Genomic DNA, 115,343 nt, shown 5'->3' on the forward strand with positions numbered 1-115,343 from the left:
GCCCCACCAACACACTGCCAAACACCTTCAGCGCGGCAAACGTCACGGGTTTGCCATCAAGTGTGGCGCTGCCCGGGTCGGTGATGACCTGTTTGATCATGCGGTACGCATCGGCACCAATGCCCCACTCGGTCTGGTGAGCCGCCACCTCGGCGCTCAGTGCCAGCAATTGGCGCTGGTGTTCTTGCAGCTGCGTTTCCAGTGCGGTGCGTTGGGTCGCCTCATCCGGTTGGACGATGGCCTTGATGTGCTGCTGATACAAAGTCCCCAAGTCCAGGCTGCGGCACACTTGGGCAAATTCATGGGGGGCGATGGGCAGGGCCAGGGAATTGACCGCGCTGAAGGTCGGGATGACTTCGCCGTCGTACGAACTCCAGCGCGTTATGATCTGGCAATCGTTGCAGGCACTGGCTCGCTCTTCATCGAGCGCGAAATTGGCCAGGGCCGCCTCAAGCAGGGAGACACCACGGTATTCATAACTCAGCGCCGGGTCGTTTTGCTGCTCGAAGACAAACGCACCGTACAGGTCGTCGCGACTTTTGACCCCATACTTGCGCGCGAAATAGACGTTCTTGACGTCCACATCCAGGTTGAAGCGTTGCTTAATTGCGTCTTTAAGCGGCTGCTCGGCAAAGGCGAGTACATCCTTGATATTGCCAAGAGTGTTCTCCACCTGGTTCAAGGTCTCGCGATAACGGGTATGGCTGGCGGCCAGGTCAGCCTTTTGCTGGACCGTGGCGGTCAGGTACCAGCTGGGCAGTTCCATGTCGTGGTTGGCGAGTTCTTCCTGGCGCGCGGTGGCTGACTGGTTGAACCAGCTCGGCACGCGGTCTTTGAGGAAGTCGTAATGCACACCCCGAAGGTCAACGTTGAACGTGCCTTCGGGGGTAAGGGTAACGGGTTGTTCTGACATATCGGGCCATCCATGACGGGTTTAAAAAACCAGCCTATCGAATGGCCCTCGCTGTGGAGCCTTAGGTATTTATCGCACTCAAGAAAGCCTCACGCGAATTGAATGCAGCGCACACGTTGCCAATGCTCCTGTTCTAGCTCGCGGGTGAAAGACTGTTGATTGCCTGATCGGTGAAGGTACTGAGCAGGCGCTGGTACTGCGCATCGATACTGGCAAATGACGTGCTGTAATCCTGTTGAGTCATCACGTACCCCGGTTGGCTTGCGAGGCCAGTGCGCCCCAGTAACGCCGAAGTACGGCTGATGGTTGCGCTCAGCCCCTCGCGCTCCTGGGTGGACAACGAACCGGTATCGAGCCACTTCGCCAATGCCGCTTCCAGGTCAATCAACGCTTCGAATTGGTTGCGCACCGTCGAAAGTTCCTGACCGTGGGCTCGGTTCAGATAGTCGACCCACATGGGTTGTTCCAGCAGATTGCTCCGCACCAGTTCGCCCTGGTCCAGTGCCGTGACGTGCTTGAACGCCTCTTCGACCATCTGCGCGGTGACATAATCCTCGCGAAACGCCATGCTTTTGGCTTGCCATGGCAAGTTCAGTCGAGTGGCCAAAGGCGCGGTGTAGGACAGATAAATTTCAACCTCATCAATCGGCAGTACTTCGCGACCCTCGGCGTCGTACTGAATAATCGGAGCGCCTTCGTTGTCGTACTGCGGGTACTGCACGCCTTGCGCCTTGAGCTGCTCGACCCGGCGATGGGCAATCCTGCCCAGCTCATCCAATCGCCATTTGCCTCTGGCCAGGTTGAACACACTCCTTCGAACGACGCCGGCATCTTCACTGAAGTACGCAGCGCGCAGCAGCACTTCAACGCCCATGGCATTAAACAGCTGGGCTCCCGCGTCGACACAGGCAGTGGGATTACTTGCCATAAGGAATAACTCGTCACGCAAATCGGCGTCTTCGCCCATGGCCTCCAGCATTCGCCAGACCTTCGCGGTCAACTCCGGCAGCAACCGGCCGCTGTCGACCGTTGCATCCCCCGAACGCCTGAGGGCGCGCAACTCATTGAAGAAACCTTCGGAGCCGAATGTCTGTTCAAGATGATCCCATAGCCGTTGTTTGGAGCTCCACTCGTCCTGCGGCACTCCGGTGCTCCACAACCGGCGGTCATATTCACCCCGGGCAGGAAACTGGCGCTCCGGGTCGTAACCCGCCGCTTCGATGTACTGTTTGAATTGCGTCAGCAATTCGGGGGTAGCCAACTTCTCGCGACTGAGCAAGGTACGCGCGACAATCAGGGCATTGTCTGAACCAGGAGCAAAAACGGGAACACGGTTGATGGGGTTATCCATCAGATCCAGGCGAAAGTCACGCGGGCGCGGCACTCGAAAGACCCCGGCTGGCCATTCCTGAAGGTTGGTGTTGCTCAACCACAGCGTGCGCAAGCGCTTCATACCGCTGACATCCGGCGCCCGCTCCAGCCGGTTGTTTCTCAAGGACAGTGCCTCCAGCCGAGTGGCTCTACTCAACAACGTTACCTCCACGGGCGTCAGGGCGATCCGATTGCTTCCCAGGTTCAGGCTGCGCAAATGCGGCATATCGCCAATGGCCTGGGGCACCTCAGTCAACTCACCGTTCTCCAGGCTAAGATCACGCAGCCCACGAAAGTTGACGAGCAAACGGCGGACATCAGCATCGGTCGCGTTGCTGGAGTCCAGTGTCAGTTGAGTAACCCGGTCGAAATTGGCCCCCAGGGCCGGCAGCGTACGCAGTTGCTCTTGCAAGTCGGCTCCGACCCACTCTATTTTCTGCCCCACGGATTGACCGTGAGTGTCGTAATGACGCGGGCCGATTTCTTTCAATGCGCCGTGCAGGGTGCCATAAATGGCGCGCTTGGCTTTCAAGGCGTTGCGATCCGCCTCGCTGAACCGCTCGACCCCTTCCGTGTGCGTGGACAGCCACCGGTTCATCGTCGACTCAAAGACCTTGCGCTCTTGCTCCAGGCGCTTGAGCCACTGCTCATCGAACCAACCTTTGTCTTGGCGCAGGGCAATCACTTCGTCCGCGGTGAAATCGGGGTAAAGCGACAGAATGCGTTCTCGAACAATTTGGTCCCACGCGCTCCCCCCGCGCCCACTCAATAGATAGCCTCGCCGACCATCGGCCAACAATGTCGGAGGTCGAAAGAAGGGCTTTTTTTGCGGCTGCATGCCTAACACGTTGCGCAATTGCGCACGCGACAGGGCTTTTTCGGCTATCAACGCTTTGAGTTGCTCGCCCTGCCCCACGTCAGGCAAACCGATCGCGTTGCGATGCGCGTCGGGCAACGCATGCTGCAAGGAGCCATAGAGCCCGTTGATGCCATGCAGATCCTGCCCCCGTTCATCCATGGCTTGGTACCGCCCATCGTCCACCCGCACCAGCACCTTGCGCTCGGCGGCATCGACCGGGCCGAAGCTGGCGCGCAACTCACCTTCCATGCGGCCCTCACGCACCTCCAGGCGCAGGCCGTCACTCCAGCCGGGCACGTTGGCCAGGCTATTGAGCACCAGGGCCTCGGTGTCCTTGTTGGCCATGTCGTCGAGGTAGAGCCCTTCATAAGCATGGGTCAGGCGCATCTGCTGTTGCGCCAGCCGGGCCTTCTCCAAAAGACGAAACGGTATGGTACCGGTGCCGGTCATGATCTCCCGTTCGGACGGTGTAACGTCTGCCAGCAGTTCTCGCACCAGGTGCGTAGGTAGAGTGCTGAACTGGCGCTGCACCAGCGTGATCGCGCTGTCCGACGGCGGCTGCTGCGCAAGGTAGATACTCTTCATCAGCCGCGACCTGACACGGATGGCGTGCTGTTCAAGCTGTGTTTGCAAGGCCGCAGTGCGTGCCTCGGGTGTGCCGCTGAAGCGCCCCACCAAGTCTATGAGCTGGGCCTCACTCAACGACTCGATGACTCGCTTGGGCAACTGGCCGTTCATCAACTCGCCACGGTGAATGCGCAGGGTGTCCGACGCTGCGGCCAGGCTATTGCCATACTTGATCGACGCCCCACCCACCTCTTCACTCGAAAAAGCCTCTATTGCCACGCTCGCCGGCCACCTCGGCAACTCCACCATCAAGGACGCGGCATAGCTGCACAGGTCATTGCTGAGCGACCCCTGGCGTATGCCCTCGGCCACCTTCACCGCATCGCGATAGGCCCGGAACTGGCGCAGGGTATCGAGCAAAATCGCCGGCGCCGGCTCGCCCTCTACATGCACCCGGCGCAGCACATCCTCACTCACATCCGCGACGCGTCGCACCTGCTCCAATTCGGCATCGCTGAAACCGTCTGCTACCGGGCCCAACCGCCGCATCAGCGGCGCGCCTTCCCAGCTCTGCGGGCGTTCCAGTTCATGGTTCCAGAGACCACTGCCATTTCCCGCGAGTGTCGGTTGATAGGCGTCGGGCCGCGTGGGATGGACGATGCGGTAATCTTCTGTCACCGGGTCCTGCCGCACAGCGTACCGCCTACCCTCCAGCGGCAAGAGGGTTGTACCGTTGACCTGGTGCAGGCCTCGCTCGTCGACCGCAGCGCCGGAAGGTATCGGCTGAAGGTGTTCATAGGACGACAGGTCGGGCTTCCACAATCGCTGCTTGCCACTTGGCAGGGTGACGCGCTTGAGGTTGTCGACCACGCTGGTCAGCTTGATGGCGGGCAAAACCTTGGCCCCGGTGCCCAACATCGCCGCATTGAGGGCCACGCTGGAAAAATGCGCCCACATCGTCTTCAGATCGCTTTGCTCGTAGGCTTCGATGCCGTCATACACCTCAGTGCACATCTGCGCCGCGCCCACCGCCAGCATGATCGGCCCCAGCCCCGGCACCACAAAAGCGCCCAGGTTGAACACGCTGATAACCGCGTCCACGTAACTGCCCAACCGGGCCATGCGTGCCTCGCGGTCTTCATCGCCCGTGGGCACGGCCACGGCGCGGGCATCCGACAAAATCTTGCGTACCTGTGCTTCGCGCAGTTGCGCCCACAGGTTGCCGTTGATGCTCATCGCCTCCAGGGGCAACCTCACCGGCCTTGTTGCCATCGGGAAATCGCCTTCCGAGCCATTGCCGTTTGAGGGTTTATACAGCCCATTGAAGCGCTGAAAAAAAACACCCTGCTCGCGCTTGGGCACAAATCGGCTGAAAAAGCGCCGGTACGAGGCGCTGTGCAAACGGGTCCTGAGGTCGGCCATGAACTCGGCGCTGGAGGCATACTCCTTAAACGGCTGCTGGGGGTCGTTGGGGATGAACACGACAAGGCGTTCGACACTGTCACTGTCTTTACGGGCCGGACCGATCAGCAACGGCCCCACCAACACACTGCCAAACACCTTCAGGGCGGCAAACGTCACGGGTTTGCCATCAAGTGTGGCGCTGCCCGGGTCGGTGATGACCTGTTTGATCATGCGGTACGCATCGGCACCAATGCCCCACTCGGTCTGATGAGCCGCCACCTCGGCGCTCAGCGCCAGCAATTGGCGCTGGTGTTCTTGCAGCTGCGTTTCCAGTGCGGTGCGTTGGGTCGCCTCGTCCGGTTGGACGATGGCCTTGATGTGCTGCTGATACAAATTGCCCACGTCCAGGCTGCGGCACACTTGGGCAAACTCATGAGGGGCGATGGGCAGGGCTTGAGCGTTGACCGCGTGGAAGGTCGGGATCACTTCACCATCATAGGAACTCCAGGTGGTGATGATCTGGCAATCGTTGCAGGGACTGGCTCGTTCTTCATCGGGCTCGAAATTGGCCAGGGCGGCCTCAAGTAGGGAAACACCACGATATACATAGTTCAGCTCCGAGTCGCGTTGTTGGTCGAAGACCAAAAAGCCGAACAGGTCGTCGCGACTTTTAAACCCATACTTGCGCGCGAAATAGACGTTCTTGACGTCCACATCCAGGTTGAAGCGTTGCCTGAGTGCGTCTTTAAGCGGCTGCTCGGCAAAGGCGAGCACATCCTTGATATCACCGAGGGTGTTCTCTATCTGGTTCAAGGTTTCGCGATAACGGGTGTGGCTGGCGGCCAGGTCAGCCTTTTGCTGAACCGTGGCGGTCAGGTACCAACGGGGCAGTTGCAGTTCGTGGTGGGCGAGTTCTTCCTGGCGTGCAGTAGAGCCTTGGTTGAACCAGCCGGGCACACGGTCTTTGAGGAAGTCATAGTGAACGCCCCGAAGATCAGCGTTGAAGGTGCCTTCGGCGGTAGGGGCAGGTTGTTCTGACATAGTAGGGCTATCCATGACGGGCGGGAAAAAACCAACCTATCGAATAGCCCTACCTGAAAAGCCCTAGATAGTTATGCGGCTCAAAAATGCTCGCGCGGATTGAACGCCGCTTTCTGCGCCAGTTCCTGCCACAACGCCTTGACCTCCTCGTCGCTGCTTTTGGGCATCACGGCCTTGAGCTGCACAAACAGATAGCCGCGCTGCCCGGCTTTGTTGAGCAAGCCATGGCCTTTGGCGCGCATACGCTGGCCGTTCTGGCTGCCGGCCGGCACCTTGAGGTTGATCTTGCCGGTGAGGGTTGGCACCGCCACTTCCGCACCCAGCGCCAATTCCCACGGTGCCAGGGGCAAGTCGATGATCAGGTTTTCGCCATCCACCTCAAACTTGGGGTGCGACGCAAACTTGATGATCAGGTACAGATCGCCATTGGCGCCACCGCCAATACCCGGCGCGCCCTGCCCTTTGAGGCGGATGCGCTCACCGTCGGCCACACCGGCGGGGATCTTCACGTTCAGGCTCTTGGTGGTGTTGCTGACGTGACGACCCGAAGCGTCGTATTGCGGCACCTGGAAGCTGATCTGCTTGGACTCGGTGGACAGTGTCTCTTCGAGGAGCACCGTCAGTTGCATCTCCACGTCCTGGCCCTTGCGCCCGGTTGGACGGCGCTGGCCGCCACCGAAAGCATCGCTGCGGTTACCGAAGATCGAGCTGAAAAAGTCCGAAAAGTCCTCGGTGTTCTGGCCACCGCCAAAACCGCCACGGCTCTGCCAGCCCGGCGGGCCCTGGAACGGCTGGCCATGCTGGCCGTATTTGCGCAGTTCGTCGTATTCGGCGCGCTTATCGGCGCTTTTAAGCGCTTCATAGGCTTCGGACGCGTCCTTGAATTTTTCTTCGGCGTCTTTTTCCTTGCTCACGTCCGGGTGATATTTGCGTGCGAGCTTGCGATAGGCGGCCTTGATTTCCTTGTCATCGGCCGTCGGCTCGACACCCAGTATCTTGTAGTAGTCTTTGAAATCCATCGGCGGTTCACCATCCTTAATCGAGATCGCACAACCTGAGGCACAACGTGCGCTGCTTTGCACCTGTTGAGTCTTGTGGCCTGGGGGTGCGTCAAAGTGTTATCGGCGCTAGCCGTATGCATCAGATGTGGGGGCGAATCCCTCACTTTCAAGCACGATTTAACGGATGGTTGGCCTACGCATCCGCCTTCGACTGGCATACACTGCGCGGCCGTTTTGCAACCGGAACCCGATAGACATGAAAAACCCATCCCCAGCCCGTGCCTGCGGCATCGACTTTGGCACGTCCAACTCCACCGTCGGCTGGATCCGCCCCGGCGAGGAGACGCTTATCGCGCTGGAGGACGACAAGATCACGTTGCCGTCGGTGGTGTTCTTCAACTTCGAGGAGCGCCGCCCGGTGTACGGTCGACTGGCGCTGCACGAATACCTGGAAAACTACGAAGGCCGGCTGATGCGCTCGCTCAAGAGCCTGCTGGGTTCCAAGTTGATCAAGCACGACACCAGCGTGCTCGGCACGGCCATGCCCTTCACCGACCTGCTGGCGCTGTTTATCGGCCAGCTCAAAAGCCGCGCTGAAACCACCGCCGGCCGCGAGTTCGAAGAAGTGGTGTTGGGCCGCCCGGTGTTCTTCGTCGATGACGACCCGATGGCCGACCAGGAAGCCGAAAATACCCTGGTCGACGTGGCGCGCAAGATCGGCTTCAAGGACATCTCGTTCCAGTATGAGCCAATCGCTGCGGCCTTCGACTACGAGTCCACCATCGAAAAAGAAGAGCTGGTACTGATCGTCGACATCGGCGGTGGTACGTCCGACTTCTCGCTGGTGCGCCTGTCCCCGGACCGCCGCCACAATGACAACCGCCACGACGACATCCTCGCCACCGGCGGCGTGCACATCGGCGGTACCGACTTCGACAAGCAACTCTCGCTGGCCGGCATGATGCCGCTGTTCGGCTACGGCAGCCGCATGAAAAGCGGTGCATATATGCCGACCAGCCACCACATGAACCTGGCCACCTGGCACACGATCAACTCGGTGTACTCGCAAAAATCCCAGCTGGCCCTGGGCAGCATGCGCTACGACATCGAAGACACCGGCGGGATCGACCGCCTGTTCAAGCTGATCGAACAGCGCGCCGGGCACTGGCTGGCGATGGAAGTGGAAGAAACCAAGATCCAGCTGACCCACGAAGACAGCCGCCACGTGCTGCTGGACCGGGTTGAACCCGGGTTGAGCGTGGACCTGAGCCGCACACTCTTCGAGTCCGCGATTGATGGCTTGCTGGAGCGCGTGCGCAACAGCGTCACTAAGTTGCTGACCGATGCGTCGGTAGAAGTGGCGCAGGTGGACACGGTGTTCTTCACCGGGGGTTCCAGCGGTATTCCGGCACTGCGCCACAGCATTTCGGCGATGTTGCCGAATGCGCGGCACGTGGAAGGGAATATCTTCGGCAGCATCGGCAGTGGTTTGGCGATTGAAGCGAGCAAGCGCTACGGCAGCTGACCTGCCCCAATCTCACCAACACTGAAAATCAAATGTGGGAGCGGGCTTGCTCGCGATAGCGGAGTGTCAGTCGAAGTAAGTATCGACTGAACCACCGCCTTCGCGAGCAAGCCCGCTCCCACTTTTTTGAACGGTGAATACCTGAACACAGCCTAGCGGTGATAGATCGCCCACAAGCCAAGCAACGTCAGGCACCACATGACCGCGCCCAGCACGATCACCAGGTAGTTCCACAAGTTGAAGCGAGCGTTGCTCTGCCCCTCTGGGTCACCTGCCGCAAAATTGATCAGGCCTTGGCCTTGTTGAAGGATGTAGGCACACAGAGGCACCGCCAGGATCGCCAGGGGTTTATAGGCTAACCAGGTATCGATCCGGCCAGCCGCCATTTCGAAAAGCCGGGCACCGACTGTTACCACGACGAACACCGTCGCCCATTGCTCGAAGTCAAAATCGAATTTTCGACCGCTGCGGGCAACGCGATCATCGGCCCGGCGATACAACTGATGAATAAAGAAGATAAAGAAAATGGCCCGCGCCAACGGCCAGATATCCAGCTGATTGGCCTTCTTGTACAAGCTCCAGTTTTTATACGACCAAATGTAGGTGTACAGCCCGAAACTGAGCAGGCTCAGCACCAGCAGCTTGGTTTTGGAAATGACATAAAACTCGGCAGACGCCTTAACCGTCTCGGTCAACTCCGCCGTTGGCGGAGCATAGATATTTTCGTTCAATGCGGACCTCCCCTAATTCCCTTTAAGTTCAGGTTATTGCGTCAAACCATCCCACCGAGCTTCAGCTCACTCTTCAAATACGCATAATAAATCGGCCCTGCCACCACGCCCGGCAGACCGAATGCGGCTTCAAACACCAGCATCGCCAGCAACAATTCCCACGACTTGGCACTGATTTGCCCGCCCACGATGCGCGCGTTGAGGAAGTACTCGACCTTGTGAATCACGATCAAATACCCCAACGCCGCCACCGCCACCCAGATCGACAGCGACAACGCAACGATGGTGATCAGCGTGTTGGACATCAGGTTGCCAATCACCGGCAGCAGGCCGAGCAGGAAGGTCAGCACGATCAGGGTTTTGGTCAGCGGCAGGTGAATCCCGCACAACGGCAGCACCACCGCGAGGAAAATCGCCGTGAACATGGTGTTGAGCGCGGCAATCTTGATTTGGGCGAAGACAATGTTGCGAAACGCCTGGACCAGCAAGTGCAGGCGGTCGAACAAGGCGGCGGCCAGGGGCTTGCGCTTGGTCAGGTCGGGCACGCGCTGCAGCGCGATGATGGCGCCGAGCACCATGCCGATCAGCAGCGTGACGAACATGTGGGCGGCGTCTTTGCCGACCAGTTGCAGCTCGCTCAGGTGTTTGCTCAGCCAGTCGCCGATGGCCACGCGAAACTCGGCGGCGCTGGCAGGCAGGTAGGCGTCGAGGAACGGCGGCAACTGGCCGCGCGCGCGGTCGACCACGCCCATGAATTTATCGAGGGAAGCCCCGGGGTTTTCCGCTTCGTGGAGCAGGAAGCTGATGGCGCCGGCGAAAATCAGGGCCAGCACGCTGACGATCAAGGTGCCGAGCAATGCCACCGCCAGCCAACGCGCGCGCCGGCCTTCGATCAGCCGTTGCAACTGCGGGGTGAGCATATTGACCAGCTCATACACCAGCAAGCCGGCCAGCAGGCTGGGCAGCAGCTTGAGCGGCAGAACCAGCAACAACCCACCGAAAATGATGACGCAACTGACCAGCAATAACACGTGACGCTGAGAAAACGTTGGCATACAGCCTCAAAACGAACGGCGTTAAAGGATGGGCAGTCTGCCAGCCTTGAGGGAATCAAGCGAGAGGTCTGATATTGCGAACACCGTCAGTGTGGGAGCGGGCTTGCTCGCGAAAGCGGTCGTTCAGTCACTGATGTGTTGAATGACCCACCGCTTTCGCGAGCAAGCCCGCTCCCACAGGGGATTCGCGTTATCAGCTTCCTTTGAGGCAAGTGCTCATAAAGGTCTTACGCGCATCGCCGGTCAACGCCTTGGTTTTCGCCGTGGCATTGCAGTCTTTCATTTTCTGCTGCTGTGGGGTCAGGGTCTTGGCGTCGTTGGCGGCAGGCGCCGACAGGCAGGTCTTCATGAACGCCTTGCGGTCATCGCCTTTGAGCGTCTTGGTGGTGGCTTCAGCATTGCAGGTGGTCATTTTATTTTGCTGGGCGGTAGCGGCGAAGCCTTGGGAACACAGCAGCAGGCCCATCATCAACAACGGAATACGCAGCATCTTCATGGAGTTTTCTCCCTGTTACCGTGCCGAAAGGGCACGGCCTACGCAGCAGTGTAGTCAAAACCTGTTACATGTCAGCGGACGCGAATGTTCGACCGGCGGTACTGCTCCGGGGTGCAGCCCGCGTGGCGCTGGAACATGGCGATGAAGGCTGAGGCGGTGCTGTAACCCAAGTCAAAGGCCACATGCTGCACACTGTGCTCGCTGTCGAGGGCCTCGATGGCGGCGAGGTAACGCAGGCGCTGGCGCCATTCGCCGAAGCTCATGCCCAGCTCCCGCACAAATTGCCGGGCCAGGGTGCGTTCGCTCACATGCACTTGCTCCGCCCATTGCGCCAATGGGCGATTGTCGCCGGGCTCGGCCTGCATGCCTTCGAGCACACTGAGCAGCCCGGGGTGACGCGCGTAAGGCAGGAAGCAATCGTGGATCGGCGCTTGCTTGAGTTGGTCCACCAGCACTTGGGCCAGGCGGATATCCGCCTCGGTTTGCGGGATGTTGACATCGCGCAGGGCAAAGTCGCCAAGAATCGCCTTGAGAATCTCGCTGATGGCCAAGGTGCAAGGCGCCTGTGGCAGTTGCTCGCAGAGTTGCGGGGCAAGGCCCACCGAGCGATAGACAATTGCCTGGGCGTTGTAGGAGCTGTGCTCGGTGTTCGGCGGGATCCACACTGCGTACTGCGGCGGCGACATAAAGCGGCTGCCGGCCACTTCCATGCGCATCACGCCGCTGGCCGAGTAGTCCAGCGAACCCCAGAAGTGCCGGTGCGGCGTGCACTCGGTATCAGGCGCGAAATCGGAGTAACGGAAGTAGACCGGGCTCGGCAGGCGCGGGAAATCCGCGAGGCGTACGGTGTGTCTGGGCATATTGTCTGGATACAAAGGTCGTTTGTCTGGATCGCAGTATAGGCTTCGATCCAGACAGGGGATAATCCTGCCTCATCAACACACTTGGTTTCTTTCGATGCAATTTGCGTATCCCCTGCTGGCCATCTTTATCTGGGCCGGCAATACCGTGGTCAACAAATTGGCCGTGGGCACGATCTTCCCCGCTGAAATCGGCTTTTACCGCTGGTTGCTGGCAGCGCTGCTGTTTACCCCGTTCATGCTCAAGCCGGTGATTGCCCATTGGCCGCTGATTCGCCCGAACCTGGGCAAGATCTTCATCCTCGGCGTGCTCGGCATGGCCGTGTATCAAAGCCTGGCCTACTACGCCGCGACCCTGACCTCGGCCACCAACATGGGCATCATCCTCTCGCTGATGCCGTTGATGGCGCTGACCGCCGCCATCATCAGCCTCGGCCAGCGCCTGACCTTTGGCGCACTGACCGGCGCGGTGCTGTCGTTCGCCGGCGTGGTGGTGGTGGTGTCGGCCGGCAGCCTGGGCGCGTTGCTGCAACACGGGGTCAACCTGGGCGACGGCATGATGCTGATCGCCACCCTGGCCTACGCGGTCTACAGCACTTTGCTGAAGAAATGGCAGCTGCGCCTGCCGCCGCTGGTATTGCTGTATTTGCAGGTGCTGGTGGCCGTGGTGGTGCTGTTTCCGCTGTTCCTGTTCTCGACCAAAGCAGGCCTGGGCTGGGCGAATATTCCGCTGGTGTTGTACGCCTGCTTGCTGGCGTCGATGCTCGCGCCGCTGGCGTGGATGCACTCGGTGAAGACCCTGGGGCCAAGCCGCACCACGCTGTTTTTCAACCTGCTGCCGCTGATTACCGCGCTGATTGCGGCGGCGGTGTTGAAGGAAGAGCTGGCGATGTATCACTTGGTGGGTGGCTTGCTGACGTTAGGCGGGGTGATTTTGTCGGAGCGCTGGACTACGCCGGTTCGCCGTCAGGTCAGTGTTGCCTGATAGGCCGCCTTCGCGAGCAAGCCCGCTCCCACATTCGATCACATTCCAAATGTGAAACTCGGTCGAATGTGGGAGCGGGCTTGCTCGCGAAGAACGATAACGCGGTGAACCTGCTAAACCCCCGCAGCCTTCAGCCTTTTCGCATGCTCTACAAACAACCGAATCGGCTCCGCCCCCTTGCCCACCAGCCCGAAGGACTGGTTGACGATATCGAAGTGATCCAAGGGGTAGTCATCACCAATCACCACCCCCAGATGCGAGCTATAGCGCCCGACCATACCGTCGCATTGGCCCTTTTCGCGCACAAAACTGCGGGCGAACAGCCGGCAACTGCGGTTCGTGCCGTCCAGCAGGTTGCGCCCGCGATCAGTCTTGCCCGGCTGCAAGGTGCCGGACCATGAGTAATAGCGCACACCGTTGGCCACTTCGGCGCCCTGCCCGCCCCACGTATCGGGCAGGCCCTGAGGGTATTGGCGGTTGAACAGGGCCACGCCTTCGCTGGTCAGGGAATGATGGGATGCCTTTAGATCAGCCTTGAAGCGCGGCCCGCGATAGCCGGTTTCCAGCAGGCTCATCATCCCTGCGACTAAATGAAACACCGCGCTCACGACTCGGCCTTTCCAACTGTCTGCGGGGTAATGGAGCTGGAAGTAATCCGCCAATTCCGAGCCATGATTGGGCCCTGCCACTGACGTCACCGAAGCCACCCACTCCGGGCGCCTGGCCGCCGCGTAACGCGCCGTCAGCGAGCCCTGGCTATGGCCGAGCAGGTTGACCTTGTCGGCGCCTGTTTCCCGGCGAATCCGCTCAATCTGCGCCAGCAACTGCTCACCGCGCACCTCGCTGGAATCCAGCGGCGCCACCTGCACGGGAAACACCTGTGCCCCACCCGCGCGCAACGCCGGGACAATCCCGTACCAATACGGGAACAACCCCAAGCGTACGAAGCCCAGCATGCCGGGCACCAGCACCAGAGGGTAACGCGTGGCTAACAACTGCGACATGAGGCGAACGTCCTTGATCAAGTCAGGATGAAGGCAGGCTAACCCAATCCGGCGACGAGCAGATGACACGTTCGGGCAAATCCAATAAAACTTTTTGCCCCGCCCGAGACTCACAACTTGGAGCGATCACGCCGGCAGAGCGTGGCGCAAACCGGATTAGCACCAGGAGATTGAGATGACTGAAGCACATTTGACTGACGTTGCGACCCTGCGCTCACGCGCCCGCCAGAACGTCGAAAACGGCGCCGTGACGGAAGGCTATGACGCCGACCGCGAGGAAATCATCCGCCTGCTCAACGCATCGCTGGCCACTGAGCTGGTCTGCGTGTTGCGCTACAAGCGCCACTACTTCATGGCCAACGGCCTGAAAGCCAGCGTCGCCGCCGATGAATTCCTCGAGCACGCGACCCAGGAAGCCGAGCATGCCGACAAACTGGCCGAGCGCATCGTGCAACTGGGCGGCGAGCCGGAGTTCAACCCCGACCTGCTGTCGAAGAACTCCCACGCGCAATACGTGGCCGGCAAGAACTTGAAGGAAATGGTCTACGAAGACCTGGTGGCCGAGCGGATCGCGGTGGACAGCTATCGCGAAATCATCCAATACATCGGCGACAAAGACCCGACCACGCGTCGCATCTTCGAAGAAATCCTGGCCCAGGAAGAAGAACACGCCGACGACATGGCGGATATTCTGCAGGACCTGTAAGCCGTAACACTGCAAGACCCATATGGGAGCGGGCTTGCCCGCGATAGCTATCGAACAGTCAGTGTATTTGTCGACTGTTACTCCGCTATCGCAGGCAAGCCCGCTCCCACATTTTTTGTTTGCGGTTTCGTCAGTTACTTTTCACGGTCTTCGGCGCCTTGCCTTCCCTCATCTGCTGCAACAGCGGTGCACACTGGTTCGGCTCATCGCCACTCGGTGCCACCAGCGCCAGCAACCCGGCTGCCGGGCCGGCGATCACACCCAGCGCGACCATGCCTGCCCCACGCAGCATCAGCGGCACCGCTTTCACACCCGCATTGGGCTTGATAAACGGGCCGTTGACGTACAGCGGCGAACGCAGGGAAAACAGGCGAAAGCCTTTGGACTCGGGCGTGATTGTCAGGTCGAGCTGTTCGGTCGCCATGTTTGCGGTGCCATCGATGTAGATGATCGCGTTCTCGGTATCGAACACAAACAGGCGAGTGGTCGCCAGGCCGGTCTTGATGCCGAAGTCCGCGGCCGCGCAGTTGATCTTCACTTCTTTGTCGCCGAACAGGCGGCCCACCACATAGTTGCCCACGTTGAGCCCGGCGATTTCCATCAGGCCACGGCTGATCGCGCCGTCGTTGATGAGCATTTTCAGGTCACCGTTGGAGGAGCCCAATAAGGCCGCCACGGAGTTGCCGCGCCCGGAAACATCGGCATCGCCGTTGAGTTCACCAAAGCTGGTTTTCATCGGTTCAAACGTTGGGAACAGCTGCTTGAGCTTGAAGTTACGCGCGGTGAGTTTTGCGCGGCCTTCCATCGGTGTGATGCGGCCGTTCAGGCGAATCTGTGCATCCAGCTTGCCCCCAGCGACCCCAAAGCGCAGGGGTTCCAGGCTCAGCTCGCCGTCAGTGAGGACCAAGTGGGTATAGAGGTCTGTGAACGGCAATTCGGCACTGTGCACGATGCGTTTGCCGGTGAATTCCACATCGGCGTCCATGTCGCGCCAGCGCTCGGTGCGGAACTCTTCCACCGGCAGCACCTTGGTCGCCGGTTGTTTGCTTTCACCGCCACGGGCTTTCTGCTTGGAATTGGAGTCGGCACCGATCAACGGGGCAAGGTCGGTCATCAGCAATTGGTTGGAGACCAGTTTGCCGCTGAGCTTGGGCCGAGGCTGACTGGCGACATAGCTCAGGTCGCCGTGGATATCACTGTTGCCGATCTTGCCGTTGAAGTTTTCATAGGTGAATGACGCGCCACTGGCTTCATGCAACTTGGCGATCAGGTGACCATCGGTGGAATAGGCCGGCGAGTCTGGCAGCGTCACGCCGGTCAGTGGGTAGAGGTTACCCAGGCTGGAGCCGGCGAGTTTCAGCCGCAGGTCCAGGGCGCCAAGGTTCAGCGGGTCGGTCAGAGTGCCGGCGAGGGCAACGCTGGTGTCGGCGATTTTCACCTGGGCTTGCAGCGGGAACGGCTTGGCCGCGTCCTGCAAGGCGAGCAGGCCGCCGATTTTGCCGGTGCCGTCGAGCTTCTGACCGTGATATTGGCCTTTGACCTTGAGGCTGAACGCATAGTCCTGAGGCGCCGAACCTTTCTCGAGGGCCTTCTTGGCGTCGGCGTCGCCGACGATCTCGCCGAACGGAATAGGCTTGCCCAGCAGGTCAATGATCACATCCAGCTGGGTGTTGAGCGTTTGGTCGTCGAGCGTCACATGGCCTTTGTCGAAACCGATAGCGCCGATGTCCACCACCCAACTGGAAGGTTCAGCGTTGGGGTCTTTGGGGTCGAACTTGAAAGTCCAGTTGGCGCGACCATCGGCCAGGCGCTGCAAGTCGGCACTCGGCTCAGTGAGGTCAATACGCGGGATGACCACACGCTGCGCCAGCAGCGCCAACGGAGAAATGCGCAGTTCTACGCGCTTGAGCGTGACCATCTGTGGTTTTTTCGACCAATCCGGGTTGCCCAGGGTCAGGTCCTCGGCAATCACGTGCGGCCAGGGCACCCAGGCGCGCCAGCCACCTTCATCCGCCTCACGTGCCCACGCCACCGCCAGGTTGCCATTGATGGCAAAGGGGCGATGCAACTCTTCGGAGACCTTGGCATTGAGCGGCGGCTTGATGCGGTTCCAGTCGAAAAACACCAGCACCAATACCACCACGGCGATTAACAGAACGAAGCTGGCGCAGCTCCAAGCGAGAATTTTACGAGTGCGCGTCATTGCACAGGACTCCTGATTACGACTGAGGGTGCGCGCTGCCGCGCACCTTTTGACTACAGCTTATATGGCTACGACTGACAAATGATCTGGGGGTTTAGCCCGAGTACGAATTCATCGCAAAAAAAGCGACTCGTCCTACAGCCTGAGGCGACTGAACCATCAACAATGCACCGGTGTTACCCATGAACGGGTCGAAAATACCCACCATGGTGCAAAACCGCGGGCTTGAGAGGTGCGTTCTAGAGCCTCCGCAGGGAACAATCAATTCTGTTGATTATTACCATTGTGTTTATGAACTTTTATATCGACTTATCGAGAGTAGCATTAGCCCTGTACCCACTTTATCGCCCTCCTAAGGAGCAACCCTCATGAAACGCCAATTACTCGCTACTGTTCTGCTGTCTGTCCTGGCTTCCAGCGCTTTTGCCCTGCCAGCCGCTGAACAAGCCACCCCACAGAACAAAGCCCAAGCCGTGCAGTCCAGCCAAACCCTGGCGCGCAGCGGTTCGCAAGAAGACGAAAACCGTGACTACGCCAAAGGCGCTGTTGCAGAAAATGGCTCGGATCACGCCAACAAACGTGCTTACGCCGAAGGCGTTGTCGAAGGTGGCCGTGATCGCCTGGAACAGAAAGGCCTGGTAGAAGGCGGTGCTGAACAAGCCAACGACCGCGCTTACACCCAAGGTGTTGCCGAAGGCGGTGCTGACCGTCTGCAAGAACTGCATCAAGCACAGAGCTAAGCCCGTGCTGGCCCAGAAAAAAGCCCGATCGGCCGATCGGGCTTTTGCTTTTATATAGACCCCGTCACGCTCAGCCCCCGCCAAGTTCGACGCCGATGAAGCTGTTTTGCTAGAGTGCGTCGCTGTACTTGCCGACAAAGCCCGCCCGCCGATGCTGCCCCGCGCCGAACAGAAGCAACAGACCCGCCTCGCCTTGATGGACGCAGCCCGCCATCTGATGGAGTGTGGCCGTGGGTTTGGCAGCCTGAGCCTGCGCGAAGTGGCCAAGACCGCCGGGATCGTGCCGACCGGGTTCTATCGTCATTTTGACGACATGGACCAGCTTGGGCTCGTGTTGGTGAGCGAAGTCGGCCAGACCTTTCGCGCCACCATCCGCCTGGTGCGCCACAATGAGTTCGTCATGGGCGGCATCATCGATGCGTCCGTGCGGATCTTCCTCGATGTGGTCTCGGCCAATCGCTCGCAATTCCTGTTCCTGGCCCGCGAGCAATACGGCGGTTGCCTGGCCGTGCGGCAAGCCATCGGCGCGCTGCGCGAAGACATCACCAGCGACTTGGCGGCAGACCTCATGCGGATGCCCAAGCTCCAGCACCTGGATGCCGAAGGTCTGCACGTGATGGCCGACCTGATCGTCAAGAGCGTGTTCGCCACCCTGCCCGATATCATCGACCCTCCCGCCCATGCGCTGCCTGCTCACCTCACGCCGCAGGCGAAAATCACCCAGCAATTGCGCTTTATCTTTATCGGCCTCAAACATTGGCAAGGGCTGGGCAGTACCGAGTAAGCCCATCAGCCTGGCGTGCGGAAGTCCGAATCCTGCCTCCCATAGGCCAAATCCCTGAAAACGCCAGCACGAAAGAGATGAAAGAAACTTCATACATAAGGTGGCGGATCTCAACGCAAAACGCCCACATCCAGTGCTATAAATCCCATTACGCACCAAATTGAAACACGACCGGAATGAGCGAATGCCCTATTCGGTGGCATGACGGTGCCTGCTTACAGGGTTTTCCTACTCACGGGTGTGATTGGCAAGCCCCTTGCTCTACCTCTCTCATCGCTCATAGCTGGAAGCCTTCTGATGCTGGTGATCCACCGCCGAATCGCCCCCCAAGCCCTCTGGGCTGCCGAACTGCTGCTGAACTTCGAAGCGCGCAGTAAAAGCCGCCTGCGCTGTTTCAGTGCCGATGGCGAAGATGTCGGCCTGTTTTTGGAGCGCGGCCAGCCGCCGCTGCACGATGGGGAATTCCTACACGCTGAAGACGGACGTGTCGTACGCGTCTGTGCTCGCCCTGAACAACTGCTGCACGTCACCTGCAGCAACGCGTTTGAGCTGACCCGCGCGGCTTATCACCTCGGTAACCGCCATGTGGCCCTGCAAGTTGGCGACGGCTGGCTTCGCCTGCTCGATGACTACGTGCTCAAGGCCATGCTCGAACAATTGGGCGCCCACACCGAAACCATTGAAGCACCGTTCCAACCGGAACACGGCGCCTATGGCGGTGGCCATCATCATTCACGTCACGGTGATGAAGACTTCAATTACCCGCCCAAGCTGCATCAGTTCGGCGTACGTCTATGAACCCAGCCTGGGCGCTGTTGCGTCTGGCCAGTCCGCAACTGCCGATTGGCGGCTATAGCTATTCACAGGGCCTGGAAATGGCCGTGGAAAATGCGCGCGTCAATGACGCCGCCAGTGCGCGACGCTGGATCAGCGACCAACTGCTGCTCAACCTTGCGCGCTTCGAAGCACCGCTGTTGCTCGCCCATTGCCGCGCCGCCGCCGAACAGGATTGGCCGCGCCTGGCGCAATTGTGCCAAGAGCATCGCGCCAGCCGCGAGACCCGCGAGCTGTATCAGGAGAGCCGCCAGATGGGTTACTCCCTGCAACAACTGCTCAATGGCTTGCCGGAACTGGACGACGCCGCGCGTGCATTTCTGGAGCCATGCGCCGAACCGCACCTGGCTCTGGGCTGGGCCCTGGCAGCGCGCGCCTGGCACATCAGCCCCGACGACGCCCTCGCCGCCTGGCTATGGAGCTGGCTGGAAAACCAACTCGCCGTATTGATGAAGACGCTGCCCCTGGGCCAGCAAGCCGCCCAGCGCCTGACCAGCGAACTGCTGCCGCTGCTGCAACAAGCCCAGCAGGACGCCGGCCGACTCGACCCCAACCATTTCGGCAGCGCCGCGTTCGGCCTGTCCCTGGCGTGCATGGCCCACGAGCGCCAGTACAGCCGACTGTTCCGTTCCTAAGCCCTTTATCTGGAGAAGCACATGAATACACAACCCTTGCGTGTCGGCATCGGCGGCCCGGTGGGTTCCGGCAAGACCGCCCTGACGCTGGCGCTGTGCCTGGCCCTGCGCGATCGCTATAACCTGGCCGTGGTGACCAACGACATCTACACCCGTGAAGACGCCGACTTCCTGGTGCGCAACCAGGCCCTGGCGCCGGAACGCATCATTGGTGTGGAAACCGGGGGCTGCCCGCACACGGCAATTCGTGAAGACGCCTCGATCAACCTGGAAGCAGTGGATCAACTCAACCGCCGGTTTCCGGGCCTTGACCTGATTTTGGTGGAGTCCGGCGGTGACAACCTGTCGGCGACGTTCAGCCCGGAGCTGTCGGACCTGACGATCTATGTGATCGATGTGTCTGCCGGCGACAAGCTGCCGCGCAAGGGTGGGCCCGGTATTTGCAAATCCGACCTGCTGGTCATCAACAAGATCGACCTGGCGCCGCTGGTGGGCGCCTCGCTGGAATTGATGAACAGCGACACCCAACGCATGCGCAACGGTAAGCCCTTTGTGTTCAGTAACCAGAAAACCGGCGTCGGCCTGGATGAAATCGTCGCCTTTATTGAACGTCAGGGCCTGCTGACCGCCGCCTGATCTCACCCTAAAAAAGGAGCCTGTCCATGGGCCTCAACAAACTTCTCGCAACCGCCGCCCTGCTGCTCGCCCCCGCCCTCGCCTTCGCTCACCCCGGGCATGGGGACAATGGGCTGGTGGCAGGCATCAGCCACCCATTGGGCGGTATCGATCACTTACTGGCCATGGTCGCGGTCGGCCTCTGGGCGGCGCAGCAAAAAGGTAACGCGCGCTGGGCGCTGCCTTGCACCTTTGTCGGCGTTATGTTGATTGGCGGTCTTTTGGGCTTTGAAGGCCTGCAATTGCCGGCGCTTGAGAGCGGGATTGCCGCGTCGGTGCTGGCGCTGGGCCTGGCAGTGGCACTGGCGGTGCGGCCGCCGTTGTTCGTGGCAGTCGGTGTCACGGCATTGTTCGCGCTGTTTCACGGCGTGGCGCATGGATTGGAGCTGCCGGACATGTCCAGCCCGTGGGCCTATGCGGCCGGTTTCGTGGGCGCAACGGCAATGTTGCATGCGGCTGGGTATGCGGTGGTGCGTTTCCTGCCGACGGCGGCTGCACCGTTGGTGCGGGTAGCAGGTGCGGCTTCGGCGGCGACTGGGGTTTGGTTGCTGGCGGGCTGATTTTCAGCGCTGCTGAGGGCCTCTTCGCGAGCAAGCCCGCTCCCACATTTAACCGCGTCCTCCGATTGGAATGCGGTCGAATGTGGGCGCGGGCTTGCTCGCGAAAGCGGTCTCAAAACCAACATCTATCCCAAGCCTGCTACCATGCGCGCCTACACCCCTGCCGTGACGACGCCAGCCGATGCCCATCGCTCCAAACTCCGCCTCCCAGCCTTCATTGAATGCCGTGCTCACGCACTTCCATGACCTGATCGTGCCGCTGTGGCAGGGCCCGGGCTGGAATGCCGAGTTGGCGTTGCCGTATGAGGCTCTGGACGCTAATCACACGCCATTGCCCCCGCAGCGCTACCGCGCCATGGCCTGTGCCCGGCAGCTGTACCTGTTTGCCAGCCTGATCGGCAAGCCCGGTTCGGCCTTCGCCGAAGAGCGCGCGGCGGCGCTGTTTCGTTCCCTGCAACGGCACTTCCATGACGCCGAGCACGGTGGCTGGTTCTACAGCATCGACGCCCACGGCAAGCCGCTGGACAAGCGCAAAGACCTCTACACCCACGCCTTCATCATCTTCGCCTGCGCCCACTACTGGGCCAAAGTGCGTGAGCCGCTGGTGGAGTCGGTGCTCGATGCGGCCCTGGAAGTGGTCGCCGAACGCTTCGCCACCGGCGACGGCCTGTACGAAGCAGTATTGGAACGCAACTGGTCGTCCCTCAAGTCCGGCCCCCTGCAAAACCCACTGATGCACCTCGCCGAAGGCTTCCTCGCCACGCTGGCCGTGCGTGAGGACGCCATTACGCAAGATGCGCTGCTGGACCTTGCTAGCGCGATGCAGAAGCACTTCATCGACCGCCAGCACGGCGTGATGATGGAGAAACCGCTGGGCGCTGTGGATAACTGGTTTGAGCCAGGCCACCAGTTCGAATGGTTCTTTTTGCTGGAATCGTCAGACGTACTGCGCAGCACACCGTTGCATGCGTCGCTGACGCGGGCGTTTGCCTACGCCGAGCTCAAGGGTGTGGATAAACTCAGCGGTGCGGTCAGCGGCATGCTCGCCCTGGATGGCAGCGTGCGCGACGGCACTCAGCGAATCTGGGCCCAGGCTGAATACCTGCGCGCACTGACCTTGCGACCGGGCAGTGAAGCGGTGCTGCAACGCCAATTGCTGGCGCTGCAACAGCACTTCCTGCATGACAAAGGCTGGCACGAATGCCTGGACGCCAAGGGCGCCGTGAGCCGACGGGATATGCCGTCGACCACGCCGTATCATTTGGCGACCTGCTATCAAGGCCTGATCCAGCATCTCGGCTGATTTTCAGGGCCTCATCGCAGGCAAGCCAGCTCCCACATTCGACCGCATTCCAACGGTAGGACGCGGTTAAATGTGGGAGCGGGCTTGCTCGCGAAAGCCTCCCCTCGGTCTAACTGACTGTCACGCAATCCACTTGCGATCCCCGGTAAAACTGATCGTCAGCCAGCGCGCCGCATCCGGCGTGCCGAGCCCTGTGGATATTTCTTCACGCAGCCCATCGAGGGTCGCGACGTTATACACCGGGTAGTTGGCCGGCAATACCACATGAATCTCGATAAACCGCGCCCGCCCGTGTTTTTGCACGTAGGACACATAGTCGTCGAAACCATGCTTGGCCTGGGCCGCGTCCATGACCTCGCGCACCTTGTCGTCCAAGTGGTCCGGGGCAATCCCCAGCACTTCGCGCAACGCCGGGCGCAGGATCTTGAACGCCGGCGCCAGCATGCTCAGGGCCAGCAGGATCAGAATCAGCGGATCGACATACACCGCCCACTCGCCATAGCCCTGAGACTTGAGCAACAGCGCGGCGAGAAAGCTGATCAGCAAACCCACCGAGAGCATCGCGTCCACCATCCAACTGATGTTGTCGAACTGGATCAGTGAGGATTTGAGTGTGCGATTTCGATAGCGCACGTAAAAGAAGTAGGCAAATTCGACGACGGTAAACACCGCCGCATAAATGATCACCAGTCCCAACTCGATTTCGCGCCCGCCATTGATAATGCCGAACACGCCGTTGAGAAACGCGTAGATGGCGATCAACAACAGAAAGCTGCCTTCGATCAGCAACACCATGGGTTCCAGGTGCCAATAGCCGAACTGGAAGCGCTCGTTGCTTTTCTTGGCGATCAGCTTGGCCGTGATCAGCATCAACACCTTGATGGCGGTGGCGATCAGCGAGAAAAAGCCGTCGAATAGAATGGATTGGGCGCCAGAAATAACACCCGTGACAATCCCGGCGATCGCTACGGCGAACATCAGGATGGTCGATTGTTTGAGCAGTGCCTGCTCACCTCGGTTACTCACATTTCCTCCTGTCAAAACCTTTAAACCGCACAGTGCGGAGGGGTTTTCAGGGGTGGAGTGTACCTTATGTCGTGTTTTGGCCGATTTGACGCCATCGCAGGCAAGCCCGCTCCCACATTTTGACCGTGTGAACCCGATCAAATGTGGGAGCTGGCTTGCCTGCGATGGACGCGACGCGGTCTTAAGCCTTACTTGGCCCCACGCTCAATCGCAAACCCAGCCCAGGTCTGGCTCACCGGCATCAACTCAAGACGGTTGATGTTGACGTGCGCCGGGGTGTTGAGCACCCAGAAGATGGTGTCGGCGATGTCCTGCGGCTGGATCGGCTCGGCACCGGCGTAGGTGGCGTCGTAACGCGCCTGGTCACCGCCGAAGCGCACCAGCGAGAACTCGCTCTCGCACAGGCCTGGCTCGATGTTGGTCACACGCACGCCGGTGCCTTGCAAGTCGCAACGCAGGTTCAGCGAAAACTGCTTCACGAACGCTTTGGAGCCGCCATACACGTGGCTGCCCGGGTACGGATAGCTGCCGGCGATGGAACCCAGGTTGATGATCCCGGCGCCACGGCCGTGGGCGATCAAGCGCGGCAACAGCAGGCTGGTGGTGGTCAGCAGGCCTTTGATGTTGGTGTCGACCATGGTTTCCCAATCGTCGAGGCTGCATTTGGGCGCAGGGTCAGTGCCCACCGCCAGGCCGGCGTTGTTGATCAGGCCGCGCAGTTTGGCGAATGAGGGCGGCAAGTTGGCGATGGCGTCTTCCATGCCCTTGCGGTCACGCACGTCCACGACCAGGCCGTGCACTTCAGTCTGCTTGGAAAGCTCTTCAACCAATGCATTCAGACGGTCGGCACGACGGCCGGTGAGCACCAGTTTCCAGCCGGCGTCGGCAAAACGACGGGCGCAGGCTTCGCCGAAGCCTGAGGTTGCGCCAGTAATAAACAGCGTGTCGGACATGGTGTTCTCCTTGCGAGCATCGGAAAAAAGTTGCCAGCAGAATGCCCTTACGCCGTCGTCGCGGCAACCGCTAAGCGCACAACTTCATCTACAGCTGATCAATTTTTAACCACTCACATCTAACCCATATAAACCGGGCCCTGCAGCCACATGCGCGCAGGTTATCCACAACTGCGCCCACAGTCTTTGGGGGCAAGTGCAAAACGGCTCAAGCCGCTGTGTGCAAGGCTTACAGGCAGTTTTAGAAAGTTTTTTGCTTGACCTTGGACGGGGCGTATGTAGGCCCATGCACAGAGGGAAAATTCGAACGATGGCTCCAGGCCAGTCATTCCGGCCTCTGCGGCCGTCTTTCCAGAGTTTAGTCACAGACTTATCCACAGGCTGGAGGGACATTTTTCGGTCATATACCTGTGTCTTTAAACAGGTTGACAAAACCCTTGGCCGGTCACGAAAAACCTGCTGATCAGAAAACAACCACCACGCTGCAGGCCACGCAGTTAAAGGCTTTCAGCCAGCTACTCCCACGTTACCCACAGCCGGTTCCACAGCGAATGGGGACAAGTCAAAACTGTGACAAAACAGGGATTTGCGGCGGCTATATGTCGCGCTTTAGAGGGTGGCTGGATTTGTTTTCCACAATTTCCAGAACGGTCTGTGGATAGCACAAAAAAGAATGTGAGAGCGGCTTTATGGGGGAGTTGGCTTGCCTGCGATGCAGACTCCTCGTCCGTTCGGGCAAACGCAAAACAACTGTGGGAGCGGGCTTGCTCGCGAATGCGGAGGGTCAGTCAAACCATCTGAAACTGACACACTGCATTCGCGAGCAAGCCCGCTCCCACAGGGGGACTTGCGCCAAAATTTAAATCAGTGCCCGCCCAGGTAGGCGTTACGCACTTCCTCATTCACCAGCAACTCCTTGCCGGTGCCGGTCAGGCGAATCTCGCCGTTAACCATCACATACGCACGGTCCGACAAGCGCAATGCATGGTTGGCGTTCTGTTCCACCAGGAAGATGGTCATCCCGGTGGCTGCCAGCTCGCGCAGGGTGGCGAAGATCTGCTTCACCACAATCGGTGCCAGGCCCAGGCTTGGCTCATCCAGCAGCAACAGCTTGGGCCGGCTCATCAGCGCACGGGCAATGGCGAGCATTTGCTGCTCACCACCAGACATGGTCATCGCCCGCTGGGTACGCCGCTCCTTGAGCCGGGGGAACAGCTCAAACATGCGCTGCATGTCTTCCTGGGCGAATTTATCGCCAATCGGGATGGTGCCCATCAGCAGGTTTTCCTCGACGGTCATGTCGGGGAACACCCGCCGCCCTTCCGGCGACTGCGCAATGCCGTTGGAGGCGATGTAATGGGACGACTTGTGGGTAATGTCGACACCGTTGTAGATGATCTGCCCCGACTCGGCCCGTGGCTGGCCGAAGATCGACATCAGCAGCGTGGATTTACCCGCGCCGTTGGAGCCGATCAGGCTGACGGTTTCGCCTTCGTTAATGTGCAGCGAGACTTTTTTCAGAGCCTGGATCGGGCCGTAAAACACGTCCAGGTCCTTCATTTCGAGGATAGGCCCGTTCATACAAGCTCCTCTTCGTCTGCGCCCAGGTAGGCGGCAATCACTTTTGGATCATTACGGATCGCTTCCGGGCCACCCTCGGCGATGACGTTGCCGTGGTCGAGCACCACGATGTGGTCGGAAATACTCATTACCATGCCCATGTCGTGTTCGATCAGCACCACCGTGAGGTCGTGTTCGTCGCGCAGCAGGCGAATCATCGCGCTGAGCGCTTCGGTTTCCTGCGGGTTGAGGCCCGCTGCCGGTTCGTCCAGGCAAATGATCTGCGGCCGGGTGCACATGGCCCGGGCGATTTCCAGGCGACGCTGCTGGCCGTAGGAAAGCTCACCGGCCAGGCGGTTGGCGCAGTCCACCAGGTCGACCACTTCCAGCCAGTAGAACGCGTGGTCGAGGGCGTCGCTTTCGGCCTTGCGATAGCCTTTGGTGTTGAGGATGCCCGCGAGCATGTTGCGGTTGACCCACATGTGCTGGGCCACCAGCAGGTTTTCCAGCACCGACATTTCCTTGAACAGGCGAATGTTCTGGAAGGTCCGCGCCAAGCCGGCGCGGTTCACCAGGTGGGTGCCGCCGAACATCTTGTAGTACACGCGGCTGAGGAAGCTTTTCGGCGACACGAAGTCCACCGCTTTAAACCGCTCACCGAGCAGCTGGATCACGTTGGTCTGCTTGCCCCGCACGTTGAGTTCGATCTTGCCGCCACTGGCTTTGTAGAAGCCGGTGAGGCAGTTGAACACAGTGGTCTTGCCGGCGCCGTTGGGGCCGATCAGGGCGAAGATCGAATTGCGTTCGACCTTGAGGCTCACATCGCTCAAGGCCTTGATGCCACCGAAGTGCATCATCAGATGTTCCACGGACAGAACGACTTCCTTGCTCATGGCGCCACTCCTTTACGTGGGGTCACACCGGTTCGGCTGATTCGAATCAGGCCGCGCGGTCGCCAGATCATCATCACCACCATCAACACGCCAAACAGCAGCACGCGGTACTCCGAGAAGCTGCGCAGCAGTTCCGGCGCCACCGTCAACACGAACGCCGCGATCACCACACCGACGGTCGAACCCATGCCGCCCAACACCACGATGGCCAGGATCAGCGCCGACTCGAAGAAGGTAAACGACGATGGGTTGACGAAGCCCTGGTAGCTGGCGAAGAACACCCCGGCCAGACCGGCCGTGGACGCACCGATGGTGAACGCCGACAGCTTGACCAGTACGTGGTTCAGGCCCATGGAACGGCAGGCGATTTCATCTTCGCGCAAGGCTTCCCAGGCGCGGCCGACCGGCATGCGGGTCAGGCGATGCTTGATATACAGCACGGCCAGCACCACCAGGAACAGCACGATGTAGATGAACATGAACTTGATGTTGGGGTTGTAATCGATGCCGAAGAACTCATGGAACGGAATCCCGCCATCCTTCGCTTTACGCCCGAATTCCAGGCCGAGGAAGGTCGGCGAAGGCACCGGCATGCCGTTCGGCCCACCGGTAAACGACAGCCAGTTGTTGAGCACCAGTCGAATGATTTCACCGAAGCCCAAGGTCACGATGGCCAGGTAGTCACCGTGCATTCGCAGCACCGGGAACCCGAGTATGCACCCCGCCAGCGCCGCACAGATTGCGGCCAAGGGCAGCACCGTCCAAAAGCCCAGGCCGAGGTATTGATAACCCAATGCCAGGCCGTAGGCACCGATGGCGTAGAACGCCACATAACCCAGGTCCAGAAGACCGGCCAGGCCCACCACGATGTTCAGGCCCAGGCCGAGCAACACGTAGATCAGCCCGAGGATAACCACGGTCAGCAGGTACTTGTTGGCGAAGATCGGGAACACGATGGCGATCACGATCAGTGCCGGGATGATCCAGCGCAGCCGCGACTTGTAGTCCGGCGGCAGCACATGCACGCCGGAGCCACTGCTCTCGAAGCCCTGCAAAATCTTCAGGCCCTTGGGGGTTTGCAGGAACAGGCTCATGGCAAAGCGGCCGACCATCACGATGGCGACCAGGACCGCCACACGGGCCGGTTGCAGGTTGAAGCTGTAGCCGTCGAGGACCACGCCGACGATCGGACCGAACACGATCAACGAAATCAGCCCGGCAAGGACCGTATCGACGACACTTTTCTTGATATCGATAGATTTGGCAGCAGACATGTTTACACCTTCGCCACGAGCGGACGACCAAGCAGGCCCTGAGGACGGAAAATCAGAATCACCACCAGCAGGGAGAAACTGAACACGTCTTTGTAGTCAGAGTTGATCAACCCCGAGAACAGCGACTCGGAGATACCCAGGATGATCCCGCCGAGCATGGCCCCAGGCAGGGAACCGATGCCGCCGAGTACCGCTGCGGTAAACGCCTTGATGCCGATGATGAAGCCGGCGTAGAAGTCGAACGTGCCGTAATTCAGGGTAATCAACACGCCGGCCAGGGCCGCCATGGCTGCACCGATCACGAATACGTAGGAGATCACCCGGTCGGTGTTGATACCGAGGATCGACGCCATCTTGCGGTCTTGCTGGGTGGCACGGCACATGCGGCCGAGCTTGGTGTATTTGATGATGTAGGTCAGCAGCCCCATGCCGAGAAACGCGGCCACCAGGATGAACACCTTGGTGTAGGTCAACTGCACGAACCCGCTGCCGATATCGACACGCCAGGCGCCGGCCAGCAGGGTGGGAATACCTTGTTGTTTCGCGCCCTGAGCAATCTGGGCGTAGTTCTGCAGGATCAGCGAGATACCGATGGCGCTGATCAGCGGTGCCAGTCGGGTGGAGTTGCGCAGCGGTTTGTAGGCGACACGCTCGATGACCCACCCGTAAACGCCGGTGACGACGACGGTGAAGACCAGGGTGCCAAGAATGAGCAGCGGGAAGGATTCGATGCCGAAGTAAGCCAGCAGTGCCAGACTGATCGCCGCGAGGTAAGCGGAAATCATATAAACCTCGCCGTGGGCGAAGTTGATCATGCCAATGATGCCATAGACCATTGTGTAGCCGATAGCGATCAGGCCATAGACCGACCCGAGGGTCAGGCCGTTGACCAGTTGCTGCAGGAAGATACCATCCATAACGCAATCTCACGCGGTGAGAACCTGCACACCGGTGGGTGTGCGGCCCTTCTGGAGGAAAAGACAGACTTGATGCCTGACACGATGGGACGGGCAACCACGCCCCCTGCGGGAACCGGGCTTGCCGGCGATGACGGACTGACAACCAACACCTGTGTTGAATGTGCAACCGCTATCGCAGGCAAGCCAGCTCCCACAGGGGATCTAGGCGCTTAAACGATCGTGTTTATTCTTACTTCTGCTTTTCCAGCTGGTGGTATTTGCCGTCTTTGTCCCACTGGTAAACCACGTAGTCGGAGATTTTCAGGTCGCCCTTGGCGTCCCAGGTCTTCTCGCCCATAACGGTTTTAACCGGGTGAGCTTTCAGCCACTTGGCTGCATCTTCGCCTTTGTCGGACTTGGCACCGTTGAAGCCGGCTGCCAGGGCCTGGATCGAAGCGTAGGCGTACAGGGTGTAGCCTTCAGGCTCGGTGCCGTTTTTGCGGAACTCTTCCACCACGGTCTTGCTGTCCGGCAGCAGGCGCGGGTCAGCGCCGAAGGTCATGTACACGCCATCGACGTATTGCTTGCCCCCAGCGGTCGCGACCAGTTCGTCGGTCACGATGCCGTCATCGGACATGAACTTGACGTCTTTGAGGCCGGCTTCACGAATCTGGCGAACCAGTGGACCGGCTTCCGGGTGCAGGCCGCCGAAATAAACCACGTCAGCACCGGTGGAGCGGATTTTGGTGACCAGGGCGCTGAAGTCTTTCTCGCCACGGGTCAGGCCTTCTTCCAGCACCGGCTTCACGCCGCGCTTGGTCAACTGGGCAGCGGTAGCGTCAGCCAGGCCTTTGCCGTAGGTGTCTTTGTCGTTGATAACAGCGACCTTCTTGCCCTTGAGCACGTCGACGATGTAGTCGCCGGCGACGATGCCTTGCTGGTCATCACGGCCGCACATGCGGAACACTGCCGACAGGCCGCGCTCGGTGACGGTCGGGTTGGTGGAGCCTGGGGTGATCATGATGATGCCAGCATCGGCATACACCTCGGAGGCAGGAATGGTGTTGGAGGAGCAGAAGTGCCCGACCACGCCGATCACTTTGTCCTGGTCTGCCAGGCGGTTAGCCACCGCTACAGCCTGCTTTGGCTCACAGGCGTCGTCGCCGGCCACCAGTTTGATCTGCTCGCCGTTGATCCCGCCGGCCTTGTTGATCACATCGGCTGCCGCTTGGGCACCCTTCATGTACTGCTCACCGAAAGCTGCGTTGGCGCCCGTCATCGGGCCCGCCACGCCAATCTTCACATCAGCTTGAACAAACGTAGAAACACCCAGCGCCGTTGCAATGGCGAGGGCCAGAAAGCCTTTCTTGTAAAACGTCTGGGACATGAGTGGTGCTCCGAGGTTTTTGTTTATTGGCACTACGAATTCAATGCAAACCTTCAACTGAAACTTTCAGAGAAAGCCAAGAGCAAGGCGCGTGCCATTACGTTTTTATTCTTCAAAAAGACACGGTGTCATTGTTATTACAGGCGTTTCGACTCCTTTTGCCAGGACGTGCAACCGTCTAGCATCGGAAGGTGCAACCAATGGACCCAAAAAGTACAACCCTGGCAGGTCGCACCTGCAACCAGGCGGATAAACGGTCGTTCCTGCACCTGTAACAATGTGCGTAACGGAACTGCACATTTACAGTGCGTGATTGCTACGACTTGCACCAATACAGATTAGTAGGCTGCTAAGAAAATGCAGGCTTCTGAGCGGTATTTCGCTGATCAGATCACGATCCGCAGGCATTGCCCGGCGTGATACAGCGAAAATCCTGCTTCATAGAGGCAACTGCGCAGGCCCACCCCGGCCAACGGCTGCATCGGCGCGAAGGGGATCGGTAACGCCTGGGGGTTCTGGTGACATAAGTAGTCGGCAAATGCCTTGCCCACCACGCTGCCGGTGGTCACACCACGCCCGTTATAGCCCGTTACGGCGACCAGGCCCGGCGCCGGCTCGAACAGGCGCATCAAGTGGTCAGGGGTGAAGGCGATACAACCGGTCCAGGTGTATTCCCACTGCACCGATTTGAGGTACGGGAAGTAGTGCTGCTGCACCCGATCAGCCCATGCCTTGAGGAACCACGCCGGTTTCTGGTTACCGTTGCCCAGGCTGCCGAGCAACAGGCGGCCATCAGCATCGCGGCGGATGCTGCTGAGTACCTGACGCGTGTCCCACGAGCCCTGCCCGCCGGGAAGGATCTGCTGGGCGGCGTCATCGGTCAGGGGGGCTGACGCAACCTGGTAGTAGTAGCCGGGGAAGAAATTGCGACGAAGCTCGGTCCACTCACCTTCGGTGTAGGCATTCGAGGCGATCACCACTTGTGCCGCCTGCACTGAGCCCTGGGCGGTCTGCACTGACCAGTGCGCGCCTTGGCGTTCAAGCTGGGTGACCGGGGAATGATCAAACAGTTGGCCGCCAAGGCCGGCGGCGGCATTGGCCAAGCCAGTGGTATACGCCATCGGGTTCAAGGTGCCGGCGCGTCGGTCGAGCAACGCAGCGGCAATTTTTTTAGTGCCCGTGGCCTCTTCGCAGGCCTGGCCGGTGAGCAACTCAACCGGCGCGCCACGGCGTTTCCATTGTGCTTCACGGCTGCGCAAATCCGCCTCGCCACGGGCATTGTGCGCCATGTGCAAGGTGCCCTCGCGGCGCAATTGGCAATCGATGTTGTATTTGTCGATGAGGCTGAACACCAACGATGGCGCCGCGCCCAACATGCGGTTGAGCTGGCTGCCCACCGCTTCGCCGAATCCGGCTTCGATCTCATCCGGGGGAATCCACAGGCCGGCGTTGACCAGCCCGACGTTACGCCCCGAACCTCCATGGCCGGTGCGATGGGCCTCCAGCACGGCGACGCTTTTGCCCTGTTCCAGCAAGTGAATGGCCGCCGACAAACCGGTAATCCCGGCGCCGATCACGCACACATCCACCTTGACCTCGCCCTTGAGCGCGGCGCGATCCGGCCGGCCAGGGGTAAGGTGTTCCCACAAACATGCTTCGCGTAATGGCATTGCCAGACTCCGGAGAGGACCTAACAAACATCTATTTTTTGAATTGTGAACCCAATCAACTGTGGGAGCGGGCTTGCTCGCGAATGCGGTGTGTCAGGTAATAGATTCATCACTGATCCACCGCATTCGCGAGCAAGCCCGCTCCCACATTTTGAGCCACTGCGACTCAAGGAAATCAGTCGAACGTAATACCCTGCGCCAGCGGCAGTTCCAGCGAGTAGTTCACGGTGTTGGTCTGGCGACGCATATACCCGCGCCACGCATCCGAACCCGACTCACGCCCGCCACCGGTCTCTTTCTCACCGCCAAACGCGCCGCCGATTTCCGCGCCGCTCGGGCCGATATTGACGTTGGCAATGCCGCAGTCACTGCCCACCGCCGACATGAACTGCTCGGCTTCACGCACATCGGTGGTAAAGATGCACGAAGACAGGCCTTGCGGCACGGCATTGTTCAGGCGCAGTGCCTCGGCGAAGTCGCTGTAGCCCATGACATACAGAATCGGCGCGAAGGTTTCGGTGCACACCACGTCGCTTTGCTCAGGCATTTCCACAATCGCCGGCGACACGTAGTAGGCATTCGGGAATTTATCTTCCAACTGACGCTTGCCGCCGAACACCCTGCCGCCTTCGCTCAAGGCTTGTTCCAGGGCGTCCTGCATGTTTTCGAAGCCGTGCTTGTCGATCAGCGGGCCGATCAAGTTGCCTTCCAACGGGTGGCCGATGCGCACCTTGGAATAGGCGGCCTTGAGGCGGGTGACGATTTCTTCCTTGACCGACTCATGGGCGATCAGCCGGCGCAGGGTGGTGCAGCGTTGACCGGCAGTGCCGACGGCACTGAACAGGATCGCGCGTACGGCCATATCCAGGTCGGCGCTTGGGCCGAGGATCATCGCGTTGTTGCCGCCCAGCTCGAGAATGCTGCGGGCGAAACGCGCGGCGATTTTCGGCGCCACTTCGCGGCCCATGCGGGTGCTGCCGGTGGCGCTGATCAGGGCGACGCGCGGGTCATCCACCAGTGCAGCGCCGGCGTCGCGGCCGCCGATGATCACTTGGCTGAGGTACTCGGGGGCATCGGTGAATTTCTTCAGCACGCGCTCGAACAACGCCTGGCACGCCAATGCGGTGAGTGGTGTCTTTTCCGACGGTTTCCAGATCACCGCGTTGCCGCACACCAGCGCCAGCGTGGTGTTCCACGCCCATACGGCGACCGGGAAGTTGAAGGCGCTGATCACGCCGACCACGCCCAGCGGGTGCCAGGTTTCACGCATGTGGTGGCCCGGGCGCTCGGAAGCGATGGTCAAGCCGTACAACTGGCGGGACAGACCGACGGCGAAGTCGCAGATGTCGATCATTTCCTGCACTTCACCCAACCCTTCCTGGGTGATTTTGCCGGCTTCCCAGGACACCAGCTCGCCCAGGTCGGCCTTGTATTCGCGCAGCACATCACCAAACTGACGCACCAGCTCGCCGCGACGCGGCGCCGGTACTTTGCGCCAGGCGTCGAATGCATGCTCGGCGCGACTGACCTGTTGCTCCACCTCGGCGGCACCTTCCCAGTGCACACTGCCAATACGGCTGCCATCAATCGGCGAATGCACGGGTTGTTTACCCGACTGGTACAGCGCCGGGTTTACCCCGAGACGGTCAAGCAATGCGGCAACCATGGGTCACTCCTTCAATCTACAAACAAAAAAATTGCGCCGCGGCCCACACGGCGATCCAGACCTTATTTGTAGCTGGCCCAAGACTTGCCAACAAACGACGATTAGGCGAGATATCATTCCGTTTATTCATGCAAAGAATAAAAAGAGGCGTGCCGTGCTGAACAAAAGACATTTGCCCTCGATCACCGCCCTGCAGTGTTTCGAAGCCGCCACCCGCCACCTGAGCTTCACCCGCGCCGCCGAGGAACTGAACCTCACGCAAAGCGCGGTGAGCAAACAGGTCGCCCAGTTGGAAGAATTGCTGCAGCACCTACTGTTTCGCCGGGTGCGCCGCCGCTTGCAGATGACCCCGGCGGGCGATTTGTACCTCGTGGAAGTGCGAAAAATCCTCACACAGGTGGAGATGTCCACCCATTACCTGCGCTCCTACGGCGGCGAAACCGAAGTACTTCGCGTGTCTACGCCCTACACCTTCGGCGCGCGCTGGCTGGTGCCGCGCCTGAAGGGCTGGCGTTTGCGCCACCCGCAAATCCACCTGGACCTGTGCAATGAACAGGAACCGGACGAGTTGCTGCAAGGCAAGGCGGACATGGCGTTCTATTTCGGCCAGGGCTCACGGCCCGGCACGGAAAGCCTGAAACTGTTCAGCGAGGAATTGGTGCCTGTGTGCGCGCCGGAAAGCCTGCCCGCACAGGCATTCACCGACCCCACGCAACTGAGTGACCTGGTGCTGCTGCAAAACGCCTCGCGGCCGCAAGGCTGGCATGACTGGTTCGCCAGCCAGGGCTTTCACACCGAACACAGCTATCACGGGCCGCGTTTCGACACCTTCTATATGTGCATCCGTGCGGCGCAGGTCGGCTGTGGCGTGGCCCTGCTGCCACGTTTCCTGGTGGAAGAAGAACTGGCCGACGGCAAGTTGGTGATTCCTTGGCAGCATGCGTTGCCGAGCCAGGATGCGTATTACCTGGCGTATCCGGAGCATTCGGCGGAAGTGCCCAAGGTGCGCGACTTTGTGAAGTGGATGATGGAGCAGGTTGAACCTGTTTGAGCCGCGTCGCCTGACATGCCGCCTTCGCGAGCAAGCCCGCTCCCACATTGGAATGCATTTCAAGTGTGGGAGCGGGCTTGCTCGCGAAGGCGCCAGTGGCCACAACAAAGGTCCCAATATGAAAAAACGCTGGCAAAACCCCACAGGTCTATGCGCCACTAGCGCCATTCCTTAATTGTGCGTAAAGGTCGGCGCCCATCGCCGATCCGTCTGGAGATTCCCGTTATGAGCGAGAGTGTGTTTGCCGATCGCATCGTGCAGAACCTGCTCGACACCGACTTCTACAAGCTGACCATGATGCAGGCGGTGCTGCACAACTACCCGAATGTGGACGTTGAATGGGAGTTTCGTTGCCGCAACAGTGAAGACCTGCGCCCTTACCTGGCGGAAATCCGCTACCAGATCGAGCGCCTGGCCGAGCTGAGCCTGAGCCCAGACCAGTTGGGTTTCCTGGAGCGCATCAGCTTCATGAAGCCGGACTTCCTGCGCTTCCTCGGGCTGTTCCGCTTCAACCTTCGTTATGTGCAAACCGGCATCGAGAATGGCGAACTGTTTATCCGCCTGCGCGGGCCGTGGCTGCATGTGATCCTGTTTGAAGTGCCGATGCTGGCCATCGTCAGCGAAGTGCGTAACCGCTACCGCTACCAGACCGTGATCCTTGAACAGGCCCGCGAGCAGCTGTACCGCAAGTTCGATTGGCTGACGGCGAACGCCAGCAGCGACGAGCTATCGGAGCTGCAAGTGGCCGACTTCGGCACGCGCCGGCGCTTCTCGTACCGGGTGCAGGAAGAAGTGGTGAGCGTGCTCAAGCATGACTTCCCCGGGCGATTTGTCGGCACCAGCAACGTGCACCTGGCCCGCGAGTTCGATATGAAGCCGCTCGGCACCATGGCCCACGAGTGGATCATGGCCCACCAGCAACTCGGCCCGCGCCTGATCGACAGCCAGATCGCCGCCCTCGACTGCTGGGTCCGCGAATACCGCGGCCTGCTGGGGATCGCCCTGACTGACTGCATCACCACCGACGCCTTCCTCAGCGACTTCGACTTGTACTTCGCCAAGCTGTTCGATGGCCTGCGCCATGACTCCGGTGACCCGGTGCAATGGGCCGAAAAAGCCATCGCCCACTACCACAAGCTCGGTATCGAGCCGATGAGCAAGACCTTGGTGTTCTCCGACAGCCTATCGCTGCCCAAGGCGCTGGAGATATTCCGCGCGTTGCGGGGTCGCATTAATGTGAGCTTTGGTATCGGCACCAACCTGACCTGCGACATTCCAGGTGTTGAGCCAATGAGCATCGTGCTTAAAATGACCGCCTGCAATGGCCAGCCCGTCGCGAAAATCTCTGATGAAGCGGGCAAGACCCACTGCACCGACCCGAATTTCGTCGCCTATTTGCGTCACGTTTTTAAAGTACCTGCCCTTTCCAGCAAGGAGTGAATCATGCAAGCCGTACAGCGTGAGATTGCGCAGCAGCTCAAGGTCCAAGCACCGTTCAAGGACCAGGCCGCCCTGGAGGCCGAAGTTGCCCGCCGCATAACCTTTATCCAGGACTGCCTGCGCAATTCCGGGCTCAAGACATTGGTGCTGGGCATCAGCGGCGGCGTCGATTCCCTGACTGCCGGCCTTTTGGCCCAACGCGCGATGCAGGAACTGCGCGCCAGCACCGGTGATGACGCCTACCGTTTCATCGCCGTACGCCTGCCCTACGAAACCCAGTTCGATGAAATCGACGCCCAGGCCTCGGTGGATTTCATCGAGCCGGACGAGCGCCACACCGTGAACATCGGCCCGGCGGTAAAATCCCTGGCCAGTGAAGTGGCGGCGTTTGAAGGCAAGGCCGCGGTGTCCCGCGATTTCGTGCTGGGCAACACCAAGGCGCGCATGCGCATGGTGGCGCAGTACACCATCGCCGGTGCGGCCAGTGGCCTGGTGATCGGTACCGACCACGCGGCGGAAGCGGTGATGGGCTTTTTCACCAAGTTCGGTGATGGCGCCTGCGATCTGGCACCGTTGAGCGGGCTGGTGAAAAACCAGGTACGGGCGATTGCTCGGCACTTTGGTGCGCCGGAATCATTGGTAGAGAAAATCCCGACGGCGGACCTGGAAGATTTGTCGCCAGGTAAGCCGGACGAAGCCTCCCACGGCGTGACTTACGCCGAGATCGACGCCTTCCTGCACGGAGAGCCGGTGCGTGAGGAAGCGTTCCGGATCATTTGCGACACCTACCGTAAAACCGAGCACAAGCGGGTCATGCCATTCGCGCCGTGAGGTAGATCGCCATCGCAGGCAAGCCAGCTCCCACAGTTGACCGCATCCTCATGCTGGAACTCGGTCAACGGTGGGAGCGGGCTTGCTCGCGAAGAACGATAACGCGGTACTACAGACCGCCCACAAAAAAGCGCCCCGCAAGGCGCTTTTTTTCGACCGGAATCGGTTTACTTGACGGTCACAGTGCCTTTCATCATCGAGATGTGGCCCGGGAACGAGCAGAAGAACGCGTAGTCGGTACCGGCAGCCAGCTTAGACACATCGAAGGTCACCGAATCTTTCTCACCGGCACCAATGATTTTGGTGTGGGCGATGATGCGGGTGTCGCCTTCTTTCAGGTAGTTCTTGTCGATACCGGCAGCCATGCCGTCGCTGGCAATGCCAGGCATGTCGGCGGCGGAGCTCAGCACCCAGTTATGGCCCATCACGTTCTTCGGCAAGCTGCCGGAGTGAGTCAGCTCAACGGTGAACGTCTTGCAGCTCTTGTCGATTTCAATGGCCTTTTTGTCGAAGGACATTTGGTCGGTGGAGTCGACGGTGACCTTGCACTCTGCAGCAAGCAACTGGCCGCTCGCCAGAGTCAGCAGGGAAACAGCAACGAGTTTGGCAAACATGTGAATCTCCAAGGCAGGGTTTAAATAACGCGAATTGGGACAAGGGTGCCTCAAGCAGGCTTGAATTCTTATGATCTGCATCAACAGATTGTATACAACTTTAGGCTATCAGACTGATCAACACAATCTACCAGCCAAAGATCTGCCACCCGCCTATGATCGGCCCATACCCCATTGGAGCCCGCGCCATGCACCTCAACCAACTGTTCAACGGCCTGCTGGCCGCGTACGCCTGCGGTAAGTGAAGGCCAAGCGAGGTGCTAAGCTGCTACCATAGCGACCCAAGGCAGCTGCGCGCCGCCCCACCCTCACCTTCGACCCTAGAGGATCGCCCATGGCCAAACCTAATTACTCCTTCGCCAAACGTCAGAGAGACTTGGCCAAGGAGCAGAAGAAAGAGGAAAAGCTGCAACGCAAGAAAGCCACTGCAGATGAAGAAGCAGGTGCACTGAACCCGGATGCTGAAGGTGAAGTGGCGACAGACGAAACCGAAACACCGAAAGACCCGGCTGAATAAATTCTGTTTGGGGTGAGCAGGCCCTCCCTGCTCACCCCAACCCACCCTCACTCCAGCGGCATCACCGTCACCCGCACCTCCGGGTCATGGCTCCCTCCCCCCAGAATCACCCCCCGCAACGGCGACACATCTGAGAAATCACGGCCCCAGGCCAAGGTGATGTGCTCCAGTGCCGGCTGCACATTGTTGGTCGGATCGAAATCTACCCAGCCCGACACCGGGCAATACACTGAGACCCACGCGTGGGACGCATCGGCGCCGATCAGCCGTGGCTGGCCGGGCGGTGGCTGAGTGAGCAGGTAACCGCTGATGTATCGCGCCGCCAGGCCCCGCGAGCGCAGGCAAGCGAGCATCAGATGGGCGAAGTCCTGGCACACGCCGCGACGGCGCTCCAGCACTTCCACCAGCGGCGTGGCGACCTGGGTGGCTTCGGCATCGAACGTGAACTCGCTGAAGATCTTCTCCATCAGCGCCTGTACACCCAGCAGCAATGGCTCGCCGGGAGGAAAACAGCTTTCGGAAAACTCGACGAAAGTTTTTTTCAGGTGCACGTAGGGTGATTCGAAGCGATAGCGGCAGGCTTCGACCAGTTCCACCGACACCGGCCGGCTGCTATAGGTCAAGCTGTCGCGCGTCTGGTCCCAGGCGGGCGACTGCTGGAAATCCAACACCGGCCGCGCCAGCACTTCCACGGTCAGCCCGGCATTCACCAGCAACTCATCGTGGGGCCGCTCAAAGGCCAGCCGGGTAATGGGGTTACCAAACACGTCCAGCTCATCGCGGCGCGAAGACGGCTCCGGGCTGATATCCAGTTGCTGCGAGGTGCAACGCTGCCAGGCACAAGGCCGTGGCCACAGATGCGCCAGTTGCTGGGCCAGGGAGACCGGGCTGTCGTAGTGGTAATGGGTATCGTGGAAAATCTGGTAGCGCGCACTCATCACACCGACACCGTTTGCTGGCTGACATCATCCACATGGGCAAAATGGCGCAAGGCCAGGCGATCCGACACTTGCCCGCTCTCATCGGCGACTGCTTGCAGCAAGTCAGCCAGGCCATCCAGCGCGGCACGCACGCTGGACTCGCCAAACAACGGGTTCTCCAGGCAACCCAGGTCGAAACACGCCAGGCGCTCCACCAACGGCGCCAGCCCGGTTTCACGAGGCACAGCAAAGTCATCGTTGAGGCGACGCAAGGTACGGCTGACCAGTTTCAGCTGGAACAGCACCGCGTGCGGGTTCTGCTCGTCCAGCAGCAGCAGATCGAGCACCGGAATCAGCTGCGGCACCGCCAGGTAGCGCGAACGATAGGTGATGCTGCTGTTGCCCAACTCCAGCAGCCACTCAAGCCCCGCCTGATCGAACACCGCCACGCCACGCAGGAACGCCGCAAGGCTGCTGCTCAGAAATTGCAGGCGCTCAATGCGCCGGCCCATCATCAAAAAGCGCCAGCCTTCGTCGCGGGTCATGTCGTCGAGGGCAAAGCCGGACAGCGCCGCCAGGGACATCACCAGGCGGTTGAGAAAATCCAGCAATTCGCCAAAATCCGGGGTTTCGCTTTCCAGCTCCAGGGCTTCGCGTTGCAGTTCGACCAGGGCCTGCCAGTTTTCCCGGGACAGTTTGCCGCGCACCTGGGACGCCGCCCACTGCAGGCGCTGCAGGTTGGCGCGCAGGCTCGACGGCCAGTCATCACCCAGCAAGGCGGCGAGCAGGCGCTCAGGCAACTCGCCCTCCTCCGGCAACAAACGCAAGCTCTCGCCCAGCTCGACCGCCGCCTGCAAGGCCAGCGGATCGTCGCCGTCGACATAACGCGCGAGCACGATACGCAGCCAACGCGCGCTGTCGTCACAGCGCTCGCAATAGCGGCCAAACCAGAACAGGTTTTCCACCACGCGAGAGGGCAGATAAGGGTCGCGGCGCACCAGGTCATGGGCACCGATCGCCCGTTGTGCACGCCAATGCTCGCCACCGGCAACGCGTTCGCTGAGCACCCAGGTGTCTTTGCTCGCGCCACCGCGTTGCATCGACACCACTTCGGCATCCGCCTCGGCCGCCACGCGGGTCAGGCCGCCGGGCAGTACACGGTAGCCGTCATCACTGGCCACGGCGTACACGCGCATGCCGATGGCACGGTGTTGCAAATGGTCGTCGACGGTGTGCCACACCGGTGCCTGGGACAGTTGCGCCAGCTCCTGGGCGACGTAGGCGTAAGGCCTTGCGCGCATGCGTTCGGCCAGGGCCTGGCGTTGTTCCTCATTCAAATCGCGGCCAAATACCGGGCTGAAGCTTTGCGACGGAAACGCGGGTTTGATCAGCAAATCCGGCAGTTTCTCCAAAGCCTCGGCCAACACCGGTGCTTCACCGCACCACCAAGTGGCGATCGACGGCAGGATCAATTCTTCGCCGAACAGGAACTGGTTGATCTTCGGCAAAAAGCCGAGCAACCCGGGCGACTCCAGTACGCCACTGCCGAGGGCATTGGCCACCAGCACATTGCCCTGGCGCACGGCATCGAGCAGGCCGGGCACGCCGAGGGCCGAGTCGGTGCGCAGCTCCAGCGGGTCGCAGAAGTCGTCGTCCAGGCGGCGCATGATCGCGTGCACCCGGCGCAGGCCGCTGAGGGTTTTCAGGAACACGGTGCTGTCGCGCACGGTGAGGTCGCCGCCCTCCACCAACGGGTAGCCGAGTTGGCGCGCGAGGTAGAGGTGTTCGAAATAGCTTTCGTTGAATCGCCCCGGGGTCAGCAGCACGATCAGCGGCGACTGGTCGTCACTGGGCGCCTGGCGGGCCAGGGTTTCCTGGAGCGTGCGGAAGAAACCGGTGAGGTGCTGCACCTGCAGATCGCGGTACAAGTCCGGGAACGCACGGGACACGATGGTACGGTTTTCCAACGCATAACCGGCACCCGACGGTGCCTGGGTGCGGTCGGCGGTGACCCACCAGCGGCCATCCGGCGTGCGCGCCAAGTCCACGGCGTACAGGTGCAAAAACGCGCCATCCGGCGGCTGAATGCCCTGGCAGGGCCACAGGAAATTGTTATGCCCAAACACCAGCTCAGCCGGCAGCAGGCCCTCTTTGATCAATCGCTGCGGGCCATACAGATCGGCCAGCACGGCATTGAGCAGGCGCGCCCGCTGGGCGATACCGGCCGACAGGTGTTGCCACTCATCGGCGGCCAGCACATGGGGCAGCAAATCCAGCTCCCATGGACGATCCGCGCCCTTGGGGTCGGCGTAGACGTTATAAGTCACGCCGTTTTCCTGGATCTGCCGGGTCAGCAGTGCCTGGCGCTGGGCCAGTTGCGCAGACGTGCTGCGTTGCAGGTGATCAAGCAAGCGCTGCCAATGGGCACGCACCGCGCCACTGTCGTCCAGCAGTTCGTGATAAGTGCCCGCGGTCAGCGGGTAACGGTCGAGCAAGTCGGGCATGGAACGCTCGGCAGAAGGCAAGGGAAGTCAGATTAACTCAAATTCACTGCAATCTATTGTGGGAGCTGGCTTGCCTGCGATTGTGATTTTCCAGTCACCTTATTGGCTGGCTGATATATCGCTATCGCCGGCAAGCCAGCTCCCACATTTAAATCGCATTCAGTCATTTTTATTGGGGAAACGCCGCAGATCCAGGGTCATCGGTAGTTCATCATTAACCATTAAGGAAGGCACGGGGAGCTTGCCAGGGGTATGCCCCAAGCGGAAAAACCGCGCCATCCGCCGGCTTTCGGCTTCATTGGCATTCACCGGCAAGCTGTCGTAATTGCGCCCTCCCGGGTGGGCGACATGGTACTGGCAGCCGCCCAGCGAGCGCTGCATCCAGGTGTCGAGCACGTCGAACACCAACGGCGCGTGCACCGGGATAGTCGGTTGCAGGCAGTTGGCCGGTTGCCAGGCGCGATAACGCACGCCGGCCACGAACTCACCGACACGCCCGGTCGGTTGCAGCGGCACCGGTATGCCGTTGCAGGTCAGCAGATAACGCTGCGGCGCCAGCCCGCTCAACTTCACCTGCAAGCGCTCCAGGGACGAATCCACATAGCGCACCGTGCCGCCCACCGCGCCCTCCTCGCCCAGTACGTGCCAGGGTTCCAGTGCCTGGCGCAGTTCCAGCTCGATGCCGCTGACGGCATAGTCGCCAACCTTGGGGAAACGGAACTCCAGGTGCGCGGCAAACCATTCGGCCCGCAGCGGGTAACCCGCAGCATTCAGCTCGACTATCACGTCGGCAAAATCCTGCTCGATAAAATGCGGCAGCAAGAAGCGATCGTGCAATTGCGTACCCCAGCGCGCCAGTTTCGGCGGCGCATATGGCTCACGCCAGAAGCGTGCGACCAAGGCCCGCAGCAGCAATTGCTGGGTCAGGCTCATGCGCGCATGGGGTGGCATTTCAAAGGCGCGCAGTTCCAGCAGGCCCAGGCGCCCCGTGGCGCCGTCGGGCGAGTAGAGTTTGTCGATGCAGAACTCGGCGCGGTGGGTATTGCCTGTCACGTCGATCAGCAGGTTGCGCAGCAGGCGGTCCACCAACCATGGCGGGCATTCTTCGCCAGGGGCGGGCATTTGGGCGAACGCGATTTCCAGCTCGTACAATGCGTCGTTACGCGCTTCATCCACCCGTGGCGCCTGGGATGTCGGGCCGATAAACAACCCGGAGAACAGGTACGACAGCGATGGATGGTTATGCCAGTAGCTGATCAAACTGCGCAGCAAATCGGGGCGACGCAAGAACGGTGAGTCCTTGGGCGTCGCGCCGCCCAGCACAAAATGGTTGCCGCCGCCGGTGCCCGTGTGACGACCGTCGATCATGAATTTTTCAGTGGTCAGGCGGGTTTGCCGTGCCTCTTCGTAGAGGAATTCCGTGCGTTCCACCAACTCGTCCCAGGTGGCGGACGGCTGCACGTTGACCTCAATCACACCCGGGTCCGGCGTGACCCGGAAGTTGCTCAAACGCGTGTCGAACGGCGGCTCGTAGCCTTCCAGCAATACCGGGCAGTGCAGCTCCTCGGCGGTGGCTTCGATGACGGCCACCAATTCCAGATAGTCCTCGACGCGCTCCAGCGGCGGCATAAACAGGTACAGGCGCCCTTCCCGCGCTTCGGCGCACAAGGCGGTGCGGGTCAGCCAGTCGGCGGACTCGTCGACCTCAGGCACGCGTTCATCGGCTGGCGCGGGTTCGCCATGGCTTTGCAGTTGCGCGGTGGTCGGCAACTCCGGCTGATCCTGGTTAGGGTCAGTCGGATGCACGAACGGGTACTCCGCCGCCGTCACCCAAGGTTGCGAGGCCAGCGGCAGACGATAGCCCAGCGCTGAGTCGCCCGGCACCAGTCGGCAGTGATTGTCGCGCAGGTACCAGCGCCCACTCTGCCAGCGGTCATTGGCCGCCGTGCGCGCCAGCGGCAGCACTTGGCCGATAACTTTGTCCAGGCCCTGGCTGAATACTTTGCGCAGGCGCTCGCGCTCCAGGTCGTCGCTCAAGCGCGGGTCTTGGGCGGTGACGTTTTGCGGCAGTGCACCTTCGCGCCACAGGTAGTAGAAATTGTCTTCGAAGGCCGGGAATACAAAGTGCGCCGGCAGTTTGAGGCGTTCGGCGACACTGGCCAGGAAACGCCCAGCCATCACCCCATCGGCAGCATAATCTTCTTGCTCATCGGCAATCAGCGCACTGTTGTGCCAGATCGGCACGCCGTCGCGCCGCCAATAGCAGTTGAGCGACCAGCGCGGCAACTGCTCGCCGGGGTACCACTTGCCCTGACCGAAGTGCACCAGGCCCTTGGGCGCATAGTGCTTACGCATGCGTTGGAACAGCTCGGCGGACAGCCGACGTTTGTCCGGCCCGAGGGCGGCGGTGTTCCACTCGGCGCCGTCGGGGTCGTCGATGGAGACGAAGGTCGGTTCGCCGCCCATGGTCAGGCGTACGTCGTCCTTGAGCAGGTCGCCATCGATCTGCCGGCCCAGTGCCTGGATCGCCAGCCATTGTTCTTCGGTGTAGGGCTTGGTAACCCGAGGTGCTTCCCAAATGCGCTCCACCGACATCTCGTGGGTAAATTCGCACTCGCACGGTTCCACCAGCCCACTGATCGGTGCAGCGGACGATGGATCAGGACTACAGGCCAACGGGATATGACCTTCACCGGCGAATAACCCTGAGGTAGCGTCCAGGCCGATCCAGCCAGCGCCGGGCAAATACACTTCGCACCAGGCGTGCAGGTCGGTGAAGTCCACTTCGGTGCCGGACGGGCCGTCGAGGGCTTTGACATCGGCGGTGAGCTGAATCAGATAACCGGAGACAAACCGCGCCGCCAACCCCAGGTTGCGCAGCAATTGCACCAGCAGCCAGGCCGAATCGCGGCAGGAGCCGGAAGCGTTTTGCAGGGTGAACTCCGGGGTTTGCACGCCCGGTTCCATGCGGATCAAGTAGCCAATATCGGCCGCCAGACGCTGGTTCAGCCCCACCAGGAAATCCACGGCCGGCAAGGGCGTGCGGTCGATGCCCGCCAGGTAAGCGGCAAACTTCGGCGTCAGCGGCAGGGTTTCCAGGTACGGCGCCAGCTCTCGCTGCTCGTCAGCGGCGTAGCTGAAGGGGATTTTTTCGGCGTAGGGCTCAAGGAAAAAGTCGAACGGGTTGAACACCGCCATCTCGGCGACCAAGTCGACTTCGATACGCAGTTCGTCCGTCTTTTCCGGGAACACCAGACGCGCCAGGTAGTTACCTTGGGGGTCTTGTTGCCAATTGATGAAATGCTGCTCGGGCAGCACTTTCAGTGCGTAGGACAAAATCCGCGTGCGACTGTGGGCCGCCGGGCGTAAACGCACGATCTGTGGGCCGAGTTCGACAGCGCGGTCATAGCGGTAATGCGTAACGTGGTGCAACGCGACATGAATCGACACGGCGGCCTCCTGCGAGCCAGGGCATGGACACAACGTGCGCAAGACTTATGCCAGAGCAGCCGTCATTGCGCTTTCTCGTTAGACCCAGTGCAGTAGAGCACCAAAACGGCGCCATCAGCGGTGCCTTGGTGCAAGTGCTGCACATATTTGTGGCGCAGGGTGGTGAATCTACCCAGCTAGCGTGCTTTGTGCGTTGCGATGATGGCTTGGCGCAGCCGCCTCACTTCAACGAGTTTCTGGCGCATCTCGCGGTGACGCTTGCTGTTGAGCAGCAGCAATCCCAGCAGCGGGAACAGCAGGCTCAAACTATAGGACAACGGATGCGCAGCGAAGGCGATGGTGGGCAGCACTGCCAGAACACAGAGCGCAAGCAGCATCACCAGCGGCCATACCCACTGCGGCCGCCCGCGCGCGATCATGAAGTTGCACTGCACGATGCCCCACGTCAGCGCGAGGCCACCCAGGAAGGAATACTTGAGGTTGTCGTCCATCGACAAGCGTGGGAAATAACTGTCGAAAATCAGCGGCACCGCAAACACCAGGCTGAACACCGCCGCGAAAATTGCGCCCATAAAGACCGGAAAGTATTGCGCCAGAAAACTGCGAATGCCGGGTAGCTCATTCATCGCTCATTTCCTCATACAGCCCCACGGCAATGGTGCGTACGTTCCCCGAGATTGCACTGCCGGTAAAACCGATCGCCGCGCCGAGGGCATCCTGTATCTGGGTCACCGTCGCATGCTTGACCTGGGCGGGGGCGAAACGCTTGGTCGCCTCGCCAGACAGTTGTTTCAACTTGAGCATCTTGGCGCTCATTCGCGGGTCCTGGATGCTTAGCAGCTCCTTCGTCAGCTTGGCGCGCTCTTGCCGGGTTAATCCTCGTAGCACCTCCCGCACGCTTTTGCCGGTGGCGGCCTGATTCAGCCGCACCAGCTTAATCGTGGTCAGCGTCGATGCACCGACCCCGATCAACGACGCAGCATCCAGCGCGATCATCGTGTACTGATACCACTCCGAGCTGTCGAGCTTGTCATTTTTGGAGGGGTCACTGATCTCATTGCTGACGCGATAGCCACTGGCAAAACACTGGAGCGTGCTGGCCGTGGCAGCGGTATAACCGATGGCCGTAATCACGCTGCTGGCACCCGCCGTGAACGGTACAGCGACGGTGCCGCTGAGCACCACGATCCAACCGATGATCGCGCCCGCGCAGGACAGAGACGTATTGACCGCCTCTCCCACCAGGCGCGATTCGCGGGGATTGTCCTGGACCTGTTGCGCAAACTGCGCCGGGGCGATGTACTTCTGCGCTTCACGCAAGATCAAACGTTTAGGAGCGATGCTGCAGATGGGCTGAAATTCGCGCAGCGTGAGGACGTTGAAGTCGGCGTCAATGTACACAACGCCCGCGCCGACAATGCCGGGGTCAGCGTCAATGGCCGCAAACAGGCGTGGCAGGTTGATCTGGCTTTCGATGCGCTGGCGCGCCATGAACTGCGAGCGGTTGGAGTCCATGCCGATGCTGAGCAGGGGGTTGCTCATGAGAGTTCTTCCTTGAAGGTGATGGTGGCCTGGCAGGCCTCATCGCGGGCAAGCCCGGCTCCCACAAGGGAACGCGTTCCAACTGTGGGAGCTGGCTTGCCTGCGATGGCGATCTAATGACCACCACCTTAACAAACGGTCTACCCACTCGCTAGAAAGCAAAACGCCAGCACAAGGCTGGCGTTTTGCATATTCAGGCTGCGATCAACGCGGTACGACCGGCTTGCGCGCAGGCTTACCGCCTTTGCCCTTCGCCGCATCGGCGCGCTCCTTGGCAGCCTGCTTGTTGCGCACCATGGCCGCAGCCTTGGCTTGTTCGCGCTTGTCCCACGGGTTACTGCCATCACTGCCACGCGGCGGCAAACCGGTGTGCTGGGTGAGGATCCTGGTGGTGGTTTCCTTGGCAACCTTATGGCTGCCGGCCGGCGTCGAGTTCTTGCGACGGGCGCTCTGGTAGCTGTCGGTGGCCGGCTGGTGCAGCGGAATCAATTGGTCCTTGCCCGGCCCGATCAGGTCGGCACGGCCCATGCGGGTCAATGCTTCACGCAGCATCGGCCAGCCTTTCGGGTCGTGGTAGCGCAGGAACGCTTTGTGCAGACGGCGCTGCTCTTCGCTCTTGACGATGGTCACCGCGTCGCTCTTGTAGGTGACCTTGCGCAGCGGGTTCTTGCCCGAGTGGTACATCGCGGTGGCGGTGGCCATCGGCGACGGGTAGAACGCCTGCACCTGGTCGGCGCGGAAGCCGTTACCCTTGAGCCACAGGGCCAGGTTCATCATGTCTTCATCGGTGGTGCCCGGGTGGGCGGCGATGAAGTAAGGAATCAGGTACTGCTCCTTGCCTGCTTCCTTGGTGTACTTCTCGAACATGCGCTTGAACTTGTCATAGCTGCCAATGCCCGGCTTCATCATCTGGTTGAGCGGACCTTCCTCGGTGTGTTCCGGGGCGATCTTCAGGTAACCACCGACGTGGTGGGTCACCAACTCTTTAACGTATTCCGGCGACTCGACCGCGAGGTCATAGCGCAGGCCGGAAGCAATCAGAATCTTCTTCACACCCGGCAACGCACGGGCGCTGCGGTACAGCTGAATCAGTGACGAGTGGTCGGTGTTCAGGTTCGGGCAGATGCCAGGGAATACGCACGACGGCTTACGGCACGCAGATTCGATTTCCGGGCTCTTGCAAGCGATTCGGTACATGTTCGCGGTCGGGCCGCCGAGGTCGGAGATCACGCCGGTAAAACCTGGAACCTTGTCGCGGATCTCTTCGATTTCGCGAATGATCGACTCTTCGGAACGGTTCTGGATGATCCGGCCTTCGTGCTCGGTGATCGAGCAGAAAGTACAGCCGCCGAAGCAGCCGCGCATGATGTTCACCGAGAAACGGATCATGTCGTAGGCCGGGATCTTTTCCTTGCCGTACGCCGGGTGCGGGACACGGGCGTAAGGCATGCCAAACACGTAGTCCATTTCTTCGGTGGTCATCGGGATGGGAGGCGGGTTGAACCACACATCCACTTCACCGTGCTTCTGTACCAGGGCACGGGCGTTGCCTGGGTTGGTTTCCAGGTGCAGCACGCGGTTGGCGTGAGCGTAGAGCACCGAGTCACCACGGACTTTTTCTACCGATGGCAGGCGAATCACGGTCTTGTCGCGGGTCATGCGCGGGCTGGCCAGGATCTGCACGACCTTGGCTTCTTCCGGGTCTTCAACCGGGCCTTTTTCCTGCTCAATGGCGCAAGCCTGGGTGTCCTGGGTATTCACGTACGGGTTGATGATCTTGTCGATCTTGCCCGGGCGGTCGATACGCGTGGAGTCCACTTCGTACCAGCCTTCAGGCGTGTCACGGCGAATGAACGCGGTGCCGCGCACGTCAGTGATGTCTTCGATCTTGTGGCCCCAGGACAAACGCTGGGCGACTTCGACGATAGCCCGCTCGGCGTTGCCGTACAGCAGGATATCGGCGCAGGCGTCGATCAGGATCGAATTGCGCACGCGGTCTTGCCAGTAGTCGTAGTGGGCGATGCGGCGCAGGGACGCTTCGATGCCACCGAGTACGATCGGCACGTTCTTGTAGGCTTCTTTACAGCGCTGGCTGTACACCAGGCTCGCGCGGTCCGGACGTTTGCCGGCCATACCGCCAGGGGTGTAGGCGTCGTCGGAACGAATCTTCTTGTCGGCGGTGTAGCGGTTGATCATCGAGTCCATGTTGCCGGCCGCGACGCCGAAGAACAGGTTCGGCTCGCCGAGCTTCATGAAGTCATCTTTGGACTGCCAGTTCGGCTGGGCAATGATCCCGACGCGAAAGCCCTGGGACTCCAGCAGCCGGCCGATGATGGCCATACCGAACGAGGGGTGATCCACGTACGCATCACCGGTGACGATGATGATGTCACAGGAGTCCCAGCCAAGCTGATCCATCTCCTCCCTGCTCATCGGCAGGAATGGCGCAGGACCGAAACATTCGGCCCAGTACTTGGGATAGTCAAATAACGGCTTGGCTGTTTGCATGACGGTGACCGGTGTTGAGATGAAAAATCGCGGGCGCGGAATATAGCACAAATTTTGACCAATTCCGACGGTAATGGTCGGAATTGTGGTGACGCCATCGCAGGCAGGCCAGTTCCCCCATTTGAATGCATTTACACATCAATGTGGGAGCTGGCTTGCCTGCGATGAGGCCCTTACAGGCGCTGGAGAGTTACTCGTCGTCGAAGTTGTAGCTGCCCGGCGCCAGGTTTTCGAAACGGGTGTATTTGCCGATAAAGGCCAGCCGCGTGGTGCCGATTGGCCCGTTACGCTGCTTGCCGATAATGATTTCAGCGATGCCTTTATGCTCGGTCTCCGGGTGATACACCTCGTCCCGGTAAACGAACATGATTACGTCAGCATCCTGCTCGATCGCTCCGGATTCCCGCAAGTCGGAGTTGATCGGGCGTTTGTTCGGCCGTTGCTCCAAGGAACGGTTGAGCTGCGACAGGGCAACCACTGGGCAGTTGAATTCCTTGGCCAGGGCTTTCAACGAGCGGGAAATCTCGGAAATCTCGTTGGTACGGCTGTCGCCACTGGAGCCCGGGATCTGCATCAGTTGCAGGTAGTCGATCATGATCAGGGCGATATCGCCGTGCTCACGCACCAAGCGTCGGGTACGCGCGCGCATTTCCGAGGGGCTGATGCCCGCGGTGTCATCGATAAACAGCTTGCGGTCGTTAAGCAGGTTAACGGCCGAGGTCAAGCGCGGCCAATCGTCATCTTCCAGACGACCGGCACGCACCTTGGTCTGGTCGATACGGCCCAAGGACGACAACATCCGCATGATCAGCGATTCGCCTGGCATCTCCAGCGAGTAGACCAGTACGGCCTTATCGCTGCGCAACACGGCGTTCTCCACCAGGTTCATCGCAAACGTGGTTTTACCCATGGACGGACGGCCGGCGACGATGATCAGGTCAGATGGCTGCAGGCCGCTGGTCATGCCATCGAGGTCGGTGTAGCCGGTGGACAGGCCGGTGATGGCGTTGTCGGTGTTGAACAAGGTATCGATCCGATCGATGGCCTTGGTCAACAGGTCGTTGACGCTGACCGGGCCGCCGGTTTTCGGACGGGCCTCGGCGATCTGGAAGATCTGCCGTTCGGCCTCGTCGAGAATCTCTTCAGCGGTACGGCCTTCGGGGTTGAAGGCACTGTCGGCAATCTCGGTGGCGATGCCGATCAACTGGCGCAACGTGGCCCGCGCACGGACGATCTGCGCATAGGCCTTGATGTTGGCGACCGATGGCGTGTTTTTCGCCAGCTCACCCAGGTAACCCAGGCCGCCCACTTGGGACGTCTGGCCTTCCTTGTCCAATTGCTCGGCCAGGGTCACCACGTCGATCGGCGAGTTCTGGTCGGCCAGCTTGGCAATGGCACGGAAGATCAGGCGGTGGTCATGACGGTAGAAATCGCCGTCCGAGACTTGATCCAGCACGCGTTCCCAGGCGTTGTTGTCCAGCATCAAGCCACCGAGCACGGCCTGTTCGGCCTCGATGGAATGCGGTGGCACCTTCAGGGCAGCGGTTTGCAGATCGTATTGCTCAGGAGCTGAAATATCGTTCATGGCCACTTGGAATTAGGGGATTGTAGAAAAACAAAAGGCACGACCTGTAAACAGGATCGTGCCCGATGTTAACTGGCTGACACGCGAGGTGCCAGTCAGTTAGGTGCTGCTTAAGCTGCTACCACGACAACGCGTACGGTGGCTTCAACTTCGGCGTGCAGGTGCACGGCTACGTCGAATTCGCCTACGTTGCGGATGGTGCCGTTCGGCAGACGAACTTCGCTCTTCTGCACTTCAACGCCGGAAGCGGTCAGTGCATCAGCGATGTCGTGGGTGCCGATCGAACCGAACAGCTTGCCTTCGTCACCGGCGGTGGCAGTGATAGTCACTTCCAGCTCAGCCAGTTGGGCAGCGCGAGTTTCGGCCGAAGCTTTTTTGTCTGCTGCTGCTTTTTCCAGCTCAGCACGACGCTCTTCAAACGCAGCCAGGTTGGCAGCGGTTGCAGCGGTGGCTTTGCCGTAAGGCAGCAGGTAGTTACGACCGTAGCCGGCCTTAACGTTCACTTTGTCGCCCAGGTTGCCCAGGTTGGCGACTTTTTCCAGAAGGATCAGTTGCATGTGAAAATCCTCTAACTTTTAACCTTCACCGTTCGCGTTATCGGCGTCTTTCGACGCCAGACGACCGCGAAAATCAATCAGGCCGTCGACAATGGCCAAAACCACGAGTAACGGATAGATCAGCTGCATGAACAGCAACAGCGTTACGTACAACCCCACCAGCCAAAACCTGGCCAGACGCTTTCGCGCAACCAGCCCATGAATCAGGGCCAACCCGGCAAACACCAGCGGTACGCTGCAAATCGGCGCCAGCAAGGCCATCTGTGGACCGAAGTTCGGCCCGACAACCATGCACGCCAGCAGCAACATCGCCGGCCCCGCGGGGATTCTGATACTGCGAAACTCGCGACCAAAACCACCCGGGTTGTACAACAACGCCTGCCAATAACGCCCAAGAATCAGGCTCAGCACGCTGACGACCTGCAACAATGCCGCAATCAGGCCGGTCAGGACCGGGGCAATCAGTGACGCAAACCGCGCTCGCTCATCTACCGACAACTGCTGGTAGAGATCCCCGAGAGCCATCGGCAGGATCTTGACGATTTCCTGCGACAGCGCCTCGATTTGCGGGCGGAAAGCCGCGCCAAGCATCACTGAGTACACCAACCCCAATGCCACGCTGCCCAGCAGCGTACGGACCCAGGACTCACTTGCGCGTAAAACCAACGCAAGGCTCGATGACCCCAGCAGTACCAAAAGTACGCGTGGATCACCCAATTGCAGCCACCAGATCAAGGCCGGCAACAATCCCAGGGCAAGGACGCCAAGGGCGTCCTTCAAACCGCGCCGCAGCAGCACTAGGCAACCTGCGGCAGCACCCAACCAATAAAGCAACGGCAATGCCGCACATCCAGCCACTACGAGAGTGGCCTGCACGCGACCGCGCATGATGAACTCAGCTAAGGCGCGCATGCATTCAATCCCTTACTACTTGTCGACTGCCCGGTCTCAGCGGCCGTGGCTGTCGGTGTAGGCCAGCAGGGCCAGGAAGCGGGCGCGCTTGATAGCGGTGGCCAGCTGACGCTGATAACGTGCTTTGGTACCGGTGATACGGCTTGGAACGATTTTGCCGGTCTCGGATACGTAAGCTTTCAGAGTGTTGAGATCTTTGTAATCGATCTCTTTCACGTCTTCAGCGGTGAAGCGGCAGAATTTACGACGACGGAAGAAACGTGCCATTTGATAGGCTCCTTAAAAGGTCCGTGGATTACTCGTCAGCGTTATCGCTGTTGTCGCTGTCATCACTATCAGCGCTTTCGGCGCCTTCGTGCTCAGGACGGTCGCGACGCTCACGGCGCTCACTGCGGTTTTCTTCAGCCTTGAGCATCTCGGATTGGCCGGTAACGGCTTCTTCGCGACGGATGACCAGGTTACGGATCACTGCATCGTTGTAGCGGAAGTTGTCTTCCAGCTCGGCCAGGGCCTTGCCAGTGCACTCAACGTTCAGCATCACGTAGTGAGCCTTGTGAACATTGTTGATTGCGTAGGCCAGTTGACGACGGCCCCAATCTTCCAGACGGTGGATTTTGCCGCCGTCTTCTTCGATCAGCTTGGTGTAACGCTCAACCATGCCGCCGACTTGCTCGCTTTGATCCGGGTGGACCAAAAAGATGATTTCGTAATGACGCATGAATGCTCCTTACGGGTTGTAGCCTGCCGCTCAAAAACGGTCAGACAAGGAGTGAATGACACTTATGGATCTTGCCAAAGGGAGGCACATGCGTGCCTGCCATGAAGGCAAGGGGCGCAATTGTAGAGAAGGGGGAGAAAGCGCGCAAGGTGATTGGTGATTATTTGAACAATCTCCAATTCACCACAAAACAAATGTGGGAGGGTCTTATGTGGGAGCCGGGCTTGCCTGCGATGCAGGCACCTCGGTGTATCAGTGATACCGAGGTGATGCTATCGCAGGCAAGCCAGCTCCCAAACAAGTGCCTCCCACATTTTGGATCTACGCCGGGCTCAAAATTACTTTTTAGCCTTCGCCTTGACGCCACGCTGGCGCCGGGCTTCGAACAGGCACACGCCGGTAGCAACCGACACGTTGAGACTGCTCACACTACCGGCCATCGGCAGGTGCACCAGGTAATCGCAATGCTCACGGGTCAGGCGACGCATGCCTTTGCCTTCGGCGCCCATGATCAGAATGGTCGGGCCGGTGAGGTCCTGGTCATAAATGCTGACCTCAGCCTCGCCTGCCGTGCCCACGACCCACAGGCCGCGCTGCTGGAGTTTTTCCAGGGTGCGCGCCAGGTTGGTCACGGCCACCAGCGGAATCACTTCCGCCGCGCCGCAGGCAACTTTACGCACGACCGGCGTCAGGGTGGCCGACTTGTCTTTCGGCACAATTACCGCCAGCGCGCCGGCAGCGTCCGCCGAACGCAGGCAGGCGCCGAGGTTGTGCGGGTCGGTCACGCCGTCCAGTACCAGCAGCAGCGGCGCGCCTTCGGTACGGTCGAGCAACTCGTCGAGCATCGCCTCGCCCCAGACCTGGCTCGGGCTTACGTCCGCAACCACGCCTTGGTGAACGCCCTCTACCCACACGTCCATTTCACGACGCTCGGCCTGACCGATGGCAACCTTATTTTGGGTAGCCAGCTCGACCAGCGCTTGTACACGCGGTTCGCTGCGGCCTTCTGCCAACCACACTTGCTTGACGCGTTTGGGGTGGTGACGCAGCAGTGCTTCTACGGCGTGTACGCCGTAGATTTTTTCCAGACTCATGACTTGGCCTTAGGTTTGCGCGACCCGCCGCTTTTCGCGGGGGCCGAACCCGCTTTAGGCGGGCCTTTACGGTGTTTACTCGGCTTGCTCGACGGCTTTTCCGCCTCGCGGGACTTTCCCCCAGACGCCGCTTTACCACCGCTTTTGGCTTCACTGAGCAACTGCTGCTTCAACTCGCGGCTCTTGCGCAGTTCAGCGTTTTTTGCCGCGGCATCGCTTGGACGGTAGGCTTCGGGGGCCTTGTCCTTGGCAGACGAACGACGAGCAGGCTTGGCTGGCGCAGGCTCGGCAACCGCTGCTTTCGCAGGAGCACCTTTGCCTTTGCTTGCCGGCGCAGTCGTCTCGCCGCCACGTTTCTTACGGCCAGCCGGCTCGGCTGGCTTGTCAGGCATACCGAAGTCGATCTTGCGCTCGTCGAGGTCGACGCGCATGACCTGCACCTCAACGGTATCGCCCAAGCGGAAGCTACGACCGGTGCGCTCGCCCGCCAGGCGGTGATGCACAGGGTCAAAGTGGTAATAGTCACCCGGCAAGGCGGTGACATGCACCAAGCCCTCGACATAGATGTCAGTCAGTTCAACGAACAGACCAAAGCCGGTTACGGCCGTGATGACGCCAGGGAACGACTCGCCCACGCGGTCCTTCATGAACTCGCACTTAAGCCAGTTCACTACGTCGCGGGTGGCTTCGTCGGCACGGCGCTCGCTCATGGAGCACTGCTCGCCCAGCTGTTCCAGGGCCGCTTCGTCGTACGGATAAATCCGCGCTTTCGGAATGGTCATTGCACCGGCGCGCTTGACGTGCGGGGTGTTCTGCTTGGAATGGATCACGCTGCGGATCGCGCGGTGCGTGAGCAGGTCCGGGTAACGACGAATCGGCGACGTGAAGTGGGTGTACGCTTCGTAATTCAGGCCGAAGTGGCCCTGGTTATCAGCGCTGTACACCGCCTGGCTCAGGGAGCGCAGCATCACGGTCTGGATCACGTGGTAATCCGGACGGTCCTTGATGCTCGCGAGCAGTGCCTGGTAGTCCTTCGGCGTCGGGCCGTCCTTGCCTTTGTGCAGGGACAGGCCGAGCTCGCCGAGGAACGCGCGCAGCTTCTCCAGGCGCTCCGGCGGCGGGCCGTCATGCACCCGGTACAACGCAGGAATCTCGTGCTTTTTCAGGAATTCCGCAGTGGCCACGTTGGCCGCCAGCATGCATTCCTCGATCAGCTTGTGCGCATCGTTACGCGTGGTCGGGGTGATCGCCGCGATCTTGCGCTCGGAGCCGAAGACAATTCGGGTTTCCTGCGTTTCAAAGTCGATCGCGCCACGCACGTGACGGGCGCCCAACAGCACTTTGTACAACGCGTACAGCTGCTTGAGGTGCGGCACAACATGGCCGTACTCACCGCGCAGTGCTTTGGCTTCACTGGTCTTCGGCTGTTCCAGGATGGTACTGACCTTGTTGTAGGTCAGACGCGCCTGGGAATGAATCACCGCTTCGTAGAACTGGTAGTCAGTCATTTCGCCGGTTTTCGAGATAGTCATCTCGCACACCATGGCCAAACGGTCGACTTTCGGGTTCAGGGAGCACAAACCGTTGGACAACTGCTCAGGCAGCATCGGAATCACGCGCTCAGGAAAGTACACGGAGTTGCCGCGCACCTGAGCTTCGTTGTCCAGGGCCGAACCAATCTTCACGTAGCTGGACACGTCGGCAATCGCGACGAACAACTTCCAGCCGCCGGAGAACAGGCGCAGCTTGCCAGGCTTGGCTTCGCAGTAGACCGCATCGTCGAAGTCACGCGCATCTTCGCCGTCAATGGTGACGAACGGCAGATGGCGCAGGTCGATGCGTTTTTCTTTGTCTTTGTCTTCAACTTCCGGCTTGAGCTTGGCGGCTTCTTTGAGCACAGCCTCAGGCCAGACATGAGGAATATCGTAGGTGCGCAGCGCAACGTCGATTTCCATGCCCGGCGCCATGTAGTTGCCGACCACTTCAACGATATCGCCTTGCGGCTGGAAGCGCGCAGTTGGCCAATGGGTGATTTTCACCTCGACGAACTGGCCGACTTTGGCGGCGCCATTGCGACCCGGGGTAATCAGCACTTCCTGCTGGACCTTGGGGTTATCTGGCACAACAAAGCCAATACCGCCCTCTTCGAAGTAACGGCCGACGATAGACTCGTGGGCACGCGACACCACTTCGACGATCACGCCTTCACGACGACCGCGACGGTCCAGGCCGGAAACGCGCGCCAGAGCACGGTCGCCATCGAACACCAGGCGCATTTGCGCCGGGCTCATGAACAAGTCGTCGCTGCCGTCGTCCGGGATCAAAAAGCCGAAGCCATCACGGTGACCGGCAATGCGGCCGAGGATCAGGTCGAGCTTATCCACAGGCGCGTAGGTGCCACGGCGGGTGTAGATCAGTTGAGCGTCGCGCTCCATGGCACGCAACCGGCGGCGCAGGGCTTCGAGCTGGTCTTCGGTGGTCAGACCGAATTCTTCAACCAGCTGCTCGCGGCTAGCAGGCGAACCACGATCGGCGAGATGCGCCAGGATCAGTTCGCGGCTAGGAATAGGGTTTTCATATTTTTCCGCTTCACGAGCGGCCTCGGGATCGAGGGACTGCCAATCGGCCATTAGAGAGTTTTCACCTTGTCTATATGCGGGTTAGTTTGGCATACGCGTATTGAAACGGGAAATTTCAGACGTCAACAAGCCTTTAAAAGCTCTTTGTAGCCCCCGACAGACACCTTGCACGACCATTGGCGAAATTTTCCAGGCTTTTTTCACAGCAGGGCTTTACAGCTTAAAATCCGCTCCGTATAGTGCGCGCCATCGACGACGGCAACGTTGTTGATGCTGCCCAGGTGGTGAAATTGGTAGACACGCCAGCTTCAGGTGCTGGTGATCGCAAGGTCGTGGAAGTTCGAGTCTTCTCCTGGGCACCAATTTCAAACTCAAGGTTACGCCTAGAGTCTCCAAAAACCCGCGAAAGCGGGTTTTTGCGTTTCAGGCCTTTGATTTTTAACGAGAATATAGATTTATATTTTTGATATCAGGGGTTTACAGATCAAAAAGCCCTCCGTATAGTTCGCTCCATCAACAGCGCAAGCGTTGTTGATAATGCCCAGGTGGTGAAATTGGTAGACACGCCAGCTTCAGGTGCTGGTGATCGCAAGGTCGTGGAAGTTCGAGTCTTCTCCTGGGCACCAAATTCAGATCAAACCCGCGAAAGCGGGTTTTTTCGTTTCCGAGGTTTAAAAACCTCCCCAGTGATTTCCCCCTCATCCGCACTTGAGAAGTTTTATCGTTTATCCTGCTCATACAAATCGGCAATGATTTGTTGCACTTATACGAGGAAAGCTTCGGATGACCATAAGCAATACCCGTCTCAAAACATCCCTTCTGCGTGGCCTGACCCTCACCCTGCTCAGCCTGACCCTGCTCTCGCCCGCCGCCTATTCCGCCGACAAGGTGTCACTGACCTTGTACAACGGCCAACACAAAGAAGTCGGCGATCAACTCGCCAAGGCCTTCGAAGCCAAGACCGGCATTCACGTCAATGTGCGCAAAGGCAGCAGCAACCAGCTGGCCAGCCAGGTTGTCGAAGAAGGCGACCGCTCCCCCGCTGACGTGATCTACACCGAAGAATCGCCGCCGCTGAACAAACTCGGCGAGCAAGGCCTGCTGGCCAAGATCGACGCCAGCACCCTCGACGTATTACCCAAAGACTATGTAGGCAAAAACGCTGACTGGATGGGCGTGACCGCACGCACCCGCGTCGTCGCGTTCAACCCGAAACTGATTGCCGAAAAAGACCTGCCTAAATCGGTACTGGATTTCGCCGGGCCCGAGTGGCAAGGCAAAGTCGGCTTTGTACCTACCAGCGGCGCCTTCCAGGAACAAGCTGTGGCGATTATCAAGCTGCACGGTCGTGAAGCCGCTGAAGAATGGCTGACCGGCCTGCGTGCTTTCGGCAAGGTGTACAGCAACAACATGGTCGCCCTCAAAGCGGTGGAAAACGGCGAAGTGGCCACCGTGCTGGTGAACAACTACTACTGGTTTGCCCTGAAGAAAGAAAAAACCAATCTGGATTCGCAACTGCATTACTTCACCGATGGTGATGCCGGCGGCCTGATCACCGTGTCTTCCGCTGCCGCACTGAAATCCAGCAAACACCCGAAAGAAGCCCAGCAACTGCTGGCATTCATGACCAGCGAAGAAGGCCAACGCGTAATCACCGATACCTCGGCTGAATACCCGCTGCGCAAGGGTATGGAATCCAACCGTGGCCTCAAGCCTTTCAGCGAGCTGCAACCGCCGAAAGTCACTCCCGCCGACCTGGGCAACGCCGAAGAAGCCCTGGACCTGGAACGTGACGTTGGCTTGAACTGATGAACCCACCGCCACTCGCCCCCACCTTGCGTGGGGATTTCAGCCCGCGACGCAAACGTCCCTCGATCTGGCTGTTACTCCCTGTTCTGTTCCTGGTGGGGTTGAGCCTGTTGCCGCTGCTGTATGTCGGGACCAAGGCTTGGCAGGCGGGCTGGACGGAGGCGGTGCATCTGCTGTGGCGGCCCTATGTATTTGGGCTGCTGCGTAACACCCTGGCCTTGATGGTCGGAGTGACCCTGGCCTGCGGCGTGATCGGCCTTTCACTGGCTTGGCTGCTCGAACGCAGCAACCTGCCGGGCCGACGCATCTGGGGCGTGATCCTGTGCCTGCCGTTTGCGGTACCGGCGTTTGTCAGCAGCTTTACCTGGGTATCGCTGAGCGCCAACTTCGAAGGGCTGGGCGGTGCGATCCTGGTGATGACCCTGTCCAAATACCCGCTGGTGTTTCTGCCGGTAGCGGCAACCTTGCGCAATCTGGACCCGTCCCTTGAAGAGTCGGCCCGCACCCTGGGGCAGAATCGTTGGGGCGTGTTTTTCCGTATTACGCTGCCCTTGCTCTGGCCTTCGCTACTCGCGGGTGCACTGCTGATCGCCCTGCATATGCTGGTGGAGTTCGGCGCGCTGTCGATCATCGGCCTGCAGACGTTCACCATTGCCATCTACCAACAATTCGAACTGGAATTCAGCAATGCCAATGCCGCGATGCTCTCGGCGGTGTTGCTCGTGATGTGCCTGACGCTGCTGTGGCTGGAGCTGCGCGTACGCGGCAAGGGCCGACATGTACGCATCGGGCAGGGCGCGGCGCGGCATGCTGAGCAGGTTCAATTGGGTAAATGGGCGCCACTCGGTCAACTCTACTGCCTGGCGCTGGCGATCATTGGCAGCGGCATTCCTTTGGGGATGCTCGGCTACTGGCTGGCGGTGGGTTCGTCGGCGGCATTTCCCGTGGCCGAAATCGGCGAGGCACTGCTGTCTTCCCTGGCGCTGTCACTGGGTGGCGCCGCGCTTTGCCTGATCCTGGCCGTGCCGGTGGGCCTGCTGGTGGTGCGCTACAAAGGCTCACTGGCGATCTGGGCTGAACGCCTGCCTTATCTGCTGCACGCCCTGCCTGGCCTGGTGATCGCGCTGACGCTGGTGTATTTCGCGCTGCATTATGTGCCGGCGCTGTATCAGACGTCGGCGTTGCTGCTGATCGCTTACGCGCTGCTGTTTTTGCCGCTGGCCCAGGCACCGATTCGCACAGCACTCAACAAGGCAGCACCGCAGCTGGAGGAAGCCGCACGCACACTGGGCGCGTCCTCTTTCAGCGCGTTTTGCCGAGTGACCCTGCCGATTATCTTCCCGGCACTGGGCGCGGCGTTTGCGCTGGTGTTTCTGGATGCGATGAAGGAATTGACGGCGACGTTACTGCTCAGCCCGACCGGGCTGAACACCCTGGCCACCGCCGTGTGGGCGCATACCTCGAATGTGGAGTTTGCAGCGGCGGCGCCTTATGCGGCGTTGTTGATTCTGGTGTCGGGGTTGCCGGTGTATCTGCTTACGACTCGGATGTATCTGAGCCGCTGAAATAGCTTTCGCGAGCAAGCCCGCTCCCACATTTGAAACGTATTCCAATGTGGGAGCGGGCTTGCTCGCGAAAGAGCCCTCCCAGGCGACATCAAGCCCTGAACTGCCCCAGGCTTGCCTTCAACTGCGCCGCCAACCCATCCAGCACCTTGCCACTGGCCGTGGTTTCCACCACCGCCTGCGCGGCGCGCTCGGCCTGGGCGTGAATCACTTCGACCCGCCCACGCACCGCATGCGCGCCTTGAGCCTGATGCTCAGCCGCACGCGTCGCCAAGCCAATCGCCGCATGCACCTGCTCCACCGAAGCCTGCACCGTCTGCTGCAGGCGCACGCTGTCGCGCAGCACTAGCAAGCCTTCGCTCGCCTGACGTCCCGCCTTGCCGATGGTGTCCACCGCCTCACGTGCGCCCTGCTGCAACGCCACGATATGCGCCTGGATATCACCCGTGGAACTCTGGGTTTTGCTGGCCAGGGCACGCACCTCGTCGGCCACTACCGCGAAGCCACGCCCGGTCTCACCGGCACGCGCGGCTTCGATCGCGGCGTTAAGCGCCAGCAAGTTGGTCTGCTCGGCAATGCCGTGAATCACTGTCAGCACCACTTCAATTTGTTCGCTTTGCTGCGCCAAGCGCTCAATAACCTGAGACCCCGCCTGCACCTGCCCCGCCAGCGCTTCGATCAAGCTGCCGACCTCCGCTGAAGTGCGCGAGTTTTCATCCGTTGCCTGGCGGATTTCCACCACCTGTTGCAACGCCGCTTGCATCGCATGGCTTTCGGCCTGGGCCTCGTCTGCCATTTGCGACAGCGCGCGCAAGCTCTCGGCCACTTCATCACGCTGCAAACCGGCTGCCTTGTCGGCACCGGCATTGCGCAAGGTCATGGCGCCGATTTCCACGCCGGTACGCTGGGCCACATCCCCCGCCTCACGCACGATCGGCTGCAACTTATCCACAAAGCGATTGACCGCCGAGGCCATGTCGCCGATTTCATCCTTGCTGCTGATCTGCACGCGCTTGGTGAGGTCGCCCTCGCCCGCCGCCAAGTCATCCATGGCCGCAATCAACAGCTTCAGGCGGTTGACCACACGACGCCCCAGCACGATAGCGATCAGCAGCAACACGCCGAACCCCACCACGGCGAGCCCCATGCCGATACGCCAGCGCAAGGTGCCTGCGGCGTCCTGTACGGCGCTGGTGGTGTTGGCGGTCATCTGGGTGGCGGTGGCTTGCGCCGATTGCAGGCGCGCGCCCATGGCTGACGCACTGTCCGCGGCAGCCCCTTTGAGGCTGTCACCGACCAACTGATCACTGCTGGCGATCAGTGCGGCAAAACGTTTATCGAGCGCTTGCAGATCAGTCTCCACGGACGCCGTCGAAACCCCCATGCGGACTTTGCCGATCTCGACGCCGTTGGGGCTGATCGATGCCTCAACGTAGTAAACAGCAGGATCAGCCTTCGCAGCGTCCAGCACTTTATCCAGGGCGCGGTCGCCCTGCCCTTTCGCCAGCAATGCCTGGTTGATCGGGTTATCACGGTTGAGATAACGGGTCAGATGCTCACCGGCAGCGTCGTCGTAGACCACGAACAACACGTTGGGATTGCGCTGGGCGCGTCGGGCAAACTCCGACAAGGTCGGCACGTCGCTGTCCCACATGGCACGCGGCGCCACCGAGGCCAGCAGTTGCGCCATATCATTGGCGGAGTCTTGCAGGTCTTTTTCCAGGGTCGCACGCAATTGCTTCTGCTCTTCCTGCAGTCGCGTGGAAAGTCCTGCGGTCAGGCGCTGACGGGTACTGGAAGACAGGCTGTCCAGACTCGATGTGACTTCCTTGCCGGCTTGCGCCAGTTCACCGGAGAGTTTCTGACTGTCGATACCCAGGCGATTGCCCAAATCAGCTTCCAATGCAGTGACCGTGCTCCTCGTCAGAGCGACAGCCACCAGCACTTGCACCAAAAGAGCGATACCTAGGGTAACGAACACCGGCCGCAACAGCCGGCTTTGTAACAGTGAGAGAACAGCAGACACTGGGAATCCCTCCACCACGGGTGCCATTAATTTGATAGCACCGCGAAAGAGAGAACCAAAGCAAGGGTCGTGCCGTTTGCCTGGCGCCAATAAAAAAGGGCTCCCGAAGGAGCCCTTTACTTTTTACATCAACAGCTTATTACGCGAACGGATGACGCAGAACGATGGTCTCGTTGCGGTCCGGCCCCGTCGAAATAATGTCAATCGGCGCACCGATCAGCTCTTCGACGCGTTTGATGTAAGCACGAGCGTTGGCTGGCAGCTCTTCCAGGGTTTTGGCACCCACGGTCGATTCGGTCCAGCCCGGCACTTCTTCGTACACAGGCTGCAGGCCCACGTAGCTGTCAGCGTCAGTCGGAGCAACGTCCTTACCTTCTGCATCTTTGTAGCCGACGCAGATGTTGATGGCTTCCAGACCGTCGAGTACGTCCAGCTTGGTCAGGCAAATGCCCGAAATGCTGTTCACATCGATTGCGCGACGCAGGATAACGGCGTCAAACCAACCACAACGACGAGCACGGCCAGTGGTCGCGCCAAACTCGTGACCTTGCTTGGCCAGGTGCGCACCGACTTCGTCGAACAGCTCAGTCGGGAACGGACCCGAACCTACGCGCGTGGTGTAAGCCTTGGTGATGCCCAGGATGTAGTCCAGGAACATAGGACCAACGCCCGAACCGGTAGCAACGCCACCGGCGGTGGTGTTGGAGCTGGTCACGTACGGATAGGTGCCGTGGTCGATGTCGAGCAACGAACCTTGGGCGCCTTCGAACATGATGTCTTTGCCAGCACGACGCAAGTCGTGCAGCTCGGCAGTCACGTCCAGCATCAGCGGCTTGAGCAGCTCAGCGTATTCCTTGCACTCGGCCAGGGTGGTTTCGAAGTCGATGGCGGGTTCTTTGTAATAACCGACCAACATGAAGTTGTGGTATTCCACCAGTTCACGCAGCTTGTCTTCAAAACGCGGCATGTTGAGCAGGTCGCCCACACGCAGGCCACGACGAGCCACTTTGTCTTCGTACGCGGGGCCGATGCCGCGACCGGTGGTGCCGATCTTCAGCTCGCCACGGGCCTTTTCACGGGCCTGGTCCAGCGCTACATGGAAGGACAGGATCAGCGGGCAGGACGGGCTGATACGCAGGCGCTCGCGCACCGGTACGCCTTTCTCTTCCAGCTTGATGATCTCGCGCAGCAGGGCGTCAGGTGCAACCACCACGCCGTTACCGATCAGGCACTGCACGCCTTCGCGCAGGACGCCCGACGGAATCAGGTGCAAGACGGTTTTTTCGCCATCGATGACCAGGGTGTGGCCAGCGTTGTGGCCACCTTGATAGCGCACTACGGCGGCAGCATGTTCGGTCAGCAGATCAACGATCTTGCCTTTGCCCTCATCACCCCATTGGGTGCCCAGGACTACGACATTCTTACCCATAACACTTGTCCTCATTCGCGCAAACTTGGTGCCGGCGATGGCCGGCAGGAATACTCAAGAAGCCAGTGGCGATACTTGCCAAAGCCCGTTCTGCAGAATCAATTGCTGGTCGCAGTCCGCTTCACGGGCGGCGGCCAATGGCTGCCCAGGCAGAGCCTGGACGACACGCTGACCCTCACTGCGCAACTGGCAAACCTGCTGCCAGAGTGCTGCGTCCGTACTGTCGGGCATCCAGATGCCACCAGACGGCAACTCGACCTCAGCACGCCCCAGGGTCACCAGGGTTTTCAAATCGGTAGAAAAGCCAGTCGCCGGACGTGCGCGACCGAAGTCAGCGCCGATATCGTCATAACGACCGCCTTGGGCGATGGCCTGGCCAACACCCGGCACAAACACTGCGAACACCACACCGGTGTGGTAGTGGTAGCCGCGCAACTCGCCCAGGTCAAAATACAGCGGCAACTGCGGGAACCGCGCCGACAACCGTTCGGCAATCGCCAGCACGTCATCCAGCGCCGCCAGCACTGGCGCCGGCGCATTGGCCAGGCGCTCGCGTGCAGCCGCCAACACTTCACGGCCGCCGCACAGGTCAACCAGCGCGCGCAGCATGCCGGCGAGGTCAGCAGGCACACCCTCGGTAAGGGCGATCACTTCATCGATAGCCTTGCGTTGCAGGGCATCGAACAACTGCTGCTCAACTTCCCCCGACAAGCCGGCCGCACGGGCCAGGCCACGGTAGATACCGACGTGACCCAGGTCCATGTGCACATCCGGCACGTCAGCCAGTTGCAGCATGGCCAACATCAAGCTGATCACTTCAACGTCGCTGCTCGGGCTGGCATCACCGTACAACTCGGCGCCCAGTTGAATCGGGCTACGGGACGACGACAAGGCGCGCGGCTGCGCGTGCAGCACGCTGCCGGCGTAGCACAGACGGCTCGGACCTTCGCGGCGCAGGGTATGCGCATCGATACGCGCCACTTGCGGCGTGATATCAGCCCGGAAGCCCATTTGCCGGCCCGATTGCGGGTCGATGACCTTGAAGGTGCGCAGATCCAGGTCCTGGCCCGCGCCGGTCAGCAGGGATTCCAGGTACTCGATATGGGGAGTTACGACAAACTCGTAACCCCAGCTCTGGAACAGATCCAACACCTGGCGACGCGCTACTTCAATGCGCGCAGCTTCTGGTGGCAGTACTTCTTCGATGCCATCTGGCAGCAGCCAGCGGTCTACCGTTGCCATTACGCCATTCCCCTATGATCCGGGCGGCCAGCCCTCGGCCGAGCCTTGAGTGAAGCAGAAAATACCCGGCTCCTGCATAAACAACGCGCAAGAACGACGTGACGAACGGCCTGCAAACGGCCTCGTCGGGCACTTTCCTCGAAAAACCTGTGGCGCCTGCGCAACCAGCAACAATCAAACATGCAGACGCAAAAAAGCCGGGAATTTCCCGGCTGCCGCATCATACACCCGTTTTCTGAAAGGATCACCCCGCCAGGCGTTTTAGCCGCCCGACGGAGTGCTTCCTACAGAGTCACAGGCTGATTACTTGGACTTTTCCAGGTAGCGGAAGAAGTCGCTGCTTGGGTCCAGCACCATGACGTCGGTTTTGTTCGCGAAACTTTCGCGGTAAGCGCGCAGGCTACGGTAGAACGCGTAGAACTCCTGGTCCTGGCCGTAAGCCTTGGCGTAGATCGACGCCGCTTGAGCATCACCATCACCACGGGCCTCTTCAGACTCGCGATAAGCTTCTGCCAGCAGTACACGGCGCTGACGGTCGGCATCCGCACGGATACCTTCAGCCAGCTCGTTACCCTTGGCGCGGTGCTCACGAGCTTCACGCTCACGCTCGGTGCTCATACGCTCGAACACGCTGCGGTTCACTTCCTTCGGCAGGTCGATCGCCTTGACCCGAACATCGATCACTTCGATGCCCAGCTCTTTCTCAGCCATTGCGTTCAACGAGCGCGTGATGTCAGCCATCAGCGCATCACGTTCACCGGATACCACCTCGTGCAGGGTGCGCTTACCAAACTGGTCACGCAGGCCCGACTCCAGACGGCGCGACAAACGCTCGTCGGCAATCTGCTTGAGGCCGGAAGTCGCGGTGTAGAAACGCTCCGCATCCTTGACGCGCCACTTGGCGTAGGCGTCAACCATCACGGCTTTCTTTTCCAGGGTCAGGAAGCGCTGTGTCGGTGCATCCAGGGTCATCAGGCGGCCGTCGAACTTGCGCACCTGGTTCACGTAGGGGACTTTCACATGCAGGCCCGGCTGGACATCCGCCTGGACCACACGACCGAATTGCAGCAACACCGCGCGCTCGGTCTGAGACACGATGTAGAAGCAGTTCCAGGCAGCGATGACCACGACGACGCCCACAATCAGGGCGGTCAGCGATTTATTGCTCATCAACGACTCTCCCTGGTACGTGTTTGCTGTTGCAGCAAGTCAGCGGCCGCACGGGCGCTCGCTTCGTTAGCAGCAGCGTTCGAACCGGTGGACGGCGCGCTGGTGCTGCTACGACCACCCTCGATCATCTTGTCCAGCGGCAGGTACAGCAGGTTGTTCTGCCCACCTTTGCTGCCGGTCACGAGAACCTTGCTGGTGTTGCTGAAGACTTCCTGCATGGTGTCCAGATACAGACGCTCACGCGTGACTTCCGGCGCCTTGCGGTACTCGGCGACCAGCTTGGTAAAGCGATCCGCTTCACCCTTGGCACGCGAAACCACCTCATCGCGGTAACCGTTTGCATCCTCAAGGATACGCTGGGCCTGACCACGCGCTTCCGGCACGACGCCGTTGGCATAGGTTTCGGCCTGGTTACGCGAACGCTGCTCGTCTTCACGGGCGCGGATCACGTCGTCAAAGGCTTCCTGTACTTCGCGCGGTGCAGCTGCGCTCTGTACGTTCACCTGGGTGACGGTGATACCGGTGCGATAGGTATCGAGGAACCGTTGCAGGCGCTCCTTGATTTCGCTGGCCATCAACTCACGACCTTCGGTCAGCACCTGGTCCATGGCGGTGGAACCCACCACGTGGCGCAGGGCGCTTTCGGTTGCGTGTTGCAGGCTGATTTCAGGCTGATCAACGTTCAGCACGAAGTCCTGCAGGTTGCTGATCTTGTACTGCACGGTCAGCGGCACTTCGACGATGTTCTCGTCTTCGGTCAGCATCTGGCCCTGCTTGGTGTAGGCACGCTCACGCGTGACGTTCTCCATGTACTTCTTGTCGATCGGCGGGAAATAGATGTTCAGGCCTGGCCCGACAGTCTCGTAGTACTTGCCGAAGCGCAGCACCACGGCTTGCTCCTGCTCGTCCACCACGTACACGGCGCTGTACAGCCAGACGGCAGCCAGCACGACAAGACCCAGGCCCAGCAGGCCATAGCCGCCGCCCTTGCTTGTGCGACCGCCTTCGTCACCACCGCGTTTTTTTCCACCACCGAACAACCCATTCAGGCTTTCCTGCAGCTTTCGGAAGGCCTCGTCGAGATCTGGTGGCCCCTTGCGGTCGCCATTATTGCGGCGCTTACCACCCCAAGGATCCTGATTATTCGAGTTGCCACCCGGCTCATTCCAAGCCATAGCGCTCTCCATCTGATAAAGCAAAGACGCACCCACGGCGCGCCGACCAATGCTACAGAATGCCTGCTACTGCGGCACAACCGCTTTAGGAGGCTTTTATTGCAAAGTGTGTTGTTCGATGAACTCGGCCGGTACCACACCTTCACGACTGACCAGCCGATTCAGCTCCGAACGCGGCAATCGAACGGCCAGCAAGCTGACACCTTCTTCGTCGTATTCTTCTTTCTGTACCGCGCCCAACTCAAAAAACTGTGCACGCAGTCGAGCAAAACGCTGAGGCAAGCGCAAGGTGCCGACAAACAAATCGCTGCCCAGCAACTCGGCAATGGCCTGTTCAAGCAAATCCAAGCCAGTACCATCGCGCGCCGACAGCCATACCCGCTGGGGCTTGCCGTTCTCATCGCGCTGGATTTGTGGCTCAACGCCTTCAAGCAAATCGAGTTTGTTATAGACCTCGAGGATCGGCAAGTCTTGTGCACCAATCTCGCCCAGCACCAGCATCACCTGCTCGATCTGCAACATGCGATCCGGTTCGGCCGCATCGATCACGTGCAGCAGCAGGTCGGAGTTGCTCGACTCTTCGAGCGTAGACCGAAACGCCTCGACCAGCTTGTGGGGCAAGTGACGAATGAAACCCACGGTGTCGGCCAGGACAATCGGCCCCAGGTCGTCCAGTTCCAGACGGCGCAAGGTCGGATCAAGCGTGGCGAAGAGTTGGTCGGCCGCGTACACGTCCGATTTCGTCACTTTATTGAACAGTGTGGATTTGCCGGCGTTGGTATAGCCCACCAGGGACACGGTAGGGATATCCGCACGCATCCGGCCGCGTCGCGACTGCTCGCGCTGGCTGCGTACCTTTTCCAGGCGCCCCTTGATCTGGCGCAGGCGAACCCGCAGCAGACGGCGGTCGGTTTCCAGTTGGGTTTCACCCGGGCCACGCATGCCGATACCGCCACCTTGACGCTCAAGGTGAGTCCAGCCACGAACCAGGCGGGTGCTCATGTGGTCAAGCTGGGCCAGTTCGACCTGGAGCTTACCTTCATGAGTGCGGGCGCGCTGGGCGAAAATATCGAGAATCAGACCGGTGCGGTCGATCACGCGACACTCGAAAACACGTTCGAGGTTACGTTCCTGACTGGGCGTGAGGGTGTGATTGAAGATCACCAGATCGGCTTCTTCAGCATGCACCAGATCGCGTAATTCCTCGACCTTGCCGCTGCCGATCAGGTATTTGGCGGTTGGCCGATGACGCGGTACGTTAAAAAACGCAACGGTCTCGGCGCCGGCCGAATTTGCCAACTCCTGAAACTCCTGCGGATCTTCGCGCGCCTCAGGGTCCTGTCCATCCAAGTGAACGAGGATTACTCGCTCACCACCACCGTGGCGCTCAAAGAACAAAGGAGACTCCTATCAGGCGTTACCTGGCTCAGCGTCACCCTGTTCGTCACCCGCTGCGCTAGGCAGACGGATAGGACGCACTGGAACGACTGTCGAGATAGCGTGTTTGTAAACCATCTGGCTGACGGTGTTTTTCAGCAGGATCACGAACTGGTCGAACGACTCGATCGTGCCTTGCAACTTGATACCGTTGACCAGGTAGATGGAAACCCCAACTTTCTCTTTACGTAAAGTATTCAAGTAAGGGTCTTGTAGCGAATGCCCTTTTGACATGTGCCGCACTCCTTTAAGGATCAATAATAAAATTCGGAAAATAGATAGCTTATGGCCGTCACACCCCCAAGGATAGACGGCAATTGCAAGGACTCAGCTCAATATGGAGACCGTTCCCAAGTATTTCAAGGCGCGTGACAGATTGTCGCTGTCCAGGCTGTCCAACCAGTGCAAATCGCTCCAGCTGCGCAGCCAGGTGAACTGGCGCTTCGCCAATTGGCGCGTGGCAATGATGCCGCGCTCCTGCATTTCGGCTGACGTCAGCTTGCCATCCAGATGATCCCAGACTTGGCGATAGCCAACAGCACGTATCGAAGGCAACCCAGCATGCAGATCACCTCTTGAACGCAGTGCTACGACCTCGTCCACAAACCCCTGTTCCAACATAATTGTGAATCTTTGTGCAATTCGCTCATGCAGCACCTGACGATTTGCCGGAGCAATGGCCAGATTCGCCACAGTATAGGGCAATTGTGACTGTCCAGATGCGCCTGCTTGAGCACTTTGCGCAGTTTGTTTCAGCCTATGTTCAGTCATGGTCTGGCCGCTCACGCGCCAGACTTCCAGGGCCCGGGTGAGGCGCTGGGGGTCGTTGGGATGAATGCGCGCGGCGGACACCGGATCAATAGCCGCCAACTGGTCGTGCAGGGCTTGCCAGCCAAGGCGTGCAGCTTCTTCCTCAAGCTCGGCACGCACCTGGGCGTCGGCCGGCGGCATATCCGCCAGGCCTTCCTGCAAAGCCTTGTAATAGAGCATCGTACCGCCCACCAGCAGCGGAATATTGCCCCGCGCGGTGATTTCGGCCATGGCGGCCAGGGCATCGGTACGGAAATCCGCTGCGGAATAGCTCTCGGACGGGTCGATGATGTCAATCAGCCTATGCGGATGCTCGGCCAACAGCGCTTTGGACGGTTTGGCAGTGCCAATGTCCATGTCCCGGTAAACCAGTGCAGAGTCGACACTGATCAGCTCGCACGGCAACACCTTGGTCAGCTCGATAGCCAGGTCGGTCTTGCCGGCGGCCGTGGGGCCCATCAGGAAGATGGCGGGGGGCAAGGCACTCATCAACGGCCGCGCAAGAACAGTTTGTCCAGATCGTCCAGGCCCATCTGGGTCCAGGTCGGTCGGCCATGGTTGCATTGCCCGCTGCGCTCGGTGTTTTCCATGTCGCGCAGCAGGCCGTTCATTTCCGGCAGGGCCAGGCGGCGGTTGGCGCGGATCGCACCATGACAGGCCATGGTACCGAGCAGTTCGTTGATATGCGCCTGGATGCGGTCGCTGGTGCCATATTCCATCAGATCAGCCAGTACGTCGGCGACCAAACGGTTGGCCTCAGCCTGCTTGAGCAGTGCGGGAATCTGGCGGATAGCCAACGTTTCCGGGCCAAGGCGTTGCAGTTCGAAGCCCAGTTTCTGGAACACGCTGTGGTGTTCTTCGGCGCAGTCGGCCTCGCGCTGGCTGACCGCCAGGGATTCGGGCACCAACAGGGGTTGGCCGCTGAGACCTTCACTGGCCATGGCGATCTTCAGGCGCTCGTACATGATCCGCTCATGGGCGGCGTGCATGTCCACCAGCACCAGGCCGTGGGCGTTTTCCGCCAAAATGTAGATGCCCTTGAGCTGGGCCAGCGCATAGCCGAGCGGCGGAATATCACCACCGCCCTCCGGCAACGCGACAGCGCCCGGCTCGGCACCCGGCAGCGGCGCGAAGAACTCACGATAGGCCGCCTGGGCCTCAGCTACCGGCACCGTCGACTGCGGACGCGGCGTGTATTGATACTGATAACCTGCGCCTGCCCCGGAACCCGGCGCGGTATAAGCCGGTTGTGGCTGTGGCGACTGCAGCAGGTTGGCCGCCAGGCTCATTTCGCCCTGAGGACCGAACTCGCCGGCTTCCGGACCACTCGGGCGCACAACGGCCGTCACGATTGGCGCAGACAGCTGATCATCCGGGCGCACATCGCCCAGGGCGCGGTGCAAGGTGCCATACAGGAAGTCATGCACCATGCGCCCGTCGCGAAAGCGCACTTCGTGTTTGGTCGGGTGCACGTTGACGTCGACCACCGACGGATCGACCTCAAAGAACAGTACAAATGTCGGATGGCGACCGTTGAACAACACGTCGCGATAAGCCTGGCGCACCGCGTGGGCCACCAGTTTGTCGCGCACCGCACGGCCATTCACAAAGAAATACTGCAAGTCCGCCTGGCTACGGGAAAACGTCGGCAAGCCTACCCAGCCCCACAGCCGCAAGCCGTTGCGTTCGATTTCAATCGGCAGCGCCTGCTCCAGGAAGCCCGCGCCGCAGATTGCCGACACACGCCGAGCACGGGCGGCATCGTCATGGGCTTCGTGCAGGCTGAGGATAGTCTTGCCGTTGTGGCGCAAATGGAACGCCACGTCGAAGCGCGCCAGTGCCAGGCGCTTGATGACTTCTTGCAGGTGATCGAATTCGGTTTTTTCGGCCTTGAGGAATTTGCGTCGCGCCGGGGTGTTGAAGAACAGGTCGCGCACCTCAACCGACGTACCCACCGGGTGCGCCGCCGGCTGGACCCGAGGCGCCATGTCGCGGCCTTCGGTTTCCACCTGCCACGCCTGCTCGGCGTCGCGGGTGCGGGAAGTCAGGGTCAGGCGCGCCACGGAGCTGATGGAGGCCAATGCTTCACCGCGAAAGCCCAGGCTCATGACCCGTTCAAGGTCTTCCAGGTCGCGAATCTTGCTGGTCGCGTGACGGGCCAAGGCCAGCGGCAGGTCATCCGAAGAGATGCCACTGCCGTCGTCGCGCACCCGCAGCAGCTTGACGCCGCCTTGCTCCACGTCGACATCAATGCGTTTGGCACCCGAGTCGATACTGTTTTCCAGCAGTTCCTTGATCACCGATGCCGGGCGCTCAACGACCTCGCCCGCCGCAATCTGGTTGGCAAGGCGCGGACTGAGCAGTTCAATGCGTGAACCGCTGTTCAGAACTGATTCGCTCATTACTGCGCCGCCAATTCAGTGCCAGGAATGGTCAATACCTGACCGACTTTCAACTCATCGGTTTTCAGGTTATTGGCGCTGCGCAAGGTCGCGGCCGAGACCTGGAAACGCACGGCGAGCATGGCCAGGGTGTCACCGGGCTGCACGCGATGGTCGCGCGGGCCCTGGGCGATTTTCCCGGAGTCACGCAGCCAGGCGATGTAGGTGCCCGGTGGCGGGTTCTGCTGGAAGAATTGACGAATACCCGCGCTGATCGAGCGGGCCAGGGCCTGCTGGTGGCCGGCACTGGCCAACTTCGAGGCTTCGTTGGAGTTGGAGATAAACCCGGTTTCCACCAGGATCGATGGAATGTCCGGCGACTTCAACACCATGAAACCCGCCTGTTCCACGCGCTGTTTGTGCAGCGAGGTCACGCGACCAATGTTGCTCAGAACCTTCTGGCCGACGTTCAAGCTGGACGTCAGCGAAGCGGTCATCGACAGGTCGAGCAGTACGCCGGCGAGCATTTTGTCCTTGTCATCGAGGGACACGTTGCCCGCGCCGCCAATCAAGTCGGAACGGTTTTCACTGTCGGCCAGCCAACGTGCAGTTTCGGATGTAGCACCGCGGTCCGACAGGGCAAACACCGAAGCGCCAAAGGCGGCGGCCGAGGGTGCGGCGTCGGCATGGATCGACACAAACAGGTCAGCGCCCTTCTTGCGGGCGATTTCGGTACGGCCGCGCAACGGAATGAAGTAGTCGCCGGTACGGGTTAGCTCGGCGCGATAGCCTTTCATGCCATTGACCTGACGCTGCAGTTCACGAGCGATGGCCAGTACCACGTCTTTTTCGTGCTGCCCGCGCGAGCCGGATGCACCCGGGTCTTCACCGCCGTGGCCGGCGTCGATCACCACGATAATGTCGCGCTTGCCCGCAGGCGCTGGCGGCGGCGGTGGCAGCTTGACCTGTGGTTGCGACGGGTTGACGGGCACTGCCGGCACGGTCGCAACACTTGGGGTTGGCGCAGGCGGCGGTGCGGCATCGGCGGCGTTGTCGAACAGGTCGACCACCAGCCGATTGCCGTATTGGGCGTTCGGCGCCAGCACAAAACTTTTCGGGGTCACGGCCTTTTTCAGGTCGATGACCACACGCAGATCGGTCGGCGTGCGCTGAGCCGAGCGCATCGACGTAATCGGCGTATTGGCGGTGGAGACTTTCAGCGGCGCGGCCAGGGTCGCGCCATTGATGTCGATCACCAGGCGATCGGGCGCCGTCAGGGTAAAGACGCTGTGCTGGACCGGGCCAGACAGGTCGAACACCAGTCGCGTGTTATCCGGCGCTCGCCATAGGCGAACACTTTTCACCTGTGAAGCAGCCAGAGCATTGAAAGTCATTGCCGCAAGCAACACCCCTACGACAGCAACCATCGCGCGAAAGCGCATACCTAACCCCACCAATTTTATTTGAATTCCAATGCCAGAGCAGCGCACCACGACTCACCGCGCGCACTCTGGGGCAACAACTTCAGCTGACGTCCGTGATCGTGCGGCGTAATGGTAATGGTCAGGTCCGGCTTTGGCAAAAAGCCTGTGCCTTTATCTGGCCACTCGATCAGGCACAACGCATCTTCGTCAAAGTAATCACGGATGCCCATGTACTCCAGCTCTTCGGGATCTACCAGGCGATACAGGTCGAAGTGGAAGGCGCGAACATCACCGATCTCGTAAGGTTCGACCAAGGTAAACGTAGGGCTTTTTACCGCCCCGGCGTGACCCAACCCACGAATAATCCCGCGGGACAGTGTGGTTTTCCCGGCCCCCAAATCGCCCTTGAGAAAGATCAACCCGGCACCGGCCGTAACCTGGGCAATGCGATTGCCGAACGCGACCATGGCGTCTTCATCCGCCAGGAAAAGGGTTACTTCAGACACGGCGACTGCTCCTCCAGCAATTGACGAATGGCAGGTATCAGGTCGCTGGCAGCCAAGCCGCGCCCAAAGGTGCCCTGGCGATCCCCCGCCGTGGCGTGCAGCCACACGGCCAGGCAGCTGGCTTCATAAGCGGGCATGCCTTGGGCAAGTAATGCGCCCACCAAGCCACTCAGGACGTCACCCAAACCGGCGGTGGCCATCGCCGGGTGGCCTTGGTCACATCGCAAAACACGTCCGTCCGGGCTAGCAATCAAACTGCCAGCACCCTTGAGAATAGTCACTGCATTGAATTTCTGGCTCAACGCGCGCGCCACCTTAAGGCGATCGGCCTGAACCTCGACTGTCGTGATGCCCATCAAACGCGCCGCCTCGCCAGGGTGCGGCGTAATCACGCTGTTAGCGGGAAGGCTTACGCCGCCCGTGGCCAACTGATTCAACGCATCTGCGTCCCAGACTTGCGGCTGCGAGGCATTGGCGGCGACGGACAACAGGCTTTTACCCCAGGACGCAGCGCCCAGGCCCGGGCCGATGACAATGACTGAGATCTTTTCCAGCAGCCCCATCAACTGGTTGGCCGAACTCACGCCGACGGTCATGACTTCCGGCAAGCGCGCCAGTGCGGCCGGCACGTGTTCTGGCCGGGTCGCCAGGGACACCATGCCCGCGCCACTGCGCAAGGCGCTTTCTGCACTCAACAGTGCCGCGCCGCCAAAGCCTAGGTCGCCGCCAATGACCAGCAGGTGACCGAATTGGCCTTTATGGGCGTCCGGGGCGCGCGCAGCGAGTTGCGGCAAATGGCCGTGCAACAGGGGCTGTACGTCGGTTATTGCGTGTTTTGTCTGCGGCATGCGTCTTCAAGCTCCGATGTCTGGCAGAATTATACCTATCTAACCTGCGGTTTCCCTTGTCTCATGCCTGCCATCACCACCGATCTGCCCGCCCTCGCCCAATCGATCAAAGACTGGGGCCGTGAACTGGGCTTTCAACAAGTCGGCATCAGCGGCCTGGACCTGGCCGAGCATGAGCAGCACCTGCAACGCTGGCTCGACGCGGGCTACCACGGCGAGATGGAATACATGGGCGCCCATGGCAGCAAACGCTCCCATCCCGATGAACTGGTGCCGGGCACTCTGCGCGTGGTGTCGCTGCGCATGGATTATCTGCCAGGCGATACCCAAATGGCGCAACTGCTGGCAAAGCCAGAGAAAGCCTACATCTCCCGTTACGCCCTGGGCCGGGATTATCACAAGCTGATCCGCAAACGCGTGCAGCAACTGGCTGACCGCATTCAGGCGCAGATCGGCCCGTTCGGCTTTCGCGCCTTTGTCGACAGCGCGCCGGTGCTGGAAAAAGCCATCGCCGAACAGGCAGGCCTGGGCTGGATCGGCAAAAACACCCTGGTACTCAATCGCAAGGCCGGCAGTTATTTCTTCTTGAGCGAACTGTTTGTCGATTTGCCCCTGCCGGTTGACGCCCCTCACACCACCGAGCACTGCGGCCGCTGCACGGCCTGCCTGGACATCTGCCCCACCAACGCCTTCGTCGGCCCCTATGTACTGGATGCACGACGCTGCATTTCCTACCTGACCATCGAGCTCAAGAGTGCAATCCCGGAAGACCTGCGCCCCCTGATCGGCAATCGCGTGTTCGGCTGTGATGACTGTCAGATCGTTTGCCCGTGGAATCGTTTCGCCCGCGCTACCGACGAAGGTGATTTCAAGCCACGGCATAATCTGGATAACGCAGAGCTGGCTGAACTGTTTATGTGGGACGAGGATAAATTCCTCAGCAGCACGGAAGGCTCACCGCTACGCCGCGCCGGTTATGAGCGCTGGCTGCGCAACCTGGCTGTGGGCCTGGGCAATGCGCCGTCGAGCATTCCGGTGCTGGAAGCCTTGAAGGCGCGCCGCGATTACCCCTCGGACCTGGTGCGCGAACACGTGGAGTGGGCGCTGAACCAACACGCTACGCGCTAGTGCACGTCGTCGTTGTAGACGAATTTGGGCATTTCCCAGTGAAAACGGATCGCCAGCAGGCGCAGTAGAAAGCCGCTGAACAAGGTGAGCAAAATTGCCTGCTCGCTGGGCAGTTCCAGGTACAGGCACAGCATGTAGAACCAGGCGGCGAGGAACGACACGCTGGCATACAGCTCACGACGGAAGATCAGTGGGATGTCGTTGCAGAAGATATCCCGCAGGATGCCGCCGAAAACCCCGGTGATGACGCCGCTGACCGAGGCCACCAGCATGCCGTGGCCCATTTCCAGCGCCGTCATGCAGCCAATCAAGGTGAAGGCCACCAGCCCCACCGCATCCAGCGCCAGGAACAGCGAACGCAGGTGACGCATCAGCGGCGCAATAAAGATCGTCACCAGCGCGGCGATCGAGGTCAGCACCAGATATTCCGGGTGCTTGACCCAGGTCAGCGGGTAATGCCCCAACAACACATCACGCACCGAACCGCCGCCCAGCGCCGTGACGCAGGCGATCAGCACCACACCAAACCAGTCCATGCCGCGCCGACCGGCGGACAAGGCACCGGTCATGGCTTCGGCGGTGATGGCGATGAGGTAGAGCATCAACAGCATGATGGCGATCCTTGCAAAGAGGCCGGCAGTCTAATCATTTGCTGGTAGCACCAAAAGAGGGCGCCAGGCGAAAGACCGCGTCGGGCCCTTCGCGAGCAAGCCCGCTCCCACATTTAACCGAGTTCCACCTTTGGAATGCAGTCGAATGTGGGAGCTGGCTTGCCTGCGATGGCGTCAGTTCTGACGCCCCAATCATCAAGCCTTGATGAAATGCTTGCGATAATGCTGCAGCTCGGCGATCGATTCGCGGATATCGTCCAGTGCCAAGTGAGTGCTGCCTTTATGGAAGCTGTCCTTAACTTCCGGCGCCCAGCGTGCGGCCAGCTCTTTCAAGGTGGACACATCCAGGTTGCGATAGTGGAAGTAGCTTTCCAGCCCCTTCATGTGCGTATAAAGGAAGCGGCGGTCCTGGCAGATGCTGTTGCCGCAGATCGGCGACTTGCCCTTGGGCACCCATTTTTCCAGGAAGGCGATGGTTTCGGCTTCAGCTTCAGCCATGCTGATACGGCTGTCGCGCACGCGCTGGGTCAGCCCGGAGTTGCCGTGGGTGCGGGTGTTCCACTCGTCCATGGTGGCGAGTACGGCGTCGCTGTGGTGGATGGCGATCACCGGACCTTCAGCCAAGGTGTTGAGGTTGCTGTCGGTGACAATGGTCGCCATCTCGATGATGACGTCGGTGTCGGGGTTCAGACCGGTCATTTCCAGATCGATCCAAATCAGGTTCTGTGGGTTTTGCATGGCTTGATTCTCTTGGCACCTTAGCGTAGCTGCGCAGTTTAGCAGGCGGGGCCGTGCTAGACTCGCGACCGTTTTACCCAACCTTTGCATTATCGACACGGAACACCAATGGCCAAACGCCAGCTCAATCGTCGCCAAAACTGGCGCATCGAAAAGATTCAAGGTGAACGCGCCGCTCGCGCCGCCAAACGTGAATCCTCCGCCGTAGAAGCGCTCGAGGGCGGCGACCTGGGCCCCGAACAAACGGGCCTGGTGATCGCACACTTTGGTGTGCAGGTCGAAGTCGAGGCGCTGGAAGGCGAACTCGCGGGCTCTGTTTCCCGTTGCCACTTGCGCGCCAACCTGCCTGCGCTGGTGACCGGCGACAAGGTCGTGTGGCGTGCCGGCAACCAAGGCATCGGCGTAATCGTCGCCCAGTTGCCACGCACCACCGAACTGCGTCGGCCTGACAGCCGCGGGCAGCTCAAGCCGGTGGCCGCCAACGTCGACATGATCGTGATCGTGTTCGCGCCGCTGCCCGAGCCACATGCCAACCTGATCGACCGCTATTTGGTTGCAGCCGAGCATGCCGGCATTCGCCCGTTGTTGCTGCTGAACAAATTCGACCTGATCGACGAGCAGAACGCCCCGGCGCTCAATGCGTTGCTGGCGGTCTATCGCACCCTGGGTTACCCGGTGCTGGAAGTCTCGGCGCATCACGGCAACGGCATGGAACAGCTGCAACAGCAGTTGGACGGCCGCATCAGTGTGTTTGTCGGCCAGTCGGGCGTGGGCAAATCGTCGCTGGTCAACAGCCTGCTGCCGGAAGTCGACACCCGTGTCGGCCCGCTGTCGGAGCTGTCCGGCCAGGGTACCCACACCACCACCACCGCACGGTTGTTCCATTTCCCCGGCGGCGGTGAACTGATCGACTCCCCAGGCATTCGTGAATTCGGCCTCGGCCACGTCAGCCGCAGCGATGTGGAAGCGGGCTTCATCGAATTCAACGACCTGATCGGCACCTGCCGCTTCCGCGACTGCAAACACGACCGCGAGCCGGGCTGTGCACTGCTCAAGGCCCTGGAAGATGGCCGCGTACAGCAGCAGCGCATGAACAGCTATCGTTCGATTATTGCGAGCTTGCCCGAGAGCAGTTACTAAACTGCAGAGACAAAAAGGCCGCGATCATCGCGGCCTTTTTGCATGCGGCTTACGAGCCGGGCGCCGGTGCAGGCGCCGTAGGATCTTTCACCCCGCCATCATCAAACAGGTTCAGCTTCTGCCGCAGCTCATGGGCCGGCAACGGCTCCTGCCCTGGTGGAATGGCGTTCGGATCAGCCGGCACTTCGCCTGGCGCACCTGCACCTTGGGTCGGTGCCGATGGGGCCGCGCCTTGATCGCCTTCGATCGCACGCTGGGCTTTTTTGGTCAGCACCACGATATCGATCCGACGGTTGATCGGGTTGAACGGGTCCTTGGGATCGAACAGCTGCGAGGAGGCAAAACCCACCACGCGCGCCACTTGCGGGTCCGGATAGCTGCCCGCCACCAGCGCACGCCGGGCAGCGTTGGCGCGGTTGGCCGAAAGCTCCCAATTGCCGAAGTCGCCCTGGCCTGCATACGGCTTGGCGTCGGTGTGACCACTGATGCTGATCTTGTTCGGCACCGCTTTGATCGTGTCGGCCATGGCCAGCAGGATGTCTTCAAAGTACGGCTTCAAACGCGCACTGCCGGAGTCGAACATCGGCCGGTTGGCGGCGTCGGTGATCTGGATGCGCAAGCCTTCCGGCGTGATCTCGAAGGAAATCTGATCCTTGAATTTCAACAGCTGCGGGTTTTCTTCAACCTTGGTCTGCAGTTCCTGCAGCAACAACTCGAGACGCTCTTTCTCGACCTGCTCGGCCATGCTCTCGACAGTGTCGCGCTCGATCGGGATGTTTTCCTGCGGCGATTCGGTCTTGACCTCGGGGTTGATGGTGCGCTCAGGCGCCAGCTGCGGCGAGCCGCCCAGGTCAATCACAAAGGGCGTACCACTCTCCGAAAAGCCTATCGGGTCTTTGAAGTAACCGGCGATGGCGATTTTTTGTTCCGGCGTAGCGGTCGACATCAACCACAGCACCAGAAAGAACGCCATCATCGCCGTCGCGAAGTCGGCGAAGGCGATTTTCCATGCGCCACCATGGTGCCCCGCAGCGAAGCGCTTGACGCGCTTGATGATTATCGGCTGGTTGTTTTCCATGGTTTAGCGACCGCGAACCGCTTGTTCCAGCTCGGAAAAACTTGGGCGATGTTTCGGGTACAGCACCTTGCGCCCGAACTCCACCGCCAGCGATGGCGGCATACCGGACGCCGAAGCCACCAGGCACGCCTTGATCGCTTCGTAGAGGTTGACCTCTTCCTTGGCATCGTGGGCCAGGCAGGTAGCGAGCGGGCCAAAGAAACCATAGGCCGCCAGAATACCGAAGAAGGTACCGACGAGGGCCGCACCCACGTGCATGCCAATGGCCTTCTGGTCGCCTTCGCCCAGGGACGCCATGGTCACCACAATACCGAGCACCGCCGCGACAATACCAAACCCAGGCATGGCGTCAGCAACGCCGGTCACGGCGTGCGAAGGGTGTTCCAACTCTTCTTTAAGGCTGAACAGCTCCATGTCGAACAAGCCTTCCAGCTCGTGAGGCGCCATGTTGCCGGAGGACATGATGCGCAGGTAATCACAGATGTAGGCGGTCATGCGCTCATCTTTGAGCACGGCCGGGTACTTGGCGAAAATAGGGCTGGCGGCGGCGTCTTCGATATCGCCTTCGATGGCCATCATGCCTTCGCGGCGGCTCTTGTTGAGGATCTCGAATATCAGACCCAGCACTTCCAGGTAGAAGGTGTGAGAGAAACGCGAGCTGAACATGCCCAGCGACTTCTTGATCACATGCATGGTCATGTAGCCGGGGTTGGCCTGCAAGAATGCACCCAAGGCCGCACCGCCGATAATCATCACTTCGAAGGGCTGGATCAGCGCAGCAATTTTACCGTGGGACAGGACGTACCCACCGAGCACGCTTGCGATGACGACGATGATGCCGATAATTTTAGCCATAGGGGATTGGTACTTGCGCCGTCGGGTTCATGGACATATTGAGTGCAGCCGAAAACTCTTGTTCTACTTATCGGCAAAACTGCGCCAGACTATAGCCCGTTAAGGCGAAAAGCCAATTCGGCCCGTTCCGGGCGTGTTGAACGCAAGTGATGATCGCGCCCCAATCATGGCAAATGAAACGACAGTACCCACTGCAAAACCCACCACACTCGCCGCTTGGATCAAGCGTCTGGACGACGTGCCGCTGCCCGTGCCTCAGGCCAGTCACGAGCGCGTGTGCAAAGCCATTCGCGACAGCCGCAGCTCATTGCGAGACATTGCCGAGCTGATGCAAAACAGCCCGGCGCTGGTGCTCAGCGTGATGCGCGAGGCCAACAGCCATACGCACAACAGCATGGCGGAACCGGCGGAAAATCTCGAAGTGGCGCTTAACCGTCTCGGTTTGAAACGCGCCGAAGAACTGCTGGCGCGACTGCCCTCGGTTCCAGCCAATGAAATCCCCTTGGCCCTGCGCCAACTGCTGCTGGTGAGCCAACACGCGTCCCAGCAAGCCAGCGGTTTGTTCGCCAGCCGCCTGGCGCGTTTGTGGCAAGACATCCACTGGGGCAGCCTGCTGTTTCTGTCCCCGCTGTGGCCATTGGCCGTCGCGTATCCCAAGCTCCTGGAAGAATGGGAACTGCGGGTTATCCATAAAGGCCAGTCGGCTTACAAGGTCGAGCGGGAGCTGTTCGGTGTGCGCCTGCTGGACTTGTGCCTCGGTTTGACCGAAGCCTGGCACCTGCCGATCTGGGTCTCCCAGGGCTATAACCTGCTGCTGACCGAGCAGCGCTTGCTGGTCAAGGCGCTGCACATCGCCCGTGAAGATGACGCGCTGCGCCAGCAGCAATTACTGGATGCCGAACCCAACCTGCGCCGCTGGCTCAACCAGCCGGCGAACACCGTGCTGCTGGCCAACGGCCTGGCGATGTCGGCCCAGGAATCGTGGACCTGCCCGCACACCGAGCGCTGGCAATACCTCACCGCGCTGTACGTGCAGGAGCCGTTGAGTGACGTGCAGCAGCAGGTTCACCAGCAAGCGGTGGCCAGCGCCCGCACCACCCTGATGCCCGATCTTTGGCACCCGGCGCTGTCACTGATCTGGCCGTGGCATGTACAGAAAATTCATCGCGGCTTGTTGCCGGCACCGCCGCCCACCGCCGAAGCATTGGCCGTGTGGCGCAAGCGCTGTACCGAATTGCTGGTCGAGCCGAGCCGCTTTGCCAACGCCATGCACCTGACTACGTGCGCCAAAGAAGCCCTGGTCGCCAGCGGCATGCAACGGGTGTTGCTGTTTATGGCGGACCGCGCCCTGAGCACCTTGCGCGTGCATCAAGCCGACGGTTTGCCCAGGGACGCCGCGAACTTGAGCCTGGATGTGGTCAACAGCACGCTGCTGCAGCGCCTGCTGGAAAAGCCCGCCCAGGTGCGCCTCACGCCGGACAATCACGCGCAGTTTTCCGCGCTGTTACCGCCGGTCCTGCGTCGCCTGTTTACCGGCGAACACCTGCTGTTGCGCTCCCTGAGCTGTAACGGTCGCGTGGTGATGCTGATGGTCGCCGACCAGGGCGGCGGCCCCTTCTCGGAAACCACCGTGCAGGCGTTCGGCAAAACCGCCCAATGCATCGAGAAAGCGCTGCACAGCTTTACCAACCGCAGCGCCTGATGCTTGCGCTACAATCGCCCTCCTTTATCGCCAACATTTGTGCCCAGGAGACCTCACATGCCTGACTTCTCTGGCTTGCCGCTGGTGATCGAATCCAGCGACCTGCTCGGTCAACTGGATGCCGAACACCTGATTCTGGTGGACCTCACCAGTGCCGCCCGCTACGCCGAAGGGCATATCCCCGGCGCGCATTTCGTTGACCCCAAGCGCACCCAACTGGGCCAACCGCCCGCGCCGGGTTTGCTGCCGAACAAGGCAGACCTGGAAAAACTGTTCGGCGAACTGGGGCACACCCCGGATGCCACCTACGTGGTCTACGACGACGAAGGCGGCGGCTGGGCCGGGCGTTTTATCTGGCTGCTCGACGTGATCGGACACCAGAAATACCACTACCTGGACGGCGGCCTGCTGGCGTGGCTGGACGGCCAACACCCGGTATCCACCGAGGTACCGGCCCCTGTCGGTGGCCCGGTCAGCCTGACCTTGCACGACGGCCCCACGGCCACGCGCGAATACCTGCAAAGCCGCCTCGGCGCAGCCGACCTGGGTATCTGGGACGCACGCGGCCCGCTGGAGTATTCCGGTGAAAAGGTCCTCGCCGCCAAAGGGGGTCACATCCCCGGCGCGGTGAACTTCGAATGGACCGCCGGCATGGACAAGGCGCGCAACCTGCGTATCCGCCGCGACATGCCGCAAATCCTCGAAGACCTCGGCCTGACCAAAGACAAAGAAATCATCACCCACTGCCAGACTCACCACCGCTCTGGCTTCACCTACCTGGTGGCCAAGGCGCTCGGTTATCCGCGAGTCAAAGGTTATGCCGGTTCCTGGGGCGAATGGGGCAACCACCCCGACACCCCCGTTGAGATTTAAGGTTTAAGGACACTTAATGAAAAAGCAGTTGTTTATCCTCAGCCAATACTTGCTGCCGCACCACTTGCTGTCGCGCCTGGCAGGCTGCGTTGCCGAGTGCCGCGTGCGCTGGTTCAAGAACGCCTTCACCAGCTGGTTCGCCAAGCGCTACCAAGTGGACATGTCCCAGGCGCTGGTTGAAGACCTGACCGCCTACGAGCATTTCAACGCATTCTTCACCCGTGCATTGAAAGACGGCGCCCGCCCGCTGGACCAAACCCCAGGTGCGGTACTGAGCCCGGCCGACGGTGCCGTCAGCCAGCTTGGCCCGATTGAACACGGCCGCGTATTCCAGGCCAAGGGCCACAGCTTCAGCGTGCTGGAACTGCTGGGCGGCGACGCGGCACTCGCTGCACCGTTTATGGGCGGTGATTTCGCCACCATCTACCTGTCGCCGAAGGACTACCACCGCGTGCACATGCCGCTGGCCGGCACCCTGCGCGAGATGGTCTACGTGCCTGGGCGGATTTTCTCGGTAAACCAGACCACCGCCGAAAACGTGCCTGAGCTGTTTGCACGTAACGAGCGTGTTGTCTGCCTGTTCGACACCGAACGCGGCCCGATGGCGGTGGTGTTGGTCGGTGCAATGATCGTTGCGTCGATTGAAACGGTATGGGCCGGGTTGGTTACGCCGCCGAAGCGCGAGCTGAAAACCTTCCGCTATGACGAAGCCGCCCGCGCGCCGATTCACTTGGAAAAAGGGGCGGAACTGGGTCGCTTCAAGCTGGGTTCGACCGCGATCGTGCTGTTCGGGCCGGATCAGGTGAAGTGGGCTGAAGAGTTGGTGGCGGGTACGCCTGTGCAGATGGGCCAGGGCATCGCACTGCCGAAGGCCTGATTCAAAGCCGGTTGAAGATCAAAATGTGGGAGCGGGCTTGCTCGCGAATGCGGTGTGACAGTCAATAGAGATACCGACTGATCTACCGCATTCGCGAGCAAGCCCGCTCCCACTTTGACCAGGGTGCTTCAGTTATTTCGGCTTACAGCTGACCGTCGCGGTCACGCAGGCCCAGCAGGTACAGCACGCCATCCAGCCCCAAGGTCGAAATCGCCTGCTTGGCCGATTGCTTGACCAGCGGCTTGGCGCGAAACGCCACACCCAAGCCGGCAATCGCCAGCATCGGCAAGTCATTGGCGCCGTCACCGACCGCAATGGTCTGTTCCAGACGCAAACCTTCCTTGTGGGCCAATTCCTTCAGCAGATCCGCCTTACGCTGAGCGTCGACAATCGGCTCGACGGCCACGCCGGTCACCTTGCCATCCACCACTTCCAGCTCGTTGGCGAACACATAGTCGATGCCCAGCTTGGCCTGCAACTGCTTGGCGAAGTAGGTAAAACCGCCCGACAGGATTGCGGTCTTGTAGCCCAGGCGCTTGAGTTCGGCGAACAGGGTTTCGGCGCCTTCGGTCAGGCGCAGCGAAGCACCGATGGAGTCCAGCACGCTGACATCCAGGCCCTTGAGCAATGCCAGGCGCTCCTTGAAGCTCGCGCGAAAGTCCAACTCGCCGGCCATTGCGCGTTCGGTGATGGCGGACACCTGCTCGCCCACGCCGGCAGCCTTGGCCAACTCGTCGATGACTTCGGCTTCGATCAGGGTCGAGTCCATATCGAACACCGCCAGGCGGCGGTTACGGCGGAACAGCGAATCTTCCTGGAAGGCGATATCAACATTCAGCTCCTGGGCCACGCTCAGGAACTCGGCGCGCAGGGCTTGGGGATCAGCCGGCTCGCCGCGCACGGAGAACTCGATACAGCCCTTGCCCTTGTCGGCCGGCGTGTCCAATGGCATGCGACCCGACAAACGGTCGATATGGTCGATATTCAGACCGTACTGCGCGGTGATTGAGCTGACGCGCTGCAATTGCTCGGCCGTCACCTTGCGAGTCAGCAAGGTCACGATGTGGCGCTTTTTGCCCTGGCCGTCGACCCAGTGTTGGTAGTCCGCTTCGGAGACCGGGGTGAAACGCACCTGTTGATCCAGCTTATACGCCGTAAACAGGATGTCCTTGAGTACAGAAGACGCCTGTTCAGTGCTCGGGATTTCCACGAGAATCCCGAACGACAAGGTGTCGTGGATCACCGCCTGGCCGATGTCGAGAATGCTCACACCACCCTGGGCCAGAACACCGGTAATGGCTGCGGTGAGACCCGGGCGGTCTTCACCTGTGATATTTATCAGGACAATTTCGCGCAAAGCGCACCCCCAGGCTGGAAAAAAACCGCATTCTACCCACTTTCAGTGACCATCGGGCACAGGCAGCGCTTTGCCGGTTCTAGGCCTGTCGCTATACTGCGCGTCAACTTCACGGACCAAGAGCCGAGCGCAAGTGAACCGGCCCACGCCAGTAAAAACCGATAACTTCTTCCTGCTGATCTTCCGGGCACTGCGCCACCGCCGTGTACCGATCGCATTACGCATCGCCAGCCATAACGTGATCCTGGTCGCTCTGGCCTTGGTGATCTACGCCTGCGTGATGGGTTTGCAGTTCAAGCAGGCCATGCACGAGCAAGCCGACGCCCTGGGCGAAAGCTTGACCACCCAGACCGCCACCTCGGCGACTGAGTTGCTGGTGTCCAACGACATCCTCAGCCTCAACGTGCTGCTCAATAACCTGACCAAGAACCCGCTGGTGGCTCACGCTGCTATCTATAGCGTGGACAACCGGATCATGGCCGAAGCCGGGCAGCGCCCGAAAAACGGCCTGCTAGGTGAAGCCGAAGGCCTGTATCAGAGCAATATCACGTTTCAGGACGTGAAAGCGGGCCAACTGCGCATCAGCCTCGACATGCAGCAATTCCAGCAGCCGATGACCATCAGCCTGCAAAGCATGGGCATTCTCAGCGCGATCCTGCTGGCATTGGCCCTGGCCTTGAGCTTGCGCCTGGGTCGGCACATCTCCACGCCGCTGATGCAACTGCGCATCTGGCTGCGCGACATCGACGAACACACCCCGGCCACCGACCGCCAGGATGAGATCGGCGACCTCGCCCGCCAGCTTCACGCCAGCTTCGCCCCGGAACCCGTCATCGTGCCAAAGGCTGAACCCGAGCCTGAATACGACGACACCGATTACGACGACGAGCCCGAGTTTGAAGTGCGCGACCTACGCGACCCAGGCTTTGACGAAAGTGCACCGGTGGCCGGCCTCAAGCCTGCCACACGCCAGGTGATCAAGGCCGAAGAGGATGAACTGGATGATGAAGATCCGTTCTCTGACCTGCGCGACACCTCGGCCGCCGCGCCCGTGGTCGCACCAAAGCCTGAGCCGGTGAAAAACACCGAGCCGCAGCACAGCGCCGTATTGGCTGTGCAGCTGGGTGCCCAGGACCAACTGCGCCGCCTGCCCCGCGCCCGCCTGACGGAATTGCTGGAACGCTACCGCGACTGCCTCGACCAGGCCGCTTCGCTCTATCAGAGCGAACTGCACACCCTGAACGATGGCAGTACGCTGATGCTGTTCCACAGCGAAGACAGCGGCGAAGACTACCTGACCAACGCCATCTGCTGCGGCGAACTGCTGCGCGCCCTGGGCCATGCCCTGCAGATTGAAGTCGCGGACAGTGGCATCACGTTGCAATTGCAATTGGGCCTGACGGTGGGTGACGATCTGTTCGGCATGAGCCAGATCGACCTGCTGCTGACCGAAATTGCCCAGGATGCACTGGCCTTGTCTCAACACAGCCGCAACCTGCTGCTGGTGGAGCGCAAGATCAGCGAAGATGCACTGATCCGCCAGCGCGCACGTATCCGCCCGATTGCCAGCCCTGAAGGCGCAAGCTGTGTGGAGCGGTTGATGGAACCGTACCCGTCGATGCTTGAGCGCCAGTTGGCGCGGATGCATGAGACCCGTACCAAGCCCTAACCAACACCGATGGATCAATGTGTGAGGGGGCTTGTTCCCGATAGCAGAGTGTCAGTCAGCACATGCATTGGCTGACCCACCGCTTTCGGGAGCAAGCCCCCTCCTACATTTGGTCTGTGCCAAGCTTCGAATCCCAGACAAACAAAAAGGCCCGCTGAGTCAGCGGGCCTTTTTTGTGGGTCGGTTTCAGGTCAGAACCTGAACACTTCCATATCCGTACGAATCGGCGTTGCCATCGGCATCTTTGGCTTTCCCGGCGCTGCCGGCTTGGCCTGAGCCGGGGCCTGCTTACGCGGCGCCTCGGCAACCGGCGGCTGATTAGCCAGCGGCTTGAGCGCCACCGACAACTGCTGCGCCAAATGCTGCAACAGCACGCCCTGGGCCTGGACCTGGGACGCGGTGGTGCCGGTGTGTTCTTCCTGCAGATGCACGATACGGTTATCGCGCACTTGCCCACGACGGTCGATCAAACGCCACTGCGCATCCAGGATCGCCGGCTGCGAAGCCCCCGAGTCGAGCCGGGTAATCGTCAGCAACACCTGCACGTCCGGGGTGAAGCCGGTTGGCGCCGGCGCAAGCACCACACGCTGGCTGTCGAGATGGCCTGCAACCTGGCGCAGCATCAGTTGGTTGATATCGGACGACAAACTGCCCGCCCAACGGCCATCTGTGGAACCTTGCAGGCTGCCGTCGTTCTGACGTTGCAGCAGGGTTTCACGTTGCAGGTAATCGGCAACGACGACCGGGCCAAGCAATACGGCCATACCCGCCGTTTGAGCGGGCTGAGCCGGACTTCCGCTGTCCAGCTGGTACAGCGACACAGGCTGGTGTGTGCTGCAACCCGCCAGCCCCAAAAGGCCAGCGAGCATCAAAATTAAAGGAAGGCGTGGAGCAGTCATCATCCCATCCAGGTGGCTGCCACAAGGCGAACCACAATGTAATACTAAAAATAACCTAAACACGCTCGGCCACGCCGGCGCTGGAAAGGCCATATCATCCGTGAATATGCGCCCTGACTCCAGCGCCAAAGCGTCGATCTACGCGTTAAATCGTAGATCGAGGGCTCTAATCGGCCTTAAACAGGCGTTTCCACCAGCAAAGCATCCACTCGCTGGAAACCCCGCGGCAGTTTGTTACCGCGTCGGCCACGCTCTCCCTTGTAGTGTTCAAGGTCGTCAGGGCGCAACGACAGCGTTCGCTTGCCAGCCTGGAGCACCAGGGTCGAGCCTTCCGGGATCACGGCGATGTCGGTCACGTACTCTTCGCGACTGGCCACACGCTCCCCGGGAATCCCGATTATCTTGTTGCCCTTGCCTTTGCCCAACTGCGGCAAGTCGCTGATTTTGAACACCAGCAAACGCCCCTCGGTGGTCACCGACGCCAGCCAGTTGCTCTCGCGGTCGTCCACGGTGCGCGGCAGGATCACCTTGGCGTTGTTCGACAAGCTCAACAATGCCTTGCCCGCCTTGTTCTTGGCCTGCAGGTCTTCGCCCTTGACCACAAAACCGTAACCCGCATCGGAGGCGATCACATACAGCGAATCATCGTCCGGCAGCAGTACGCACTCAAAATTCGCCCCCGGTGGCGGTGTGAGGCGCCCGGTCAGTGGCTCGCCCTGGCCTCGTGCCGATGGCAAGGTGTGCGCCGGCACCGAATAACTGCGCCCGGTAGAGTCGATAAACACCGCAAACTGGTTGGAACGCCCGGCCGCAGCGGTCTTGAAACCATCACCCGCCTTGTAGGAGAGGCCGGTGGCGTCAATATCATGCCCTTTGGCGGAACGAACCCAACCCTTTTCCGACAGAACGACGGTAATTTTCTCGTTAGGTAGCAGCTCGGTTTCTGTCAGAGCTTTGGCTTCAGCGCGCTCGACGATTGGCGAGCGGCGATCATCGCCATAGGTTTCGGCGTCTTTGATCAGCTCACTGCGCACCAGCTTCTTGAGTTTGGCTTCGCTGCCCAGCAGGGCTTGCAGCTTGGCTTGCTCTTTGAGCAGTGCATCTTGCTCGTCACGCAGCTTCATTTCTTCCAGTCGCGCCAATTGGCGCAAGCGGGTATCGAGGATGTAGTCGGCCTGGATTTCGCTCAGCTCGAAACGCGCGATCAGCTCGGCTTTCGGGTGCTCTGCAGTACGGATGATGTGGATCACTTCATCCAGGTTGAGGTAGGCAATCAGCAAACCGTCCAACAGGTGCAGGCGACGCTCAACCTTGTCGAGACGGAATTGCAGGCGGCGACGCACGGTCTGCACGCGGAATTCCAGCCACTCCACCAGCAGGTTGCGCAGGTTTTTCAGCTGCGGCTTGCCGTCCAGGCCGATGATGTTGACGTTGACCCGGTAGCTGGACTCCAGGTCGGTGCTGGCGAACAGATGCTGCATCAGCACTTCGTGGTCGACGCGGCTATTGGTCGGGATGATCACGATGCGGCATGGGTTTTCGTGGTCAGACTCGTCACGCAGGTCAGCAACCTGCGGCAATTTCGACGGTTTGGCCTGCATCAGCGCGGCGATCTGTTCCAGCACCTTGGCACCGGACACCTGATGCGGCAGCGCGGTGACGATAATGTCGCCATCTTCGATGTGATAAACCGCGCGCATGCGCACCGAGCCCTTGCCGGTCTCGTACATCTTCAGCAGGTCGGCGCGCGGTGTGATGATTTCCGCTTCGGTCGGGTAATCCGGGCCCTGGATATGCTCGCAGAGTTGCTCGACCGTGGCTTTGGGCTCGTCCAGCAAGCGCACGCAGGCGGTGGCCACTTCACGCAGGTTGTGCGGCGGCACGTCGGTGGCCATGCCGACCGCAATGCCGGTGGTGCCATTGAGCAGGATATTCGGCAAACGCGCCGGCAACACCAGGGGTTCGTCCAGGGTGCCGTCGAAGTTCGGCCCCCAGTTCGCGGTGCCCTGCCCCAACTCGCTGAGCAGCACTTCCGAATAACGCGACAGGCGCGCTTCGGTATAACGCATGGCAGCGAAGGACTTGGGATCATCCGGCGCACCCCAGTTACCCTGCCCGTCCACCAAGGTGTAGCGGTAGCTGAACGGCTGGGCCATCAGCACCATGGCTTCATAGCACGCCGAGTCGCCGTGAGGGTGGAACTTACCGAGCACGTCACCGACGGTACGCGCCGACTTCTTGTGCTTGGAATCAGCGTCCAGGCCCAACTCACTCATGGCGTAGATGATGCGCCGTTGTACCGGCTTCAAGCCGTCGCCGATATGCGGCAAGGCACGGTCCATGATCACGTACATGGAGTAGTTGAGGTAGGCATTTTCGGTGAAGTCAGCCAGCGATCGGCGTTCTACGCCATCTAAGCTGTCTGCGAGGATGTCACTCATGCGGGCCTCATCATTGTTTGGTCTGGCGCAGCAGCAATGTGCCGCTGCGCTGGGTAAATTCAAGTTGTTTCAATGCACTCATGCCCAACAGCACCTGTTCCCCGCCCAAGCCCGGCGCCACCAGCGCACGGACGTCCTGAAGGACGATATCGCCCAGTTTCAGGCGGTCGAGCTGGGTACGGTAGCCCTGACTCCGCCCATTGGCGGTGCTCAAGGTAACCGGCATGCCACGCTTGAGCCCGAGACGGTCGGCCAATTCGGCCGGAACCGCCACGTCGGTCGCCCCGGTGTCGAGCATAAACTCCACCGGTTGACCGTTGATCTGGCCGCTGGCAACAAAATGGCCTTGGCCGTTGCCGAGCAATTTCACTTCGATGTAACCCTCGTGCTGCTCCGAGGTCACCACGGCATTCGGGTTTTGCTGACGCGCTTCCCACTGCCCAAAAAACCGTGTGGCCAAAAACAGCCCCGCGCCCCATGCCACGAACATCAACACACGTCCGGCGCGCTTGCCGGGCGGTTGTGCACTCATGGCTGAGCGCCCCAGCCACCGGCCGGCGCGGCAAAACGATAGACCATCGGCCGTTTTTCACCATCGGCACGAGGGCCGAAATTGTTGTCGATCCCCAGCCAGGCGCCGTCGGCATCCACCACCAGTGCTTCGGCCAAACCATAAGGCTGGGCATAACGCCGATTCGGCGTCAGGGTCTCGTCGGCAAACGACCAGCACAACTCGACTTTTGCAGTGACCGCATCGCGCCGGCAAATCTGGAACGCATTGCGTTCCAGGGTAAACAGCTTGCCGTTGAACAGCGCGAGGTCGGCAAAGTCCTTGGACACGGCCTTGGCATGGGTGAACTGCACCGGCTGCACTTCCTGCCCGGCCTCGCTCAGCAACACACAAGGCCCCTCACAATCCCACACACTTTGCCCGCGCTTGATCGAGATCAAGCCACGTCGCTCACGCTCGGCGGCCAGCCAGATCTGATTGCCTTGCGGGTTGATCGCCAAGCCTTCGAACAAGGCATTGAAATGCAGCAACATGCCGCTGGCCCGTGCTTCGCGCACCATGCCCGGGGCGATTTTCAACCACTGCGGCGCACCGCTCACCGGCACTTGCAGCACCGCCGCATGGGCTTCGCTGACAATGTAGCGGTTACCGGCGGCATCGCAGGTGATGCCTTCAAAGTCCAGGTCACCACCGCGAATGAACGAAGCAGCCTTGGTGCGCGAGCGCAGCCCCCACGGTAAACCGGACTCCGGCACCGGCGGCACGTCGATCTTCAGCGTTTCGGCCTTCCAGGTCGGCGCGCTGATATCGAGGCGGTAGATCTGGTCGTCATCGCGGTCGGAAACGGTCCACAGCTCTTTGCCACACAGGGCCAGGCCCGACAGGTTACCGCCGCGCATGCCGTCCACCGGGTGTTCGGACACGAGTTTAAGCTCAACCGCGGGCGCGGCGACCACCTCGGTGGCCGCCAACCCGCTCAACATCAGGATCGCCAGGGCGAAACCTGTGCGCATCAGCCCAGAACCTCGGCCAGGTTGCCTTTGGATTCCAGCCAGGCTTTGCGATCCGGTGCACGCTTCTTCGCCAGCAACATGTCCATCATTTCCGATGTGCCGGCGAAGTCTTCCAGGGTCAATTGCACAAGGCGCCGAGTGTTCGGGTCCATGGTGGTTTCGCGCAGCTGCGGCGGGTTCATCTCACCCAGACCTTTGAATCGTGTGACCTGTGGTTTGCCGCGCTTTTTCTCGGCGACCAGACGGTCGAGGATGCCATCGCGCTCGGCTTCGTCGAGGGCGTAGAAAATCTCTTTACCCAAGTCGATGCGGTACAGCGGCGGCATCGCGACGTAGACGTGACCGGCATCCACCAGTGGGCGGAAGTGCTGGACGAACAGCGCGCACAGCAACGTGGCGATGTGCAGGCCGTCAGAGTCGGCGTCGGCGAGGATGCAGATCTTGCCGTAGCGCAGCTGGCTGATGTCTGCCGCGCCCGGGTCGACGCCGATGGCCACGGCAATGTTGTGCACTTCCTGGCTGGCCAGGACTTCGCTGCCGTCGACTTCCCAGGTGTTGAGGATCTTGCCGCGTAACGGCAGGATCGCCTGGAATTCCTTGTCCCGCGCTTGCTTGGCGGAACCGCCGGCGGAGTCACCTTCCACCAGGAACAGCTCGGAACGCATCGGGTCTTGCCCGGCGCAATCGGCCAGTTTGCCCGGCAGTGCCGGGCCAGCCGTAATGCGCTTGCGCTCGACCTTTTTGCTGGCTTTGAGGCGACGGCCGGCGTTGTTGATCGCCAACTCCGCCAGGGCCAGGCCCAGTTCCGGGTGTTCATTGAGCCACAGGCTGAAGGCGTCCTTGACCACACCGGAAACAAACGCAGCCGCCTCACGGGACGACAGCCGTTCTTTGGTCTGGCCGGAGAATTGCGGCTCCTGCATTTTCATCGACAGTACGAACGCGATGCGCTCCCACACGTCTTCCGGCGCCAGCTTCACGCCGCGCGGCAACAGGCTGCGGTATTCGCAGAATTCGCGCATGGCATCGAGCAAACCCTGGCGCAAACCATTGACGTGGGTGCCGCCCTGAGCGGTGGGGATCAGGTTGACGTAGCTTTCCTGCACGCTGTCGCCGCCTTCGGGCAACCACAGCAGCGCCCAGTCGACCGCTTCTTTATTACCGGCCAGGCTGCCGCAGAACGGCTCGTTGGGCAGGCGTTCGAAGTCGCTGACGGAGTCTTCCAGGTAGGAGCGCAGGCCGTCTTCGTAGTGCCACTCGACCTTTTCGCCGGTGCCTTTGTCTTCAAAGCTGACCAGCAGGCCCGGGCACAGAACCGCCTTGGCCTTGAGCACGTGCTTAAGGCGGCTGATGGAGAATTTTGGCGAATCGAAGTATTTAGGGTCCGGCGCGAAGTACACGCTGGTGCCGGTGTTGCGCTTGCCGACGGTGCCGATCACTTCCAGGTCGGTGGCTTTGTAGCCATCGGCGAAGGTCATCTGGTACTCGTTGCCGTCGCGCTTGACCTTGACCCGCACCAGTGTGGACAGGGCGTTGACCACCGAAATACCCACACCGTGCAAGCCACCGGAGAACTGGTAGTTCTTGTTGGAGAACTTGCCGCCGGCGTGCAGCTTGGTGAGGATCAGCTCGACGCCCGACACACCCTCTTCCGGGTGAATGTCCACCGGCATGCCCCGACCATCGTCAGACACTTCCAGGGAATGGTCGGCATGGAGGATGACGTGTACCGACTTGGCGTGCCCGGCCAAGGCTTCGTCGACGCTGTTGTCGATGACTTCCTGGGCAAGGTGGTTCGGCCGACTGGTGTCGGTGTACATGCCGGGGCGTTTGCGCACCGGGTCGAGGCCCGAGAGGACTTCGATGGCGTCGGCGTTATAAGAGCTAGCGCTGGGAGTGGCCATGGGGTCTCGTCGTGAGTCGTTCGATTAAAAAATAACCTGCGATTCTTACAGTGAAGAAAAATCGAAGGATTGATACTGATCAGGGCCAATGCCGGCAAAACTCAACATTGCCGGCAATTGCAGGGCGAACCCTTGATAACCATGGTCGCCACCGGCCTGGATGCGCAAGGCACAGGCTCGGTAATACTGTTGGGCGAGGCGATAGTCCAGTGTTTCATCGCCGGTCTGCAACCACACCTGATAACGCGCGGCATCCTGGGGCGCCGGAACCTCCAGCTCGGCCAGTGCCGTGACGTGATCGTGGGTCAATTCCCAGGTTTCATCGGTGTAAAGGTTCTTCTGGGTGCCCAGGTAACCGTCGAACATCCGATGAGGGCTGACCGCCGGGTTGACCAGCAGCGCCTTAAGGCCATGGCGTTCGGCAAGATGGGTTGCATAGTAGCCGCCGAGTGAGCTGCCGACCAGCAGCGGCCGACCCAGCTGTGCAATGGCCTCCTCCAACTGAGGAATCGCCTGGCGGGGGTGGTGATGCAGGGCCGGCACGCGCAATTGGTCGGCCAGGCCGAGGCTGTCCATCACAGTCATCAGTTGGCTGGCCTTGTTGGACGCAGGCGCGCTGTTGAAACCGTGGATATACAAGATCGAAGCGGACATGCCGGGCTCTCCGTGCTTCAGCCAAAGAGGCGCAGTTTACAGGGATCGAGGGGGTGTGTGAGTCCCTCTATCTAAAGGACACAGAAGATCCACTGCGGGAGCTGGCTTGCCTGCGATGGCGGTGTATCAGCCACACATTTGTTAACCGGCATACCGCTATCGCAGGCAAGCCAGCTCTCACATTTTGATCAGTGTTTACAGCTTTTAGTAGCCGTTGCTGCCGTAATCCACGGTAAAGGCAAAGCCTTTGACTCGCTCAACGCCAGTTTCCAACCGTCCGTCGGCGTGCAGGCGCAGCCAGCGGTAGCCTGGCGCTTGTTCGCTGACCTGGAAGTCTTCACTGCCCGGCGTGAACTGGATGCAGGTGGACGGCGAAGCCAGCAGGCGCACACCGTTGCGCTCGCGGTCGGTCTCTTGGTGCACATGCCCCCACAGCACCGCCTTGACCTGCGGAAAACGGTCGAGTACGGCAAACAAGGCGTCCGGGTTGCGCAGCCCGATGGGCTCCATCCAGGCACAGCCGATAGGCACCGGATGATGGTGAAGGCACACCAGATGGTGCCGACCCGGCGCCTCACTCAAGGACTGGGCCAACAATTGCAGTTGCTGGTCTTGCAGGTAACCGGGCACCGAACCGGGAACTGCCGAATCCAGCAGGGTGACGCGCCAGTTGCCGATGTCGACCACCGGCTCCAGCAGATCACTGTGCACGGCGGCGTGCGCCATGATCTGTGGCTCGTCGTGGTTGCCGGGAATCCAGCGCGCCGGCGCATCAATCGGCCGAGTCAGGTCGCGAAACTGTTGATAAGACTCAAGCGTGCCGTCCTGGGACAAATCCCCCGTTGCCAGCACCAAATCGATCTGCGGCTGCTGCTCGCGCACCAACTCGATCACCCGCTGCAGGCTCTCGCAGGTATTCATGCCCAGCAGCGTGCCGTCGGCCTCGGCAAACAGGTGGCTGTCGGACAACTGCACCAGCAACGCCGGCGCATCAGGGTTCAAGGCGGATACGCTTGGCAAGGCGCTCTCCCAAGGCAATCACAGGAAATGGACATTTGGCGCGATTATGCTGGGGCAGGACACAAAGAGGAAAGCGGAGGAAGCAGACGCAGTTCACATCTACCGCACGACTTCAAACTCGTGGCCCAGGGCCAGGCAGTGACTCAACCATTCACCGAGGAACACATTGAGCTGTGCTTTCTCATCGGGCTGGTGCATGAACACATTCGGGTAAGGATAGATGCTGCGAAAGCGGCGTGCATGTTCGGCGCTGATCACTTCGGCCATTCGCGCATCGTGATACACCTGCACTTCCAGCTGCGGCACCGGCAGCCACGGCAGGCTGTGTTCCTGGCGCACACGCAGGGTGGTGGTGTACGGGCAGTTGACGATGACCTCAAGGGTCAGTACGCCGAGCATCTGGTCGCCGTGGGTCACGGCAATGCGCCGCGCTTCGGGGGCGTGGCGCATGTCGGGGAGCAAGCGCATCAACCGCGCATAGTTAGCCTCGCAGGCGGCTTGCAGCCCGATCAGGTCGACTCGATAACGTTCCCGTGCCTTTACTGCCATAACCCCCTCACTTCCGCGCGATTAAGCGCAAGCCATTGCAGGGCGATAATGCTGGCTGCGTTGGAAATTTTGCCGTCACGCACCGCTTGCAAGGCATCTTCGAACGCCCAAGGGGTGACGCGGATATCTTCTGCCTCTTCTTCCAGTCCATGGACGCCACCCGCCCCGGCGCTGTCGCAACGGCCCAGGTACAAGTGGACGAATTCAGTGCTGCCACCGGGCGATGGGAAATACTGGGTGATCGGCCACAGCGCGGAGAATGTAAGCCCAGCTTCCTCCTCGGCTTCGCGGTGTGCAACCTCCTCCGGCTCTTCATCCTTGTCGATCAGGCCGGCGACCATTTCCACCAGCCACGGGTTGTCGGTACGGCCCATGGCGCCGACACGAAACTGCTCGATCAGGACCACTTCATCGCGCTGCGGGTCGTAAGGCAACACACACACCGCGTCATGCCGAACGAAGACTTCACGATTGATCACCCGGCTCATGCCGCCATCGAATTTCTCGTGGCGCAACTGCACGCGATCAAGCGTGTAGAAGCCCTGGTAAGCAGTGTCGCGCTGAACAATCTCGATCTTGTGCGGCGTCGACTTGGCAATGTCCGTCATGTCTGTCCTCGTTATGCCCGTGCAATTCGCGCCATCCTAACGCGCTCCTGCCCGTTGGTGCAGCCCCTTTCCAGTTGCCGGGATAGACGGCGGACGTCAAACTCACTCTAATCAGCTTAGTGGCGAACTGACTGCCCTGTTGGCAGTCCAAGCGCTACTCTTTTCGCTTCCCATCGATTTCCGAAGGACACACATGTCGCTTTTAAAAGTCGCCTCCGTGGCCTGTATTGCCTTGACCCTCGGTGCTTGCCAGAGCCTGTTCCAGCCCAGCTACCTAAAGCCGCTGGATACCAAGCCAGACGCCTCGGAGCAGATCAAACCCGGCTGCAACAGCCCTGATTGCCCGCTGGTGAACATCGATACGGTGCACTTCCCCACCGAGCCGCAACTCGACACACTGGTGGAGCAGCGCCTGCTGCAAATGACCCGTACCACACCCGGCGCCAGCCTGCCGCCGACGCTGAATGCCTACCGCGACAAGTTCCTGCGCGAATCGCCCGACCGCAACAGCATGTACTTGCAGGCCAAGGTACGTGAGCAGCATGACGGACTTGTGATCATCGAGGTGTCCAGCTACCTCGACACCGGCGCCGCCCATGGCGAGCCCGGCCGTGGCTTCATCAACTATTCACGCCTGCTGCACAAGGAACTGAGCCTGACCGACATGCTGTTGCCAGGCCAGGAGCAAGCGTTCTGGAATACCGCGAAAGTCGCCCACAACAGCTGGCTGATCAACTCGCAGATGGACCGTGACCCGGAGTTCGTGAAGAGCTGGCCGTTCCAGAAAACGCCGAACGTGGCCTTGACCAGCAACGGCGTGGTGCTCAAGTACAACGTGGCCACGATTGCGCCTTACGCATTGGGGCTGATCGAAATGACCATCCCCTATGCGCGCCTCACCGGCGTACTCAAGCCCGAACTAGCGCCCGCGCACCACTGAAGGCCCGGCCCAGGATGAACTGCAGCAATCCTGCCAACACCAGTGCCGGCAGGGTTGCGCCGATATCCGGATAAATATTGGCCAGCAGATGATACGTGCCGATGCCGCCCAACCAGGCCACCAGCGCAGGCCAGTGCAGGTTGCCAACCGCGCCTTGGCCACGGCGGCGCAGGATAAAGTGATCCACCAGCACCACGCCGAACAAAGGCGCAAACACCGAGCCGATCAGCAACAGGAAGTTCTGATACTGCGCCAACGGTGCAAAGCAGGCGATCAACGTGCAGATCACGCCGATAGCCAGCGCCAGATGCTCGACTTTCCAACGCAACAGAATCCCGCTGGACACCGCCGCCGAGTGAATATCGGCAAAGGCGTTTTCCGACTCGTCCAACAGGATCAGCAACAGCGGAATGCCCAAGCCTGCGCCGGCCAGGGCCAGCAACAGCGCATTCACCTCACCACTCGGCGCAAACGCCAGGGTGTAGGCCACGCCCAGGCTCATCAGCCAGAAATTGCCGATAAAGAAACCCAGCGCCGTACCGCCGAAGACATGTTTGGCGCGCTTGCCGAAACGTGAGTAATCGGCAATCAGCGGCAGCCAAGACAGCGGCATGGCGATGGCGATATCAAAACCCACGGCGAACGGCATCGAGCCGTCACCGGACTTGGCCCAGAGTGCGGCGAGGTCGGCCTTGGCGAACAGGTTCCAGGTCAGCCACAGGCAGGCGGCGAGCAGCAGCCAGATGCCCCATTTGCGCAGGATTTGCCGTACGAACGTCAGCGGGCCGCTGACCGCCAGCAACGTTGCCAAACCGCCAAAAAACAGCGTCCACAGCAAAGGACTCGCCAGCAAGCTGCCTTCGCTGAACGCGCGCGTGCCCAACAGACTGGCGGCATCGCGCATCACGATGATTTCAAACGAGCCCCAGCCGATCAGTTGCAGCAGGTTCAGCAACGCCGGCAGGCTCGCGCCCCGGGCGCCGAGGCTGAGTTTAAGCGCGGCCATGGCCGACAGGCCGGTGTCGCTGCCAATCACGCCGACGGCGGCCAGCAACAGCACGCCGACCAGGGTGCCGAGGAAAATCGCCAGCAACGAGCCGGACAAACCCAGGCCCGGCGCGAGCAAGGCGCCGGTTTGCAGAACCATCAGGCCGATGCCGAGGGAGAACCACAGGGAGAACAGGTCGCGGGCGCCGAAGACGCGTTTGTCAGCGGGCACCGCGATGTCAGGGGAATAGGTGCTGGGTTGAATGCTCAAGGGTGTTATCTCTGAGGGACACTTTGTTGTTTGATAGATTGCCTTCGCGAGCAAGCCCGCTCCCACATTTAGAATGCATTTCAAATGTGGGAGCGGGCTTGCTCGCGAAGAGGCCGGTACAGGCGCCTAAAATCCCGGATCAGACCTTCTTGTAAAGCTGGCTCCCTTCCTGCTTGAACCGCTCCGCCTGCTCGGCCAAGCCCTTGGCCACATCCACATCCACCGCTTCAATGCGCTGGTTGGCCGCGTACTCACGCACTTCCTGGGTGATTTTCATCGAGCAGAACTTCGGCCCGCACATCGAGCAAAAATGCGCGACCTTGGCCGAGTCCTTCGGCAGGGTTTCATCGTGGTAGGAACGTGCGGTGTCCGGGTCCAGGCCGAGGTTGAACTGGTCTTCCCAACGGAACTCGAAGCGCGCCTTGCTCAAGGCGTTGTCGCGAATCTGCGCGCCGGGATGCCCCTTGGCCAAGTCCGCAGCGTGGGCGGCGATCTTGTAGGTGATGATCCCGGTCTTCACGTCATCCTTGTTCGGCAAGCCCAGGTGTTCCTTGGGCGTGACGTAGCAGAGCATGGCGCAACCAAACCAGCCGATCATCGCGGCACCAATGCCCGAGGTAATGTGGTCGTAGCCCGGTGCAATGTCGGTGGTCAGTGGGCCGAGGGTGTAGAACGGCGCCTCGTCGCAGCATTCCAACTGCTTGTCCATGTTCTCTTTGATCAACTGCATCGGCACGTGGCCCGGGCCTTCGATCATGGTTTGCACGTCGTGCTTCCAGGCGATTTTGGTCAGCTCGCCGAGGGTTTCCAGCTCGCCGAATTGCGCAGCGTCGTTGGCGTCGGCAATCGACCCAGGGCGCAGGCCGTCGCCAAGGGAGAAGCTGACGTCATAGGCCTTCATGATTTCGCAGATTTCGTCGAAATGCGTGTAAGTGAAGTTCTCTTTGTGGTGCGCCAGGCACCACTTGGCCATGATCGAACCGCCGCGCGACACGATGCCGGTGACGCGTTTGGCGGTCAGCGGTACGTAACGCAGCAACACACCGGCATGGATAGTGAAGTAGTCGACGCCCTGCTCGGCCTGTTCGATCAACGTGTCGCGGAACAGCTCCCAGGTCAGGTCTTCGGCGGCGCCGCCGACTTTTTCCAGGGCCTGGTAGATCGGCACGGTACCGATCGGCACCGGCGAGTTGCGGATGATCCATTCGCGGGTTTCGTGGATGTGCTTGCCGGTGGACAAGTCCATCACGGTGTCCGAGCCCCAGCGGATGCCCCAGGTCAGTTTCGCCACTTCTTCTTCAATGGACGAACCCAGGGCGCTGTTGCCGATGTTGCCGTTGATCTTCACCAGGAAGTTACGGCCGATGATCATCGGTTCCAGTTCGGTGTGGTTGATGTTGGCCGGGATAATCGCGCGGCCACGGGCGATTTCTTCGCGGACGAATTCGGGGGTGATAATTTTTGGCACGCTGGCGCCGAAACTGTGGCCGGCGTGTTGCTGGTCGAGCAGGCCACTGGCGCGGGCTTCTTCAAGCTTCATGTTTTCGCGGATGGCGACGTATTCCATCTCGGCGGTGATGATGCCTTTGCGCGCGTAGTGCATCTGCGTGACGTTGGCACCGGCCTTCGCACGACGCGGGTTCTTCACGTGGGCAAAGCGCAGGGCCGTAAGCTCGGCATCGCTGAGGCGCTGCTGGCCGAAGTGCGAGCTCAAGCCGGACAGGCGCTCGGTGTCGCCACGTACTTCGATCCACGGCGAACGTACATCGCCCAGGCCTTTGCGCACGTCGATGATGACGTTGGGGTCGGTATACGGGCCGGAGGTGTCGTACACCACCACGGGCGCGTTGATCTCACCGCCGAAATCGGTGGGGGTCACGTCCAGGCTGATTTCACGCATCGGCACACGAATGTCCGGGCGAGTGCCTTGCACGTAGATTTTTTGCGAGCGGGTAAACGGCTGCACGGAGCCGGAGTCGACCTTGGCCGACTCACTCAGGTGCACGGTGTTTTTTAATTTTGTAGTCATCACGGGCTCTCCAACTATCCAGGCGGTGGATTTTTGTCGGAGCGAACCTGTGACGGATGGACGCACTGAAAGCAGTGCTGTGCAAGGCACGAGGGCTGTTCGATTGTCGAACAACATCCCGGACGCAGCACAAGAGGACTCGCCGGGTGACGAGAAATCTTGTTCCCTACGCAGGCGCTAACCTGATCAGGTTCAACGGGATCCGGTATTTACCGATCTCAGCCTTCCAACAAGGCACCCCGACAAGAACGCGGCCAGTCTAGACCATGGCGTGGGCAAATTGCCAATAGCGGTGCATTCAGCGTGATGAATGGCGTGATTGCGGGATTGTTGCGCCGGGTCAGCCCCACTACACTCGGGGGCTGCCACAATGCTTGACGCCAGGAATGGCAAAACTTAGCCTTGGGCGCTAAATTATCGCCGTAATATTCACACTAGGGATCGCCTCATGCTGCGCAAACTTTCACTGGCTCTTGCCGTGTCTTGTGCGACCAATGGAATGGTCTGGGCAGCTGAAGCGCCCTTGTCCGCGAAAACCGATTTGGTCAGCGTCTACCAGGAAGCGGTGAACAACAACGCCGACCTGGCTGCCGCCCGCGCTCAATATGGCGCGCAAAAAGAAGTGGTGCCCCAGGCTCGCGCCGGCTTGCTGCCCAACCTCTCGGCCGGTGCTGACAGCAATAACGTGCGCACCCAGATCGCCCAACCGGCGGCTACCGCCAATCGTGACGCGCATTCCTGGCGTGCAACCCTGAGCCAGCCGCTGTTCCGCGCCGATCGCTGGTTCCAGTTGCAAGCCGCCGAAGCCGTCAACGAGCAAGCCTCGCTGCAACTCTCGGCCACCGAGCAGAACCTGATCCTGCAAAGCGCCGAAAACTACTTCGCCGTGCTGCGCGCCCAGGACAACCTGGCGTCGACCAAGGCCGAAGAAAACGCCTTCAAGCGCCAGCTCGACCAGTCCAACGAGCGTTTTGATGTGGGCCTGTCGGACAAGACCGACGTGCTGCAATCCCAGGCCAGTTACGACACCGCCCGCGCCAACCGCATCGTCGCCCAGCGCCAGGTGGACGACGCCTTCGAAGCGTTGATCACCCTGACCAACCGCCAGTACAACGCGATCCAGGGCGTCGTGCACACACTGCCGGTGCTGCCACCGGCGCCGAATGACGCCAAGGCCTGGGTTGAAACCGCCGGTCGCCAGAACCTCAACCTGCTGGCCAGCAACTACGCGGTGACCGCCGCCGAAGAAACCCTGAGACAGCGCAAGGCCGGCCACTTGCCGACCCTCGACGCCGTGGCGCAATACGAAAAGGGTGACAACGACGCGCTGGGTTTCAGCAACCCTAACCAACTGCCGGTGCCCTATGGTGGCGATGTGTCCCAGCGCACCATCGGCTTGCGCCTGAACATCCCGATCTACAGTGGCGGCCTCACCAGTTCACAGGTGCGCGAATCCTATTCGCGCCTCGATCAAACCGAACAGCAACGCGAAGGCCTGCGTCGCCAGGTGGTGGAAAACACCCGCAATCTGCATCGTGCGGTGAATACCGATGTGGAACAGGTGCAGGCGCGTCGCCAGTCGATTATCTCTAACCAGAGCGCGGTGGAAGCCACGGAAATCGGCTATCAGGTGGGCACGCGCAACATCGTCGATGTGCTGGATTCACAGCGCCAGCTCTACGCGTCGGTGCGCAACTACAACAACAGCCGCTACGACTACATCCTCGACAACCTGCGCTTGAAGCAGGCCGCGGGCACGCTCAGCCCAGGTGACTTGCAGGACCTGACGCGTTACCTCAAGGCTGACTACAACCCGGACAAGGACTTCCTGCCGCCGGACCTGGCCAAAGCCGCCGCCGAGCAGCTCAAGGCCCGCCCAGGCTACTGAGCACAGCACAAAACCAATGTGGGAGCTGGCTTGCCAGCGATAGCATCACCTCGGTCTACCTGATGGACCGAGGCCTTTGCATCGCAGGCAAGCCAGCTCCCACATTTGGATCAGTGTTGAATCAGTCTGTCCAGGCCATCCAGCAAGCGCTTGAGCGCGCCCTGGTTGGCCTGCATCACCGCAAGCCCCGCCTGCGCCATCTTGCGCGCGTCCTGCGGCAGCTCGAACAGTTGCCGCACCGCCTCGGCTAATCCCTCAGCATCATCCACCTCACGCAACGCCCCGGCGTCGCGCATCATCGCGCTGATTTCGAGGAAGTTGAACAGGTGCGGGCCCATGATCACAGGCTTGCCCAACGCGGCCGGCTCCAGCGGATTATGCCCACCGGTCGCCACCAGGCTGCCGCCGACAAACGCACTGTCGGCCAGGGCATAGAGAAACAGCAGCTCGCCCATGGTGTCGCCGAGCAGCACCGAGGTGTGCGCGGTAACGGCTTCACCGCTGGAGCGGCGTACCGTGGCAAATCCTTGTTGCCCACACAGCTCGAACATCGGGCCGAAACGTTCCTGATGTCGCGGTACCAATATCAGCAGCGCATTGGGATAACTTTCGAGCAGTTGCCGATGGGCGGCCAGTACCACGTCGTCCTCGCCTTCATGGGTGCTGGCGGCGATCCACACCGGGCGCTCACTGGCGCCCCACTGCTCGCGCAAGGCCGCAGCACGCACCGGCAGCTCGGGGTCGATGGTCAGGTCGAACTTGATCGAGCCGGTGACTTCGACCGTTTCCGGGCGCGCACCCAAGCTCAGAAAACGCTGGGCTTCGGTGTGGGTCTGCACCGCGAACAGGCTCATTTCAGACAGCATCGGCGCGGTCAGCTTGGCGAAACGCGCATAGCCCTTGGCCGAACGCGCCGATAGGCGCGCATTGGCCAGCGCCACTGGAATACCGCGTTGTGCGCAGGCGTGGATGTGGTTGGGCCACAACTCGGTTTCCATGATCACCGCCAGCTTGGGCTGCACGCGATCAAGAAAACGCTTGGCCGCGCAAGGCAGGTCATAGGGCAAATAGCAGTGCTGAATGCGCGGTTCATTGGCGAATAGCGCCTGGATGCGCTCGGAGCCGGTAGGCGTCATGCAGGTCACCGTGATCGGCAGCGTGGGATGGCGCGCCATCAGCCCACGGATCATTGGCGCAGCGGCAATGCTTTCGCCCACCGACACCGCATGCACCCAGATCCCGCCCGGCTGCATCACCGGCAAACCATAGGAAAAACGCTCGCCGACACGCTTGGCATAGGCCGGTGCCTTGCGCGCACGCAGCCACAGACGTAAAGCCACCAACGGCAGCGCCAGGTAAAACAGACAGCTGTAGAGAGTTCTATTCATGGCGGCGGAGTTTATCGGCTTTTTCAGTCAATCGCCTGCAAGCACTCGGCAAATCGTTCAGTCAGGAAACGCGCTGCAGGGCCGAGGTGCTCGTCGCGACGCCAGACCAGCTCTACCACCAGCGCGGGCGGCGTCCATTCGCTGTTCAATTCCACCATTTGTTGGTGGTAGGTCGGGTACTGCACGATATGCCGAGGCAACCAGGCCCAGCCCAGGCCACTCATCAGCCATTCGGCCAACACGTAGAAACTGTCGGCACGCCACACCAGCGGGCTGGCGGCTTCGCTGCCGGGGTAGACACTGGTCTGGGTCGACATCAGCAACTGGCGATACTGCGCCAGGCGCTGGCAGTCCACGTACTCGTCCTTGGCCAACGGGTGGTTCACGCCGCACACCGTGACCATTTCCACACTGCCCACCACCCGACGCTCAAGGGCCTCGGGCATCTGGTCGTGATAGAACAACAGGCCCAGGTCGGCTTTACGCTCCACCAGCTTGCGCGCCACATCGCCTTGCGCGGCGCTGGACAGCTGCACTTCCAAGAGTGGAAATTTCACGGCGAGCGCCTCAAGGCTATCGAGTACCGGCTGGTACAACATGGCTTCATCCTGGGCCAGGCGCAGACAGGCTTCCTCGCCGCGCGTCAGTGACAGCGCCCGGCCATTGAGCCGTTCACACTGGCGCAGCACCTCGCGTGCCTCCTCCAGCAATACGCTGCCGGCTTCGGTCAGGCGCGGCTGACGGCCGCTGCTACGCTCAAACAGGCTGAGCCCCAGGTCAGCCTCCAACAAGGCAATTGCGTTGCTCACCGCCGATTGCGCCTTGCGCTCGCCGCGCGCTACAGCCGAAAACGAACGCTGCTCGGCGACGCTCACAAACAGGCGCATCTGCTCCAGATTCCACTGCACGCTCATGGCTAGCCCATCTTTAATTCGGATAGGTAATGACTTTATCTCATCTTCTGAAGCGTTAGAATGCCGACCTAAACAAGCCTGCAACACATCGAGGACTACCCCATGAATGCCGCCTATATTTATCTGGCCATTGCCATTTGCTCGGAAGTGGTTGCAACCGTTTCCATGAAAGCCATCAAGGGCTGGAGTACGCCTCTGCCGCTGGCACTGGTCATCATCGGCTACAGCATTGCGTTCTGGATGTTGACCCTGGTGGTGCGCACTGTACCGGTGGGCGTGGCGTATGCGGTCTGGGCCGGCATGGGCATCGTGATGGTCAGCATCGCGGCGCTGTTTATCTACGGGCAAAAGCTTGATGTCCCGGCGATGCTCGGGATGGGCCTGATTGTGCTGGGTGTGGTGGTCATTCAACTGTTCTCGAAAACCGCCGGGCACTGACCGCCACTCAACAGCCTGTATACTGCGCCTCTTGTCTTGAACACTGAGGTCGCCGATGCCATCCGTTATTTCCACCGACGTTCTGATTGTCGGCGCCGGAGTTGCCGGCCTCTGGCTTAACGCGCGCCTGCGCCGCCAGGGGTTTTCCACGGTGCTGGTGGAAAGCGCCACACTGGGTGGCGGGCAAAGCGTGAAGTCCCAGGGGATCATCCACGGCGGTGCGAAGTACGCCCTGCACGGCGCCCTCACCGGCGCATCCGAAGCAATTGCCGACATGCCGCGCCGCTGGCGCGAAGCCTTGGCCGGTAACGGCGAGCTGGACTTGTCCGGCGTACGCTTGCTGTCCGAAGCCCATTACCTGTGGTCCCCCGGCACACTTGCCGGCAACCTCACCAGCTTCTTCGCCAGCAAGGCCGTGCGTGGCCGTGTCGATCAGGTCAAGGGCGACGACTTGCCCCCGGCCCTGCAGGACCGACGCTTCAAGGGCAAGGTCTATCGCCTGGCGGAACTGGTGGTAGACGTGCCAAGCCTGATCGAACGCCTGGCCCAACTGGCCGGTAATGGCTTGCTCGCCGGGCAGCACATCGAACCGCTGCTGGACGGCGACACGCTCGCAGGGTTGAAGGTCGATGGCCGCGAGATCCGCGCCCAGCGCATCGTGCTGAGTGCCGGGGGGGGCACCGCTGATCTGCTGGCCTCTTTGGGCCTCAGCCAACCCGCCATGCAAACGCGCCCGCTGCATATGATTATCGCCAAAGGCCCAGGCCTGAAGCCGTTGTATGCGCACTGCCTGGGCGGCGGCACCAAACCGCGCATCACCGTCACCACTCACCCGGCTGCCGACGGCAATTGGGTGTGGTACATGGGCGGCGATATCGCCGAGGCGGACGGCGTCGCACGCACGCCTGAAGAACAGATCGCCACCGCGCAAAAAGAGCTGGCGCAATTACTGCCATGGATCGACATGAGCCAGACCCAGTGGGCCACGCTGCGGGTTGATCGCGCCGAGCCACTGCAATCGGGCTTGACCCGCCCCGACAACGCCTTCCTCGCCGAACAAGGCCGCCTGCTGGTGGGCTGGCCGACCAAGCTGGCGTTGGCGCCGGACTTCGCTGATCGCGTGCTCAACGCCCTGGAGCGCGACGGCATCCGCCCTAGTGCCAGCGAAACCCTGCCCGACCTGCCAAAACCGGCCCTCGGCCAACCTGCCTGGGAGCACCTGTTGCCATGAGCCTGCCAACCCTGCACGACCTGCATCGCCCACTGGGCAACACCGGCCTGCTGGTGTCGCCACTGGGCCTGGGCACCGTCAAGCTGGGCCGCGACCAGGGGGTGAAATACCCCAACGGCTTCCAGATTCCCAACGACGACGAAGCACGGGTGTTATTGCGCCAAGCCCAACAGCTGGGCATCAACCTGATCGACACCGCCCCCGCCTATGGCCGCAGCGAAGAACGCCTGGGGCCGCTGTTACGCGGCCAGCGCAAGGATTGGGTGATTGTCAGCAAGGTCGGCGAAGAATTTGCCGATGGTGTGTCCCGTCATGACTTCAGTGCCGCCCATACGCGCCTGTCGATTGAGCGCAGCTTGAAAAGACTTGAAACGGATTTTATTGACCTGGTGCTGGTGCATTCCGATGGTAACGACCTGCATATCCTCAACGATTGCGAGGTGTACCAGACCCTGGCGGAGCTGAAAAAAGAGGGCAAGATTCGCGGTTTCGGCTTCTCCGGCAAAACTGTCGAAGGCGGTGTGAAGGCTCTGGAACAGGGTGATTGCGCGATGGTCACCTACAATCTGAACGAACAAGCCGAGAAAGCCGTGATTGATTATGCGGCGGCCCATGGCAAAGGCATCCTGGTGAAAAAGGCCCTGGCCAGCGGCCATGTGTGTCTTGCGCCTGGAATGGATCCAATTCGCGCCAGTTTCATGTTGTTGTTTGCGCAAACGGGTGTTGCCAGTGCTATTGTCGGGACCATTAATCCGCTGCACCTGGCCCATAACGTGGCGACCGCTGCCCAAGTCATTCGTCAACTCTGATGCCGCCGACGCGGCCGACACCGTCGCAAAAAGGAGCCGACATGCCGCGTACGCTCATTAGAAAAAACCCCAGCAACTTTAAAACACTGCCGCTGCACGTCGAAGCCACCCCCGAAGGCCTGAGCTACCAGAGCGTGGGCATGCCGCTCAACTTTGCCCAGACCCTGCAACGGCGCAAGCCGGTGGAGGTGGCTGACCCCGAGCGTTTCGCCCTCGAGCTGGCGAACCTCGGCGTGTCGGTGCGACTGACCCTGCACTGGCAGAACAAGGATTACTGGGTGCTGGTGCGCCAACGCCGACAGGACCGTGGCGATGTGGTGCTCAAACTGATCTCCGGCTACGTCCCCGCCCACGAACTGAACCTGCCGCTGCACACTGCCATTCAGGAAATTGCCGAAGAGTGCCTGCTCGAAACCCCCGAAGGCTGGCTGGGCGGGCGCTTCAATGACACCTGGCTGCCGGCACCCTACTCTGCGGCCTTGCATTACCGTGAAGCCTTGCCGTTTCGCTTGAGCCCTTTGTCCGGTGCCGCACGCCCAGTGCGCTGCGCGACCACGCAATTGATCGAACGCCCACGCGCTTACGTGCACCTGCCCACAGCGTCGCTGCAATTGATTTACGACCTGCGCCTGGAAGTGCCGAAGGAAGCCAAGTCCCTTAGCCTGTTCCATGTGGATGAACGGCTTGAAGGCGACCAACTAGTGGCGCGCCTGGACCGCCAGCGGCCCGACCTGTACCTGATGCCCTTGAAAGATGGCCAGCCGCTTGCCGAGCTGTACACCGTCAAGAAAGACCAGCTTTACCCGGCCAGTACGCGAGGCTTGTACCTGGCGGAAAGCTTCGCCCAGCAGGAGGGTTGGCTGGTGCGCGACGAGCGAATTCGCTGGAAGGATTGGGTCAGGCAGCAAGGCCTGGCGGAGCCGGAAAAAGAATCGAAGCTCAAGCGCTTGACCGGCAAGGCACGGCAGATGCTGCGCAAGATCGTGCCGAAGAAAAAGGCCAGCCGCTGAACTCAAAAACGAAGCCGATCAATGTGGGAGCGGGCTTGCTCGCGAACGCGGTGCATCAGTTACACATGTACTGACTGACACGCCGCATTCGCGAGCAAGCCCGCTCCCACAGTTGATTGTGTTCAGCTGTTTAGTAGCCGCTCCAGGCCGACCTTCAACGGGGTTGGCTCAGGCAGCGTGAAACTGGCCAGCAACCGCTGATTGTTGGCTCGCGAATGCCGAATATCCCCCGAACGCGCCGGCCCGTAGGTGATTACCGGCAACTGCCCCACCACCTCTTCCAGTGCCTGCAATACCTGCTTGAGCGTGGTGGTGCGATTCCAGCCGACATTGATCGCACCCAACGGTGCCTCAGGCGCTTCAATGGCCTGTACCAACACATCCACCAGGTCTTCTACGTACATGAAATCACGGGTTTGCTCGCCATCGCCAAACACGCTGATCGGCACACCCTGTTGCACGCGCTCGCTGAAAATACTGATCACGCCCGAGTACGGCGACGAAGGGTCCTGGCGTGGCCCGAAGATATTGAAGAAGCGGAAAATCACCGGTTCCAGACCATGCTGGCGGCGATAGAAATCGAAGTAATGCTCACCGGCCAATTTGTCCGATGCGTAAGGCGTCAGCGGTGCCTTGGTGGTCTCTTCATCAATCGAAGCGCCCTCGCCATTGTTGCCATACACCGCAGCGCTGGAAGCAAACACCACACGCTTCACACCGGCCTTGCGCATGGCTTCGCAGACATTCAAGGTGCCGACAAAATTGCTCTGGTGCGTGCTGACCGGGTCATCCACCGAAGCTTGCACGGAAGCCACTGCCGCCAAGTGCACCACCGCCGTGGCGCCGACGGCGGCTTGCGCCACCAGTTCGGCGTTGGCGACATCACCTTCAATCAGCTGTACGCGCGGGTTGTCCAACGGCACATTGCTGCGCTTGCCGGTGGACAGGTTATCCAGCACCCGCACGGCGTAGCCTTTTGCGAGCAATGCATCGACCAGGTGCGAGCCGATGAAGCCGGCACCACCGGTGATAAGGACCCACTTATCTGCGTTACTCATTGTTGCGGATCTTCTCGACAATGGCCGTGGTCGAGCTGTTTTCAACCAGCCCCAGCACTTTGACCGTACCGCCGTAAGCGCTGACGATGTCTGCGCCCACGACTTGATCAACGGAGTAGTCGCCGCCCTTGACCAGCACGTCTGGCTTGACTTGGGCCAACAGGTTTTCCGGGGTGCCTTCAGAGAAGCTGATCACCCAGTCCACAGCACCTAAACCGGCCAATACAGCCATGCGTCGGTCGACACTGTTGATCGGACGGCCCGGGCCTTTCAAGCGGCTGACCGAGGCGTCGTCATTGACGGCGACGATCAGGCGATCGCCTTGAGCGCGCGCCTGTTCCAGGTAAGTCACGTGACCGGCATGCAGGATATCGAAGCAACCGTTAGTGAACACAATGCTTTCTTTGTGGGCACGGGCATCGTCAATCGCCAGCAGCAATTGTTCGAGACTCAGCACGCCACGCTCCGAACCTTCGGAACGCTGGATCGCCCGGCGCAACTCAGGTGCGCTGATGGCAGCGGTACCGAGTTTGCCGACCACAATACCCGCCGCCAGATTGGCCAGGGCCACGGCGTGGGGCAATTCTTCACCGGCCGCAATGGACGCCGCCAGGGTGGAAATCACCGTATCACCGGCACCGGTGACATCGAACACTTCACGGGCGCGTGCCGGCAGGTGCATCGCCGGGTGGCCCGGGCGCAGCAGGGTCATGCCGTGCTCACCACGGGTGACCAGCAAGGCACCCAGGTCGAGGTCGGCCATCAGCGCGGCGCCCTTGGTCACCAGTTCGTGCTCATCGGCGCAACCGCCGACGATGGCTTCGAACTCGCTGAGGTTTGGCGTGATCAGGCTGGCGCCCCGATAAATCGAGAAGTCCTTGCCCTTGGGATCGGCCAGCACCGGGATGTTGCGGGCCTTGGCGGCCTGGATCAGCACTTGATGATTCTTCAGGGCGCCTTTGCCGTAGTCGGACAGGACCAGCACCTTGATGCCTTCGAGCAACGCGTCAACCTGACCGCTCAGGGCCAGGGCGTCGGTGGCGAAGGGTTCTTCGAAATCGATACGCAGCAATTGCTGGTGACGGCTCATGACCCGCAGCTTGACGATGGTCGGCTGATGGGCAATGCGCTGGAACAGCGCGCGCACGCCTGCACCGCGCAGGCTGTTGGCCAGGCTGTCGGCGGCTTCGTCGTCGCCGGTTACACCCACCAGGGAGGCCGGTGCGCCAAGGGCGGCAATATTGAGGGCAACGTTGGCAGCGCCACCTGGACGGTCTTCGATTTGCTCGACCTTGACTACCGGTACCGGTGCCTCAGGGGAAATCCGTGAGGTACCGCCATGCCAGTAACGGTCGAGCATGACATCGCCGACCACCAAGACAGGGGCTTGATCGAATCGCGGCATGGACAACTTCATGGAGCAACCCACATACAAAATGAACAGGGGCGCGATATTAGCACAGGGTTACAGGCGGCTTGTGGAGGGCGTGACAGAAGATTGTGTGGCAGGCCTGCCAGGGAATCCACCGATGAACACCGGTGGTAGCGGGCTTGCCCGCGATAGCGTTGAATCAGTCGAAACATTCGGTGACTGACACTGCGCTATCGCGGGCAAGCCCGCGCCCACAGGGTTTTAGGTGATGTCGGCAGACACCGGCGCGTCCAGGCCCATGGCATGCAGGCGCGCGTAATAGCCGTTCTGCTTGAGCAATTCGGCGTGGGTACCGCGCTCGACAATCCGGCCGTCGTCCATCACCAGGATCAGGTCGGCCTTCTCGATAGTGGACAAGCGGTGCGCAATCACCAGGGTCGTGCGGCCCTGCATGACCTTGTCCAGAGCCGCCTGAATGTGCCGCTCGGATTCGGTGTCGAGGGCCGAGGTGGCCTCGTCGAGAATCAGCAGCGGTGCATTCTTGAGCAAGGCCCGGGCGATTGCCAGGCGCTGGCGTTGGCCGCCGGACAACAGCACGCCGTTTTCGCCCACCTGGGTATCGAAGCCTTTGGGCAACTGGTCGATGAAGTCCTTGGCATAGGCATCCGCCGCCGCCGCTTCAACGTCCGCCCGTGGCGCACCGGCCAGGTCGCCGTAGGCGATGTTGTTGGTCACGGTGTCGCTGAACAGGGTGACATGCTGGGTCACCTGGGCAATGTGCTTGCGCAGGTTGAGCAGTTTGTAATCTTCGATCTCTACACCGTCGAGCAGGATTTCGCCGCTTTCATGGTGGTAGAACCGCGGGATCAGGCTGGCCAGGGTCGACTTGCCGCTGCCGGAGCGGCCCACCAGAGCGATCATCTGCCCAGGTTCGGCCGTAAAGCTGATGTCCTTGAGCACATGGCGTTCGGTGCCGGGGTAGGTGAAGTTCAGGTTACGTACGTCCAGGCGGCCGCTGACCTTGTCGCGTTCGACGGTGCCGCGGTCGACTTCCTTCTCTTCGTCCAACTGTTCGAAAATGCTTTCAGCACCCGCCACGCCTTTCTGGATGGTCGAGCTGACTTCCGAGAGTTGACGGATCGGCTTGGGTAACAGGCCGGCCAAGGTGATGTAGGCAACCATGTCGCCAGCAGACGCATCGCCGCGAAGGTAAAGCACCAGGAACATCAGCACGGCCATGGCGGTGTAGATCACCAGTTGCAGCAACGGCGTGTAGATCGCCCCGGTGCGGGTCATGCGCAGCTGCTTGTCGGTGTTGCCCTGGCTGGCCTTGAAGAAGCGCTTCTCTTCGTAGACTTCGCCGCCGAAGCTGCGCACCACGCGGTAACCCTGAATGGTTTCGGAAGCCACGTGGGTCACGTCGCCCATGGCCACCTGGATCTTCTTGCTCTGCTTGCGGAATTTCTTGCTGGCCGTGCTGACCATCACCGCAATCAGCGGCAGGATGGCGATCATCACCAGCGTCAAGCGCCAGTTCATGAACAGCAGTGAGGCAAACAGGAAGATCACCGTCATGCCTTCGCGAATCACCACCTTGATGGCATCGGTCGCCGCACCCGTGACCATGGTCACGTTAAAGGTGATGCGGGAAATCAGATGCCCGGAGTTGTGGTTATCGAAGTAGCGGTTGGGCAGCGTCAGCAGGTTATTGAATAACTGCACGCGCAGGTCGTGGACCAGGCCCAGGGAGACCTTGGCCAGCAGGTAGTTGCCCAGGAACGAACCCAGGCCCTGCCAGGCCGCGATCAGGATGATCAATAAAGGCACGGCTTGCAGCAATTGCAGGTCGCGCAGGAACGGTACGTTGGGGAACAGCACCGCTTCCGGGTTGGATAGGCCGTCGACGAAGTACTTGAGGATGTACCCCAGCATGGGCTGGGTCGACGCGAAAATCAGAAATCCAACGATACTCAGCGCGAACAAGCCGGCATAGGGCTTAACGTACATGAGCAGGCGGAAGTATATTTTCAAGCTCGAAGGGCTTGCGCTCGGACTGGAGTCGGTCATATCACGCGGCGTTTTGAAAAAGGAGGCTGACTTTAGCACAGCTTCTCTGTTGTACTTGCACCCGGTATAACCCACGGCCCGGTTGGACCCAACCGACGACATTACATAGCGACTACTTTAAGATGGTCGGCTTTCTCAATTCTGGAATGGCTTTTCTGTATGCACTCCAAGCGCCTTGCCTATGGCTCAAATCGCGTTTTCGACTTCCTGGTCCTATGGATTTTGCCCATTGGCTTGTTGTTGCTCCTGAGTTCGCTGTTTTACGTCACCAATCGCAATGTCATGCACCGGTTCTACTACGGTTTTTTCAGTGTGCCGACCTTGTTCCTGCTGTGCTTGCGCCCCCGGGAAATCAAGGAGCTGTTGCGTGAACCCCTGATCGTCGCGTTCCTGGCGTTTTGCGCCTGGGCGCTGACCACCGTGTTGTGGAGCCCGGAACCTACCGGCGACTCCAACCTGTTCAAGGTGCCACTGCAAACGTTCATGCTGTTTGCCGGCTGTGGGCTGCTGCTGCATTACCGCAAAGACCTATTCAAGCCGATATTCTTCAGTGCCGCCGTGATCGCGCTGGTGGTGTGCCTGTGCAACCTGGTGGCATTCGCCAAAGGCTTCGAGCCCGGCCTGAGCATGCGCATGATCGGGGGCCGTGGCGCGCTCGACAACCCACTGCTCAGCTCCCACCTCTTCGGCTTTTTCTGCGTCTATTGGCTCTATATCTGCATCACCACCCAGCGCCTTCGCGTGCTGTGTTTCAGTGCGCCTGCACTGGCGATCATGACGTTAGCGATCCTGGCCACCGGCTCCCGCACGCCGCTGGTTGCACTGACGCTGGCCGCCGTGTGGATCGCCTTTGTCAGCCGCAATCGCCGCTCGGCACTGATGATTGCAACCCTGGTGCTGGGGGCTGCGGCGCTTCTGCTGTTTTATCCCGAGGCAATTACCGAGCGTGGCAGTTCGTACCGCTTTGAGTTGTGGGGCATGACGCTGCAGCGTATCGCCGAGCACCCCTTCATCGGACACAGCTACGACTCCGAATTGTCCCTGATCGTGGACGGTGTCGATCTGATGGAACCCCACAGCTTTGCGCTCGGCGTGCTCTATTACGTCGGCATCATCGGCTTTATCCCGTGGATCTTCATGCTTGGCTGGGGCCTGTACAAAGGCTTTAAAGAGCGGGCACAGCCGCTGTTCCTAATGACTTCCGCCCTGCTGGCCTACGGCATCGGCGCCGGCCTGACCGAAGGCGGTGGCATCCTGTCGCGGCCCAAGGAGCACTGGTTCCTGCTGTGGATCCCCCTGGCCCTGATCGCCGGCCTGAGCATCGCCAAACGTCGTGGCAGCCTGCTGCGCATGCCGGTGCAAACGCCCAAGCAGCAGGCGTTTGAAGCACTGCGCAGCGGCGCTGATGTCATCGAGGAAGATGGTCTTGGGCCGAAAGTCCTGCGCCTGCAGGATGGTAGCTTCCTCAAGCTGTTCCGGGCCCGCCGCTGGTACACCTCCGGCATGTTCAACCCCTATTCGGAACGCTTTGTCAGCAACAGCGAACAACTGCGACGGCTAGGCATTGCATCACCGGCCATCCTTGATCTGTATTACCTGCAGGATGGCAGCAGCGCCGTGCACTATCGGCCGCTGCCCGGCCTGACGCTGCGTCAGGCCCTGCAAAGCCTGGACAGCAGCCTGCGTGAATCGCTGATTGAACGGTTCGGCCGGTTTATGGCTCAGTTGCACGAGCGCGGTGTGTACTTCCGCTCCCTGCATTTAGGCAATGTGCTGCTCTTGGAGGACGGTGAGTTCGGCCTGATTGACGTGGCAGACATGCGCATCTTTCCGTCAGCGCTGCGAAACACGCTGCGCCAGCGCAACTTGAAGCATATGCAACGCTATTCGCAGGACCGCAACTGGTTGTTCGAAACCCATTTCGAACAGCTTGCCAACGGATATGCGTCGGTCGCATCGCCGCAAGCCACGCTGAAAATCCGCGAGCAGGTCCTCACACTCGCTCGCCCTGCCACCTGAAGGCGAGCCCGGTGCGCCCCTGAAACGGGGCGCACTCACGCGGTATCAGTCTTTTTCCAGCGGGGAAAAATACAGTCGGCCAAGGCCGCGCCAGGTTTTCTTGTTCCAGGCACGAAACGGGATCTGCGCCAACAGTTCTCGCGCCAATGCACGATTGCGATTGGACGTCTTGAGGAACATGGAGCTTAGGAACTTGTAACGCACCTCGTCATATTGCGGGTGGTCACTGAACAGCGCGTAGGAACGCAGGATGTTGTCGATCATGAATCGATGATTCTTGTACGAGTTGGTAGCGTGCTTGCGGTAGCGCGCCATCACCACGTTCAAACCGTCGATGAAGTACCCGGCGCGGGTAATCTTCAGCTCGATCAACAAGTCTTCCAGGCGAATCTGCGGATCGAACCCACCGACCTTTTCCAGCGCCTCGCGCCGGATCATCAGCGTGGGCGCTGGCGGGTAGGGTTTGCGCTCCAGGAACATATCGTCGAAGTCCAGGCGACGAAAAGGCACATCCCGGCGCTGGCGTTTCTCGGGAAACAGCTCGCCGTTGGAGTCGATCAGCTCGATATTACCGGCACAGATACCCACCTCAGGCTTGCCATCCATATAGGCCACCTGGGTCGCTATGCGCTCCGGCAACATGATGTCGTCGGAGCCGAACGGCACAATCAGCGGGCCTTGAGAGCGTGCAATCGCGCCATTGAGCGTATTGGTCAGCCCTTGATTCTGCTGGACACGAAAGTCGAAGGCATGGTGTTCCTGCAATCGACGAATGCGCTCGACACTGTCGTCTGTCGACCCATCGTCAATCACCAACAGCTCAATGTTGGGATACGTCTGGTTCAGGACGCTGAGGATGCTTTCCTCAATGTAGGGTGCATGGTTGTAAGACGCGATGATCACCGTGACCAAGGGCTGACTCTGGTTCATACATTGTTCCTGCGTGCTTGAGCCAATCCTGAATCAATCAGTTCCAGGTATTCCTGGCGGAACACCTCAATGTCGTGCTGCGCCTGAAGGTACTGATAAGCCTGCTCGCCTTTCTGCGCGAGCGCTTCATCGGACAGCGCC

96 protein-coding genes, 2 tRNA genes, 1 pseudogene and 1 riboswitch (2 of these 100 only partly in view) are annotated in these 115,343 nt (G+C 60.5%); of the genes and pseudogenes, 31 read left to right on the top strand and 68 right to left on the bottom strand.

Going from position 1 to position 115,343, the window contains the following annotated elements; all coding sequences use genetic code 11:
• The 3 genes from ACLBW8_RS11095 to ACLBW8_RS11105 form a co-directional block, all read right to left on the bottom strand.
• A protein-coding gene (locus ACLBW8_RS11095; protein WP_447805367.1) for an NEL-type E3 ubiquitin ligase domain-containing protein crosses the window boundary here: on the bottom strand, window positions 1-913 show its beginning. The gene continues 6,128 nt to the left of window position 1, outside the view; only the first 913 of its 7,041 coding nucleotides appear in the window; the start codon lies at window positions 911-913; the stop codon falls past the left edge of the window.
• A 133-nt stretch (window positions 914-1,046) separates the two neighbouring features.
• Window positions 1,047-6,155, bottom strand: coding sequence for a dermonecrotic toxin domain-containing protein (locus ACLBW8_RS11100; protein WP_447805368.1), 5,109 nt, complete (start codon window positions 6,153-6,155; stop codon window positions 1,047-1,049).
• A gap of 80 nt (window positions 6,156-6,235) precedes the next feature.
• Window positions 6,236-7,174: a DnaJ C-terminal domain-containing protein gene (locus ACLBW8_RS11105; protein ID WP_064450450.1), complete on the bottom strand. Its 939-nt coding sequence runs from the start codon at window positions 7,172-7,174 to the stop codon at window positions 6,236-6,238.
• Window positions 7,175-7,412: 238 nt separating this feature from the next.
• Here ACLBW8_RS11105 and ACLBW8_RS11110 point away from each other — a divergent pair, with 238 nt between their 5' ends.
• Window positions 7,413-8,681 carry an Hsp70 family protein gene (locus tag ACLBW8_RS11110; protein ID WP_064450449.1) on the top strand — a complete coding sequence of 423 codons (1,269 nt, stop codon included), beginning with the start codon at window positions 7,413-7,415 and terminating at the stop codon, window positions 8,679-8,681.
• Window positions 8,682-8,833: 152 nt separating this feature from the next.
• Here ACLBW8_RS11110 and ACLBW8_RS11115 read toward each other — a convergent pair whose 3' ends face one another.
• From ACLBW8_RS11115 to ACLBW8_RS11130, 4 genes are all read right to left on the bottom strand, one after another.
• Window positions 8,834-9,412 carry a hypothetical protein gene (locus ACLBW8_RS11115; protein ID WP_447805369.1) on the bottom strand — a complete coding sequence of 193 codons (579 nt, stop codon included), beginning with the start codon at window positions 9,410-9,412 and terminating at the stop codon, window positions 8,834-8,836.
• A gap of 41 nt (window positions 9,413-9,453) precedes the next feature.
• Window positions 9,454-10,467 (bottom strand): AI-2E family transporter, encoded by a 1,014-nt coding sequence (locus ACLBW8_RS11120; RefSeq protein WP_064450447.1) that lies wholly within the window; start codon window positions 10,465-10,467, stop codon window positions 9,454-9,456.
• A gap of 193 nt (window positions 10,468-10,660) precedes the next feature.
• Window positions 10,661-10,963: a PsiF family protein gene (locus ACLBW8_RS11125; protein ID WP_447805370.1), complete on the bottom strand. Its 303-nt coding sequence runs from the start codon at window positions 10,961-10,963 to the stop codon at window positions 10,661-10,663.
• 71 nt (window positions 10,964-11,034) lie between these two features.
• On the bottom strand, window positions 11,035-11,823 hold the full coding sequence (locus ACLBW8_RS11130) for an AraC family transcriptional regulator (protein ID WP_447805371.1): 789 nt from the start codon (window positions 11,821-11,823) through the stop codon (window positions 11,035-11,037).
• Between the two features lie 97 nt (window positions 11,824-11,920).
• Here ACLBW8_RS11130 and ACLBW8_RS11135 point away from each other — a divergent pair, with 97 nt between their 5' ends.
• Window positions 11,921-12,808 carry a DMT family transporter gene (locus ACLBW8_RS11135; RefSeq protein ID WP_221293792.1) on the top strand — a complete coding sequence of 296 codons (888 nt, stop codon included), beginning with the start codon at window positions 11,921-11,923 and terminating at the stop codon, window positions 12,806-12,808.
• A 113-nt stretch (window positions 12,809-12,921) separates the two neighbouring features.
• Here the strand turns inward: ACLBW8_RS11135 and ACLBW8_RS11140 are convergent, their stop codons facing one another.
• Window positions 12,922-13,812, bottom strand: a complete 891-nt coding sequence (locus ACLBW8_RS11140; protein WP_447805372.1) for an esterase/lipase family protein — start codon at window positions 13,810-13,812, stop codon at window positions 12,922-12,924.
• A gap of 175 nt (window positions 13,813-13,987) precedes the next feature.
• Between ACLBW8_RS11140 and ACLBW8_RS11145 the strand changes: the two genes are divergently transcribed.
• A complete protein-coding gene (locus ACLBW8_RS11145; protein WP_064450443.1) occupies window positions 13,988-14,518 on the top strand; it encodes a ferritin-like domain-containing protein in 531 nt (176 codons plus the stop codon).
• A 130-nt stretch (window positions 14,519-14,648) separates the two neighbouring features.
• Here ACLBW8_RS11145 and ACLBW8_RS11150 read toward each other — a convergent pair whose 3' ends face one another.
• Window positions 14,649-16,721: an AsmA family protein gene (locus ACLBW8_RS11150; RefSeq protein WP_447805373.1), complete on the bottom strand. Its 2,073-nt coding sequence runs from the start codon at window positions 16,719-16,721 to the stop codon at window positions 14,649-14,651.
• 368 nt (window positions 16,722-17,089) lie between these two features.
• On the opposite strand from ACLBW8_RS11150, the gene ACLBW8_RS11155 reads away from it, so the two are divergent.
• The 7 genes from ACLBW8_RS11155 (at window position 17,090) to ACLBW8_RS11185 (ending at window position 22,252) form a co-directional block, all read left to right on the top strand.
• Window positions 17,090-17,461, top strand: a complete 372-nt coding sequence (locus ACLBW8_RS11155; RefSeq protein WP_064450441.1) for a hypothetical protein — start codon at window positions 17,090-17,092, stop codon at window positions 17,459-17,461.
• A 151-nt stretch (window positions 17,462-17,612) separates the two neighbouring features.
• The gene (locus ACLBW8_RS11160) at window positions 17,613-18,245 is read left to right on the top strand and encodes a TetR family transcriptional regulator (protein ID WP_447805374.1); all 633 of its coding nucleotides are present in this window, start codon (window positions 17,613-17,615) and stop codon (window positions 18,243-18,245) included.
• Between the two features lie 297 nt (window positions 18,246-18,542).
• Window positions 18,543-19,043: an urease accessory protein UreE gene (gene ureE / locus ACLBW8_RS11165; RefSeq protein WP_064450439.1), complete on the top strand. Its 501-nt coding sequence runs from the start codon at window positions 18,543-18,545 to the stop codon at window positions 19,041-19,043.
• A complete protein-coding gene (locus tag ACLBW8_RS11170) occupies window positions 19,040-19,714 on the top strand; it encodes an urease accessory protein UreF (protein ID WP_432751186.1) in 675 nt (224 codons plus the stop codon). The genes ureE and ACLBW8_RS11170 overlap by 4 nt, the downstream gene beginning before the upstream one ends.
• A 21-nt stretch (window positions 19,715-19,735) precedes the next feature.
• Window positions 19,736-20,350, top strand: coding sequence for an urease accessory protein UreG (gene ureG, locus ACLBW8_RS11175; protein ID WP_017849719.1), 615 nt, complete (start codon window positions 19,736-19,738; stop codon window positions 20,348-20,350).
• A 26-nt stretch (window positions 20,351-20,376) separates the two neighbouring features.
• On the top strand, window positions 20,377-20,949 hold the full coding sequence (locus ACLBW8_RS11180) for a HupE/UreJ family protein (protein WP_447805375.1): 573 nt from the start codon (window positions 20,377-20,379) through the stop codon (window positions 20,947-20,949).
• A gap of 181 nt (window positions 20,950-21,130) precedes the next feature.
• Window positions 21,131-22,252 carry an AGE family epimerase/isomerase gene (locus tag ACLBW8_RS11185; RefSeq protein WP_447805376.1) on the top strand — a complete coding sequence of 374 codons (1,122 nt, stop codon included), beginning with the start codon at window positions 21,131-21,133 and terminating at the stop codon, window positions 22,250-22,252.
• Between the two features lie 120 nt (window positions 22,253-22,372).
• On the opposite strand, the gene ACLBW8_RS11190 is transcribed toward ACLBW8_RS11185, so the two are convergent.
• From ACLBW8_RS11190 to amaB, 9 genes are all read right to left on the bottom strand, one after another.
• On the bottom strand, window positions 22,373-23,278 hold the full coding sequence (locus tag ACLBW8_RS11190) for a cation diffusion facilitator family transporter (protein WP_447805377.1): 906 nt from the start codon (window positions 23,276-23,278) through the stop codon (window positions 22,373-22,375).
• A gap of 188 nt (window positions 23,279-23,466) precedes the next feature.
• Window positions 23,467-24,231 carry an SDR family oxidoreductase gene (locus tag ACLBW8_RS11195; RefSeq protein WP_064450434.1) on the bottom strand — a complete coding sequence of 255 codons (765 nt, stop codon included), beginning with the start codon at window positions 24,229-24,231 and terminating at the stop codon, window positions 23,467-23,469.
• 864 nt (window positions 24,232-25,095) lie between these two features.
• Window positions 25,096-25,812 (bottom strand): ABC transporter ATP-binding protein, encoded by a 717-nt coding sequence (locus tag ACLBW8_RS11200; RefSeq protein ID WP_064450433.1) that lies wholly within the window; start codon window positions 25,810-25,812, stop codon window positions 25,096-25,098.
• Window positions 25,809-26,684, bottom strand: a complete 876-nt coding sequence (locus ACLBW8_RS11205) for an ABC transporter ATP-binding protein (RefSeq protein ID WP_064450432.1) — start codon at window positions 26,682-26,684, stop codon at window positions 25,809-25,811. The genes ACLBW8_RS11200 and ACLBW8_RS11205 overlap by 4 nt, the downstream gene beginning before the upstream one ends.
• Window positions 26,681-27,958, bottom strand: coding sequence for a high-affinity branched-chain amino acid ABC transporter permease LivM (gene livM / locus ACLBW8_RS11210; protein WP_064450431.1), 1,278 nt, complete (start codon window positions 27,956-27,958; stop codon window positions 26,681-26,683). The genes ACLBW8_RS11205 and livM overlap by 4 nt, the downstream gene beginning before the upstream one ends.
• 2 nt (window positions 27,959-27,960) lie before the next feature.
• Entirely contained in the window at window positions 27,961-28,875 is a 915-nt protein-coding gene (locus tag ACLBW8_RS11215) for an ABC transporter permease subunit (protein ID WP_064450430.1), read from the bottom strand.
• Between the two features lie 232 nt (window positions 28,876-29,107).
• Window positions 29,108-30,244, bottom strand: coding sequence for a branched-chain amino acid ABC transporter substrate-binding protein (locus ACLBW8_RS11220; protein WP_064450429.1), 1,137 nt, complete (start codon window positions 30,242-30,244; stop codon window positions 29,108-29,110).
• A 386-nt stretch (window positions 30,245-30,630) separates the two neighbouring features.
• A complete protein-coding gene (amaA, locus tag ACLBW8_RS11225) occupies window positions 30,631-31,914 on the bottom strand; it encodes an L-pipecolate oxidase (protein WP_128588737.1) in 1,284 nt (427 codons plus the stop codon).
• Window positions 31,915-32,089: 175 nt separating this feature from the next.
• Window positions 32,090-33,580, bottom strand: coding sequence for an L-piperidine-6-carboxylate dehydrogenase (gene amaB / locus ACLBW8_RS11230; RefSeq protein ID WP_447805378.1), 1,491 nt, complete (start codon window positions 33,578-33,580; stop codon window positions 32,090-32,092).
• A gap of 154 nt (window positions 33,581-33,734) precedes the next feature.
• Here amaB and ACLBW8_RS11235 point away from each other — a divergent pair, with 154 nt between their 5' ends.
• The 3 genes from ACLBW8_RS11235 (at window position 33,735) to nadE (ending at window position 36,902) form a co-directional block, all read left to right on the top strand.
• Window positions 33,735-34,631, top strand: a complete 897-nt coding sequence (locus tag ACLBW8_RS11235) for a LysR family transcriptional regulator (protein ID WP_262666884.1) — start codon at window positions 33,735-33,737, stop codon at window positions 34,629-34,631.
• A 225-nt stretch (window positions 34,632-34,856) separates the two neighbouring features.
• Complete coding sequence (gene pncB / locus ACLBW8_RS11240; protein WP_064450425.1) at window positions 34,857-36,071, top strand: nicotinate phosphoribosyltransferase; 1,215 nt, start codon at window positions 34,857-34,859, stop codon at window positions 36,069-36,071.
• A gap of 3 nt (window positions 36,072-36,074) precedes the next feature.
• A complete protein-coding gene (gene nadE / locus ACLBW8_RS11245) occupies window positions 36,075-36,902 on the top strand; it encodes an ammonia-dependent NAD(+) synthetase (RefSeq protein ID WP_447805379.1) in 828 nt (275 codons plus the stop codon).
• A gap of 167 nt (window positions 36,903-37,069) precedes the next feature.
• On the opposite strand, the gene azu is transcribed toward nadE, so the two are convergent.
• Complete coding sequence (azu, locus tag ACLBW8_RS11250; protein ID WP_064450423.1) at window positions 37,070-37,516, bottom strand: azurin; 447 nt, start codon at window positions 37,514-37,516, stop codon at window positions 37,070-37,072.
• A gap of 334 nt (window positions 37,517-37,850) precedes the next feature.
• Here azu and ACLBW8_RS11255 point away from each other — a divergent pair, with 334 nt between their 5' ends.
• Window positions 37,851-38,033, top strand: a complete 183-nt coding sequence (locus ACLBW8_RS11255) for a hypothetical protein (protein WP_064450422.1) — start codon at window positions 37,851-37,853, stop codon at window positions 38,031-38,033.
• A 47-nt stretch (window positions 38,034-38,080) separates the two neighbouring features.
• Here ACLBW8_RS11255 and ACLBW8_RS11260 read toward each other — a convergent pair whose 3' ends face one another.
• From ACLBW8_RS11260 to rnr, 13 genes are all read right to left on the bottom strand, one after another.
• A complete protein-coding gene (locus tag ACLBW8_RS11260) occupies window positions 38,081-38,971 on the bottom strand; it encodes a transglutaminase family protein (protein WP_262666883.1) in 891 nt (296 codons plus the stop codon).
• The gene (locus tag ACLBW8_RS11265; RefSeq protein WP_447805380.1) at window positions 38,971-41,457 is read right to left on the bottom strand and encodes a circularly permuted type 2 ATP-grasp protein; all 2,487 of its coding nucleotides are present in this window, start codon (window positions 41,455-41,457) and stop codon (window positions 38,971-38,973) included. The genes ACLBW8_RS11260 and ACLBW8_RS11265 overlap by 1 nt, the downstream gene beginning before the upstream one ends.
• Window positions 41,458-41,616: 159 nt before the next feature.
• On the bottom strand, window positions 41,617-44,907 hold the full coding sequence (locus ACLBW8_RS11270; RefSeq protein WP_447805381.1) for a transglutaminase family protein: 3,291 nt from the start codon (window positions 44,905-44,907) through the stop codon (window positions 41,617-41,619).
• Between the two features lie 176 nt (window positions 44,908-45,083).
• Window positions 45,084-45,533 carry a hypothetical protein gene (locus ACLBW8_RS11275; protein WP_447805382.1) on the bottom strand — a complete coding sequence of 150 codons (450 nt, stop codon included), beginning with the start codon at window positions 45,531-45,533 and terminating at the stop codon, window positions 45,084-45,086.
• A complete protein-coding gene (locus tag ACLBW8_RS11280; protein WP_064450417.1) occupies window positions 45,526-46,449 on the bottom strand; it encodes a hypothetical protein in 924 nt (307 codons plus the stop codon). The genes ACLBW8_RS11275 and ACLBW8_RS11280 overlap by 8 nt, the downstream gene beginning before the upstream one ends.
• Window positions 46,450-46,653: 204 nt before the next feature.
• Window positions 46,654-48,957, bottom strand: coding sequence for a YgiQ family radical SAM protein (locus tag ACLBW8_RS11285; RefSeq protein WP_064450416.1), 2,304 nt, complete (start codon window positions 48,955-48,957; stop codon window positions 46,654-46,656).
• A gap of 190 nt (window positions 48,958-49,147) precedes the next feature.
• Window positions 49,148-50,542 (bottom strand): replicative DNA helicase, encoded by a 1,395-nt coding sequence (gene dnaB / locus ACLBW8_RS11290; RefSeq protein ID WP_064450415.1) that lies wholly within the window; start codon window positions 50,540-50,542, stop codon window positions 49,148-49,150.
• A 110-nt stretch (window positions 50,543-50,652) separates the two neighbouring features.
• The gene (gene rplI, locus ACLBW8_RS11295; RefSeq protein ID WP_003171376.1) at window positions 50,653-51,099 is read right to left on the bottom strand and encodes a 50S ribosomal protein L9; all 447 of its coding nucleotides are present in this window, start codon (window positions 51,097-51,099) and stop codon (window positions 50,653-50,655) included.
• 18 nt (window positions 51,100-51,117) lie between these two features.
• Window positions 51,118-52,011 (bottom strand): hypothetical protein, encoded by an 894-nt coding sequence (locus ACLBW8_RS11300; protein ID WP_447805383.1) that lies wholly within the window; start codon window positions 52,009-52,011, stop codon window positions 51,118-51,120.
• A gap of 36 nt (window positions 52,012-52,047) precedes the next feature.
• Window positions 52,048-52,278: a 30S ribosomal protein S18 gene (gene rpsR / locus ACLBW8_RS11305; RefSeq protein ID WP_002551829.1), complete on the bottom strand. Its 231-nt coding sequence runs from the start codon at window positions 52,276-52,278 to the stop codon at window positions 52,048-52,050.
• Between the two features lie 28 nt (window positions 52,279-52,306).
• On the bottom strand, window positions 52,307-52,729 hold the full coding sequence (gene rpsF / locus ACLBW8_RS11310; RefSeq protein ID WP_003217491.1) for a 30S ribosomal protein S6: 423 nt from the start codon (window positions 52,727-52,729) through the stop codon (window positions 52,307-52,309).
• A 338-nt stretch (window positions 52,730-53,067) separates the two neighbouring features.
• A complete protein-coding gene (gene rlmB / locus ACLBW8_RS11315; RefSeq protein ID WP_064450413.1) occupies window positions 53,068-53,823 on the bottom strand; it encodes a 23S rRNA (guanosine(2251)-2'-O)-methyltransferase RlmB in 756 nt (251 codons plus the stop codon).
• Entirely contained in the window at window positions 53,820-56,453 is a 2,634-nt protein-coding gene (rnr, locus tag ACLBW8_RS11320; RefSeq protein ID WP_447805384.1) for a ribonuclease R, read from the bottom strand. The genes rlmB and rnr overlap by 4 nt, the downstream gene beginning before the upstream one ends.
• A gap of 224 nt (window positions 56,454-56,677) precedes the next feature.
• On the opposite strand from rnr, the gene ACLBW8_RS11325 reads away from it, so the two are divergent.
• From ACLBW8_RS11325 to ACLBW8_RS11340, 4 genes are all read left to right on the top strand, one after another.
• Window positions 56,678-56,764, top strand: a tRNA-Leu gene (locus ACLBW8_RS11325).
• 177 nt (window positions 56,765-56,941) lie between these two features.
• Window positions 56,942-57,028 (top strand) — tRNA-Leu (locus ACLBW8_RS11330).
• 157 nt (window positions 57,029-57,185) lie between these two features.
• On the top strand, window positions 57,186-58,211 hold the full coding sequence (locus ACLBW8_RS11335) for an extracellular solute-binding protein (protein ID WP_064450411.1): 1,026 nt from the start codon (window positions 57,186-57,188) through the stop codon (window positions 58,209-58,211).
• Window positions 58,211-59,776 carry an ABC transporter permease gene (locus ACLBW8_RS11340; protein ID WP_447805385.1) on the top strand — a complete coding sequence of 522 codons (1,566 nt, stop codon included), beginning with the start codon at window positions 58,211-58,213 and terminating at the stop codon, window positions 59,774-59,776. Before ACLBW8_RS11335 ends, ACLBW8_RS11340 begins: the two co-directional genes overlap by 1 nt.
• Before the next feature lie 91 nt (window positions 59,777-59,867).
• On the opposite strand, the gene ACLBW8_RS11345 is transcribed toward ACLBW8_RS11340, so the two are convergent.
• From ACLBW8_RS11345 to ACLBW8_RS11405, 13 genes and pseudogenes are all read right to left on the bottom strand, one after another.
• Window positions 59,868-60,752 (bottom strand): methyl-accepting chemotaxis protein, encoded by an 885-nt coding sequence (locus ACLBW8_RS11345; protein WP_447805519.1) that lies wholly within the window; start codon window positions 60,750-60,752, stop codon window positions 59,868-59,870.
• 21 nt (window positions 60,753-60,773) lie between these two features.
• Window positions 60,774-61,829, bottom strand: a pseudogene (locus tag ACLBW8_RS11350) (methyl-accepting chemotaxis protein); the annotation flags it as partial.
• A 112-nt stretch (window positions 61,830-61,941) separates the two neighbouring features.
• Window positions 61,942-63,231, bottom strand: coding sequence for an adenylosuccinate synthase (locus tag ACLBW8_RS11355; RefSeq protein ID WP_064450408.1), 1,290 nt, complete (start codon window positions 63,229-63,231; stop codon window positions 61,942-61,944).
• 54 nt (window positions 63,232-63,285) lie between these two features.
• Window positions 63,286-64,473: an ATP phosphoribosyltransferase regulatory subunit gene (locus ACLBW8_RS11360; RefSeq protein ID WP_407015871.1), complete on the bottom strand. Its 1,188-nt coding sequence runs from the start codon at window positions 64,471-64,473 to the stop codon at window positions 63,286-63,288.
• Window positions 64,474-64,776: 303 nt separating this feature from the next.
• Entirely contained in the window at window positions 64,777-65,643 is an 867-nt protein-coding gene (gene hflC / locus ACLBW8_RS11365) for a protease modulator HflC (protein WP_003217510.1), read from the bottom strand.
• Window positions 65,643-66,818, bottom strand: a complete 1,176-nt coding sequence (hflK, locus tag ACLBW8_RS11370; protein ID WP_012721916.1) for an FtsH protease activity modulator HflK — start codon at window positions 66,816-66,818, stop codon at window positions 65,643-65,645. Before hflK ends, hflC begins: the two co-directional genes overlap by 1 nt.
• Window positions 66,819-66,914: 96 nt before the next feature.
• The gene (hflX, locus tag ACLBW8_RS11375) at window positions 66,915-68,216 is read right to left on the bottom strand and encodes a ribosome rescue GTPase HflX (protein WP_432751193.1); all 1,302 of its coding nucleotides are present in this window, start codon (window positions 68,214-68,216) and stop codon (window positions 66,915-66,917) included.
• A 12-nt stretch (window positions 68,217-68,228) separates the two neighbouring features.
• Window positions 68,229-68,489: an RNA chaperone Hfq gene (gene hfq / locus ACLBW8_RS11380; protein ID WP_003188059.1), complete on the bottom strand. Its 261-nt coding sequence runs from the start codon at window positions 68,487-68,489 to the stop codon at window positions 68,229-68,231.
• 93 nt (window positions 68,490-68,582) lie between these two features.
• Window positions 68,583-69,554 carry a tRNA (adenosine(37)-N6)-dimethylallyltransferase MiaA gene (gene miaA / locus ACLBW8_RS11385; RefSeq protein WP_064450405.1) on the bottom strand — a complete coding sequence of 324 codons (972 nt, stop codon included), beginning with the start codon at window positions 69,552-69,554 and terminating at the stop codon, window positions 68,583-68,585.
• Window positions 69,554-71,467 carry a DNA mismatch repair endonuclease MutL gene (mutL, locus tag ACLBW8_RS11390; protein ID WP_410524778.1) on the bottom strand — a complete coding sequence of 638 codons (1,914 nt, stop codon included), beginning with the start codon at window positions 71,465-71,467 and terminating at the stop codon, window positions 69,554-69,556. Before mutL ends, miaA begins: the two co-directional genes overlap by 1 nt.
• A complete protein-coding gene (locus tag ACLBW8_RS11395) occupies window positions 71,467-72,888 on the bottom strand; it encodes an N-acetylmuramoyl-L-alanine amidase (RefSeq protein WP_064450403.1) in 1,422 nt (473 codons plus the stop codon). The genes mutL and ACLBW8_RS11395 overlap by 1 nt, the downstream gene beginning before the upstream one ends.
• A 17-nt stretch (window positions 72,889-72,905) precedes the next feature.
• Window positions 72,906-73,376 carry a tRNA (adenosine(37)-N6)-threonylcarbamoyltransferase complex ATPase subunit type 1 TsaE gene (gene tsaE / locus ACLBW8_RS11400; RefSeq protein WP_064450402.1) on the bottom strand — a complete coding sequence of 157 codons (471 nt, stop codon included), beginning with the start codon at window positions 73,374-73,376 and terminating at the stop codon, window positions 72,906-72,908.
• Entirely contained in the window at window positions 73,364-74,224 is an 861-nt protein-coding gene (locus ACLBW8_RS11405; RefSeq protein WP_447805386.1) for an NAD(P)H-hydrate dehydratase, read from the bottom strand. The genes tsaE and ACLBW8_RS11405 overlap by 13 nt, the downstream gene beginning before the upstream one ends.
• 63 nt (window positions 74,225-74,287) lie before the next feature.
• On the opposite strand from ACLBW8_RS11405, the gene queG reads away from it, so the two are divergent.
• On the top strand, window positions 74,288-75,352 hold the full coding sequence (gene queG, locus ACLBW8_RS11410) for a tRNA epoxyqueuosine(34) reductase QueG (RefSeq protein WP_064450400.1): 1,065 nt from the start codon (window positions 74,288-74,290) through the stop codon (window positions 75,350-75,352).
• On the opposite strand, the gene ACLBW8_RS11415 is transcribed toward queG, so the two are convergent.
• On the bottom strand, window positions 75,349-75,966 hold the full coding sequence (locus tag ACLBW8_RS11415; RefSeq protein WP_169875734.1) for a trimeric intracellular cation channel family protein: 618 nt from the start codon (window positions 75,964-75,966) through the stop codon (window positions 75,349-75,351). The genes queG and ACLBW8_RS11415 overlap by 4 nt on opposite strands.
• Window positions 75,967-76,158: 192 nt before the next feature.
• Window positions 76,159-76,701: an oligoribonuclease gene (orn, locus tag ACLBW8_RS11420; protein ID WP_003171343.1), complete on the bottom strand. Its 543-nt coding sequence runs from the start codon at window positions 76,699-76,701 to the stop codon at window positions 76,159-76,161.
• A gap of 108 nt (window positions 76,702-76,809) precedes the next feature.
• Between orn and rsgA the strand changes: the two genes are divergently transcribed.
• Window positions 76,810-77,841, top strand: a complete 1,032-nt coding sequence (gene rsgA / locus ACLBW8_RS11425) for a small ribosomal subunit biogenesis GTPase RsgA (RefSeq protein WP_003171340.1) — start codon at window positions 76,810-76,812, stop codon at window positions 77,839-77,841.
• A 49-nt stretch (window positions 77,842-77,890) separates the two neighbouring features.
• Here the strand turns inward: rsgA and motB are convergent, their stop codons facing one another.
• Window positions 77,891-78,919 carry a flagellar motor protein MotB gene (gene motB, locus ACLBW8_RS11430; protein WP_064450399.1) on the bottom strand — a complete coding sequence of 343 codons (1,029 nt, stop codon included), beginning with the start codon at window positions 78,917-78,919 and terminating at the stop codon, window positions 77,891-77,893.
• A gap of 3 nt (window positions 78,920-78,922) precedes the next feature.
• The gene (gene motA / locus ACLBW8_RS11435; RefSeq protein ID WP_064450398.1) at window positions 78,923-79,774 is read right to left on the bottom strand and encodes a flagellar motor stator protein MotA; all 852 of its coding nucleotides are present in this window, start codon (window positions 79,772-79,774) and stop codon (window positions 78,923-78,925) included.
• Between the two features lie 166 nt (window positions 79,775-79,940).
• Here motA and ACLBW8_RS11440 point away from each other — a divergent pair, with 166 nt between their 5' ends.
• From ACLBW8_RS11440 to asd, 3 genes are read left to right on the top strand one after another with little or no spacing between them, the layout of a single operon-like run.
• A complete protein-coding gene (locus ACLBW8_RS11440) occupies window positions 79,941-81,476 on the top strand; it encodes an HDOD domain-containing protein (RefSeq protein WP_447805387.1) in 1,536 nt (511 codons plus the stop codon).
• Window positions 81,477-81,533: 57 nt separating this feature from the next.
• Window positions 81,534-82,349, top strand: a complete 816-nt coding sequence (gene rhdA, locus ACLBW8_RS11445) for a thiosulfate sulfurtransferase (protein ID WP_262666873.1) — start codon at window positions 81,534-81,536, stop codon at window positions 82,347-82,349.
• A 16-nt stretch (window positions 82,350-82,365) separates the two neighbouring features.
• Window positions 82,366-83,226, top strand: a complete 861-nt coding sequence (gene asd, locus ACLBW8_RS11450; protein ID WP_064450395.1) for an archaetidylserine decarboxylase — start codon at window positions 82,366-82,368, stop codon at window positions 83,224-83,226.
• 142 nt (window positions 83,227-83,368) lie between these two features.
• Here asd and serB read toward each other — a convergent pair whose 3' ends face one another.
• Window positions 83,369-84,583 carry a phosphoserine phosphatase SerB gene (gene serB, locus ACLBW8_RS11455; RefSeq protein WP_064450394.1) on the bottom strand — a complete coding sequence of 405 codons (1,215 nt, stop codon included), beginning with the start codon at window positions 84,581-84,583 and terminating at the stop codon, window positions 83,369-83,371.
• 133 nt (window positions 84,584-84,716) lie between these two features.
• On the opposite strand from serB, the gene ACLBW8_RS11460 reads away from it, so the two are divergent.
• Window positions 84,717-86,252, top strand: a complete 1,536-nt coding sequence (locus ACLBW8_RS11460; RefSeq protein WP_447805388.1) for an AhpA/YtjB family protein — start codon at window positions 84,717-84,719, stop codon at window positions 86,250-86,252.
• Between the two features lie 191 nt (window positions 86,253-86,443).
• Here the strand turns inward: ACLBW8_RS11460 and ACLBW8_RS11465 are convergent, their stop codons facing one another.
• The 9 genes from ACLBW8_RS11465 to ACLBW8_RS11505 form a co-directional block, all read right to left on the bottom strand.
• Window positions 86,444-87,154 carry a PqiC family protein gene (locus ACLBW8_RS11465; protein WP_447805389.1) on the bottom strand — a complete coding sequence of 237 codons (711 nt, stop codon included), beginning with the start codon at window positions 87,152-87,154 and terminating at the stop codon, window positions 86,444-86,446.
• Between the two features lie 173 nt (window positions 87,155-87,327).
• Window positions 87,328-89,592, bottom strand: a complete 2,265-nt coding sequence (gene parC / locus ACLBW8_RS11470) for a DNA topoisomerase IV subunit A (protein WP_447805390.1) — start codon at window positions 89,590-89,592, stop codon at window positions 87,328-87,330.
• Window positions 89,593-89,602: 10 nt separating this feature from the next.
• Window positions 89,603-90,124 carry a retropepsin-like aspartic protease family protein gene (locus ACLBW8_RS11475; RefSeq protein WP_064450391.1) on the bottom strand — a complete coding sequence of 174 codons (522 nt, stop codon included), beginning with the start codon at window positions 90,122-90,124 and terminating at the stop codon, window positions 89,603-89,605.
• Window positions 90,121-91,116 carry an esterase-like activity of phytase family protein gene (locus ACLBW8_RS11480; RefSeq protein ID WP_262666872.1) on the bottom strand — a complete coding sequence of 332 codons (996 nt, stop codon included), beginning with the start codon at window positions 91,114-91,116 and terminating at the stop codon, window positions 90,121-90,123. Before ACLBW8_RS11480 ends, ACLBW8_RS11475 begins: the two co-directional genes overlap by 4 nt.
• Window positions 91,116-93,020, bottom strand: a complete 1,905-nt coding sequence (gene parE / locus ACLBW8_RS11485) for a DNA topoisomerase IV subunit B (RefSeq protein WP_064450389.1) — start codon at window positions 93,018-93,020, stop codon at window positions 91,116-91,118. Before parE ends, ACLBW8_RS11480 begins: the two co-directional genes overlap by 1 nt.
• 45 nt (window positions 93,021-93,065) lie before the next feature.
• On the bottom strand, window positions 93,066-93,674 hold the full coding sequence (locus tag ACLBW8_RS11490; RefSeq protein WP_064450388.1) for a YqiA/YcfP family alpha/beta fold hydrolase: 609 nt from the start codon (window positions 93,672-93,674) through the stop codon (window positions 93,066-93,068).
• 204 nt (window positions 93,675-93,878) lie between these two features.
• Window positions 93,879-94,694: a 3',5'-cyclic-AMP phosphodiesterase gene (gene cpdA, locus ACLBW8_RS11495; protein ID WP_447805391.1), complete on the bottom strand. Its 816-nt coding sequence runs from the start codon at window positions 94,692-94,694 to the stop codon at window positions 93,879-93,881.
• Between the two features lie 99 nt (window positions 94,695-94,793).
• On the bottom strand, window positions 94,794-95,243 hold the full coding sequence (locus ACLBW8_RS11500) for a DUF1249 domain-containing protein (protein ID WP_017138485.1): 450 nt from the start codon (window positions 95,241-95,243) through the stop codon (window positions 94,794-94,796).
• Window positions 95,234-95,851: an NUDIX domain-containing protein gene (locus tag ACLBW8_RS11505; protein WP_064450386.1), complete on the bottom strand. Its 618-nt coding sequence runs from the start codon at window positions 95,849-95,851 to the stop codon at window positions 95,234-95,236. The genes ACLBW8_RS11500 and ACLBW8_RS11505 overlap by 10 nt, the downstream gene beginning before the upstream one ends.
• A gap of 193 nt (window positions 95,852-96,044) precedes the next feature.
• Here ACLBW8_RS11505 and ACLBW8_RS11510 point away from each other — a divergent pair, with 193 nt between their 5' ends.
• Window positions 96,045-96,791 (top strand): RsiV family protein, encoded by a 747-nt coding sequence (locus ACLBW8_RS11510; protein WP_447805392.1) that lies wholly within the window; start codon window positions 96,045-96,047, stop codon window positions 96,789-96,791.
• Here ACLBW8_RS11510 and cytX read toward each other — a convergent pair.
• Together cytX and thiC are read right to left on the bottom strand one after the other, a co-directional pair.
• Window positions 96,760-98,049, bottom strand: coding sequence for a putative hydroxymethylpyrimidine transporter CytX (cytX, locus tag ACLBW8_RS11515; RefSeq protein WP_447805393.1), 1,290 nt, complete (start codon window positions 98,047-98,049; stop codon window positions 96,760-96,762). The genes ACLBW8_RS11510 and cytX overlap by 32 nt on opposite strands.
• A 139-nt stretch (window positions 98,050-98,188) precedes the next feature.
• Complete coding sequence (thiC, locus tag ACLBW8_RS11520) at window positions 98,189-100,078, bottom strand: phosphomethylpyrimidine synthase ThiC (protein WP_432751200.1); 1,890 nt, start codon at window positions 100,076-100,078, stop codon at window positions 98,189-98,191.
• 146 nt (window positions 100,079-100,224) lie between these two features.
• A riboswitch (TPP riboswitch) is annotated at window positions 100,225-100,330 on the bottom strand.
• Window positions 100,331-100,526: 196 nt separating this feature from the next.
• On the opposite strand from thiC, the gene ACLBW8_RS11525 reads away from it, so the two are divergent.
• The gene (locus ACLBW8_RS11525) at window positions 100,527-101,966 is read left to right on the top strand and encodes a TolC family outer membrane protein (RefSeq protein ID WP_064450382.1); all 1,440 of its coding nucleotides are present in this window, start codon (window positions 100,527-100,529) and stop codon (window positions 101,964-101,966) included.
• Between the two features lie 110 nt (window positions 101,967-102,076).
• On the opposite strand, the gene waaA is transcribed toward ACLBW8_RS11525, so the two are convergent.
• Complete coding sequence (gene waaA, locus ACLBW8_RS11530; protein WP_447805394.1) at window positions 102,077-103,354, bottom strand: lipid IV(A) 3-deoxy-D-manno-octulosonic acid transferase; 1,278 nt, start codon at window positions 103,352-103,354, stop codon at window positions 102,077-102,079.
• Between the two features lie 23 nt (window positions 103,355-103,377).
• Window positions 103,378-104,268 (bottom strand): LysR family transcriptional regulator, encoded by an 891-nt coding sequence (locus tag ACLBW8_RS11535; protein WP_447805395.1) that lies wholly within the window; start codon window positions 104,266-104,268, stop codon window positions 103,378-103,380.
• Window positions 104,269-104,370: 102 nt separating this feature from the next.
• Between ACLBW8_RS11535 and ACLBW8_RS11540 the strand changes: the two genes are divergently transcribed.
• From ACLBW8_RS11540 to ACLBW8_RS11555, 4 genes are read left to right on the top strand one after another with little or no spacing between them, the layout of a single operon-like run.
• Window positions 104,371-104,706, top strand: coding sequence for a DMT family transporter (locus ACLBW8_RS11540; protein ID WP_064450379.1), 336 nt, complete (start codon window positions 104,371-104,373; stop codon window positions 104,704-104,706).
• A gap of 55 nt (window positions 104,707-104,761) precedes the next feature.
• Window positions 104,762-105,937, top strand: a complete 1,176-nt coding sequence (locus ACLBW8_RS11545) for an NAD(P)/FAD-dependent oxidoreductase (protein ID WP_447805396.1) — start codon at window positions 104,762-104,764, stop codon at window positions 105,935-105,937.
• Window positions 105,934-106,746, top strand: coding sequence for an aldo/keto reductase (locus ACLBW8_RS11550; protein ID WP_447805397.1), 813 nt, complete (start codon window positions 105,934-105,936; stop codon window positions 106,744-106,746). Before ACLBW8_RS11545 ends, ACLBW8_RS11550 begins: the two co-directional genes overlap by 4 nt.
• Window positions 106,747-106,787: 41 nt before the next feature.
• Entirely contained in the window at window positions 106,788-107,756 is a 969-nt protein-coding gene (locus ACLBW8_RS11555; protein WP_064450376.1) for a hypothetical protein, read from the top strand.
• Between the two features lie 122 nt (window positions 107,757-107,878).
• On the opposite strand, the gene ACLBW8_RS11560 is transcribed toward ACLBW8_RS11555, so the two are convergent.
• From ACLBW8_RS11560 to msbA, 3 genes are all read right to left on the bottom strand, one after another.
• On the bottom strand, window positions 107,879-108,814 hold the full coding sequence (locus tag ACLBW8_RS11560) for an NAD-dependent epimerase/dehydratase family protein (protein ID WP_447805398.1): 936 nt from the start codon (window positions 108,812-108,814) through the stop codon (window positions 107,879-107,881).
• Window positions 108,807-110,231 (bottom strand): bifunctional D-glycero-beta-D-manno-heptose-7-phosphate kinase/D-glycero-beta-D-manno-heptose 1-phosphate adenylyltransferase HldE, encoded by a 1,425-nt coding sequence (gene hldE / locus ACLBW8_RS11565; protein ID WP_064450374.1) that lies wholly within the window; start codon window positions 110,229-110,231, stop codon window positions 108,807-108,809. The genes ACLBW8_RS11560 and hldE overlap by 8 nt, the downstream gene beginning before the upstream one ends.
• A gap of 216 nt (window positions 110,232-110,447) precedes the next feature.
• Window positions 110,448-112,253, bottom strand: a complete 1,806-nt coding sequence (msbA, locus tag ACLBW8_RS11570; RefSeq protein ID WP_064454845.1) for a lipid A export permease/ATP-binding protein MsbA — start codon at window positions 112,251-112,253, stop codon at window positions 110,448-110,450.
• A gap of 159 nt (window positions 112,254-112,412) precedes the next feature.
• On the opposite strand from msbA, the gene ACLBW8_RS11575 reads away from it, so the two are divergent.
• A complete protein-coding gene (locus ACLBW8_RS11575; RefSeq protein ID WP_447805399.1) occupies window positions 112,413-114,272 on the top strand; it encodes an O-antigen ligase family protein in 1,860 nt (619 codons plus the stop codon).
• 45 nt (window positions 114,273-114,317) lie between these two features.
• On the opposite strand, the gene ACLBW8_RS11580 is transcribed toward ACLBW8_RS11575, so the two are convergent.
• Both ACLBW8_RS11580 and ACLBW8_RS11585 read right to left on the bottom strand, forming a co-directional pair.
• Window positions 114,318-115,202 carry a glycosyltransferase gene (locus ACLBW8_RS11580; RefSeq protein ID WP_221293768.1) on the bottom strand — a complete coding sequence of 295 codons (885 nt, stop codon included), beginning with the start codon at window positions 115,200-115,202 and terminating at the stop codon, window positions 114,318-114,320.
• Window positions 115,199-115,343 carry the end of a glycosyltransferase family 4 protein gene (locus ACLBW8_RS11585; protein WP_447805400.1) on the bottom strand. 1,010 nt of this gene lie beyond the right edge of the window, so 145 of the gene's 1,155 nt are visible here — the last part of the coding sequence; its start codon lies off the right edge, out of view — the gene reads right to left on this strand; the stop codon is at window positions 115,199-115,201. The genes ACLBW8_RS11580 and ACLBW8_RS11585 overlap by 4 nt, the downstream gene beginning before the upstream one ends.

The organism is Pseudomonas sp. M5A4_2d (assembly GCF_053345295.1).

Excerpts from the sequence above, each read along its gene's own strand:
- ACLBW8_RS11100 (WP_447805368.1), bottom strand. The coding sequence starts at position 6,155 with ATGTCAGAACAACCTGCCCCTACCGCCGAAGGCACCTTCAACGCTGAT.
- ACLBW8_RS11105 (WP_064450450.1), bottom strand. The coding sequence starts at position 7,174 with ATGGATTTCAAAGACTACTACAAGATACTGGGTGTCGAGCCGACGGCC.
- ACLBW8_RS11110 (WP_064450449.1), top strand. The coding sequence starts at position 7,413 with ATGAAAAACCCATCCCCAGCCCGTGCCTGCGGCATCGACTTTGGCACG.
- ACLBW8_RS11120 (WP_064450447.1), bottom strand. The coding sequence starts at position 10,467 with ATGCCAACGTTTTCTCAGCGTCACGTGTTATTGCTGGTCAGTTGCGTC.
- ACLBW8_RS11125 (WP_447805370.1), bottom strand. The coding sequence starts at position 10,963 with ATGAAGATGCTGCGTATTCCGTTGTTGATGATGGGCCTGCTGCTGTGT.
- ACLBW8_RS11130 (WP_447805371.1), bottom strand. The coding sequence starts at position 11,823 with ATGCCCAGACACACCGTACGCCTCGCGGATTTCCCGCGCCTGCCGAGC.
- ACLBW8_RS11135 (WP_221293792.1), top strand. The coding sequence starts at position 11,921 with ATGCAATTTGCGTATCCCCTGCTGGCCATCTTTATCTGGGCCGGCAAT.
- ACLBW8_RS11140 (WP_447805372.1), bottom strand. The coding sequence starts at position 13,812 with ATGTCGCAGTTGTTAGCCACGCGTTACCCTCTGGTGCTGGTGCCCGGC.
- ACLBW8_RS11145 (WP_064450443.1), top strand. The coding sequence starts at position 13,988 with ATGACTGAAGCACATTTGACTGACGTTGCGACCCTGCGCTCACGCGCC.
- ACLBW8_RS11150 (WP_447805373.1), bottom strand. The coding sequence starts at position 16,721 with ATGACGCGCACTCGTAAAATTCTCGCTTGGAGCTGCGCCAGCTTCGTT.
- ACLBW8_RS11155 (WP_064450441.1), top strand. The coding sequence starts at position 17,090 with ATGAAACGCCAATTACTCGCTACTGTTCTGCTGTCTGTCCTGGCTTCC.
- ACLBW8_RS11160 (WP_447805374.1), top strand. The coding sequence starts at position 17,613 with ATGCTGCCCCGCGCCGAACAGAAGCAACAGACCCGCCTCGCCTTGATG.
- ureE (WP_064450439.1), top strand. The coding sequence starts at position 18,543 with ATGCTGGTGATCCACCGCCGAATCGCCCCCCAAGCCCTCTGGGCTGCC.
- ACLBW8_RS11170 (WP_432751186.1), top strand. The coding sequence starts at position 19,040 with ATGAACCCAGCCTGGGCGCTGTTGCGTCTGGCCAGTCCGCAACTGCCG.
- ureG (WP_017849719.1), top strand. The coding sequence starts at position 19,736 with ATGAATACACAACCCTTGCGTGTCGGCATCGGCGGCCCGGTGGGTTCC.
- ACLBW8_RS11180 (WP_447805375.1), top strand. The coding sequence starts at position 20,377 with ATGGGCCTCAACAAACTTCTCGCAACCGCCGCCCTGCTGCTCGCCCCC.
- ACLBW8_RS11185 (WP_447805376.1), top strand. The coding sequence starts at position 21,131 with ATGCCCATCGCTCCAAACTCCGCCTCCCAGCCTTCATTGAATGCCGTG.
- ACLBW8_RS11195 (WP_064450434.1), bottom strand. The coding sequence starts at position 24,231 with ATGTCCGACACGCTGTTTATTACTGGCGCAACCTCAGGCTTCGGCGAA.
- ACLBW8_RS11200 (WP_064450433.1), bottom strand. The coding sequence starts at position 25,812 with ATGAACGGGCCTATCCTCGAAATGAAGGACCTGGACGTGTTTTACGGC.
- ACLBW8_RS11205 (WP_064450432.1), bottom strand. The coding sequence starts at position 26,684 with ATGAGCAAGGAAGTCGTTCTGTCCGTGGAACATCTGATGATGCACTTC.
- livM (WP_064450431.1), bottom strand. The coding sequence starts at position 27,958 with ATGTCTGCTGCCAAATCTATCGATATCAAGAAAAGTGTCGTCGATACG.
- ACLBW8_RS11215 (WP_064450430.1), bottom strand. The coding sequence starts at position 28,875 with ATGGATGGTATCTTCCTGCAGCAACTGGTCAACGGCCTGACCCTCGGG.
- ACLBW8_RS11220 (WP_064450429.1), bottom strand. The coding sequence starts at position 30,244 with ATGTCCCAGACGTTTTACAAGAAAGGCTTTCTGGCCCTCGCCATTGCA.
- amaA (WP_128588737.1), bottom strand. The coding sequence starts at position 31,914 with ATGCCATTACGCGAAGCATGTTTGTGGGAACACCTTACCCCTGGCCGG.
- amaB (WP_447805378.1), bottom strand. The coding sequence starts at position 33,580 with ATGGTTGCCGCATTGCTTGACCGTCTCGGGGTAAACCCGGCGCTGTAC.
- pncB (WP_064450425.1), top strand. The coding sequence starts at position 34,857 with ATGAGCGAGAGTGTGTTTGCCGATCGCATCGTGCAGAACCTGCTCGAC.
- nadE (WP_447805379.1), top strand. The coding sequence starts at position 36,075 with ATGCAAGCCGTACAGCGTGAGATTGCGCAGCAGCTCAAGGTCCAAGCA.
- azu (WP_064450423.1), bottom strand. The coding sequence starts at position 37,516 with ATGTTTGCCAAACTCGTTGCTGTTTCCCTGCTGACTCTGGCGAGCGGC.
- ACLBW8_RS11255 (WP_064450422.1), top strand. The coding sequence starts at position 37,851 with ATGGCCAAACCTAATTACTCCTTCGCCAAACGTCAGAGAGACTTGGCC.
- ACLBW8_RS11260 (WP_262666883.1), bottom strand. The coding sequence starts at position 38,971 with ATGAGTGCGCGCTACCAGATTTTCCACGATACCCATTACCACTACGAC.
- ACLBW8_RS11265 (WP_447805380.1), bottom strand. The coding sequence starts at position 41,457 with ATGCCCGACTTGCTCGACCGTTACCCGCTGACCGCGGGCACTTATCAC.
- ACLBW8_RS11275 (WP_447805382.1), bottom strand. The coding sequence starts at position 45,533 with ATGAATGAGCTACCCGGCATTCGCAGTTTTCTGGCGCAATACTTTCCG.
- ACLBW8_RS11280 (WP_064450417.1), bottom strand. The coding sequence starts at position 46,449 with ATGAGCAACCCCCTGCTCAGCATCGGCATGGACTCCAACCGCTCGCAG.
- ACLBW8_RS11285 (WP_064450416.1), bottom strand. The coding sequence starts at position 48,957 with ATGCAAACAGCCAAGCCGTTATTTGACTATCCCAAGTACTGGGCCGAA.
- dnaB (WP_064450415.1), bottom strand. The coding sequence starts at position 50,542 with ATGAACGATATTTCAGCTCCTGAGCAATACGATCTGCAAACCGCTGCC.
- rplI (WP_003171376.1), bottom strand. The coding sequence starts at position 51,099 with ATGCAACTGATCCTTCTGGAAAAAGTCGCCAACCTGGGCAACCTGGGC.
- ACLBW8_RS11300 (WP_447805383.1), bottom strand. The coding sequence starts at position 52,011 with ATGCGCGCCTTAGCTGAGTTCATCATGCGCGGTCGCGTGCAGGCCACT.
- rpsR (WP_002551829.1), bottom strand. The coding sequence starts at position 52,278 with ATGGCACGTTTCTTCCGTCGTCGTAAATTCTGCCGCTTCACCGCTGAA.
- rpsF (WP_003217491.1), bottom strand. The coding sequence starts at position 52,729 with ATGCGTCATTACGAAATCATCTTTTTGGTCCACCCGGATCAAAGCGAG.
- rlmB (WP_064450413.1), bottom strand. The coding sequence starts at position 53,823 with ATGAGTCTGGAAAAAATCTACGGCGTACACGCCGTAGAAGCACTGCTG.
- rnr (WP_447805384.1), bottom strand. The coding sequence starts at position 56,453 with ATGGCCGATTGGCAGTCCCTCGATCCCGAGGCCGCTCGTGAAGCGGAA.
- ACLBW8_RS11335 (WP_064450411.1), top strand. The coding sequence starts at position 57,186 with ATGACCATAAGCAATACCCGTCTCAAAACATCCCTTCTGCGTGGCCTG.
- ACLBW8_RS11340 (WP_447805385.1), top strand. The coding sequence starts at position 58,211 with ATGAACCCACCGCCACTCGCCCCCACCTTGCGTGGGGATTTCAGCCCG.
- ACLBW8_RS11345 (WP_447805519.1), bottom strand. The coding sequence starts at position 60,752 with ATGGCCTCGGCGGTCAATCGCTTTGTGGATAAGTTGCAGCCGATCGTG.
- ACLBW8_RS11355 (WP_064450408.1), bottom strand. The coding sequence starts at position 63,231 with ATGGGTAAGAATGTCGTAGTCCTGGGCACCCAATGGGGTGATGAGGGC.
- ACLBW8_RS11360 (WP_407015871.1), bottom strand. The coding sequence starts at position 64,473 with ATGGCAACGGTAGACCGCTGGCTGCTGCCAGATGGCATCGAAGAAGTA.
- hflC (WP_003217510.1), bottom strand. The coding sequence starts at position 65,643 with ATGAGCAATAAATCGCTGACCGCCCTGATTGTGGGCGTCGTCGTGGTC.
- hflK (WP_012721916.1), bottom strand. The coding sequence starts at position 66,818 with ATGGCTTGGAATGAGCCGGGTGGCAACTCGAATAATCAGGATCCTTGG.
- hfq (WP_003188059.1), bottom strand. The coding sequence starts at position 68,489 with ATGTCAAAAGGGCATTCGCTACAAGACCCTTACTTGAATACTTTACGT.
- miaA (WP_064450405.1), bottom strand. The coding sequence starts at position 69,554 with ATGAGTGCCTTGCCCCCCGCCATCTTCCTGATGGGCCCCACGGCCGCC.
- mutL (WP_410524778.1), bottom strand. The coding sequence starts at position 71,467 with ATGAGCGAATCAGTTCTGAACAGCGGTTCACGCATTGAACTGCTCAGT.
- ACLBW8_RS11395 (WP_064450403.1), bottom strand. The coding sequence starts at position 72,888 with ATGCGCTTTCGCGCGATGGTTGCTGTCGTAGGGGTGTTGCTTGCGGCA.
- ACLBW8_RS11405 (WP_447805386.1), bottom strand. The coding sequence starts at position 74,224 with ATGCCGCAGACAAAACACGCAATAACCGACGTACAGCCCCTGTTGCAC.
- queG (WP_064450400.1), top strand. The coding sequence starts at position 74,288 with ATGCCTGCCATCACCACCGATCTGCCCGCCCTCGCCCAATCGATCAAA.
- orn (WP_003171343.1), bottom strand. The coding sequence starts at position 76,701 with ATGCAAAACCCACAGAACCTGATTTGGATCGATCTGGAAATGACCGGT.
- rsgA (WP_003171340.1), top strand. The coding sequence starts at position 76,810 with ATGGCCAAACGCCAGCTCAATCGTCGCCAAAACTGGCGCATCGAAAAG.
- motB (WP_064450399.1), bottom strand. The coding sequence starts at position 78,919 with ATGGAAAACAACCAGCCGATAATCATCAAGCGCGTCAAGCGCTTCGCT.
- motA (WP_064450398.1), bottom strand. The coding sequence starts at position 79,774 with ATGGCTAAAATTATCGGCATCATCGTCGTCATCGCAAGCGTGCTCGGT.
- ACLBW8_RS11440 (WP_447805387.1), top strand. The coding sequence starts at position 79,941 with ATGGCAAATGAAACGACAGTACCCACTGCAAAACCCACCACACTCGCC.
- rhdA (WP_262666873.1), top strand. The coding sequence starts at position 81,534 with ATGCCTGACTTCTCTGGCTTGCCGCTGGTGATCGAATCCAGCGACCTG.
- asd (WP_064450395.1), top strand. The coding sequence starts at position 82,366 with ATGAAAAAGCAGTTGTTTATCCTCAGCCAATACTTGCTGCCGCACCAC.
- ACLBW8_RS11465 (WP_447805389.1), bottom strand. The coding sequence starts at position 87,154 with ATGATGACTGCTCCACGCCTTCCTTTAATTTTGATGCTCGCTGGCCTT.
- parC (WP_447805390.1), bottom strand. The coding sequence starts at position 89,592 with ATGAGTGACATCCTCGCAGACAGCTTAGATGGCGTAGAACGCCGATCG.
- ACLBW8_RS11475 (WP_064450391.1), bottom strand. The coding sequence starts at position 90,124 with ATGAGTGCACAACCGCCCGGCAAGCGCGCCGGACGTGTGTTGATGTTC.
- ACLBW8_RS11480 (WP_262666872.1), bottom strand. The coding sequence starts at position 91,116 with ATGCGCACAGGTTTCGCCCTGGCGATCCTGATGTTGAGCGGGTTGGCG.
- parE (WP_064450389.1), bottom strand. The coding sequence starts at position 93,020 with ATGGCCACTCCCAGCGCTAGCTCTTATAACGCCGACGCCATCGAAGTC.
- ACLBW8_RS11490 (WP_064450388.1), bottom strand. The coding sequence starts at position 93,674 with ATGTCCGCTTCGATCTTGTATATCCACGGTTTCAACAGCGCGCCTGCG.
- ACLBW8_RS11500 (WP_017138485.1), bottom strand. The coding sequence starts at position 95,243 with ATGGCAGTAAAGGCACGGGAACGTTATCGAGTCGACCTGATCGGGCTG.
- ACLBW8_RS11505 (WP_064450386.1), bottom strand. The coding sequence starts at position 95,851 with ATGACGGACATTGCCAAGTCGACGCCGCACAAGATCGAGATTGTTCAG.
- ACLBW8_RS11510 (WP_447805392.1), top strand. The coding sequence starts at position 96,045 with ATGTCGCTTTTAAAAGTCGCCTCCGTGGCCTGTATTGCCTTGACCCTC.
- thiC (WP_432751200.1), bottom strand. The coding sequence starts at position 100,078 with ATGACTACAAAATTAAAAAACACCGTGCACCTGAGTGAGTCGGCCAAG.
- ACLBW8_RS11525 (WP_064450382.1), top strand. The coding sequence starts at position 100,527 with ATGCTGCGCAAACTTTCACTGGCTCTTGCCGTGTCTTGTGCGACCAAT.
- waaA (WP_447805394.1), bottom strand. The coding sequence starts at position 103,354 with ATGAATAGAACTCTCTACAGCTGTCTGTTTTACCTGGCGCTGCCGTTG.
- ACLBW8_RS11535 (WP_447805395.1), bottom strand. The coding sequence starts at position 104,268 with ATGAGCGTGCAGTGGAATCTGGAGCAGATGCGCCTGTTTGTGAGCGTC.
- ACLBW8_RS11540 (WP_064450379.1), top strand. The coding sequence starts at position 104,371 with ATGAATGCCGCCTATATTTATCTGGCCATTGCCATTTGCTCGGAAGTG.
- ACLBW8_RS11545 (WP_447805396.1), top strand. The coding sequence starts at position 104,762 with ATGCCATCCGTTATTTCCACCGACGTTCTGATTGTCGGCGCCGGAGTT.
- ACLBW8_RS11550 (WP_447805397.1), top strand. The coding sequence starts at position 105,934 with ATGAGCCTGCCAACCCTGCACGACCTGCATCGCCCACTGGGCAACACC.
- ACLBW8_RS11555 (WP_064450376.1), top strand. The coding sequence starts at position 106,788 with ATGCCGCGTACGCTCATTAGAAAAAACCCCAGCAACTTTAAAACACTG.
- ACLBW8_RS11560 (WP_447805398.1), bottom strand. The coding sequence starts at position 108,814 with ATGAGTAACGCAGATAAGTGGGTCCTTATCACCGGTGGTGCCGGCTTC.
- hldE (WP_064450374.1), bottom strand. The coding sequence starts at position 110,231 with ATGAAGTTGTCCATGCCGCGATTCGATCAAGCCCCTGTCTTGGTGGTC.
- msbA (WP_064454845.1), bottom strand. The coding sequence starts at position 112,253 with ATGACCGACTCCAGTCCGAGCGCAAGCCCTTCGAGCTTGAAAATATAC.
- ACLBW8_RS11575 (WP_447805399.1), top strand. The coding sequence starts at position 112,413 with ATGCACTCCAAGCGCCTTGCCTATGGCTCAAATCGCGTTTTCGACTTC.
- ACLBW8_RS11580 (WP_221293768.1), bottom strand. The coding sequence starts at position 115,202 with ATGAACCAGAGTCAGCCCTTGGTCACGGTGATCATCGCGTCTTACAAC.